Raw genomic sequence first — 114,566 nt, 5'->3', positions numbered from 1 at the left:
TTCGCCGTGGCGTTACGCTCGCGACAAGTGAGCGGAGGCGACATGGGCAACGCGATTGAAGACCAAGCGGTCGAGCGGTACCTGGAGTGCCTGGCCGCACACGACTGGGACGGACTGGCCGACACCATTGCCGACGAAGGTTTGACCCGGGAGGGGCCGTTCTGCGATCGGGTCGACGGGAAGGCGCACTACGTTGCCTACCTGCGAAAGGTGTGCACCAATATCGCGGACCATCGGTTGCAGGTCCAGCGGGTGTCGCATGTGGACCGCAGGCTGTCGTTCGCGGAGCTGACCGAGACGTTCGAGATCGACGGCGTTGCCACGACGTGGCCGGAATGCATCCTGTTCGAGCAGGGAGACGACGGTCTGATCGTTCGCGTCAGCGTGTTCTTCAAGCAGCCTGGGGCCGACACGCGTTGATGGCCGGCCGGTGAACTATTCCCTCATCCGCTGAATTGACCTAACGTGTCATGGATGGAGGCAGACGGAACACCGGAGTCGGTGGCGGTCGAGAAATTGCACTCGGGCGACCCGATCACCGATTGTGGTCAGCGGTACATAGTTCTCGAATCGAAAGCCGTCGGCGACAGCTGCGTCGTTCTCGAACTCGAATCCAGAGTGGACCATCAGTTGCAGGTCATCGAGAAGTCGTTCCCGGCCGGGTACCAGGTTGGCAGGGCCAACCACCGAATTCTCTAGACCAGCGTCCGACAATGCGCGAGTAGCCGGTCGACGGCTACCGCGCATTTGTGTTTTCTGGGCGGCGATTGCGACTACACCCCGGCGCCGCATCACGCGCGCGGCGGCCGTTGATCGTTGGGATCGTTGGGGTCCGGCTCGCCGAACCATCGCGACGGCTCGTGCTGTCCGTAGGCGTCGTGCCAGTCCCACCACTCGTAGGGCGCGGTCTGCGGGTAGCCCTCCGGGGAATCCTCCCAGTTTTCTTGGCGCCCAAGGGCTGTCATGTCGAGGAAGCTCCAGGTGTTGCCCAGCGCCTCGTCGCCGCGGTTGTTGATGAAATAGGTGCGGAACACGCGCTCGCCGTCGTGAATGAAAGCGTTGGTGCCGTGCCATTCGTCGACACCGAAGTCGGCGTCGAAGCTGTCGGTGATGGTGTACCACGGCATCTTCCAGCCCATCCGATCCTTGAGGCGCTCGATGTCGGGTTGCGGTGCGCGCGAGGCGAAGACGAGCGTGGTGTCGCGGGCGTTGAGGTGGGCGAGGTGCCCGATGTGGTCGGCGATCATCGAGCAGCCCCGGCAGCCGTGATCGGGCCAGCCGTCGATGTCGGGCCCGTAGAACGCGCGGTAGACGATCAGCTGACGCCTGCCCTCGAACAGGCCGAGCAGGTCGACCTTGCCGCCCGGTCCCTCGAACTCGTACTGCTTGTCGACGGGTGTCCACGGCATCCGCCGGCGCATCGCCGCGAGCGCGTCCCGGGCCCGGGTCACCTCCTTCTCCTTGACCAGCAGTCGCTGATGGGCCGCGGCCCACTCCTGGGCCGACACGATCGGGGGGGTGTTCATGTTCATGAGGTTGTCCGCCTTTCGGTTGAGTGACTTCAGGCCAGCGAGGACAGGCCCGCGGAGGTGAGTAGGTAGGCATCGCCGTCGCGTAGGCCGCCGACGGCGATCTCCAATACCGACCGGCCGGCTTGGTCCGCGGTGAGCGCGGGACCGGCGGCCTGCACGAACGTGTCGACGTCGACGCCTTGGCGCTCGGCGTAGGCGGCGACGGCCTTGGCGCCCAGATCGGTGGCCGGGGTCAAACGCGGCAGCACGGACACGAAGCTGATCCCCAGCCCGGCCCGCTGCGACTCGGCGGCGGCGTAGCTGGTGATGAACCGGACGGTCGACTTCGCGCCCGCGTAGCCGCCGGACAGCGGCGACCCGTTGAGCGCGGCGCCGCTGGACATCACGATCACCGAGCTGCCCGGAGCAAGGGGACGCCGCAGCGCATGCCGGGTCCAATGAAATGCCTGAGCCACGTCGACGTTCCAGTTTTCACTGAAGGTCTCCCAGGTCTGATCCTGCAACGGGCCCATCCGCGGAGCCGCCCCGGCACACAGCACCAGTGTGCGCGGCCCATATTCGTCGATGAGCCGGCCGGCCGTGGCCGGATCCGCGGCGTCGGCGGCAACGGGGGTGAAGGTGTCGCCCAGCTGGTCGCGGACCTCGTCCAGCAGTGCGCGGTTGCGCGCGACGCCGACGACATCGGCGCCGGCGGCCGACAAGGCGGTGGCGATGGCGCGGCCGAATCCGCGGCTGGCGCCCGTCACGATCGCCGTCGTGCCGGCGAGGTCGGTGATTGTGTTGGTCATGATCGTGCTCGCTTCCGGTGTTTTGGGTTCTCCCTAGTTCAGATACGTTCCGTCGCCGCGATTAATCGGTGCCGTCCGCGAGCAGCGCCGCGTACTGGCGCTCGAGGGCCTTCGCCGCGCCGGTACTCCAGCTCTCGGCCACGGACTTCGACATGGCATCGGGGAAGATGTCGTCTTCGCCGTTCGCGACTCCGTCGAAGATGGCGCGCGCGACCGATTCTGGGGAGCTTTTCGGTATCTCGAGTCCCCGCGTCATTTCGGTGTCGACGGGCCCGGTAAGTACGGCGTGAACGCTGACGCCCCGTCCGGCCAGCAGGGCGCGCAGCGATTGCGTGAGGTTGAGCGCGGCGGCCTTCGAGATCGAGTACGCGGGAATGAGCGGCAAGGGCGCGATTGCGTTCACCGACAGGTTGTTGACGATGGCTCCGCCGGAACGAGTCAGCAACGGCAGGAAGGCCTGGATCATCGCGTAGGTGCCAAAGAGGTTGACGCCGAGATGGCGTTCGAGCGCGGCACGCTCGCTCAAGTCGTCGTAGAGCGCCAGGCCGGCATTGTTGACGAGGACGTCGAGCGATTCGACTTCATCGACCGCTGCCTGGATGTGCGCCGGGTTGGTTACGTCCAGTGTGAGGGGCGTGACGCGGTGATCCCGGTGGGTCAATTGCGCTCGGGTACCGACGTATACGCGCTTGGCGCCTCTGCTCAACGCTTCTTCGACCAAGGCCCGCCCGATGCCGCGATTGCCCCCGGTAATCAGAACTGTGGTGTCGGCGATTCTCACCATGATGACGATCTCCTCGTTGATCTGCCCGACGGCGCGGGCGCATCGCCGGGGCGGCGCGATGTCCGCACTAATTCCGATACGGCGCGGCGCACCGATTCATCGCCGCACGATGAATTCCGGCGTCCGGGTGTCTCCAGTACTGGAGTAGCGTTTCGGCCCAGTCCGGACCGGAGGCCTAGATGGGAGATGCCCGTGCCGGCTCAGGAGGAGTTCATCGAAAGGGCGGCACCGTTTCGTGCCGAGTTGATCGCGCACTGTTACCGCATGCTCGGTTCGGTGCACGACGCCGAAGATCTGGTCCAGGAAACCTATTTGCGCGGCTGGCGGGGTTATCAGGCCTTCGAGGAACGGGCGGCGTTGCGGACCTGGCTGTACCGGATCGCGACGACGGCGTGCCTGCGTGCGCTCGAGAACCGCGCGCGGCGGGTGCTGCCGGCCGGGCTGGGCGACAGCTCGATCGACCCCGACGCCAGCCTGGACGAATACACGGGCGCCCATCAGTGGCTGGAGCCGATTCCCGATGCCCTGATGTCGGGCACTCCGGAGGGGGCGGTCACGGCGCGGCAAAGTGTGCGCCTGGCCGTGATGACGGCGCTGCAGGAGCTTCCCGCGAGGCAGCGAGCCGTGCTGATCTTGCGCGACGTCGTGCAGTTCAGTGCCGCTGAGGTCGCCGAACTCCTGGAAACCACACCGGCCGCGGTCAACAGCTCCCTGCAGCGGGCGCGGGCGCGCCTCGCGGAGATCTCGCCCACCGAAGACGACGCCGTCGAGCCCGACGACGCGCAACTGCGTGAATTGCTCGACCGCTATTGCGCCGCATTCGAAAACGCGGACATGGCCGCGCTCACCGAGTTACTGCAAGCCGACGTCAAACTCGAAATGCCGCCGCTGCCTATATGGTTCACCGGCCGCGACACGGTGATGCGGTTCCTGGCCGTCCGTGCCTTCACCAAGGCCGGCGACATCGTGATGGTCCGGACGGCCGCGAACGCACAGCCCGCAGTGGCCGAGTACCGCCGCAGCGCCGACGGCGTTCTGCGCGCCCATTCCATCCACGTCCTCACCGCAGGTCACGAAGCCGGCACCGCCGGGATCGCCGCGATCACCGTTTTCCTCGACCCGGCTTTGTTCAGCGCGTTTGGATTACCGCAAAGTAGGTAAGCCACCTGTCATCACGAAGCCCTACCGTCCATGCCCTATGTGGACAGGCGCTAAAGACGCCAGGAGGATAGGCACGGTAGCGGTAATCGAAGGGTGGCCACATGAAGATTCCGGGTGTTGCCAGCGTCGTCGCTGGCGTCACCGGCGGAGCGGCCCAAGTAGTGCGAGCCGGCGTGTCCACCGCGGCCGGCGCCGCGGGCACAGTGCAGATGTTGGTCAGCCCGGTGGTGGAGCTTGCCGGGCCCGTGGCGCATTCGGTAGCCAATTCGACGGGCCGAGCGTTCGGGATGAACGGCTCCCCCAACGGTTCCCGTAATGGCGTCGCGGCCCCGGTGCGCTGGCAGAGCGGGCACCGGGTGCACCTGGACCTGGATCCGCTGCTGCCGTTTCCGCGCTGGCATGAGTACGCGGCGGTGGTGGAGGAACCGGTTCGCCGGATTGCGGGCGTGGCCAAGGCCCATGTCGAGGGCTCCCTGGGCCGTTTGGTGATCGAACTCTCCGAGGACGCCGACTACGACGTCGTCCTGGACGAAGTGCGGGAAACGGTGGCTTCGATCGCCGACGACGTCGCGTCGTCGGGACCGGGATCGGCGCCCCTGTCCGCGCCATTCGCCGACCCGGGCAACCCGTTGGCGGTTCTGGTACCGCTGACCGCCGCCGCAATGGACCTCATTGCCGTGAGCGCCGCCGTGACCGGGTGGGTCACCCGCCTGCCCGCCGCACCGAAGACCACCCGGGCCGCGGCCGCCCTCATCAATCATCAGCCGCGCATGGTTTCACTGCTGGAGTCGCGGCTGGGTCGAGTGGGCACCGATGTCGCGCTTGCGGCGACGACGGCCGCGGCTCATGGGCTGACCCAAGCGGTCGGCACGCCGCTGCTCGATTTCACGCAACGCACCCTGCAAATCTCCGAGGCGACGGCTCACCGTCGCGTGTGGCGCGACCGGGAGCCCCAGCTGGCCTCGCCCGAACGGCCGCAGGCCCCGGTGGTGCCGGTCATCTCGTCGGCCGGGGCCACATCGCACGCGCCGCGGCACAGCTGGCCGGCCGCGGCGGCGGGTGAGGCTTCGCACGTCGTGGTCGGCGGATCCATCGACGCGGCGATCGACACCGCGAAGGGATCGATGGCGGGCCCGGTCGAGAGCTATGTCGACTCGGCTGCGAACGGATCGCTCATCGCGGCCGCGAGCGCGTTGGTCGCCGGGGGTGGTACCGAGGACGCGGCCGGGGCGATCGAGGCCGGAGTGCCGAGAGCGGCGCACATGGGCCGGCAGGCGTTCGCGGCGGTGCTGGGTCGCGGCCTGGCCAACGCCGGACAGTTGGTCCTCGATCCGGGTGCGCTGCGGCGCCTGGATCGGGTCAAGGTCGTCGTGATCGACGGCGCCGCGCTGCGCGGCGATCACCGCGCCGTTCTGCGTTCGCGCGGCGATGCTCCCGGCTGGGACGACGACCGGGTATATGAGGTCGCCGATGCCCTGCTGCACGGCGAGGAGGCGCCCGAGCCCGATCCCGACGAGTTGCCCGCCACCGGCGCGCGGTTGAGATGGGTTCCGGTGCAAGGCCCGTCGGACACGCCGGCCCAGGGCCGCGAAAGCGCCGACCTCGTGGTCGACGGCGAATGCGTGGGCAGCGTCGATGTTGGCTGGGAGGTCGATCCCTATGCGATTCCGTTGTTCCAAACCGCGCACCGGACCGGGGCCCGGGTGGTCTTGCGCCATGTCGCCGGCACCGAGGAGCTGACCGCGAGCGTCGGGGCGACGTATCCGCCGGGCACGCCTTTGTTGAACCTGGTGCGTGAGCTGCGCATGGATCGCGGACCCGTATTGCTGATCACGGCGCTGCACCGTGATTTCGCGTCCACGGACACGCTGGCAGCCCTGGCGATCGCCGATGTCGGTGTGGCCCTTGATGATCCACGCGCGGCGACGGCGTGGACCGCGGACATCATCACGGGCACCGACCTGGCCGACGCGGTGCGGATCCTTTCGGCGATCCCGGTGGCCCGTTCGGCCAGCGAATCGGCGGTGCATCTCGCCCAGGGCGGGACGACGCTGGCGGGGCTGCTGCTGGTCACCGGTGAGCAGGACCGAACCACCAACCCGGTCAGCTTCCGCCGCTGGCTCAATCCCGTCAACGCAGCGGCGGCCACCGCGTTGGTGGCGGGAACGTTCTCGGCCACCAGGGTGCTGCGGCTACCCGATCCCACCCCGCAGCCGCTGACCGCCTGGCACGCGCTGGACCCGGAGATCGTGTATTCGCGGCTGGCCGGTGGCGCGCGGCCATTGGCTGTCGAGCCGGGCACGCCGTCGTGGCGACGCCGTCTCGACGACCTGTCCTACACCCCGGCGCTGGCACCGCTGCGCGGACCGGTGACCAGCTTGGTGCGGCTGGCGTCGACCACCCGGGCCGAGCTGGCCGATCCGCTGACCCCGATCCTGGCCGTCGGGGCGGCCGCGTCCGCGATCGTCGGCAGCAATATCGACGCGCTTCTGGTCGCCGGCGTGATGACCGTCAACGCGATAACCGGTGGGGTACAACGGTTACGGGCCGAGGCTGCCGCCGCCGAACTGTTCGCCGAGCAGGACCAGCTGGTGCGCCGGGTGGTCGTCCCGGCCGTCGCGACCACGCGACGCCGGCTGGAGGCGGCCCAGCGCGCCACGCGCACGGCCACGGTGTCCGCCAATTCGCTGCGCCCCGGTGACGTCATCGACCTGGCCGCACCGGAAGTGGTGCCGGCGGACGCGCGGCTGTTGGTGGCCGAGGATCTGGAGGTCGACGAGTCGCTGCTCACCGGCGAGTCGCTGCCGGTGGACAAGCAGGTGGATCCGGTCGCCGTCAACGACCCGGACCGGGCCAGCATGCTATTCGAGGGCAGCACGATCGTCGCCGGGCACGCTAGGGCGATCGTCGTCGCCACCGGCGTCGGCACCGCCGCGCACCGCGCGATCTCGGCGGTCGCCGACGTCGAAACGTCGGCCGGTGTGCAGGCCCGGCTGCGGGAGCTCACCAGCAAGGTTCTTCCGCTGACGCTCACCGGCGGCGCCGCGGTCAGCGCTTTGGCATTGCTACGGCGCGCGTCGCTGCGCCAGGCCGTCGCCGACGGCGTCGCCATCGCGGTGGCCGCGGTCCCCGAGGGTCTGCCGCTGGTGGCCACCCTGTCCCAGCTCGCCGCCGCGCAGCGGCTGACGGCGCGCGGGGCACTGGTTCGGGCCCCCCGCACCATCGAGGCGCTGGGCCGGGTCGACACCATCTGTTTCGACAAGACCGGCACTCTCACCGAAAACCGGCTGCGCGTCGTGTGCGCGGTACCGGCGGCGGCCGACGCGCGGGATCCGTTTCCGGCCACCACCGACCCGCAGTTCGCGGCCGTACTTCGGGCAGCGGCGTGGGCGTCGACGAAACCCCAAGAGGGTCAAGGACATGCACACGCCACCGACGAAGCCATCGTCACCGCGGCGGATTCGCTTGCCGATCAAGGTGATTCGGAGTGGGCGATGCTCGCCGAGGTGCCGTTCGAGTCCAGCCGCGGTTTCGCCGCCGCGATCGGCACGCTGAGCACCAACGGGTCGGCGCCGCTCCTGATGCTCAAGGGCGCCCCCGAGGTGGTGTTGCCGCGGTGCCGGTTCGCCGACCCGGACACCGACCACGAGCACGCGGAGTCGCTGGTGCGCAGCCTTGCCGAGCAGGGCTTGCGCGTGCTGGCGGTGGCGCAACGCGACTGGGAAAACGGCACCACCGACGACGAGGAGACCGACGCCGACGCCGTCGACGCCGCCGCCCAGGACCTGGAGTTGATCGGCTATGTGGGTTTGGCGGACACCGCGCGGGCGTCCTCGCGCCCGCTGATCGAAGAGCTAGTCGCCGCTGACCGCAACGTAGTCCTGATCACCGGCGATCACCCCGTCACGGCACGCGCGATCGCCCGCCAGCTGGGCATGTCCGAGGACGCACGGGTGGTGACGGGTGCCGAGCTCGCCGGCCTGGACGAGGACGCGTGCGCCAAACTGGTCGCCGACGTTCAGGTGTTCGCCCGCGTCAGCCCGGAACAGAAAGTGCAGATTGTCGGCGCGCTGCAGCGTTGCGGCCGAGTGACCGCGATGGTCGGCGACGGCGCCAACGACGCGGCCGCCATCCGGATGGCCGACGTGGGCATCGGGGTGAGCGGTCGCGGGTCCTCGGCCGCCCGCGGCGCCGCGGACATCGTCTTGACCGACGACGATCTGGGTGTGCTGCTCGACGCGCTGGTCGAGGGCCGCAGCATGTGGTCCGGCGTTCGTGACGCGGTCACGATCCTGGTCGGCGGCAACGTGGGCGAAGTGCTGTTCACGATCATCGGAACGGCGCTGGGCACCGGCCGGGCTCCGGTGGGGACCCGTCAGCTGCTGTTGGTCAATCTGCTCACCGACATGTTCCCCGCGCTCGCGGTCGCCGTCACCTCGCAATACGTCGAACCCGTCGAAGCCGATTACGACACCGCAGAGGAGGCCGAAGAGGCGCGGCGCGAACACCAGCGCGCGGTGCTAACCGGGCCTACACCCTCCCTGGACGCTCCGCTGATGCGCCAGATCGTCACCCGGGGCGCAGTCACGGCCGCCGGGGCGACGGCCGCCTGGGCCATCGGCCGCTGGACGCCCGGCAGCGAACGCCGCACGGCGACAATGGGATTGACCGCACTGGTGACGACCCAGCTGGCGCAGACCCTGCTCACGCGCCGACACAGCCCCCTCGTGGTGGCGACCGCGCTGGGCAGCGCGGGGGTGCTGGTCGGCATCGTGCAGACCCCGGTCATCAGCCAGTTCTTCGGATGCACGCCGCTGGGACCCGTGGCCTGGACGGGCGTGCTGGGTGCGACCGGCGGCGCCACCGCGATCTCGGCGCTGGCGCCCAAGTGGCTGGCCAGAACCGTCGGTCTGGATGACGAGGTCGACGATGACGAGGGCCAGGCGTGAGCGACCCGGCCCACTTTCCCCGGCACGACCCGGCTGGCGTCCCCGATGCCGCTGAAGCGCGCGCACCGGGACCTCTGCTGCGTGCGCTGGAATGGCGCACCGGGCTCGAGTACCTGGCCGCCCGCCGCGGACTGCGGCGGCACATCGCCGATTGGCCGCGCGGCGACGGGCATCCCGTGCTGGTGATCCCCGGGTTTCTGGCCGGCCCCCTCTCGACCGATCTGCTACGAAATGTCTTGCGCCGCTTGGGATACCGGGTCTACGACTGGGGCCTCGGGTACAACGTCGGCTACCGCGCCAGCATGAAGGAGACGCTGCCGGAACGGCTGCGCCACATCCGCGAAAGGACGGGCGGGCGCCGGGTCAGCATTATCGGCTGGAGCGCCGGCGGAATCTATGCCCGCGAGCTGGCGCGCGCGTTCCCCGATGAGGTCCGATCGGTGATCACCCTGGGCTCCCCGTTCCGTGGTAACCATCGGGCCAGCACCGCCTGGAGGGTATGGCGGCTGCTCAACCGCGGCACCGACGCCACCGACGCCGTCGCGGAATCGGCCCGGAGCCGCCGCGAGCAACCGCTCACCACGCCCACCACCTGTATCTACAGCAAGACGGACGGGATCGTCGCCTGGCAGTGCTGCACCAGCCTCCCGGCGCCGCGGACGGAAAACGTTGAGGTCCACTGCAGCCATCTGGGATACGGCCACAACCTGGAAACGCTGTCCGTCATCGCCGACCGTCTCGCCCAGCCGGAAGACGGCTGGCAACCGTTCCAGCGTTGACGATCCGGCGGCGTCAGTGGTGGCGGATCCAGACCACGATCACGACGACCGCCGCCAGGACCGCCAGGGCCACCGGCACGACGGTGGCGCGTAACCGCACCGGCTCGGGCGCCCGCGCGGTCCCCGGTGGGTCGGGACTGCGGCGACGCGTGGGGTGCACCTCGACCGGCGGCTTCGTCGACTCGGGCGGCTTCGTCGACTCGGGCGGGCTGGTTGAGCTGGGCGGGTTGGTTGAGCTGGGCGGGTTGGTTGAGCTGGGCGGGTTGGTTGAGCTGGGCTGGCTTGTGCTGCCAGGCGCGTCCGACTCCCGCGCGGGCACTGCCGCAGCCGGAGGCCGTCGCGGATCGCGGCGGCGCCCGCGCCGGCGCACCCAGGCCTCATCCCCCAACTCGTCGGGAATCAACCACATCAGCAGCCCGAGGTTGACCACCGCCAGCACACCATGCAGCACGACGTCCGCGGCGTGGAACCCCACCGCCGTCGGCATGTCGCGCGACGTGGCGACGGCGCTGAAAAACAACAGCACCATGTAGGCCACCGCACTCAGCGCGGTCACCGCTACCGCGGCGCGGCGATGGCTGACCGCCGCAATCGCCGCCACCCCGAACGCCAGCAGGATCGCGCTGTGCGCCGGAGCCGTCGCCAGGCCGAGAACCGGGGCGCCGGTGGGCCCGGCATGCGGATGCAGGGCCGCCGAGACCAGCCCGGCAATGCCGAACGCACTCACCAGCACGCCCTCGGCCAACAGGTACCAGCGCCCGTTGCGGAAACGCTTCGGGTCCGTGCGAACCCGACGCAACCCCGACGTCAACCCGGGAACGTGCCCCGCCGTAACCGGCATCGCACACCTCCACACGTGCACAGAAGTCTTGCGATGTCGGCTACCCACAAATGGCCGGCACTAACGTTGCGCTACTCGCCGCCGGCGCGGCCTCGCTATGCCTCGAGCAGTTTGCTTCGGATGACCTTGCCGGCGGGATTGCGTGGAATGCTGCTCACGACCTGGATGTCCCGGGGCTGCTCGAAGCGAGAGACCTTGCCCTTCAAGTACTCCCGCAACCCCGCCTCGTCGATGTCGCGCCGCGCGACGATGAACGCCGCCAGGCGCCGGCCGAACTGCTCGTCGGGGACGCCGATGACCGCGGTCTCGGCGACGTCGGGATGGTCGGCCAGCGCGTTTTCCAGTGCGCGCGGATAGACATTCTCGCCGCCTGAGACGATCATGTCGTCTTCGCGGCCGACGATGTAGAGCCGGCCCGAGTTGTCGAGGTAGCCCATGTCGCCGGTGCTGGTCATCCGGTCGATGATGTCCTTGGCGCCGCCCCCGGTGTAGCCGTCCGCGCCCAGTTCACCGCCCACGAAGATGCGACCGGTGACGCGCGGCCCGACCGGCCTTCCGTTCCGGTCGAAAATCCGCACCGGGCATCCCGCGACGGGTCGACCCACCGTTTCCGGGGCGTGTCGCAGTTCGATCGGTGTTGCCAGGGCTCCGATGCCGACCTCGGTGGAACCGTAGCCGTTGTAGAGGATGTCGCCGTAGGCATCCATGAATCGACGGGCCAGACCGGGATCGAGCCGGTCGCCGCTGGATATCACTACCCGCAAGGACGACAACGGGTTTCGCGCCCGCACCCGTTGGGGCAGGTCGAGGATGCGCGCCAGCATGATCGGGACCACGCTCAACGCATCCGCACGCTGCAGCGAGGCCCGCGCTACGGTGGCCTCGGCGTCGAAGCGCCGATGGGTCAGCACGGTGCCGCCCAGGCTTACCGTCAGCATCAGCATGCCGAGCCCCAGGCCGTGAAACATCGGCACCGCCACCGCGATTCGCGACCCGACACGCAGCCCGGTGCGCTCGAGAATTGTCATGCCCACACCGATTCCCGAACTCATCCTCGGTACCCGCGGGACGCCGCGAGGCACCCCGGTGGTGCCCGAGGTGAGTAGAACGAGCCGGCCCGATTCGGCGACTTTGGGCCGCGCTTCACCAGGCGCAGGCTCGACGGTCGCCGGGTCGATCACCCTGATGGATTCGCCCGCGCCGCGTACTTGATCGGCAAATTCGTTGTCGCAGAACACCGTTGCGATCTCGTGTGCGCTCAACGCGCCGGCCAGCGCGTTGACGCGAAACTCGGTGTTCACCAGCACGACGTCGGCGCCGACCAGGGCGGCGGCGAAGGCCGACGCGGCGAAGTTGCGTCCATTGCGGCACATGATCCCCACCGCCTGGCCCGGCCCGACACCGTCGAGGGCAAGCCCGCGCGCCAGCGATTCGGTCTTTTCCTGGAGCTCGCGGTAGCTGATGGCGCCGTCGTCGTCGATCATCGCGGTGCGCGCCGGCCAGCGCGCCGTCGCGACGGCCAGCAGGGTGTAGAGGTTCGTGCCGCCTCGATATACCTCGCGGGCCAGGCGGAACACCCCGATCGGCGCGGGCGGGCTCAGCAGTCCGGATGACAGCAGTGCCCGCGCCGTCGTGCCGACCACACTGTCGGTCATGCCCGATCCTTGCCGCCGGTGTTGGCGAAGAACCGGCGGTGCCACAGCCGGGCGGCGCGCTCGGCGGGCCCGGCCAGCAGCACGGAGGCCAGCTCGGCCGGCCAGAGCCAAGGCGGTTCGTTGCTGCGGGGCCGCTCGATGATGGTTTTGGCGATAGCGTCGGCGGCCTCATCGGGAGACAGACCCGGAAGCCGGCCCAGGATCGGCGTGGGCGCGATCATCCGGGTGCGGACCAGCGCGAAGTAGACCGACGTGACGTCCACGCCGTCGGCGTGCAGTTCCGGCGCCACGCTGCGCAGCCAGCGATCGAATGCCCCCTTGGACGCCTGGTAGGCGCCCCATTGCGGCCCGGGTACGACGCGCGCGGCGACGCTGGACACGTTCACGATGTGCCCGACGCCGTTTTCGCGCATGGCCGGTAGCAGGCCGAGCAGCAGCCAGATCGGCCCGAGGTAGTTGATGTCGATCGTGCGCTGGAAGTCGTGCGGCCGGTCGTACTGGTGGTGCAGGGAGCGACGCAGCGACTTACCGGCATTGCTGACCACGATGTCGAGCGCCCCGTAGTCCTCGGTCACCTGTTTGGTCAGCGCGCTGACGGCAGCCTCGTCGGTGAGGTCTGTTGGGTAAGCGACCGCCTTACCGCCGCCGGCGTTGATCGAGGCCGCGAGGTCGTCGAGCCGTTCCGCGGATCGGGCTACCACCAGCACGGTCGCGCCCGCCGCGGCCAGCCTGCGGGCCGTCGCCTCGCCGATTCCGTAGGAGGCGCCGGTCACCATCACGGTGTTGCCGCAAACAGCCGCGCGCAGCTTGTCGGGATCCGATATCCGCGCCGGATTGGCCAGTCGGTCGGTAGCCCTCTTGACGGCCTCTGCTATTACGTTCACCCTCACCGCATTCACCGAAATGGCTGACTAGTCCTGGTGGCGCGCTGTCGTCCCCACGTTACTCGACTCGTAACTACAGCTACCAGACCGCCTTAGTCGCCGATGAAGCCCTTGTTGCGCATCAGGACGTCAGCCAAAAAGCCGTCGTGCGGGATTTCGGGCGCCGAGTGGAAGGTCGGGTAACGGCCGCGGTACACGTTGGCGACCGTGGGTTCGGCGAGTAGGTCGTCGATCAGCTCGTCGTCGCCCGTGATTGCGGTGACGACCAGCGAATGCCGCAGCGGCTCCACGCCGGCACCGCGTGACCACGGCGATACCCAGACACAGGGGAAGGGCAGCTCGACATTGAGCGTGTCAGCTAGCTTTCCCGAGCCGGGCTCGGCCAACACATGCACGGCCGGACGCAGCGCGGCGGCGCCGTCACCGAGGGCAGCCACCACCTGATCGGCGCCGAGCAACGGCGTCGCGCCCGACGCCTTGGCCGCCAGGTAGCCCGCGATGGCCCGCGCCTTGTCGATCGGTTGGGTGGGCAGAACGGCGCGTTCGTCGTCATTGGGCAGCGGCTCGATCGCCGCCAACCGCGTGACGATCTGCCGGGCCAGGGGGCCGGGATCGCCCTCGTAGAGCACCGCGGTGGTGTTGACGCACGCCATCCCGCCCAGAGCGGCGATCGAGTCGACGACCAGGTCGATGTGCTCGCGCCAGTCGCGGTCGGCCGTGATCAGGATCTTGGCCCGACCCGGCCCGTTGACCATGACGGTCGGATCGTTTGCGTGTTTGTCCGCCACGTCTTGGCCCCCGTAAACCATGGCCAGGTCGGCCGCCCGGACGATCTCGTCCGCCCCGCCGTGGTCGGTGGGCAGATACACCGCGTCTGCGGGGCGAAATCCCGCCTGGCGCAGGGCATTCACCAGCCGGTGCGCGGTCAGTGGCTCGCGACGCGACGGACGCACCGCGACCCGGTAGCCCAGCGCGAGCGCCTGCGGCCACAGGCCGTGCACGCCCGGGCCGTTGCCGGCGGCGTGGACCGCGAAAACTTCGCCGCGCCGCGCCCACACCGCGCCCCCGCGGCGGGCCAGCTCGTCGCGCCAGTCGATGGCGGCACCGACGGGCCGACTCGGCCGCACCGCGTCGAATGCCGAGGCGACCGCTGCGGCCACCCCGTGCGCCCCGGCGCGGGTGACCGCGATCGGCAGCCCCGAAATCCGGCTGGCCAGCCCGACATACGCCTCGAAGTCCAATCCGGCGATGACGGCGGTGGAAAAGATTTCGGCCGCAGCGGCCAGAGCCGCTTCGCGCCGGGCAGGCGGCAGCGGCCGGACCCTGCGTTGCGCGCTGATGGTGCGCGAAACATAAAGCGGTGGCACGATACTGAGCTCGATAGCCGGCGCTCCGGCCGTGGTAGTGACGACCTCACGGTTGCGGGTTCGATACTCCCCGCTGGGTCCGAGCGCGTCGATTTGCACTAAATCGGCTGTGACACCGGTTATTTCGCCGGCCATCAGTAGACGCCCTCGATGACGGGCTCGCCCTCGAAGGTCGTGACGGGGCGCACGGCGCTGACCGAATCGCTGATTTCCGCCGCGGGCCCGGGCATCCGAATCGCCATATCGCGTTCGACGTTGTTGGGTATGAACATTCCCTTGCTGATGTGGTTCATCACCACCTGGCCGAGCCCGCCGTACGGCACCCGTTCTCCGGTGTCAGGATCGACCACCCAGAACACCACGTAGGGCGTGCGCGGATCGAAGACGAACGAATCTCCGTCGGTGCGGGTGACGGCCTGCGACAGGACCATGGTGCTGCCGAAGGCCATCGTGATCGTCGTCTCCGGGAAGATCTCGCGCAGCAGATCGAGGGTGTCGGCGTCGACATGGGCGCCGCTGAGCAACAGGTAGCGGACCTTGGCGTTCACCAACTCCACCACCCGATCGTCGCGGGCAAGCGCCTCCAGCAGCGGCGGAGTGGTGTGCAGATTTGCGACGTTCTGTGTCCGCAGGATGTCGACGGCCTGCTCGATGACGTGGTCGATGTAGGCCGCGACCTCGGTGCCCGCATTGCGCGCGGCGAGCTTTTTGACCCAGCGGGGATCGATGTCGACCGGGTGGAACACCGACCCGAGGCGCTCGGAGACCAGCCGGGAGAAGTAACCCACACCGTGGGGTCCGCTCGGCATCAGGCACAGGAAGCCGCGGCCCGCCAGAAAACCCCCCGAAGCGAAGTCCTCGGTTTGCCACTGCACGACTTGGGCGATCCAATCCGGCAGCTGCACAGTCCGTTTCGGGGCGCCGGTGGTGCCGCCGGATTCGAATATCTGCGGCACCGGCACCTGGCGTCCATAGCCGCGCGGGATGAGGTCCTCGACCGGCACGCTGCGCAGCTCGTTGACGAGGTTGGGAAACAGCCGCAGGTCCGCAAAGGTCTTGACGTCGGTCAGGGGGTCGAAGTCCAGCGTCGGGGCTATCCGCAACCAGAACCGCGAACCGGTGTCCTTTCCGAAGTGCCAGCCGATCGCCGCCCGCAGGTAGGCCTCGGGGTCCGGCACGGGCACCGATCGGGGGACGTCCAAGAGCGAAAGGTCAACCGGGGCCATGGCATCGATCCTGTCCCATCACCGGCCGGCCCGCCACGCTCGTCCTACCCGCCGGGCATACGGACCCTGAACGTTGTCCCACGCCGCGGCAAAATCCAAGCGACTAGCGGGTTTTCGGCGCGCGGCCGATGTCCTTCCTCAACCGCCGGTGCGTCCGAGTTCGGACGCGACGGCCTCGTTGAAAGCGGGATAGATGTCGTCGTAAACCCCGCTGCGTTCGGCGAACCGGAACTCCTTGACACGCTCCACGACGATCTCGTCGGCCTGTGGCTGGGATTGCAGCAGCGACATCGTCTCGGTGATGTATTCGTCCAGCGGCATCGCGTTCGGGTCGAATCCGCGCTCGCCCTGCAGCGCGGTCTGCACTTGCGGCGGAATGACTTCGATCACCTGCACGGAGGTATCGCGCAGTTGGAAACGCAGCGACTGGGTGTAGGAGTGCAGCGCCGCCTTGGTGGCGCAGTACGTCGGCGTGAGGGCGCTGGGCACAAACGCAAGACCCGAGGTGATGTTGACTATCGCGGCCTGCGGCCTCCTCAGCAGCGAGGGCATCAGGGCCGAGGTCAGCCGGATGGGGCCCAACAGGTTGATGGCGATGGTCCGCTCGGCGGTGCCCACCTCGCCGTTGATGAGGTCCTCGACCCGCTGAATCCCGGCGTTGTTGATGACGACGTTCAGGTCGGGGTAGCGGTCGGTCAGCTCGATGGCGAATCGCCGGATGCCGGCGGGGTCGCTTTGGTCCAGCGACCAACTCTGCATGCCGGGGTTGGCCTGCGCGACGGTCTCCAGCAGCTCGCGGCGCCGAGCCGCAATGATGACCTGGTTGCCCAGCCGGTGGAACGATTCGGCCAGGCCCCGGCCGATCCCACTGCCCCCGCCGGTGACCAGGACGGTATTGCCCGTCATCTGCATCGCGGTCTCCTCCTTCGGGTTTCGTCACGGTCCGCTCACCCGACCGACGTTGCCGAATGCCCCAATGCGACGCCGTCTAACCATCAAGTTTCCGCCCCGCCGAGGCGCGGGTGCCAGACAGCGTCAAACTGCACGGCAACGCCGAACGCCTGCTGCGGATCGGTTAAGCGGCGGGGCGGTTGTGCAACCGGCGCGGGTCGACACCGGCGCGGCGCCACGCCGCGGCCGCCCAGGGCGTGTAGACGAACCAGAGCGGCAGCCGGTTGACGACCGGATTCAGCGCACGCACGAACGCCGCAAACCGCTGAAATCGCCTCTCCTTCTTGGCATCCCATTCCAGTTCGCACACCTCGCGCATTTGTGGCGGCATGGTTCCGACCAGAACAAGACGGGTGTAGGCGTTGAGCGGCGCGGACAAGGCCTTCCAGACCGGCTTGGGAATCCAGCGTGGCCCCGGTATCCCCTTGCGGATGTAGCCGGTGCCGTACAGCACGGTTTTGTGGGGCACGAACCGCTCGAGCATGTCGTCCCAATAGGCGACGAACTCGTCATAGGTCTGCGGCTGGTTGCGGGCACTCACCCCGTAGAGGCCGTACCAGACCTTGCCCTCGTTGAAGATCCGCTCCTTCTCCGCCCGCGACAGCCGGCGAATGAAGGTGTCGGTGTTGTAGATGACCTGGTCGACGAACGTCGCGTGGGCCCAGTAGAACAACTCGGGGTTGAGCGCGTGGTACCTCGAACCGTCGCTGATGGTGCCTTTGATCGGCTTGTGGAAATCCCGCACCCTACGGCCCCACTCATGGGGCGCGTCGGAGTAGACGGTCTTCATCAGCGGAGGTGCGGTCCGCTTGGCACGGCCCAGCGTGTCGCTGAAAACCACCGAGTGATCGAGCACTCCCTGGGCGAGCTGCTCGATGCAGTTCTCGACGCCGGCCGTGCGCTGGAACCCGAAGAATTGGGTGCGGTGATCGCCGTAGAACTTCCAGATCAAGGAATCGGGCCCCAGCCGCGGCAGCGCGTCGGCGATTTCATCCTCGACGGGCATCGCCACCGCTTCGCGCACCCCGCAGTCGAAATCCTGTCCGGCGGTCATCACACCCTCCTCCCCGTTGTGATACAGAGAAACAAACGAGTATCTTTGTGTCACGATAGCATCGTCGCGCCGAGACTGCCCTGGGGGTCCTGATTGCAGAACCGCAGCCTTGACCTCGGCGAAAGGACCGACCTCGAGCGCACCATCCTGGATACTGCGCGAGCGGTCTTCGAGACCTACGGCGTGCGTCGCGCGAACATCGAAGACGTCGCCGCCCGCGCCGGGGTCAGCCGCAGCACCATATATCGGCGCTTTCCCACCAAGGACGACCTGCTGGAACAGGTGGTACGGCGCGAGGCCGAACTGTTCTTCGCAACGCTTGACCGGGCCACCGCCGGCTGCGATCCGCAACAGGCCGTGATCGAGGCGTTCGCGCTCGGTGTGCGTCTGGTCCAGGACTCGCCGCTGTATTCGCGGATCGTCGACAGCGAACCGGAACTGCTCGGCATGTTCTCCCGATCGCACGCGTTTCCGATCCGCCAGTTCGCCGACGGGATCGCACATACCCTGCGCCGATGCGGGGCCGAGATGCCCGAGCCCGACCTGGCCGACATCGCCGACATCCTGCTGCGCGTCGCGCTGGGCATCATCGTCTTCCCCACCGACCGGCTCGACATCTCCGACGACTCGGCCGTCCGCGCCTACGCCGCCCGCTACCTGGTCCCGATCATCGGCCGCTGACGGCTCTTCGACTTGTCGGTGTGCTGAATTAGCCTGGTATCCGTGCCTGGGTTTTCTGGGACACCACGAACCCGATACGCCAGTTGCGGCGACACGGACATCGCCTACCAGATGTTCGGCGATGGGCCGATCGACCTGGTGCTGCTGCCGGGGCCGTCGATTCCGATCGACTCGGTCGACGCCGAGCCGTCGATGTACCGCTTCCACCGCCGGTTGGCGTCCTTCGCCCGGGTGATCCGGCTCGATCAGCGTGGGATCGGGCTCTCGTCCCGGGTGCCCTCGATCGACATGATCGGGCCGAAATTCTGGGCGAAAGACGTGGTCTCGGTGATGAACGCCGTGGGATGCGAGCGTGCCACGGTCGTGGCGCCGGGCTTCACCGCGATGACCGGCCTCGTGCTGGCCGCCGATTACCCCGACCGGGTCAGCAGCCTGGTGATCATCAACGGCGGGGCCCGCACCTTGTACGCGCCCGACTACCCGATGGGCCAAGAACTCGACACCCTCGATCCCTACACGACGATCCTCACCGACCCCGACGCCGTCGAGCAGGGCTTCGACATGCTGCGCATCATCGCGCCGAGCGTCGCCGACGACGACGCGTTTCGCTCCTGGTGGGACACGGCCGGCAACCGCGCCGCCTCGCCGAGCATGGCCCGCGCGATGATCACCACCATCCGGCACTCCGACGTGCGCGACACGCTCCCGCGCATCACCGCGCCGACGCTGATCCTGCATCGCCGCGACTCCGACTTCACCCCGATCACGCACGGTCAATATCTGGCCGAGCACATCGCCGGATCGCGCTTCGTCGAGCTACCGGGCGAAGACACCCTCTACTGGGTCGGCAACACCGGGCCGATGCTGGACGAGATCGAGGAGTTCATCACCGGCATGCGCGGCGGCTCGGACGCCGAGCGCCTGCTCACCACGATCGTGTTCACCGACATCGTCGGCTCCACCGAGCGCGCCGCGGAGCTGGGCGACAACCGGTGGCGCGACCTGCTGGACAACCACGACACCATCATCCGTCACGAACTTCAGCGGTTCGGCGGGCGCGAGGTCAACACCGCCGGGGACGGATTCGTCGCGACCTTCAGCAGCCCCAGCGCCGCTCTCGCCTGCGCGGACGAAATCGTCGACGCCATCCAAGTGCTCGGCGTCGAGGTCCGGGTGGGCGTGCACGCCGGCGAGGTAGAGGTGCGCGGCGCGCTGAAGAACGACATCGCCGGCATGGCCGTGCACATCGCCGCGCGGGTGGGGGCGCTGGCCGGGGCCAGCGAGGTACTGGTGTCCTCGACGGTGCGCGACATCGTCACCGGATCGCGCTACCGGTTCGCCGACCGTGGCGAAAGCGCGCTCAAGGGCGTGCCGGGCCACTGGCAGTTGTGCGCGTTGGTGCGCGAGCGCGCCGTCGTCAACCGTTAACGAAGGTCACATTTTGAGCGGGTCGAAGCACCCGGCCGCTCGGCGTAGGCTGCGAGTCAGGGGGCTGCGCCAAATTCGAAGTGCCGACGGCTCCCGGCTCGATTTCGGTGTCCGGCTTGGTATTTGAACGAAGGAAGACACATGACCGACGTGCACGTCTCGCTGCCTCCCGCGTTGCGCCGAGCGCTTGATCTACTTGCCGATCCCCCGGCGGATCCCGACGTGAGCAAGGGTTATCTCGATCTACTGAGCACCGACGGTGCCGTTCCCAAAAATACGGGTCCGATCCAGGCGGCGTGGGCATCACCGCTCGGGTCGGCGCTCTACGACAACGCCCAGGCCCTGGCGCGCCGGCTGATCAGCGCGTGGCAGCACCCGGTCGAGTGGCTGAACATCCCGTTGGGCGGCACCGCGCTCGATGTGGGCTCCGGCCCCGGCAACATCACCTCGTCGCTCGCGGCGGCCGCCGGGCCGGACGGGCTGGCCCTGGGCGTCGACATCTCCGAACCGATGCTGACCCGGGCCGTCCGCAATGAAGCGGGCCCACAGGTCGGGTTCATTCGGGCTGACGCGCAACGACTTCCCTTGCGAGACAACACCGTTGATGCCGTGGTTTCGCTGGCCGTGCTGCAACTCATTCCGAACCCGGCGGCCGCCCTCGCCGAGATCGCACGGGTGCTGCGACCTGGCGGCCGGCTGGCCATCATGGTCCCCACCGCGGGTCGCGCCGCGCGTCTGTGGCAGCTGCTGCCCAACGTCGGGGCGCACGCGTTCGACGATGACGAAATCGCAGACATCCTGGAAGACAACGGATTCGCCAGCGTGCGGGTCAACACCTTCGGCACGCTGCAGTGGGTGCGCGGCAAGAACGGATGAGGCTCAGTCGCGCTTCATGGCCGGGTGGCCGCGGGAGAGCAACGGCAGCAACCACTCCGGGGGTGTGACCCGGAAAACGGCCGACGCGACCCGGTTGACGCGACCGGGTACGACGACGGCCTTGCCCGCCGCCAGCCCATCGATGCCGGCCTGCGCCACCTTCTCGGCGGGAATCCACATGATCCGGGGCAGCGCCGCTTCGGCCTCTTCTTTGGAGAAACCGGCCGCCTCACCGAACCCGGTGTCCACCGGTCCCGGGCACAGCGCGGTCGCGCCAACGCCGGTCCCGCGCAGCTCACCGCGCAGGCTGTGGGTATAGGACAACACGAACGCCTTGGCGGCCCCGTATGCCGCTTGACCGGGCAGCGGACCGAGCCCGGCGATCGACGCCACATTCAGCACGGCGCCCCGGCGGCGTTCGACCATGCCGGGCAGGAACCGGCTGCAGAGATCGACCACGGCGGCCACGTCGACCTCGACGAGGTTGACTTCTTGCTCCGGAACGGATTTCGCGACCAGCCCGAGCGTGGAGAAGCCCGCGTTGTTGATCAGGATGTCCGGCGTCAGGCCGAGCGCCGCGACCCGGTCGGGCAGCGCGGCGCGTGCGGAGCGGTCGGACAGGTCGGCGGGCAGCGGGTGCGCGTGCGGGCCCAAGCGTCCGGCTAGCTCTTCGAGACGGCCGGTGCTGCGGGCGACAAGCACAACGTGGTGGCCGCGCCGCGAAAGGATCTCGGCGAAGTGTTCGCCGATGCCCGAGGAGGCGCCGGTCACGATGGCGGCGCGGCCGTCGGCCGGCGATGGAAGAGCCATTATTGCCCGGCCTGGGCGAGCGCGGCGAGCTTGTCCATCGATTCGCGCAGCATTTCGGGCGTCGTCGAGCGGGCTTTCTCCAGCCGGGTCGGGTCGGTCAGCGCGGTCCAGTCGTAGGTGTGGGTGACGTTGGTCAGCGTGGCGTTGATCTGGTCGAGTTCCCAGCGCCACAGATGGCCGGGCGGTTGCTTTCCGGGTTCCGCTGGGCACCAGGCGATCTTGCTGCCTTCGATGAATTCAACGACGTGGTTCTCCCGCACCGCGCCATTGGTCAACGTCGTCTTGAACACGTCTCCGACCCCGTGGACGCGCTGCCCCGGAGCCGAGGAGGCCAGGTTGTTGTTGCCGTCCCAGCTCGGCTGGCTGGATGGCTCGGCGATCAGTTCGAAAATTCGCTCCGCGCTGGCGGAGATTGCGCGGGTGGCTTTGACGATGGTTTCGGGTTCGGTGTCGGCCATGGGGCAATCCAAACACTTTGCGCGCGCACGTGGGGGCCGGCCCGGTTTCGCGCCGAACGTGCGTCTGGCCACACGTTCGGTGTCGAGCGTGCGGCTCGCCGCACGTCCGCGGGAAAGTTGGCTAAAGGTGACTGGCGATCAGCAGCGCTCAGCGCCTCTGCGCATCACCCTCAGCTCGCCGCCCGCCCGGCGTGACCTGCTTCCCAGCACGGCCTGAAGCGCATCGCAGGCGCGCGCTTTGATGGGGGTGACGACGTCGAGGTTGGTAGGGCTCCGGTCGATCCGGCCCTGCATGGTTGCCACAATCTCGATCCTTTGTTTGTTCGGCCGGTGAGCCGACTAATCGAATTTGACCGCGGCTCTTTTACCAATGTGCCGCGCGCCGGTAAACGTCACGAGAAGCATCGTTGTGGTGTCGGGCACAACCGAAGCAGCGCGCGTTGTCTGTCACATGTCGCGCGTGCCGTTGCCGCTTCTGAAGCGTCGGAGAAAGCCCAACAGTCGATACGCCGGCACAGGTTTCGGCCAGTCGTCGGCCCGGAAATAGGCGTCCGAGCCGCCGTCCACGAAAACAACGCTGCCGCAAAGGAAGTCGGCGGCATCCGACAACATGAAGCACATCCAGTCGGCCATATGCCGGGCGTCGCCGAACCCGCCGACCGGAATCGGGAACGACCGGACCGCTTTGGCCTCGGTGGGATTCGACAGCTGCTCGGCCAGCAGCGGCGTCATGATGGCCCCGGGCGCAAGGGCGTTCAGTCGCACGCCCGAGCCCGCCCACTCCGGCAATACCGCATGCCGCCGAACCCAACGGCTGACAGCGATTTTCGAGGCGGCATACATCATGGTAGGCGCGGCCTTGCCGAACAGTTTCACCGAACGCACGGCCTTGTCGGCATCGTGCGCAAGCAACGCCCGCACGGCTCGGCGGGGAACCGCCGGGACCGTCGTCGTGGAGTTGCTGGCCACGACGACGGCCTTGGCGCGTTCCGCGGCGGCCAGCGCCGGTCGCCAGGCGGCGAGCAGCTCGATCACACCGAGGTAGTTGACTTGGGCAATCTGACGCGGACGATCCGGGCTCGGGCCGGGGCCCAGGCCGGCGGCCAGCACCGCACCGTCGAGCCTGCTGGCAGAAGCGTCCAGGACGGCCTGCGCGGCCTCGTGCCGCCCGTGCGGCGTGGACAGGTCCGCGGTGACGTCGGCGTCTTTGATGTCGACGCCGATCACCGTGTGGCCGTCGCCCCGAAGCCGGTGTGCGGTCTCGCGGCCCATCCCGGAGGCGGACCCGGTGATCGCGTATGTACCCATGCAACCGCCCTCGTCAGCTCGTCATGGCGGCGCGTTCGACGTCGAGTAGCTGTTCACCGCGTCGCTCCTCGTCATAGGCTTTGCGCCCACCCCGCAGACCGAACAGCCGTTTCGAGATCAGCAGATAGATCACCGCAAGGATGTTGATGGTAAAGGTCACCACGCGAGTCATCGTGATGCCCTTGGCCAGATCGTGGATCTCCAGCGGCAGAAAGACCGAGGTGGCTATCACCGCGAAGTATTCACCCCAGCGCTTCAGCAACCACAGGCCGACGCCTTCGATGACCTCGATGAGCGCGTAGGCGGTCAGCATCAACGTCAGTAGGGCCAGGGTGGACGGCTTGGCGGCCAACGCCTTTTCCAGTTCGTGCACGATGGTCATCTGATCGACCTTGAATCCCGCGGCGCGGAAAATGGGCAGGTCGCGATCGAGGGTGGCCTGGATTGCGCCGCGCGCCCCACGAAACTTCCACACCGCGTATGCCGCCAACGCAATCACGACCGCGCGGAACAAGCGTTCCACCGCGAGGGTGCGAATGATGATGGCCTGGCGTAAAGCCTTGCCGCGCATGATCATCGGCGCATCTTCGGCGTGGCCACGTGCGTGTGGCTCGCCGACGGTGAATTCACCGCAACGCAGGCAGCGCCACACCTCGCCCAGCCCGGTGGTACCGCTCAGCCGGGCGGCGAGGTCCTCCTCGTCCGGCGCGTACGTGACGTGGCCCGCGAGCGCACAGGTAACCAACTCCCACCGATTGATGCCGCGATCTTTGCGCATGGCCGATCATTCAACGCGCGTGGCGAGCCGCGCAAGGGGGCACGCGGCGTCAGAAGCGGGGACGACTGCGCGGCCCCTGCTTCAGCAGCGCCCGCGGCCGCTCGCCCAGGTCCGACTGCTCGGCGCCGACGACAAAGCCGGCAAGGTCATCCACAACGTAGTTATGTGCCACGACTTTTCGCCTTCCGCGCGTCGGTACCTCCCTACGCTAGACGGCGCGAGTTGCCGCTGCCTCCTGCCGTTGGGATTCGCTGATGGCCGACGTTTCAGCGGTGAGCTTTTTCCCGATCGCTTCGATCTGCCGCGCCGTGAGGGGGCACAACGGATGCACGGCCACCATGAGGGCGGCGCGCCCGCGATGGTCGAAAACCGGTGCGGCGACGGTTACCACGGGCTGTTTGCGGCGGCCGGGGTTGTCGTCGGAGAGAAAGCCGATGGTGGTGAACTCCACGAGCAACTGGTCCAGGATGTGTCGCACCGGCATCGGCATTTCGTTGCTGTCCAACGTGCCCACCACCTGGACGGCCTGTGCTAGCGCCGGCGTTGTCCAGTCGACGTCGAATCCGCGGTCGCGGGTGTGCTCCAGCACGCGTTCCAGTCGCCGCGTGCGATCGTCGTTGCTGCCGGCGCCCCGGCGGATCCATGCGCGCTGTTCCTCGTCGGTGTCCCAGGCCGCGAGCGCCACGCCGAACGGCGGGGCATACGGGATGCGATCACCGGGTATGCCCGACGGCTGGGTGGCGGGGTCCCCCTCGAAGGCCGTGACCACAAGCGAATCGCCGAACCGTTCGACCACGGAGCCGGCGTAGCCGACCTCGCGGGAGAGTCGTAGCGCCGCGGAACGCGCGGCATGGGCGAGGGGCCGGGCGGCGTCCATCCGCGCGCTCACCACCGCCAGCGCGGGTCCCAGCGTGAAGGTCTTTGCGACCGGATCGCGGCTGGCCCACCCACGATCACACAGCGTCTTGAGGATCGCGTGTGCCGTCGCCTGGGTGAGATCGAGCTCGCGCACGACGTCGGAGAATCGCAGCCGCGCGTTGCCGGACCGGGCCAGGAGCTCGACAACGTCGAGCACCCGGGCGGTCGGTGCCGACGACGACCCGCGAATGTCTTGACTCCTTCGCGACGGGATTCCTACAGTTGTAGCGAACATTCGAGATTATATGTCGATTATTCGAGAAATGTGAGAGGTTCGCCTTGCGCGCTGCGGTGCTCAGAGACGGGCGATTGGAGGTCCGCGAGACGCCGGACCCCCGGCCCGGGCCGGGCGAGCTACTGCTGCGGACGCTGAGCACCGCGATCTGCGCGTCGGACGTCCATTTCATGGACCATCCGGAACTCGCCATCGACGACCCGACCGGCCGCTCGCTGTATGACACGGACCGCGATATCGTGCTGGGCCACGAATTCGTCGGCGAGGTGATCGGGCACGGGGCCGGCTGCACCGACCAGTTCGAGGTCGGCTCGCGGGTGACGGCGATGCCGGTCCGACTGGTGGACGGCGGGGCCGGCGGCATGCGGATCATCGGCCAGCATCCCGAGGCGCAAGGCAGTTTCGGTGAGCTGCTGGTGGTTTCGGAGGTGGCAGCCAAGCCGGTCACCGGCGACGTCTCCAGCGATGCCGTCGCGCTGACCGATGCGTTCGCCGTCGGCGAGTTCTACGTCAGGTCCGCGCAGCTGCGTGAGGGCGAGGTCCCCGTCGTCATCGGCGCCGGAGCGATCGGGCTCTCGGCCGTCGCCGCATTGGCCAGTCGCGGTATCGCACCGATCATCGTGGCCGACTACAAAGCCGACCGCCGCGAACTCGCCCGCGACCGCTTCGGTGCGCACGTCGTCGTCGATCCCGCCGAGAAGTCACCATTCGACGCGTTCAGGGACGTTCGCGCCGAACACGGCTTGCCCGGACCGGCGGTCGTGTTCGAATGCGTCGGCGCGGCCGGGCTCATCCAGACGATCGTCGAGTCCGCAGAGATGGCGACCCGCATCTATTGCGCGGGCGGCTGGTACACCGGTGACACGCTGGACATCACCACCGCGACCCGTCAGGGCGTCACCATTCAATTCGGCGGCGGCCCCCACCCGCAGGACTGGTACGGAACGCTGGATGCCATCGCGTCCGGACGGCTGGACCCGCTGCCCAGCATCGGCAAGATCATCGGCCTCGACGACGTGCCGGCCGCGCTCGACCTGGCCCGCAAGTCCGACGGCCCACCGCGCATCGTGGTCCACCCGAACGGAGACGTCGCGTGACCGAACGTGAGGACCGCCAAGACATTTCGGATCTGCTGGTGCGCTACGCCACCGGGATCGACCGTCGTGACTGGCCGCTGTTTCGTACCGTGTTCACCGACGACTGCGAACTCGACTACGGCGAGATCGGCAGATGGAACGGAGTCGACGCCGTCACGGAGTTCATGGACACGACTCACGCGATGGCGGGTCATACCCTTCATCGCCTGACGAACCAGGTAATCGCGGTCGACGGCGACAAGGCCTCGGCCCGCACCTACGTCGATGCGGTAATCATGTTCGGCGACAACCAATCCGGCGTCAACGCGTGGGGTTTCTACGACGACGAGATCGTCCGGACCGCCGAAGGGTGGCGCATCGCGCGGCGCCGCTTCACCTCCGTACGTGTCGCCGCGGTGGGGAGCAACTAGATGACATTCGCAACCAAGTACGGGCCGTGGGCACTCGTCGCCGGTGCCTCCGACGGCGTCGGCGCGGCGTTCGCCGCGGGCCTTGCCGAGCGCGGCGTCAACGTCGTGCTGCTGGCGCGACGCCAGGCGGTGCTCGAGCAGGTCGCGGCCGAGATCAGCTCGCGAACATCCGTCCAAACCCGAACCCTTGCGGTCGATCTTGCGGAACCCGACGCGGCAGCGGCGATCGCGGCCGCCACCTCCGACCTGGAGATCGGCTTCCTCGTGTACTGCGCGGGTGGCGACCCGAATTTCCAACCGTTCCTTGCTAATCCGATCGAGGCCGCCGAGGCGATGGTGCATCGCAACTGCATGATGCCGATGCGGCTCTGCCACCACTTCGCACCCGCCATGGTCGAGCGAGGCAGCGGCGGAATCGTGATCTTCGGGTCCGGCGCCGGATTCGCCGGCGGACCGAACATGGTTGTCTACGGCGCCTCCAAGGCGTTCGACATGGTCTTCGCCGAAGCGCTCTGGGCCGAACTGCACGACAAGGGTGTCGACGTCCTGGGCCTGATCCTGGGCAAGACCAACACGCCGGCATTGCGGCAACTCGAATACAGCCGCGGCCAGATCGACTCACCCGACGCACTCCCGCCCGGCGCGGCCGCCGTGGAGGACGTCATCGCCGAGGCGTTCGACAACCTCACCAACGGGCCCACCTGGATCGTGGGCGAAGACATGCGCGCCGCCCAGCAGATGATGGCCTCGCTGACCCGCAACCAGCTCGTCGATCTCTTCACCCAGGCCGCCGCCGCGGCGATGGGACCCGGATAGCGAGCCATCGGTGGTGCAAAACCGCACCACACACACCACGCGCAGGTTTGCCAAAATTACGGATCAGCGTGTCCGAACTTTTTATTTACCCGACTGGCCAGCAAAGACTGCCGATGGGGCGCGTTGCCTCACTCGTCCGCGACGTTGCTGGCGCGGACACCGTCGGGTAGTTTTGGAAAGCAGTTCGCCCGGCCCGCGAGCCGAAGTAAGACCAGTGATCGGCACCTCCGGACCGAAGGATGACATGCTCGCAACTGGCAGGCCGCCTGCCCGCGCCGCGACGGCGGCACGCTCGCCGCGCCGCACGCTGACCCGCTCGGCTGTCCTCACCACGCTGTTCATCGTGCCGGCGGTAGTGGTGCGAATCGTCGGCCTGCATCCGGACCCCGTCGCCGCCCTGCTGATTTTCGGGGCCGCGGTGGTGGCGGCCAGTTTCGTCCTGGCGTGGGCGGCCGAAGCCGCGCAGATCGATGTTTCCGGCGGGCTTGCGATCGCGATCCTGGCGTTGATCGCGGTGCTGCCCGAGTACGCCGTCGACCTCTACTACGCGTACGTCTCCGGCCACAATCCGGACTACACCCAGTACGCGGCGGCCAACATGACGGGATCCAACCGGCTGCTGATGGGCCTGGGCTGGCCGGTCGTGGTGCTGGTCAGCATTGCGGTGGCACGCAAAGCCGGCGTTGCCAAGGCTGCCGCCTTGCGGCTGGCACCGGCCAATCGCGTCGAACTCGGCTTCCTGCTGATTGCGGGTGTGATCGCTTTCGCGATACCCGCGATCGGCCAAATCCACCTGGCTCTCGGGCTGGTGCTGTTGGCCTGGTTCGGCTTCTACCTCTACAAAGTCAGCCACGGCGAGGTGGAAGAGCCCGACCTGATCGGTACCGCCGCCGCGCTCGGTGGGCTGCCCGACCGCCGTCGGCGGATCACCGTCGTCGGCCTCTTCGCGGCGTCCGGCGCGGTAATTCTGCTGTGCGCCAAACCATTCGCCGACAATCTCGTCGCGGCGGGCACCGAGTTGGGCGTCGACCGCTTCCTGCTGGTTCAGTGGCTCGCCCCCTTGGCCTCCGAAGCGCCCGAGTTCATCATCGCGACCATCTTCGCCGCCCGCGGCAAGGGCACGGCGGCCATCGCCACGCTGATCTCGTCCAAGGTCAACCAATGGACGCTGTTGATTGGATCCTTGCCGGTGTCGCACCTGCTGGGGGGCGGCGGATTCTCCCTGGAGCTCGACTCCCGCCAGATCGAAGAGGTGCTCCTCACCGCCACCCAAACCCTGATGGGCGTCGCCCTCATCCTGGCGCTGCGCTTCCACCGGGCGGCGGCCTGGGCGCTGCTGGGGTTGTTCGCCGTCCAGTTCCCGATCGCCTCGACCCAGGGCCGGTTGTTGCTTTGCGTTGTCTACACGGTGGTGGCCATCGCGGGGCTGATCATCAATCGCCACCACCTGGCTGCCACCATTCGGGCGCCGTTCATCGGGAAGGCCATCCGCCACGGCGGTCACCCTTCGTTGGAGGGTTCCGGAGCCGCGACCTAGGAGGCGCGATCTCTTGGATACCATCGCGCCTGACTAGCAACGACTCGGATGGAGCGGCCGTGGCTCGAGAAGTGTTGACCGTCATCGGCGTGGGCGGCATGGGCCAAGCGATTGCACGGCGCCTGGGTGCCGGCAAGACCGTGCTGCTCGCCGACTACAGCGACGAAACGCTGGTGGCGGTGGCCGAATCGCTGACCGCGGACGGCCATCACGTCGAAAGCCGCAGCGTCGATGTCGCGTCGGCGGAATCCGTGCACGGGCTCGCCGAGTACGCGGCGTCGCTCGGCAGCGTCACGCAAGTGGCTCACACCGCCGGGCTGTCCCCGTCGCAGGCCCCCGCCGAAGCGATCCTGGCCGTCGACCTGCTCGGCGTCGCGCTGGTTCTCGACGAGTTCGGTGAGGTCATCGCACCGGGCGGCGCGGGCGTCGTGATCGCCAGCATGGCCGGCCACATGTTCCCGCCGATGGGCGCCGACCAAGAGCGTGCGCTCGCCCACAACCCGCCCAGCGAGTTGCTGCAGCTGGACTTCATCAGCGGCATCACGGACCCGAACCTTGCTTATCCAATAGCCAAGCAGGCCAACCACATTCGCGTCCGCGCCGCCAGCGCCCACTGGGGACGGCGGGGCGCCCGCATCAACTCGATCAGTCCCGGCGTCATTTCCACACCCATGGGCCAGCAGGAGCTGGCCTCTCCCGTCGGTGACGGCATGCGAGCGATGGTGGCCATGTCAGCGACCGGTCGCCTGGGAACTCCGGAGGACATCGCCGCCGCCACCGCGTTTTTGCTGGGGCCGGACGCCTCGTTCATCACCGGCACCGACCTGCTCGTCGACGGCGGGGTCATCGCCGCAATCAAGGCGGGCAGCGCCAGCTAGGAAGTCACCGATCTCAGTCGGCCGCGCCGGCAAACGCGCGCTGTCCCGCGTCCGCCTGCGGCCGGCGACCCGGGGCCGGCCCGGTGCGGTGCACCCAGTCCCGCGGCCGCAGCCGCCAGGTGCGCCGGGCGTACTCCAGCTCGGTGTACGGCCATTGGGTGACGATGCGTCCCGTGGGCGAACGAAAGTAGCTGTCGCACTGCGTCCAGATGGTGCGCTCGAGGTCCGCGGAAAGCCGGTCGTTGTAGCGCTTTTCGGCCTCCGGGTGCACATCGACGTATCCGCCTCGGCGCGCCACCCTGCTCACCGCGCTGGCCACTAGGCGCGCTGCCGCCTCCAGGATGTAGACGATCGAGTTGCCGCCCTGGTTGGTGTTGGGGCCATAGAGCATGAAGAAGTTCGGGAATCCACCGACGGCCACACCCAAGTAGGCGCTGGGGTCGGATCCCCACCGTTCGTGCAGACTCTGCCCGCCGACCCCGATCACGTCGATGCCCGCGAGGTAACTCGACGTCTCGAATCCGGTGGCCAGCACGATCGCATCGACGTCGACGGCGTCTCCGGCCGCGGTGAGCACCGACGTCTCGGTGATGCGCTCGATGGGGTCGGTGACGAGCTCGACGTTGGGCTGCTGCAACGCGCGGTAATAGTCGTCGCCCAACAGGACCCGCTTGCAGCGGAAGGGATAATCCGGTGTCAGCGCGCGGCGCAAGCGCGCGTCGTCCACGGTGCGCTCCAGGAACGATGTCGCGACGTGTGAGCGGGCCGCCACGATCGGGTCGTCGGCAAACGTGGCGGTGTTGTCGTGCTGGAATTTCCAGATCTGCCACCGGGTGCGACGCATCGCCACCGGGTTGCGCCGAAATCGCGCCAATTCGCTTGCGCTGTAGGGACGGTCGTCCTTGGGCACCATCCACGGCGGCGTGCGCTGAAACACAACGAGGCGGTCGGCGATCTTGGCCAGTTCGGGAACGACCTGCACTCCGCTGGCGCCGGTGCCGATCACCGCGACCTGCTTGCCCGCCAACTCGATGCCGTGATCCCATCGTGCGGTGTGCATCAGCGCACCGTTGAAGTCGGCGACGCCTTCGATGTCGGGAAGCTTGATGCAGCCGAACAGGCCGACCGCGCAAACCACGGCGTCGGCCGACACGGTTGCGGTCTGCCCGGCGCGGTCCACCTGGCAGTCCCACCGCCAGGTGTCGGCATTCCAGCGCACCGTGCGCACCCTGGTGCCGAGCATCAGGTGGCGCCGCAAGTCGAAGTTGTCGGCGACCGACTCCAGGTAGGCCAGAATCTCCGGCTGCCGGGCGTAGGTGCGGCTCCAGGATTTGTTGGGCGCGAACGAAAAAGAATACAAGTGGCTCTGGATATCGCAGGCGGCGCCGGGATAGGTGTTACGGCGCCAGGTCCCACCGATGCCGTCGTCGGCCTCGATGATCACCAAGTCGTCGATGCCGGCACGGCGCAACGCCACCGCCGTGGCGAGGCCGCCGAAACCCGCGCCGATGATCGCGACCTTCGGAGAGCGTCGACGCCGAGTCGCCGCTCTGATCCGCCCGACGACGTAGCGTCTGCGACGCGTCACCACGCGTCCCCCGGACCGCGAATCTCGAGGCCGTCCAAATCCCCTGCGGCGCGCCACTTCTCCAAGATGTCGGCGTACTCCGTGGGTGCGCCGAAGAAGAAGCTGCCCTGCCGGGTCTTGGCGTCCGCTTTTCCCTCGCGGTTGTAGTAGCCGGGCGTGCACGTCCTGGCGCGCTCGGCGCTTGCGACCGACCGGGCGACGACCGTGTCCACCCAGGCGGCCTCGGCGCCGGGTGACGCCTCGACTTCGATGGCATCGTGTTCCAGGGCCCACGCGATGATCCATGCAACGTGGGTCGCCTGCACGTCGAGCAGGTAGGGAAAGTTCACCGTGAGGCCCGCCTGGGCGATGCTTTCGATGAAGCAGTTCGGAAAACCGTTGGCGCACAGCCCCTGAAACGTGCGGACGCCGTCGTCCCACCGTTGGGTCAGCGTGACGCCGTCGCGGCCGATCAGCTCGAACCCGGTGCGGCGGCAGTAGTCGGTGCCCACCTCGAAACCCGTTGCGAAGATGAGACAGTCGAGGTCGTACGAAACCCCGTCGACGACGACGCCGGACTCGGTGATGCGTTCCACTCCGCGGCCCCGGGTGTCCACCAATGCGACGTTGTCGCGGTTGAACGCTTGCAGATATTCGTCGTGAAAGCAGGGCCGTTTGCAGAAGTACCCGTACCAGGGTTTGAGCGACTCAGCGGTGACGCGGTCGACGACGATGTCATCGACGCGCGCCCGGATCTCCTCCATCTTGGCGAAGTCGGCGATCTCGATGTCACGGGTCCGCTGTTCGGGGTCGGCCGCCCCTTGCAGGTCACTGCCGTCATGGCGCATTACCGGAAGTTTGCGGGTGATGCTCGTCCAGGCATCGGCGACGAGGTCTTCAGGTGCCTGCCCGCCGGCCGTCAGGATCTGGAAGTTCTGAATCCGCTCGCGCTGCCAGCCCGGCTGTAATGTGCTGGCCCACTGCGGATCCGTGGGCCGGTTGGCCCGCACGTCCACCGACGAGGGTGTGCGCTGGAAGACGTAGAGCCGCTGCGCGGCCGCGGCCAAGTGCGGCACACACTGGATCGCCGTCGCGCCGGTACCGATGATCCCGACACGCTTACCGGCGAGATTCTCCAGCTTCGCGCCGGTGTAGTCGTAGTCCCACCTGCTGGTGTGAAACGCCTTCCCGTTGAAGGCGCCGATCCCCGGGATGCCGGGCAGCTTGGGTTTCGCCTGATACCCGTTGGCCATCGATACGAACCGGGCCCGCATCTCGTCGCCCCGGTCGGTGCGGATGATCCACCGCGAACTTGCTCCGTCCCAACGGATCTCGTGCACATCCGTCTGTAGGCAGGCATCGCGGTACAGGTCGTAGCGCTCGGCGATGCGCTGGCAGTGCGCGAAGATCTCGGGCCCCTTGGCGTATTTTTCGGTGGGGACGTAGCCGAGCTCCTCCAGCAGCGGCATGTACACGTAGGACTCGACATCGCAGGCGATGCCCGGATAGCGGTTCCAATACCAGGTGCCGCCCACGTCGGCCGCCCTGTCGATCAACCGGATACTTTGCACGCCGAGTTGACGCAGCCGTACGCCGGTCAGCAGCCCTCCGAAACCCGCACCGATGATCGCCACATCCACCTGGTCGCGCAGCGGCTCGCGCGCGAACGTGCCGTCCACCCAGGGGTCGTCGCCGAACCGGGCGAACTCGCCGGCGATCTCCACATACTGGGCAATCCCGTCGGGCCGGAGCCGCCGGGCCCGCTCCGCGGCGTATTTCTGCCGCAGGGCATCGACGTCGAACGCGCACCCCACGGTCTCGGTCAAGGTCTCGGCTCCGCTCTAGGTGAGCCCGACTCTATAATCAATCGCTTGATCATATCAAGCAGATCGCTACGACCGACCAAACAGCGCGCCCCTGACCAGCACCTTGGCCGAACTCAGGGCGGCCTGGTACTCCTCGGCCGAAAGGGTGGCGGCCAGCTCCGTCAGTCCGTAGACGAGCGCATAAATCGCCTCGACGGTGGCTCGCGGGTCGGGGCTGTCGGCGAGCTCGCCGCGGCGGTCTGCCTCGTCGACCATGCCCCGGATAATCTCGCGGAACGTCTCGAAGCCGGTATTTTGCGCTTCCCGCTCACCCGAAGCCATGACGTTTTCCGCCCGGATCGCCCATTCGAACGCGGCGAGGTCCGGGTACTCGCGCATCAGTTGTCCGCACTCGTCGAGCACCGCTTCGATTCGGTCGATGACATTGCCCGGGCGTTGCGCGGCCTGCCGCAGGCGGGGCATGGACGCGTCGGCCCGGGCCGAGATCGTTGCCTTGATCAGTTCCGATTTGTTGGGAAAGTAGTGATACAGGCTGCCGCTGGTCATGTCGGCCGCGCGGGCGATTTCGCGGATCGTCGCTTGCGAATAGCCGACCTCGCCCACGCAGCGCATCGCCGCGGTGATGATTCGTCGGCGAGTCTGCTTGGCGTTTGCGCCCACCGGACGCCCGAGCTGCGACGGCGTGGCGGTCATGCACCTCCGCGGGAGCCGGAAGTCGTTGGTCGGTCGAATATATTCGACCACATATCAGTGAGGACCCGACCCACCATGACCCGAACACAGCTGGGCCGCCCCGTGGGCGCCAGTGGCGAGGAAACGCGCCGGCGGATCATCGTCGCAACCATGAGGTGTGTGGCCGAGGTCGGCTACTCGAAGGCGACGATCCGCGAAATCGCCCGCGCGGCCGACATGACCAGCGGCAGCCTGTATCACTACTTTCCGAACAAATCCGAACTGCTCAATGCGACCGGCGAGGAAATCGAGCAGATCGTGTCGCACCGGCTGCGTGCCGCCGCCGCAGACGGCGATCACGTCGTAGATCGGCTCGATGCGGTGCTCGACGAGTACGGACAGTTGATGCGCGACTATCCCTACCTGACCGCCTTCTTGCGGGCGATGCGAGCCCAGGGCAACGCGCAGGTGCGGCGCGGGGGCCCAAAATACCCGGGTTCCAAGGCCTTACGCGACATCGTCACCGGGATCATCGAGGATGCCCGGGCGCATGGGATGCTCGCCCCCGACATCGGCACGGCGGCCACGGCGGAGACCATCTGCGCGCTGGCGCGTGGTCTGTCGGAGCAAGCCGGCACTTTGTCGCCGACGGACTATGACGACACGGTGGACTCGGCGAAAAAACTAATCAGGGGAACGCTTTTCAAGCGCTGATGCGGGCGCGCTTACCGCGCGAAGCGGGCACGGCCGCAAGCGAATCGCCCAGGGTCCACACGGCAACTCCGATCAGCACAAGATCCTTGAGTAGAAATTGGCCGGGTAGCGCCGACAGGACGGGAAGGCCGGCGGCGTGGTGCGCGACCACGCCCGGGGTGGTGAACAAAAAGCTCAGCGTTCCCAAGAACAGCACCACCGCCAGCGTGCTGCCGGCCGCCGAGGCCCGCGGCGATAGCGGCCGCAGCGCAATGAGAAGCGCGGCAACGATTTCCATCGTCCCCAGGCCCCGTGCGACGGCGGTGGCGCTGAGGACGTCGTAGATCCAGCTCATCAGCGGGCTGTGCTCGATCAGCACCCGGGATTCCATCTTCACGTACTTTCCGAACCCGATCCAGGTCAAGACCACTACCAGCCCGTAACGGCTGATGAGCTGTCCCCAGCTGGTCAGCGATTGCGCCACCGGGCGAGATGTTGCGCCAAGGATCGGGCTGTTGTCGGTCATCGAGGAGCGTCCTTCCGGGCATAAATGCTGAGAGCAATTGTTCCTAGAGGACACGATTGGCGACACGATTGGGTTCAGTGACCCAATCGGTCGAGATGAGTTGCAGCCCGGAGATCCGGCCTGGCCTATCCGGCGTAGCGGTCGCGCAGGTTGGCCAGCGTCTTCTCTATACCCGTCGCATTGGCCTTCCGGAAACCCATCCGTTCGTAGTACTTCAGCTTGTTCTTGAGCGCACCGGCGTCGCGATAGTCGAACGTCTCGGTGACCCGGGTCAGGGTCGGCGAAAGCGCCTCGAATTCCCAGCGCCAGCGGTGTCCGAGCGGGTGCCGCCATTCGACCACTTCGTTGGGCTTGAGTTCGGTGATCGTGCTGGTGATGCGGTAGGGCAGGCCGTACATCCTCATCTTCGTCGAAAACTTCGATCCCTCAACGAGTTGCGGCGGCACTTCGATGTTGTCGCGCACCGTGCCCGAGCCGTCCAGCTCGGGGTGGCGCCGGGGATCGGCGGCGAGCGCGTACAGGTCGGCGGCCGGCGCGGCGACTTCGACTCTGCGGCTCACCTGTCGGGGTCCCCGGTCGACGATCGTGACGGTCATGACGTCCTCCTTCCGGCTGTCCGGCAGCGCCAGGTCGAGGCTACGCTTCGGACCGATGAGCCAGTCACTCTCGGGGAAAGTCGCGCTGATCACCGGCGCCGCACGCGGACAAGGGCGGGCACACGCGGTGCGACTCAGCGCCGAAGGCGCCGACGTCATCGCCCTCGATATCGCCGGACCCTTACCCCCCAGCGTTCCCTACGATTCGGCGACCCCCGATGATCTGGCCGAAACGGCCCGGCTGGTAACCGCCAACGGCCCGCGCGTCATCACCGCGGCCGTCGACATCCGCGACGTCGACGCGCTCACCGCCGCCGTCGACAACGCGGTCGGTGAGCTCGGCCGGCTCGACATTGTTGTCGCCAACGCCGGCATCTGCAGCCCGGCGCCCTGGGATCACATCACCCCCGCCGCCTTCCGCGACACCATCGACACGAACGTGACCGGTACGTGGAACACGGTGATGGCGAGCGCTCGTCACATCATCGACGGAGGCCGCGGCGGCTCGATCGTCCTCATCGGCTCGGCCGCCGGCATCAAAATGGAGCCGTTCATGGTGCATTACGTGGTGAGCAAGCACGCCGTCACCGGGATGGCGCGCGCCTTTGCCGCCGAGCTCGGCCGCCACGGCATCCGCGTCAACAGCGTGCATCCCGGGGCCGTCGCCACACCCATGGGCGGCGGCCGGATGCGCGACGCAATCCGATCCGCCGCCGACACCTATCCGTACCTGCGGGGCCTGAACAGGCCACTGTTGCCCGAAGGCACCGCCCAGCCCGAGGACATCGCCGACGCCGTCGCCTGGTTGGCGTCCGACCAATCCAGATTCGTCACCGGCACCCAGGTGTCGGTCGACATGGGCGTTTCCTACTGCTAAATCCTCGCCGGGCACAATCGTGGTTGACCTCAGTGAGTGTCGCCGACCGACGCACTATTGGGCGCCGCGCGCCGGCCCTAACGGGAATACCGCGCTGCATCCGAGGTTATACCCCTATGGGGTATATGCGGAAGGAGCTTCATGACCACCAGCGAATACCGGCTGACCGGGCGCCACGGCGGGCAGGCGCGCATTATCGAGCTGGAAATCGCGGGAATGACCTGCGCCTCGTGCGCCATGCGCATCGAAAAGAAACTGAACACTCTCGACGGCGTCACCGCGTCGGTCAACTACGCGACGGAGAAGGCCACCATCACCGTGCCCGCCGGGTTCGACCCGCGGTCGCTGATCGCCGAGGTCGAGAAGACGGGCTACCGCGCAGCCCTGCCGCCACCGCACGACGAACCCGCGACGAAGTCGAGGGGTGACGACGCCGAGCTGGCCTCGCTTCGCACCCGCCTGATCGCCGCAACCGTGCTCGCCACCCCGGTGATCGCCATGGCGATGATCCCGGCGTTGGAGTTCCGCTACTGGCAATGGGCATCACTGGCGCTGGCCGCGCCCGTCGTCGTCTGGGCGGGCTGGCCGTTCCACGCGGCCGCGTGGGCCAACCTCAAACACGGCGTCGCCACGATGGACACCCTCGTGTCGATCGGGACCCTGTCAGCGTTCGTTTGGTCGCTGTATGCGCTGTTCCTGGGTGCCGCGGGGGAACCGGGCGTGCGCCACCGCTTCGAATTGACCGTCAGCCGTGGCGACGGCGCCGGCAACATCTATCTCGAAGTCGCCGCGGGCGTGACGTTGTTCGTGCTGGCCGGCCGCTACTTCGAAAAGCGCTCCAAGCGGCGCGCGGGGGCGGCGCTGCGCGCCCTGCTGGAGCTCGGCGCCAAGGACGTCGCGGTGCTGCGCGACGGGTCCGAGAGTCGCATCCCCGTCGACCAACTCGTCGTCGGCGACGTGTTCGTGGTGCGGCCCGGCGAGAAGATCGCCACGGACGGGATCGTCGTCTCGGGCTCCTCAGCCGTGGACGCCTCGATGCTCACCGGCGAGTCCGTCCCCGTCGAGGTCGGACCCGGCGACACCGTCACCGGCGCCACCGTGAACGCCGGCGGCCGCCTTGCCGTGCGCGCCACCCGGGTCGGCGACGACACCCAGCTCGCGCAAATGGCCCGGCTCGTCGAGGCGGCCCAATCGGGCAAGGCCGAGGTCCAGCGGCTCGCCGACCGGATCTCCGGCGTGTTCGTCCCGATCGTCATCGCTATCGCCGTGGCCACCCTCGCGGGTTGGCTTGGCGCCGGATTCCCGCTGAGTGCGGCATTGACGGCCGCCGTCGCGGTGCTCATCATCGCCTGCCCCTGCGCGCTCGGGCTTGCGACACCGACCGCGCTGCTGGTCGGAACCGGTCGCGCCGCGCAATTCGGCGTCCTGATCAAAGGACCCGAAATGCTGGAATCCACCCGCAGGGTCGACACGATCGTGCTCGACAAGACCGGCACCGTGACCGCCGGCAAGATGACGCTCGTCGACGTGATCACCGGACCACACACCGACCGCCGGACGTTGTTGGCCTACGCCGGCGCCCTGGAAGACGCCTCCGAGCACCCCATCGCACGGGCGATCGCCGACGCGGCAAAGGGGGAACTCGGCACGCTCCCGGCAGCCGAAGACTTCGCGGGCGTGGAGGGCAAGGGTGTCCGGGGAGTGGTCGACGGCCACGAGGTCGTTGTCGGGCGGGAGAGCCTGCTGGCCGATCGAGCACAGCACCTCGACGCGACGTTGTCGGCGGCGAAGGCCCACGCCGAGGCCCAGGGCAAGACCGCCGTCGCGGTCGGCTCGGACGGCCACGCCCGCGGCATCCTGGTGGTCGCCGACACCGTCAAACCGACCAGCGCCGAAGCCGTCTGGCAGTTCAAACGCCTCGGGCTGACGCCGGTGCTGCTGACCGGCGACAACCAGACGGTCGCCGAGCGCATCGCCGATGAGGTCGGCATCACCCACGTCATCGCCGACACGATGCCCGCCGACAAGGTCGCCGCCGTCAAGCGTCTGCAATCCGAGGGCAGGGTCGTCGCGATGGTCGGCGACGGAGTGAACGACGCCGCCGCGCTGGCCGCCGCCGATCTGGGGCTGGCGATGGGCACCGGCACGGATGTGGCGATCGAGGCCGCCGACCTCACGCTGGTGCGCGGCGACCTGCGCGTTGCCGCGGACGCGATCCGGCTCTCCCGCCGAACGCTGGCCACGATCAAGACCAACCTGTGGTGGGCCTTCGGCTACAACGTCGCCGCGATCCCGCTGGCCGCGCTCGGACTGCTCAATCCGATGTTCGCCGGCGCCGCGATGGCGTTCTCCAGCGTCTTCGTCGTCGGCAACAGCCTGCGGCTGCGCGGCTTCGCTACCACGATCGACGACGTCGATATGGGATAGTTGGTGTCCTCAACCTCCGGATCTAGCGAAGGTCGCGACTGTTGAGTCACTTCTTCGGACAGCTCTCGTTGCTGCGCGGCTGGTTCCCGGTCGCGGTGCAGGCGATCGCGCTGCTCGTGGCCGTCACCGCCATCGGAGTGCGCAGGCGGCGCTGGCGCAGCTGGGCATTGCCGGTGGCGCTGGGCGTCGCGGGCGCGGCGACGGCGCTGTCGTACTGGTACATCACGTCGCTGGGGGTGGCCGGCGACCCCGCGCCCGTGTCGCTGTGGCTGTGGCTGGCCATGAGCGGACTCGCGCTGGCGGTGCTTCTGCTGGGCTGGCCCGGGGCCCGGTGGTGGCGGCGCGTGCTGGCGCTGCTGGCCGTTCCGCTGTGCGTGTTGTGCGCGGCCCTGGCCGTCAACGGGTGGGTGGGTTACTTCCCCACCGTGCTCGCCGCATGGAATCAACTCACCTCGGGACCGCTGCCCGATCAGATCGACCGGCTCCGGGTGACCGAGATGCAGGTGGCGGGAACCAAGCCCGCCAAAGGCGTTGTCGTGCCGGTGAATATCAGCGCCGACGCGTCGCACTTCCCCCATCGCGAGGAACTGGTGTATCTGCCCCCGGCATGGTTCAACAGCAATCCGCCGCCGCGGCTGCCGACGGTGATGATGGTCAGTTCGGCCTTCAACACGCCCGCCGACTGGCTGCGTCCGGGCGGCGCCTTCACCACCATCGACGACTTCGCCGCGCGCCATCACGGATTCGCCCCGGTGCTGGTGTTCGTCGATCCCACCGGTTCTTTCGACAACGACACCGAGTGCGTCAACGGCACCCGCGGCAACGCCGCCGACCATCTGACAAAGGACGTCGTGCCGTTCATGGTCTCGAACTTCGGCGTCAGCGCCGACCGCGCCAATTGGGGCGTCGCCGGGTGGTCGATGGGCGGGACCTGCGCGGTGGACCTGGCCGTCATGCATCCGGACATTTTCAGCGCGTTCGTGGATATCGCCGGCGACCGCGCTCCCAGCATCGGGAGCAAGGACCTCACGGTCGCCAAGCTGTTCGGCGGCAACGCCGCCGCCTGGGCCGCGTACGACCCCATCACCGTCATGAACAAACACGGGCACTACACCGGGGTTTCGGGGTGGTTCGACATCCCGTCGTCCTCGGACGCGCAAAACATGGCCGAGGCGACCAATCCCGCGCTCGCCACCGCCCGCACCGACCCGTCCGCCAACCCCGAAGGCCAGGACGCCGCCGCCAAAGCGCTGTGCGACGCCGCCTCCGGCCACGGCATCAGCTGCGCGGTGGTCACACAACCGGGCAGGCATGACTGGCCGTTTGCCGCGCAAGCGTTCGCCGCGGCGCTGCCCTGGCTGGCCTCGACGCTGGGCACCCCCGGCGTCGAGCCCGTGCAGCTACCACAACGGGGCGGCGGCGAGCCGCATTAGTCCACGCTGCGGGCCCGCGACCCCTTCCGCCGGCAATTCACAGCTGACTCTCCCGTACCGGATCCGACATATTGGCGCTGGCAGTGGTACGGTTCGCTGCTGTGGTGGCTGCGCAGTTCGGCAAGACGGGCGTCTCGCGCGCCCGCGTGCCCGCCACAATCGACCTGCAGAGAATCGGGTCGGGTTACCAACCTCGAAAGCTGCGCGGCCGGGTTTGTGAGACCGTGCCATGTTTGAGATGAATCGCCGTCGTTTTCTGGGGTCGCTCGCCGCGGCGACCGTAGCCGGCGTGGGCGCGGCCCGTCTGGTGGTCGATCCCCAGCCGCGAACATTTGCTCAGGCGCCCGCAGCGTCCGTGGCGACGTCGGGCCCGACCGCCCCGGCGGCCCTGTTGCCGCCCCCGCCACCGAGCGCTCGCATTCCGCTGCCCGGTGGCGGAGCGCTGATGAAGCTTCCCGGCGAGGGCGACTTGCTGGCGCTGACGCTGGACGACGGGGTCAGCAGCGAAGTGGTCCGCGCCTACACGCAGCTCGCCAAGGACACCGGCGCACGAATGACCTTTTTCGTCAACGGCGTGTACGACTCGTGGACCGAGAACCTGAAGATGCTGCGGCCGCTGGTTGATTCGGGGCAGATACAGCTCGGCAACCACACCTGGTCGCATCCGGATTTGACGACGCTGAACCAAGGCCAGATCGCGGAACAGCTCACACGCAACGACGAGTTCCTGAAGAAGACCTACGGGGTCGGCGCGAAACCGTACTATCGGCCGCCCTATGCGAAGCGCAACGCCGCCGTCGACGCCGTGGCCGCCGAGCTCGGCTACACCGTTCCGACCTTATGGTCGGGTTCGTTGTCGGATTCCACGCTGATCACCGAGGAATACATCCTGAAGATGGCCGACGAGTACTTCACGCCGCAGTCCATCGTCATCGGTCACCTCAACCACTTGCCGGTCACGCACGTCTATCCGCAGTTGATCGACATCATCCGCGATCGAAACCTGCGCACCGTCACGCTCAACGACGTTTTCCTCAGGACTCCGTAGCGGACAGCAACGTCAGCAACGTCTCACGGAATTCCGCCAGCCGGCGCTCACCCAACACCTGTTGCCATCGTTTCTCGAGTTCGATTGCGCTGGAACGCATCACACGCAGCGCTTGCCGACCGCGCGGTGTCAGCTCGATGATGCGGGCCCGCGCGTCGACCGGATCGGGAACTCGACTGACGTAGCCATGTCGCTCCAGCCCGGCTACTGCCTGGGCCACCGCCTGCCGGCTCACCCTGAGTCGCTCCGCGAGATCCGAGGCATGCAGTCCGCCGGCCGCAAGCGGCACGAGTGCGACCGATTGCGCCGGGCGGATCCCGTCGAGTCCCGCTGCAGCGAACGCCGCTCGCAAGCGGGGCGCCCCGGACGCCGTCACCAGGTTCACCAGTGCCGGCACGGTCGGCTCCCACTGGGAACCCGCAGCGCGTCGCATGGTCCTAGAGTCTGCCACCCGCATGAGATTGACAAGTTGCTTGTCAAATTCCGGTTCGGCTGACACGATGGGGCCATGCGATCTCGACGCGTTCGGGTACTGGGCGGGTGTCTCCTTCCGGCGTTGGTCATCGCGCTCGGCGGCTGCCTCGGTGGCGGGCACGCGTCGGGAACGCCGGGCGCACAGTCGATCCCGTTGGGACAGTCCACTCAAACCATCCAGTCGGGCGGGGTGAGCAGAACCTTTCACCTGTACCGGCCGCAGGGGTTGTCCGACGGCGTACCGCTAGTCGTCATGCTGCACGGCGGCTTCGGCAACGGCGCGCAGGCCGAGCGCTCCTATCACTGGGACGGCGAGGCGGACAACGGGCGTTTCCTGGTTGCCTACCCCGACGGCCTCAACCGCGCTTGGAACGCCGGAACGTGTTGTGGCGAACCCGGACGCGACAATGTCGACGATGTCGCATTCATCGGCGCCATGGTCAGAGCGATCGAGCAGCAGATCCCCGTCGATCGCGCACGCGTCTATGTCACGGGCATGTCGAACGGGGCCATGATGGCCCTGCGACTGGGCTGCCAGACCGACACCTTCGCCGCGATCGCGCCCGTCGCCGGCACACTGCTGACGGACTGCTCGCGAGCGCGGCCGTCGTCCGTCCTCCAGATCCACGGCACCGCCGACGACCGGGTCCCCTACAACGGTGGACCCGGGAAAGCGTTCGCGGCCAACGGGAATCCGCGCGTCGACGGCCCGTCCGCGGAATCGGTCAACGCGACCTGGCGTTCCATCGACTCGTGCGGACCGCCGAATTCCAGCACCGCCGGAAGCGTGACGACGCAGACCGCCGGCTGCCCCGACGGGCGCACCGTCGAGCTGATCTCGGTCGCGGGCGCGGGTCACCAGTGGCCGGGCGGCGAGCCGAGCCCGCTGGCGGAAAGGGTGGCGGGCCTCCCGGCGCCGTCGACGGCGCTCGACGCCACCGACACCATCTGGCAATTCTTTGCCCAGAGCCATCGCTGACGACCGATCTCTAAAAAGTTAGAGAAATGCTCTTCCCCGGGGCCGCTGCGTTGTTACCGTTTCGTGATGCGTCGGGTAGGGGGAGTCCTCGCTGTCCTGCTGGTGATCGGTTTTGCATTTGTCAGCCCCGGACTCGCACGGGCCGACGGCGACGAACCGCAGTACGCGGAGTTCTACACCCCACCGGATCCCCTGCCGCCGGGCCAGCCGGGTGACCTGATCCGCACCGAGCCGTCGCGGCTGGTGCTGGAGCCGTCGGGTCAACTGGGCGCGATCATGGCCACTGGCACGCGAATCATGTACCGCAGCAAAGACACCCACGGCAATCCGATTGCGGTCACGGGTACCTACTTCGAGCCGTATAACGACTGGCCGGGCGGCGGCCCGCGGCCGTTGATCAGCTACGCGCCCGGCACGCAGGGCCAGGGCAACCAGTGCGCGCCGTCGCGAATGTTCAACCAGGGCATCCACTATTCGGGTGGCTGGGACATCATGTTCAACTACGAGGAGCTGTTCGTCGCCACGATGGTCGCCCGCGGTTTCGCGATCGTGATGACCGACTACGAGGGCTTGGGCACCCCGTCGATGCACACCTACGTGGGCCGGGTGGCCGAGGGGCAGGCCGTGCTCGACGCCGCGCGGGCAGCGATGCGCCTGCCGGGAACGTCACTGGATCCGCATGGGCCCGTGGCCTTTTGGGGCTATTCGCAGGGCGGCGGTGCGGTCGCGTCGGCGGCCGAACTGGCGCCGTCCTATGCCCCGGAGCTCCATATCGTGGGCACCTACGCCGGCGCCCCGGTGGCCGACCTCAAGGAACTGCTGCCCTACGCCGACGGCAGTGCCCTGGTCGGCGTGGTGGGCTACGCAATCAACGGCGCGATCGCCACCTACCCCGAGAATGCCGACGCGATCCGCTCCAAGCTCACGCCGCGAGGTTTGGCCATGCTCGAATCGGCCTCACGCCAATGCGTCGGACAAACGATCCTCGATTTCATGTTTCGCCACCTGCAGCCCTACTTCAACGACAACGTCTGGAAGGTCATCAACGAGGAGCCGTTCAGCAGCATGTTGGATGAGCAGCACGTCGGACGCTACAAACCCAACGCGCCGGTGTTGATCAACAGCAACCGCTACGACCCGTTGGTGCCGTGGACCGCGGCCAACCAGCTTGGCCGCGACTGGTGCGCTCAGGGTGCCGACGTGGAATTTCGCACCAACGAGGAACCGCCATTCCTCAACAAGCTCGTGGTCAACCACGCCCTGCCGATGCTCGTCGATGGTGAACCGGCGATGCAGTGGATCGCGGCGCGCTTCAACGGAGAACCCACCGCGCCCAACTGCGGCCAGTTCTAGACTGGTCGCATTGCTGCACGTAGAAAGCACAACGCGCCCGAACGGCGCCGTCAGCTCACCGACGCCGCGATAGAGCTACTCGGCACCGACGGGGTTCACGGCGTCAGCCACCCCAAGGTCGACGAACGCGCCGGGGTGCCCGACGGCACCACATCGTTCTACTTCCGGACCCGAAAAGCGTTGCTGCACGCGGTCGCAACTCGGCTCAACGAACTCGACGTCGCCGATCTGTCGTTGCTGACCGAACTCGCGGGCGACCGGCCGACCGAATTCGCCGGCACCGCGGGCCTGGCCCGCATCGTCATGTATGTCGCCACCGAGCCCTGGCTCACCCGCGCCAAGGCGCGCTACGAGATCATGTTGCTGGCCAGCCGTGATCCCGAACTGGCGGCCACCCTCAACGAGTCCGCGGAGGGGCTCTACGCGCTGGCGCGCGACGTTGTCGCCCAATGGCACCCGGCCGACAGCGTCCCGGATCCCGCACTGGTCGAGGATCAGGCCATCGCCACCATGACGTTCATCAACGGGGTGATGATGACGTTCGTTGCGGGCCGCCCCGCGGTCGAAGGTCCCGAACACCTCGACCGGCTCATCCAGGGAGTCATCGCGGGAGTCGCGCACGTTCGCCGCGACTGACCGTCAACGCTCGTCCAGCATGGCGTCGATGAGCCGGTGCAGCACCTGCCCGGTCTCCCGCCGCGCGCGTTTCGGGTCGTCGGCGGTGGCGATGACCATGGCGGCCTCGTCGAGCGCGCCGACCAGGATGTGGGCCAACGGCCGCATCGGTTGCTTGGCCAGCTGCCCGGCCCGGACGGCCTCGGTGAGCAGCTGCTCGGTCATGCCCAGGCTGTACCGCTGGGCGACGTCGCGAAAGGCCGGCCAGCCCAGCACGCTCGGCGCGTCGAGCAGGATCAGCTGGCGCACCTCGGGATCACCGGAGACGTCGAGCCAGGCGTCGACCGCGGCCCGGATCGCGTCCGCGGGCGTCGCCGCCCCCGACTCGGCGACCAGCGTGGCCATCCGGGCCATCACATCCTGCTCCACGGCCTCGACGACCTCGCCGAAAAGCGTTGCCTTGTCCGCGAATTGGTGGTACATCGCGCCCCGGGTGACGCCGGCCGCCGCGGCGATCTCCGGCGTCCCCACCTCCGCGTAACCGCGCCGGCCCCACAGCTTGCGGGCGGCCGAGATCAGCGCGTCGCGGGTCGCCGCGGAGCGCTCCTCCTGAGTGCGTCTCTTGATTTCCATACAGCCTGTTGGTAACTTACGAACAGACAGCCTGTTTGTAAGTATACCGTTCGAGGTAGGAGTTATCCATGTCGACGATCGACATTAGTGCGGGAACCATCCACTACGAAGCATCCGGACCCGAGAATGGCCGGCCCGTCGTGTTCGTGCACGGGTACATGATGGGCGGCGATTTGTGGCGCCGGGTCGGCGAACGATTGGGTGATCGCGGCCTGCGCTGCATCGCCCCCACCTGGCCGCTGGGCGCGCACCCCGAGCCCCTGCGCCCCGGGGCCGATCGGACGATCAACGGCGTCGCCGGCATCGTCGCCGAGGTGCTGGCCGCCCTCGAACTCGAGGACGTGGTGCTGGTCGGCAACGACACGGGCGGCGTCGTCACCCAACTCGTCGCCGTGCACCACCCCGAGCGGCTCGGAGCGCTGGTGCTCACGAGTTGCGATGCGTTCGAACACTTTCCGCCGCCGATCCTCAAGCCGGTGATTCTGGCCGCCAAGTCCAAGGCGACGTTTAAGACCGTGGCCCAGGCCATGCGCGTGCCGGCGGCACGCAAGCGCGCGTTCGACGGCCTTGCGCACCGCAACATCGACGAGCTGACGGAGGCGTGGGTGCGCCCGGGGCTATCCGACCCGGCCATCGCCGAGGACCTGCGTCAGCTCACCCTGTCGTTGCGTACGGAGGTCACCACCGGGGTGGCCGCGCGGCTGCACGAGTTCGACAAGCCCGCGCTGATCGCCTGGTCGGCCGATGACATGTTCTTCGAGCTCGGCGACGGCGAACGACTGGCGGCGACCATTCCCAACGCGCGGCTCGAGGTGATCGAGGGCGCGCGGACGTTCTCGATGGTGGACCAGCCGGATCGGCTGGCCGACCTGCTGTCGTCGATCGCGGTGCGCGCCTAGCGGGCCGGCGCGCGTCGGCTAGCGTCTTCGCTATGCCAGACGCGACAGCACCACTGCACGGCCGGCGGATCCTGGTGACCGGTGGGGCTACCGGCATCGGTGCGGCCGCCGTCGGAGTCCTCACCGAGGCGGGGGCCGAGGTCGTCGCCACGTATCACCAAACTCCGCCGCCGGAAGGCCTCGCGGCCGCGTGGCTGCAGTGCGATGTGCGTGACGCCGGCGCCGTTTCGGCGATGGTGCAACAAGCCGTCGACCGCCTCGGCGGGCTCGACGTCCTGGTGAACGCGGCGGGTCTGTGGCAGGCCGGGGTGCCAGGATACATCGGCGGCGACGAGATCTCGTTCCTGTTGGACACCAACGTGAAGGCGACCATCCTCACCAACCAGGCCGTGTACGCGGTGATGAGGGACCAAGATCCCAAGGGCGGCCGGATCATCAACTTCGGATCCTCCGAAGCCGTTATGGGCAGCCCGATCTCGGCGGTCTACGCCGCAACCAAGGGCGCGGTGCAGGCCTGGACGCGATCGGCCGCCAAAGCCTGGGGCGCCGACAAGGTCACCGTCAACGCTTTGGCGCCGGCCGTGCAGACGCCCGGCTCGGATCGGTTCCGGGATTTCCTCGGCCCGGACGCGAGCGCCCTCATCGATCAGCAGATGCAGATGATGATTCCGGTCGGCGGGGCACTGGGGGATCCGGCGCGCGACGTCGGGCCGATGCTGGTCTTTCTGGCCGGTCCCGGTTCCGGCTTCATCACGGGCCAACTACTGGCGGTGGACGGCGGGCTGATGATGGTGGGCGGCTAAGCGCGATGGCCGATGACACGATGCAAGCGCTGCTGCGCAAGCGCCTGTCGGACTCGGCGGTCGCCGTGAAACACGGTGATTTGCAATGGAGTTGGAGCGAGTACCTCAGCAAGTCCGCGGCCCGGGCCGCGGCGCTGCTCGGCGCCGCCGATCCGCAACGGCCGATGCACATCGGCGCCCTGCTGGGCAACACGCCCGAGATGCTGGCGCAGATGGCGGCGGCCGGTCTCGGGGGGTACGTGCTGTGCGGTCTGAACACGACGCGGCGCGGCGCGGCGCTGGCGGCGGACATCCGGCGCGCGGACTGCCAATTCGTTGTGACCGATTCCGAGCACCGGCCGTTGCTCGACGGTTTGGACCTCGAGGGAACGCGCATCTTCGATAGCTCGACGCCGCAGTGGGAGGAATTCGTCGGCGGCGCCGGCGAGTTGGTGCCCCATCGAAACGTCACCGCGATGGACCCATTCATGATGATCTTCACGTCGGGAACCAGCGGAAATCCCAAGGCCGTGCCGGTATCACACCTGATGGCCGCGGTAGCCGGCGTCGGCCTGACATACCGTTTCGCCCTGACCGAGCGGGACACGTGCTACGTGTCCATGCCGCTGTTTCACTCCAATGCGGTCGTCGCCGGGTGGGCGCCCGGGGTAGCCTCCGGCGCCGCGATCGTCCCGGCGAGGTTCTCGGCGCGCAGCTTCCTTGACGACATCCGCCGGTACGGCGCCACATACATGAATTACGTCGGCAAGCCGTTGGCCTACATCCTGGCCACCGCCGAACGCGGCGATGACGCCGACAACCCGCTGCGGGTGGCGTTCGGCAATGAGGCCAACGACAAAGACATCGAAGAGTTTTCACGCCGCTTCGACGTGCAGGTCGAGGACGGGTTCGGCTCCACCGAGAACGCTGTCATCGTGATCCGCGAACCGGACACACCGAAGGGATCGATCGGCAGGGGCGTCGACGGGGTCGCTGTGTATGACAGCGAGACCGTCACCGAATGTCCCGTCGCGCGCTTCGACGAGCACGGGGCCCTCACCAATGCCGACGAGGCCGTCGGCGAGTTGGTCAACACGACGGGGTCGGGTTTCTTTACCGGCTACTACAACGACCCGGAAGCCAACGCCGAACGCATGCGCCACGGCATGTACTGGTCCGGCGACCTCGCCTACCGGGACGCGGAAGGCTGGATCTACCTCGCCGGCCGCACCGCCGACTGGATGCGGGTGGACGGCGAGAATCTGGCCGCGGCGCCGATCGAGCGACTCCTGTTGCGGCACAGCGCCATCAACCGCGTCGCGGTGTACGCGGTCCCGGATGGGCGCGTCGGCGACCAGGTGATGGCCGCGATCGTCCTCAACGAGGGCCACGTCATCGACCCCGACGAATTCGAGGCTTTTCTCGATGCCCAACCCGACCTGTCCCCCAAGGCCCGGCCGCGATTCGTCCGCATCGCCGCCGACTTGCCCAGCACCGCGACGCACAAGGTGCTCAAGCGCCAGCTGATCGCCCAGGGAACGGCCACGGGCGAGGGCGAAATCCTGTGGGAGCGCGAACCGCGCGGCACGGCCTACCGGGTCGCATCGGATACGCCTAATCCCCGGGTGCCCGGCGGCGGATCTGCCCCTTCGAGCGTCGCACCCGCTTGACCGGGTCTCGGGTTGTTCCGCTGGCGATCTCGTCACGCAGCTGCGCAATGTTGGAGATCTCCGCATACAAGCCGCGGATCGCGTAGTCGAGGACGGCGAAGGAGAACCGCTGCTCCGGATCGTCGGCGAGGCCGAGTTCACGGGAGCGCTGGCGCGACCAGAGCGCCTCGTCCAACCTGGCCCGGGTCGCCTCGAGATGCCGTTCCAGCGAATCGATTACGTGCTCGGGATCCTCGCCACGGGCGAGCCACGTCTTGAGAATGACGGGATGCTTGATGACGACTTGGTCCTGGCCCGGAAAGTGCTGGACCCACCGGCGCAGCGCGTCCAGCCCGGCATCGGTCGTCGCGTACAACGTGATGGCACGCTTGCCGGATTGCGCGGGGGTCTCACTGACCATGCCCCGCGCCAGCAACCGGGTCAGTTCGCGCCGCACGTGGCTGACCGACGGCGACCAATAGAAGTGGCCCACCGACAGCTCGGCGCGCATCTTGATCTCGCCGGCGGTGAGTTGCTCGTCGTTGGCGGCCAGCACGCCCAGGACGAGGTAGGCGGTTACCGGCAGGCCGTTGCTGGTGCGGACCGGGCTCACGGCACCCCGGTGAAGTAAGGAAGGGTCACGTCCGCGCCGACGGCATGGAATTGCACCCGCACACGCATGCCGACGGCCAGCTCATCGGGCGCGACACCGACGACGTTCGTCAGCATTTGGTAACCCTCGTCCAGGGTGACGATCGCCGGCGCATAGGGCGGGGCGAACTCCGCGGTGACGGGCCTGTGCACCACCGTCCAGCTGTAGATCTCGCCGACGCCGCCGCTCTGTTCCCACCGCAATTCGTGCGAAAGGCATTCGCGGCAGTGCTCGGTCGGCGGGAAATTCGACTGGCCGCAGTCCTCGCAGCGTTGATATCGAAGCTCCCCCGCCTGGCAGCCCCGCCAGAACGGGGAACTGACCGGGCTGCTGGCATGCGGCACCGGACCGGTCTGCGGCCGCAGGAAGTTCTCGGAAGTCATCGCGGCTCGGCTCCGAGGATCAGCACCGTGGTGAACAGCGCGCCCGCTCCCCCGTTGCTGCAGAACGCGATACGCGCGTCGGGCACCTGCAGATCGCCCGCCTCCCCGCGCAGTTGTTGAACGGCTCGAATGGCCCGCTGCATCATTTGTGGGTTGGACCCCGCGTGGCTGAAGGACATGGTTCCTCCATCGGTGGTGATCGGATGGCTGCCGTCGATGGCGATGTGGCCGTCGGCGACGAACGGTCCGCCTTCGCCTTCGCCGCAGAATCCGAATGCCTCTAGCTGCCGGATGATTTCGAACGAGAATGGGTCGTAGAGCTCCAGCACATCCACGTCGTCGGGCCGAAGGCCGGCGTGGCTGAACGCGCGCTCGGCCGCGCGCCTGCCGACGACGCCATTGACGTAATGGCCGTGATCGCCGCGCCGGCCGACGAGGTCCCACGCGGGTGGGTGCTGATACGACGGACCGTGGAAGTCCGCGCCGCTGCCCAACACGTAGATCGGCCGGGCCGCGGCGTCCACCTTGTCGAGGTTGGCCACAATCAGCGCGCACCCGCCTTCGGATGTGGTGGCGCAATCGAGAAGGTGAAACGGATCGGCGACCGGCCGCGACGCGGTGATGTCATCGGTGGTGAACGGGCCGCGTTGGTAATAAACGGCTTCGGGGTTTCGCGATCCGTTGTTGCGTATGGTCGCCGCCACCATCGACAGTTGTTCGCGGGTTGTCCCGTAGACATGCATGTGCCGTCGAGCGATGAGCGCGAACTCGGCGGCGGTGAACATCCCCCAGGGCGCGACGAATTCGTTCTCGGGCCTGGTCCATGGTGCGGTGGCTTCGTGGTCGCGGTATTCGCCGGCTTGGGCGGCGACGAGCACCACCACGTCGGCCATGCCGTGCTCGATGGCGGCGGCCGCCTCGGTGATCATGCTGACCCCGAAGCCCAACCCCTGCCAGGCCGGGCCGATGCGTAGGTCGTAGATCAGCGTCGTCGACAGCGGGCCGGCGCTGATTCCGTCGACGTCCTCGAGGCTCAGCCCTGCGTCATCGAGAGCTCCGCGAATGGCCTTGAGCGCCAGGCCGCGTGACGTCTCGCCCTCCAGGCGGCGGCCCTGCCGCGTGTTGTGCACGCCGACAATCGCCGCCGTGCGCTTCGAGGGGCTAGTTTTCATCCGCGACAACTCCCAGGTAGGTGCCCACGACGTCGTACTGCCGGCCGTCGCGCACGATGGTGCCGATCGTCCTCGCCCGTGTGTCGGCGTGCGCCGCGCCCGCCTCGACGACATCGATCCGCACGTCGACCGGACGCGCCGTTTGCGGGTCGGTGATGTCCACGATCATTGCCACGGCGCGCTCACGCGCGTCCCACTCGACGCTGGTGATCCGGTGCCGCGCAGTCAATTCCATCACCACGGAGTCCTGTCGTACCAGGAAGCGCACCGGTGCGCACAGCTCGCCGGGGCGGGGCGGCACGCACAGCGTGACTGCCATGTCACAGGCCCGCCGGCCGCGCGCTGGTGGCCCCGGATGCCCGCAGCTCGGCGAGCTCTCGTTCGCTGCGTCCCAGCAGGCCCGTCAGGACTTCGGCGGTGTGCTGGCCATACAACGGCGGCACGCGGCGGATCCAGCGCCGTGGCTTCCCGACGAATGCGAAGGGCATTCCGGTGCACAGGAACGAGCCGGCCACCGGGTGGTCGACCGTTTCCCAAAACCCCCGGGCCAGCAGTTGTGGATCGCCCAGCAGTTCCCCCGCCGGCGTGACCGGTGCCGCGGCCACCCCGCCGGCGCGCAGCGCGTCGACCGCCTCGGCCACCGTGCGCCGCGCGGTCCAATCCGAGATCAGCTTGTCGATGTCGTCGGCCCCCGCCCGCCACCCGGCTGCATCCGGCCCGAGTTCGTCCCGATTGATGAGCTTCGCGAGGGACAGGCGGGCGCCGTCATCGGTCGCGGCGAGCGCGACCCACTCGTCGTCACCGGCACAGCGATACACGCCTTGGGGAGTCGCTCCAGGGCCGCGATTACCGTTCCGCCGCAGCTCGATTCCGTTGCGCGAGTACTCGACCACCGCCTCGGCGGCCACGTTCAGCGCCGACTCCACCATCGTCGACTCGACGTGCATGCCGGTTCCGTCCCGGTCACGGACGACCAGCGCCACGATCGCGGCGAAGGCCGCGTGCAGGCCCGCGATCGGATCGCACACCCCGCGCGGAATCACGGGTGGCCCGTCGGCATGTCCGGTCATCCATGCCATACCCGTCGCCTGTTCCATGGTTTGCGCGAAGCCCACGCGGTCGCGCCACGGGCCGTCGAGGCCGAACGCCGGCATCCGCACCATGATCGCGCGGGGATTGGCGCCGCGCACCGTATCCCATTGCAGGCCGAAGTTTTCCATCACCCGCGGCGAGAAGTTCTCGATGACGAGATCGCTGGCGGCGATGAGATCCAGGGCAATGCTCCGCCCCGCGTCGGTGCCCAGCTCCACGCTGATGCCGCGCTTGTTGTTGTTGCTGCACAGGAACACCGGGCCCGTTTCCCACCACTGGTCCCAGTCGGGGGGACGGCCGGCGGAGAGCCGCATGCCGTCGGGCCGGCGGACGCCCTCGAGCTTGATGATGTCGGCGCCGAGGGCGCCCAGGAATTGCGTGGCGACGGGCCCCGCCCAGAAGGCGGTGAAGTCGGTTACCCGGATGCCGGACAACGGAAGTGCGTCGGGTTCGGCGGCGCTGGGCCGGCCGGGTCGGGGCGGCCACTGCACGCGGCCGTTGTCGGCGCCCAGTTCCGGAGGGCGCCGCGGCGGCATGGTCACGATGGCGTCGGTGCGGTACGGCACTCGCGGCTGCAGCCCCCCGGGTTCGGACTCGACGAACACGCCGCGTTCGACGAAGTGGTCGACCTTGGGCAGCGTGGCGGGGGTGCCGATGGGCGCTACCGGGATTCGGAACGCCACCGCGAGATCGATGATCTCTTGGGTGGTACGGGTTTCCGTCCACCGCGTGACCATGCCGAGGAATTCGTCGCGGCGCTCGACTCGCCCTACGAACGACGCCAGCTCGGCGTCGTCGACCAGATCGGCGCGATCGATCATCACCAGAAAGTCTTGGAACTGTTGGGCGGTGATGGTGCAGAAGCCGACCATGCCGTCGGCCGTGGGCACGATCGACGGCAGTTCCAGGCTGCGTTGCTGCTGAAGGGAATCCGCCCCCAGCACGCTGGCCGACATGGCGGACAGGCCGCCCATCGCGAGGGCCATCGCCTCGTAGGTCGAGACGTCGATGATCTCACCGTTTCCGCCCCGGGCGGCATGGCGTGCCGCGGCCGCGGCCACCGCCGCGGCGAACGCCCCCGCGAGCCACTCGCCCAGCCGGCCGCCCGCTTGCACGGGTTCGTCGCCCGGCCAGCCGCGGCCGGCGGTCGAGCCGCACAGCGCCTGCAGGATGAACTCGTTGGCGACGACGCGGTCGTCGACGTACGGACCCGTCAGCCCGAACGGCGTCACGGCGACCACGACGGCCGACGGCCCGCTGTGGGCCGTGATGTCGTCGAGCGTCCAGCCGTCGGTCAGGTCGGTGAGCACGACGTCGGCACCGGCCAGCAGGGCGGCGACCTCGGCGTCGTCGCGGCGGACAACCGACCTCTTGCCCGCCGCCAGGTAGCCGAACAGCGCGCCGGGGGCGCCCCCGGCCGACCACCCGCGCATCGAATCACCTTGCGGTGACTCGATCTTCACGACGTCGGCGCCCGCGTCGGCGAACATCTTCGCGCAGTACGACACCGCGATCCCGTTGGACAACTCCAGCACACGCCAGCCCGCGAACGGCGCCTCGGCGGCCACGCTCAGTTGCCCAGGGTGGTGGCGCGCCCGGCGATGCCGGTGACCTCCGCGGTCACCGGCCCGGATCCCTGCGCCTGCAACGCGAACTGCGTCATCCGCGTCCAGGTGTCGAGGTCACGCTGGCTGGCGCGATGGCCGACATGAGTCACCACGTCGACGTCGGTGGCCTGGGCGCGCAGGTAGCCGGCCCGCGCGTGTTCTTTCGGGATGTGCCGGAACGGGTCGAACGAGTATGCGGCCATGGCGTTTTCGTGCGTGATCTTGTTGATGACCGCGTCGTCGAGGTGGCCCATGGTCTCGATGACATCCTCGGGCGCGAACGGCCAGTTGCTGTCGGAGTGCGGAAAGTCGGACTCCCAACACAGCATGTCCTCGTTGAACCAGTCCATGTTCTTGACGCCGACTTTGTCGCTGATGAAGCAGGTGTAGAAATGTCGCTTGAACACGTCGGTCGGACCGCCGTAGCCGGGCGGGAACTTCGCCTGCGTCCAGCCCGAGTGCCGGTTGTAGACGTGCTCGGCGCGCCAGAGGAAGTACGGTATCCAGCCGACGTCGCCCTCGGTGAGGGAGAACTTGAGTTGTGGGAAGTCGGCCCAGAATTCGGCCCAGATCAGCTCGGTGAAGGTGAACATGCTCATCATCGACGACGCCGTCATCTGCACGCTGGGCGGAGCGTCGGTCGACACTTGTGCGGATCGCGACGCGGAACCGACGTGGGTGCACAGCACGGTGCTGTTCTCACAGACGGCCTCGAACAATGGGTACCAGTATTTGGTGTGAATGCTGGGCATTTCCAAGGCCTCTGGATTCTCGGAAAACGTCACCGCGTGACAGCCCTTGTCCGCGAGCCGCTTGACTTCCTTGGCCGCTTCGGCCACGTCGTATAGCGGCAGGATGCCGCAGGGGATGAACCGTCCCGGGTACGCCGCGCACCATTCGTCGATGTGCCAGTCGTTGTAGGCCTTGATCATCAGCAGGTTGATGTCGCGGTCGGGGCCCTGGTTGAGCACCTGGCCCGAGAAGCCGGTGAAGTTCGGGAAGTTCAAGCCGGCCAGTTGCCCGCCGGCGTTCATGTCGCGAATCCGTTCGTCGACGTTGAAGCAGCCCGGACGCATCTCGTCGTAACTGCAGGCGTCGACGTTGTACATCTCGCGGGGTTTGCCCGCGACGGCGTTGAGGCCCATGTTGCGTCCGCGGATATCGCCGTAGTACCACTGCTGGACGCCGTCGGGCTCGAGGACCACGCGCGGGGCGCGATCCTTGTACTTCGCGGGCACGTGCGCGTCGAACATGTCGGCCGGCTCGGCGATGTGGTCGTCCACGCTGATCAGGATCAGATCGTCTTTGTTCATGGCGGACTCCTCGCGCATCGAGATGTGACTAGTAGACAATGGTGTTGGTCACAGTGTCAACGGCGGCAGCCGGTCGTCCTGCGCCCGGTCACGCTCCGACAAGAGCTGTCCCACAATGGCAAACGCCTCGGCATGCGCCCGCGTAGGGCAATATAGCGCCAGCTACCGACTTGGACTATTAGTCCATGTTGTTTGCGTGGCGTGCCACCATGAGGCATGGCCGGCCCGAGAGGTGATGCATTGGTCGACAAGCCCGTGCGGCCCACCACCGCCGATGTGGCGCGACTGGCCGGGGTGTCGACCGCGACGGTCAGTTACGTACTGAACAACGCCGAGGGACGCAGAATCTCCGAGCCGACCCGCGATGCGGTCTACCGCGCCGCCGAACTCCTCGGTTACCGTCCCAACCTCGCGGCGCGCAACCTCGCTCGGGGGAAGAGCGGCGTGGTGCTCTACGTGCTGCCGCACGTGGCGGTCGGGGACATGCCGATGCAGGCCGGCAGCCGGATGACCACCGAGCTGGCACGCGTCGGACTGCTTCAGCTACAGATCTTCGAGGCCGAAGACGATCGCCACGTCGTCGAGGCCATCGAGAACCTCGACCCGGCCGCGGTCACCAGCCTGTTCCCGCTGAGCGAGGCGGCCGCGCACGCGGTGAAGGCGGCGGGCGTCCCGCACATCGACGTCGGGACGCTGCCCGCCCTGGGAGACCCGCACCTCTCGGTCGGCGAGCTACGCGTCGAGCACCTGGTATCACGGGGCCACCGGCGGATCGCTTTCGCGTACACCGGCAACCGCAGATGGCGCCTCCTGGGCGATTACTGGCTCGAGGGCGTGGCCGGCGCGGCCCTGGCGCGCGACCTTCCGTCGGTCGCCGTCGCCGACGTCACCCAGGACAATGCCGTCGAGGTGGCGACTGGCTGGGTGCGCGACGGAGTCACCGCGGTGTGCGCGCAGAGCGACGAGATCGCTTGCCTGGTGCTGCACGGGATCCGCGCCGCCGGCCTGCGCTGCCCGGCCGACCTCGCCGTGATGGGCATCGACGCCACGCCGATGGCGGCGCTGAGCTCTCCGCCGCTGACCACCGTGGAGTTCAACCCGACCGCCGTCGCCGATGCCGCGATCGCCGCCGTCCTGACCGAATTGGGATATGCCGCCCCGGCGCCCCCGCAGCCAACGGACGTCGCCCGCCTGATCGTGCGCGAGTCGACGTGAACTGCGAGTTTCGCAAGAATTTGGTCACGCGCAGGGTTGCCGGAGCCGGGCTGGACATCCGGAGGTTAAGCGCGTAACTTCCGGTAGGTCCCGTGCGTGGATGCGGGCGGGGCTTCAGGTCGCAAAGACGCGAGGGGATGGCCATGAAGGTGCAGTCGGTTCTCGACGAGATCCGCGAACGACCCGGTACCGGTGAGACGATCGCGGTCGTCGATCCGGCCACCGAGGAGCAGGTCACCGAGTTCAAGGACTGCGGGCCGGAAGCCGTCGATGACGCGGTGGCCCGGGCGAAGGCGTCCTTCGAGTCGGGGGTCTGGCACAGCAAGCCGCCCAGCGAGCGGGCCAAAATCCTGTGGCGCGTCGGCGAGCTGATCGATCAGAACGCGGAGCTGCTAGCCGAACTCGAATCGCTCAACGCGGGCATGACCCCGCTGCAAGCGCAGGGAACCGTGACCGTCGGCTCCGAGTTTTTCCGTTACTACGCCGGCTGGTGCACCAAGATCGAGGGCATCGCCGCCGACGTGCACACCGGCGGCCTCACCGGCATCGACTCGCATCAGCACGCCTACACCCTGAAGGAACCGTACGGCGTGGTGGGGCTGATATTCCCGTGGAACGGACCGGTTTTCAATTTCTGCGCCAAGCTGGCCCCGGCCCTCGCGGCGGGCTGCAGCAGCGTCGTCAAGCCGGCCGAGGAGACCCCACTGTCGGCGCTGGTGCTGGACAACATCCTCACCGAGGCCGGGGTGCCCGAGGGGGTGGCGAACCTGCTGCTGGGCTATGGGCACACCGCGGGCGCGGCGATCACCGCGCACCCCGACGTCGAGAAGGTCGCCTTCACCGGATCGACCGAGGTCGGCCGGGCAATCGTGCACGCGGCGGGTGCGAGCAACCTGAAGAAGGTGACGCTGGAGCTCGGCGGGAAGTCGCCGGTGGTGGTCTTCGACGACGCCGACCTGTCCAAGGCCGTCCCGATGGCGGCGTTCGGCACCTTCATCCACTCCGGCCAGGCGTGTGTGTGCGGGTCGCGCATCTTCGTCCAGCGCGGTATCTACGAGCAGTTCCTGGAGCAATTGGCGAACGTCGCGAACGGACTGCCGCAGGGCGGCCCCAAGGACGAGGGCAGCTTGATCGGCCCGCTGATCAGCGAGAAGCAGCTCACCCGCGTCCTGGGCTATCTCGATCAGGGCCGCTCCGACGGCGTTGAGGTCGTTACCGGGGGCGAGCGAGTGGACCGGAAGGGTTACTTCGTGCGCCCCACCGTGCTGACCAACGTCGCCACTACGAGCCGGCTGTTCCAGGAGGAGATCTTCGGGCCGGTCGTCGCGGTCATCCCGTTCGACGACGAGGACGAGGCGGTGGCCCTGGCCAACGACAGCACGTACGGCCTGGCCGCCACCGCTTGGACCCGCGATCTGGGCCGCGCCCACCGAATTGCCAAGCGGCTCAAGGCCGGAACCGTGGGGCTGAACTGCCAGATGCAGTTCGACCACTCCATGCCCTTCGGCGGTTACAAGCAATCCGGTTGGGGCTACGAGTCCGGCAAAGCGGGTCTCGAGACCTACCTGCAGACGAAGGTCGTCTGGGCGCAGATGTAACTTCAGGGTCCCAGCCCGAGCGTGCGGCTGGCCGCACGGTCGTACCCCAGCGTGCGGCTGGCCGCACGCTCGGCGGCGGGCGCAGATGTAGTCGTCTCGGCGCGTCAGGCTGCGGGTTCGTAACGCAGCATCGTCACGTCGTGCTCGGGGTAGTCGAAGAACACCGGCCGCACCCGCATTCCGACCCGAAGATCGGCCGGATCGACATTGACCATCTCGGTGGAAAACCTTGGGCCCTCGTCCCATTCGACGATTGCGAGCAGCTGCGGCACGGCGTCTGCGAAGTGCGGGCTGACGGGCCGATGGGCCACGGTGTAGGAGTACAAGGTGCCCATTCCGGAGATCTCGCGCCATTCCAGGTCGTCGGCCAGCGTGCGGGGCGCACGCACCCGCGGATAGAACACGTAGGACTGCAGCGACGGCGAGTACTGGATGACGATGCGATGGTCGGCGAGCGCATCCCAAAACGGCGCGGTGGTAGGCGTTTTGACGGGCATCGGGCGTTCGAATTTCATCGTCAGTCCCCTTGCAGGATGAGCGTCGTCTGCTCGGACAGGATGCCGCCGTTGCCGGACACGAAGGCGCGGTTGCAGTCGGCGACCTGCGCCGGGCCCGCGCGGCCCATGATCTGGCGGGTGGCGTCGCAGACGTGGTGCATCCCGCCCGCCAATCCCGCTTGGCCGAAGCCGAGTTGGCCGCCGGCGGTGTTGAGCGGAAAGTCGCCGCGGAAGGTCAGGTCGTGGTTGGCGACGAACTCCATGCCCTTGCCCTTTTCGCAGAAGCCCGCATCCTCCAGCGACAGCAACACGGTGATGGTGTAGCAGTCATAGATCGACACCATGTCCATCTGCTCACGCGTCAGCTCGGTCATGGCGAAGGCGGTGTCGGCGGCCGCGGCGATCGGCGTGGTCAGTAGGTCCGCGGCATACGTCGGGGTCTTGAACGGCACGTGCTCACCGAAGCCCTTGACCCACACCGGGCGATGCCGCGCCCGGCGCGCGAGGTCGGCGTTGGCGACGACGATGGCGGCGCCCCCGACGCACGGCATCACGATTTCCAGCATGTGCAACGGGTCGGCGATCACCGGGCTGGCCAGCACGTCGTCGATGGTGAGCGGTTTGTCCTTCCAGATCGCGCCCTCGGTGTGGTTGGCGTTCACGCGGGTGTCGACCACGAGCTTGGCCATCGCACGCTCGTCGTAGCCGTAGATCGCCGCGTAGCGTTGCGCCACCTGGCCGTAGGGGCCGTTCTGGCCGAGATTGCCGTAGGGTATTTCGAATTCCGCTTGCGGAGAGCCGTATTGGTTGCTGGACGAGCCGAAGAACATCGCGTCGATCATGGGCCTGGGCTTCTTCTTCGACGACGGCGTGATGTAGCGGGCGGGCAGCGCGCACAGGACGGCGTCGCAGATGCCGAGTTCGACGGCCGCGGCCGCCCGCCACACCATGGCCGCGGCGCTGGCCCCTCCGAGGTCGACATGCTCGGCGAATCGCGCTCCCACACCCAGGTATTCGGCGATCGTGGAGGGCACGAAGATCTCCGACTCGGCCAGGTGTGATGCGACGATCCCGTTGACGGCCTCGCCGGGCAATCCGGCATCCTCGAGCGCTGCCGCGGCGAGTTCGGCCCATTGCTCGAGGACGAAGGGTGCCGGCGAAGCCTTGTTCAGGCGTTCGGGCGGGAGTTCCACATACCCGACGATCGCCGCGTCTCCACGTAATCCCATGTGCTGTCCTACTTTCGGGGCAGGCCGAGAATCATCTGGGCGATGATGTTGAGCTGGATCTCCCGGGTGCCGCCGCCGATCAATTCGGCGGGCAGGTGCAGATACGGCTGCACGACGGCGGGTTCCGAATCGGCGACCATCGCCGTCTGCCCGGTCAACTGCAGCGTGGCCTGAAAGGTGCGCCGCAGCAGCACGTTCATTGCCACCTTGGCGATGCTGGATGCTGGCCCTAAGGCTTGGCCGTCCAGCAGCCGAATCGTTTCGCGAACGCCGAGGGCCTTGATGGCGTTGGTGTACGCGTCGAGCTCGCCGAGCTCGCGCAGTGCGTCGTCGCGGTCGGGTCCGGGTTGCGCCGCGAGCACCCGCAGGGCGGCCGCCCTGTCGAACTTGACGTAGCCGCTGATGGCCGAACGCTCTTCGGCCATCGTGGCGATCGCGAGATTCCAGCCGTCGGTCGGATCCCCCAGCAGCATGTCGTCGGGCACGAACACCTCGTTGAGGAAGACCTCGTTGAAGTGCGCATCGCCGGTGGCCGTCTTGATCGGCTGGACTTCGATCCCGGGCGATCGCATGTCGAGAATGAAGTAGCCGATGCCGCGGTGCTTGCTCGCGGCCGGATCGGTGCGCGCCAGCAGCGCCCCGAAATCCGCGCGGTGCGCCGCCGACGTCCAGATCTTGTGCCCGCTGACGCTCCAGCCGCCGTCGACCTTGGTCGCCCGCGTCGCCAGCGCGGCCAGGTCGGATCCGGCCCCCGGCTCACTGAACAGCTGGCACCAGGCGATCTCGCCGCGCTGCGTCGGCGGGATCAGCTTCTCCTGCAAGTCTTTCGGTGCGGCGCGCAGCACCGACGGAAGGATCCACTCGGCGATGCCCAACGAAGGCCGGACCAGGTCGCGTCGCTTGTCGAATTCCTCGTCGATGATCAACTGCTGCAAGGGGCTGGCGTCGACTCCCCACGGTGGCGGCCAGTGCGGCGCAATCAGGCCGGCCTCGGCGATCGTGGTGCGCTGCGGACCGGTTTCGAATTCCGGGTAGTCGCCCTGGCGCCCAGGCTGGTCGTTGCGCAGTTGCGAAGCGGCGTCCAGGGTTTCGGCCACCCGGGAACGGAACTCCGATTCCGCGTCGCCGAGGTTGACCGACATGTCACGCTGCCGGGTACACGTCAGCTCGCCCAGACGGCGGGCCCAACGATTCGCCGGCCCGATCGATGCGGCCAGACTCGTGGCGCGTCGCCAATACAGGTGCAGGTCGTGTTCCCAGGTGAAGCCGATGGCGCCGAACATCGTCAACGAATCGAGTACCAGGTCCGGCGCCGGTGAGATCGCCATCACGGCGGCGCCGGCCGCGGCGAGCCGGTGCTGATCGAGCGATTCGTCGACGGCGCGCACAGCGTCCCAGGCCGCCGCGGTGGCCAGTTCGCTGTTGACCAACAACATCGCGGCGTGGTGTTGCAACGCCTGGAAGGTTCCGATCACCTTGCCGAATTGCTCTCGGGTGCGCAGGTGCGCGGTGACCACCTCGACGCACCACCGCCCGATACCCGCCGTCACACTGGCGACGAGGCCCAGGGCGACACACGCCGCGCGGTCGACGTCGATGCCGGTGAGCACGTCGGCCTCTTCCGCGCGATGCTCAGCGAGCCGCAGCGTGCCGACATCGGCGACGAGGTCGGTGCCGTGCACGGATTCGACTGTTGCCGTTGGCTTTCCGGTATCAACGAGAACCCACACGACCCCGCCGTCCTGGCTGCGGGCGCCGATCAGGATCAGCCGTGCCGCACACGCGCCCATCGTCACGCCGGACGCCCCGCTGACCACCCATTGCGGGCCGTCAGCGCGCGCGAGAAAGTCGCCATTGTCGGGCAGGACGAGCGCGGCGGGTGTCCCGGATGCGAGGCCACGCAGCAGCGATTCCGCCTGCGGCGTGGGGTCTGCCAGCATAGCGACGGCCCCCGCCGTCACCGTCGGTAGCAGCGGTCCGGGCAATAGCGCCTTGCCGGCCGACTCCAGGACGCAGGCGGCGTCGATCAGCCGTCCACCCTGGCCGCCGAGGTGTTCCGGAAGGTGAACGGCGTGGAAGCCATTGGCGACCAACGCATCCCACCATCCGGGAAGCTTGCCGGCCGCCAGCGCATCGAACTCGTCGCGCGTCGAAGAGATCGGGGCGTGCCGGCCGGCGAACCGGCCGACCGCGTCGCTGAGTTCCTGCTGCTCCGGGGAAAGTCCGAGCGGCATCGAAGACTGCTATCCTTCCGTCTTACAAGACGAACCGTCTCGTCTTGTGGCAGATTACGGGGCGGGTCGGTATATGTAAAGCGCGCCCGACCCCGAGAGACTGTGAGAGGCGAGGATCACCGCATGCCAAGCGATCTCGCGCCGCGGCGCCGTAGCGAGAAATCCCGCACGGCGATCGTCACCGCCACGCGCGAACTGCTTCTCGAGCGCGGATTCGACGGCCTGACCATCGAGGCGGTCGCCGCGCGGGCCGGTGTGGGAAAGCAGACCATCTATCGGTGGTGGCCCAGCCGCCCTGCGCTGGTCGCCGACGTCATGCTCGAAGACGCCGACAGGATCCTGGCTTCGGTGAACCACACCGACGACCTGGCCGAGGACCTCGTGGGATGGGTGCGAAAACTTGTCACGAGCCTGACCACCGCCCGCGGCTCGGCCATGCTGCGCACCCTGACCGCCGCCGGCATGGAGCATGAGGAGACGGCGGTCAAATTGCGCGCCGGGTTCTCCTCGCCGCTGCACGAAAGCGTCCGCAACCGGCTTCTTGCCGACGGCCTCGACGAGGTGACGGCCGATTCTGCCGCCGACGCCATTGTGGGCGGTGTGGTGTATCCGATTCTCTCTGGCGCACAACCTTATTCGCGGCGGCGGGCAGAAACGACCACCCGGATAGTCGTCGAGGCCCTCGGCCGCCGGCCCTGACAACCCACCCGAATCGGCAGCGCGAGCGCGAGACATGGTCTAGGTATGAAGCTATGACGCTAAATGAGGCGCCGGCGTCGTCCGACGCCGCCCCGAAGACGCTCGCCGCGTGGCAGTTCTTCCAGCAGATGCTCGCCGACGTCACCAAGGTGGTGACCCAGGATGCCGAGTCCCAGCGAGAGCTCCTCGAGGGGCTGCGGGTAATTGCCCGGGTATCGTCGTTGTGCTCGCAACTATCGGTCGAGGCCGACCTCGACCGGCCGTCGTTCTTCGACATGTGCTCTGACAACCGAATGATCGGCGGCCCCAATCCCGACGGCAATTACTACCTGGCGATGATCCGCGGCGACCGGCGCTATCGGATCACCGGCGTCCGGGGCACAAGCGCCTATCTCGGATTCCAGATCCTGGCCGGAACCGGGCTTACCCCGCGCCGGATGTCCAACTACGTCAGCGACACCGACCTGGCCCTGACGTCGGGCGAATTTGCGCTCGTCCTGTCGGCGGACGAACCGTCCGATCTCGGTGGCGCGTTGTGGGTGCAGATTCCCGACGACGCGTCATCGGTCGTCGTGCGGGAGTACCTCGCCGACCGCGCCTCCGAGGAGCTGGCCACCCTGCGGATCGAAGCGCTCGATCCCGGCCCGCTCGCTCCGCTGACCGACGACGAACTCGCCGAGCAATTCACCGCGATGGCATGGACGCTGATGAAGCTCGTCACGCTGCACCGCACCATCAAGCCCGAGCTGCTGGAGCGCCCCAACACGCTGCTGACGGCAGAGGCCGCGGACCTAGGTGCGGCCGATACCACCCCGGACAACCTGTACATGATGGGCACGTTTCGGCTCGATCCCGGCGAGGCGCTGGTGCTCGACATCGCGCCACCCGATACCAGGTACTGGAACGTCACGCTGGAAAACGTGTGGCATGAGTGCCTGGAGCCACGTCGGCGGCACAGCTCGGTGACCAACCGGGGGGTGCGACCGGACGCGGACGGGCGCGTGCGCATCGCGATCTCCGCACAGGACTTCGGTTTTGGCCACTGGCTCGACACCGGTGGGCGGCATCGCGGATTCGTGGTGCTGCGCTGGCTCGACAACCCCAATCCGCCCGACATCGCGGTGACGGTGCGCCGGCAGGGGGAACGGACATGATGCTGAAGGAGAAGTTCGACCCGGACCGGCTCATCGCCGCCGCCTGCGAAGAAGCGGGCAGCGACGACTTCGGCGCGGACGGCTGGCGGCCCGGGCTGGATCGTCTCACCGACGCGCTGATCAACGAGGCGCGGCTTTCGGACCTCGGTGTCGAGATCGCCTGCCTGGATGTGATGCGCGCCCTGAAGAATCGGCTCGGCGTGATCGCGTGGCGCACGAAACACCCTGAGATCGCCCGCGAGCCAATCACCCAGCCGATCTTCATCGTCGGCCAACCCCGCTCGGGAACCACGATCCTGTACGACCTGCTCGCCCAGGATCCCGAGCTTCGTGCCCCGCTGACCTGGGAGGTCGACGAGCCCTGCCCGGTACCGCAGCCCGAGACGTATCACACCGATCCACGCATCGCGCAGGTGCAAGCCAGCATCGAGCTCTCCGAGCAGATCGTTCCGGGCTTCCTCGCATTTCACCCGATGGGCGCCCTGGTCGGGCAGGAGTGCGTCCGCATCACGGCGAGCGAATTCACCAGCATGATCTTTCCGGTGCAGTACCGCCTGCCGAGCTACTCGCACTGGCTTCTCTATGACGCCGACTACGCCGGTGCGTACCGCTTCCATCGAATCTTCCTGCAGCACCTGCAGTCTGGCGTTCCCGGTCAGTGGCTGCTGAAGTCGCCCGCGCATCTGTGGCAGTTGGATGCGCTGCTGACCGAATACCCCGACGCGCTGATCGTGCAGACGCACCGCGATCCGCTCAACGTCATCTCGTCGATCGCCGCGCTGACCCACCACCTGCGACGGATGTGCAGCGACGAGTCCAACATCGCCGAGTGCGCGGCGCAGTCCTACGAAGAGATCGTCGTCGGCCTCGATCGGGGGATGACGCTGCGCGACGGCGGCGCGGTGCCCGCGGGCCGGGTGATCGACGTGCTGTTCACCGATTTCATGAACGACCCGTGGACCACGATCAACGACATCTATCGGAGGCTGGGCCGCGAGCTGAAACCGGAGGCCGCACACAAGATGCGCGAGTTTCTTTCGGCTCATCCCGGGGACGGTGGACGGGGTCGCTACACCTGGTCGGATACCGGTCTGGACGCCGGCGAGGTGCGGGAACGGGTGCGTGCCTACCAGGACCGCTACGGCGTGCCGACCGAAGAGTTGCGGTAGGGAACAGTCTCAGCCGGCGACCGAGGCGTCGTAGATCGATTGGATCGCCGTGTCCAGCGTGGCGTTGAACTGCTCGTCGGACTGGTCCGCGGTGAGCCCCTCGGTCAGCGCGCGGCTGAAGCTGGCGATCACCCCGGTGTTCTGCGCGAGCAGCTTGTTGGCCTCCTCGCGGGAGTAGCCGCCCGAGAGTGCCAGCACCCGCATCACCCGCGGATGTTCGACCAACGGGCGGTAGTGGTTGACCGCGCTGGGCAGGCTGAGCTTGAGCATCACCCGCTGTCCGTCCGGAACGGTTTCGAGTTGCTTGGTGATTTCGTCGCGCAGGATGTCCTCGGCCTGCGCCTTGTCCGCGATCGAGATAGTGACTTCGGGTTCGATGATGGGCACCAGTCCGTGCGACAGCACCTGGTGGGCCACCTCGAATTGCTGGGCGACCACCGCGGCGATGCCCTCGGCGTTGGCGCCGCCGATCACCGAGCGTTCTTTGGTGCCGAAGACGCCCTTGCCCGCGGCCCGGTCCAGTAGCTCGTCCAGCCCCGGCATCGGCTTCATCAGCTGCACTTCATCGGAGGCCTCGGCCAGCCCCTTGTCGATCTTGAGGATGGGCACCACGCCCTTGGTCTCCCACAGGTAGGTGGTCGACGGCTTGCCCTCGATGTCGCGGTCCATGGTCTGCTCGAACAGAATCGCCGCCAGTACCCGGTCACCGGTGAATGCCGGGGAGGTGATGATCCGCGAGCGCATCTCGTGGATGAGGTCGAACATCTCTTTCTCGGAGGAATAGGCGTCCTCACCGATGCCATACAGGCGCAACGCCTTCGGCGTCGACCCACCGCTCTGGTCGAGCGCTGCGACGAATCCCTTGCCCGACGTCATCCTGTCTGCTTGCTTTTCGTTCGGCATGGAATTCTCCACTCCCTTGTGGTCGTCGCACCCCTTTCGTCACGGTGCGCAATCAGCCTCGAATCGTGTCGATCATATTTCGGCCGGCCACAGCCCGGACAGGCGGTGGTCAGGCCTCGGTTGCCTCCCGCTCTGGCGACGCAGTTTTGCCCGGCCACAGCGCCATGCGGTCGAGAAGTCCGTCGCGGAGAACGAGTGTGTGAAACAGCACCGCGCAGACGTGAGCGGTGAAGGTCAGGAAAAGCAGCAGGGCGACGACGTTGTGGGCCTGCCGAAGCACCGCATAGACGTCGATGTTGTGTGGCGCGATGGCGGGCAGCTGAAATGGCCCAACCATGCCGACGGGAAACCGCGCCGCGGAGAGCATGGCCCACCCGATCAGGGGCTGGATGAGTAGCAGGGCATAGAGCAGGTACTCCGACCACGACGCGATGCGGCGCTCGGTGGGGCCCATGGTGGCCAGGAAGGGCGGGAGCCGGTGGGTGAGCCGGTTCGCCAGGCGCACCACGGCGAAGATCAGGATCAGCAGCCCCAGCGGGCGGTGTATGGCAAGGAGCAGCGGGTAGTAGCTCAGCGAAGCGATCATGGTCACCCCGATGAGCAGCTGCGCGATGACCATGGGCGCCATCAGCCAGTGCAAGATTCGGGAGGGGAGGGCGAAACGCCCACGGGCGGCGGGTGTTTCGTTCGTCTCGTCGGTCATGGGAGGACCCGACCAACGTTGACCTCACTGGCCGACTTGGGTTCCTCGGCGCGGCGGGTGAAGGAGCGCGCGTAAACCGCCGATCTCGCGGCAAGCAACGGGTCGTCGGAGGCCGCGATGCCGTCGGGCAACACCAGCGGGTCGAAGTTGATATCCCGGGCGTTGCCCGCCTCCTCGGTCGCCACCGCGGTGATCGTGATGGTGCCGGCGTCGATGGAGCGTCGCGATTGCGGCCAGGGTTTGGTGGCGTCGTTCGTCGGATCCCCGGGCTCGCCGATCGTGAGCACCAGCCGCCAGTTCAATGGCCGCAGCGCCAACGCCCCGATGAGGTCGTCGAACAGGTAGTCCTTTCCGCCCGACCGCGCCGGGGCATTTGCCACGCCGGCTTCCAGCGGAACGGCGGACCAGCGCACGGGAACGGTCGCGCCCGCGCGGTTGGTGAAGTGAAAGGCATTCAGACCGTAGAACGTGCTGTCCGCGAATCCCGCGCTCGGTGGCGACTGCTTGATGATCTTCATGGCCGCGACGGTCTCGGGGTGGCGGTCGAGGAATTGGGCCATCGCCTGCGGGTCGGGCTTGCCGGTGCCGGGCACGAGCCTGGACGCGAGCAACCGCTCGTAAAACCCCTGCGGGGTGCTGTCGGCGAAAACGGGAATGTTGACCATCGCCGTGCGCCACTGCTGGCCGTTGGGAGTCTGGAAAAGCAGCCCCAGTCCGCGGACCGTGTCGGGCTTGTCGGCCTGATCCGGCAGGCCGCCGGACAGCGAAAACCGACCGATCACCGGAACGCTGCCCCGCGCGAAGACCGCCGCGCGGCAGATGGCCGCGCCGGCACCCGTGCTCGCGAAAGATCCTGTGGCGGACAGCCCTTTGGCATGGTTGCGCCGAAACCCGTCGTGGTGGCCGTAGACATGTTCGAAGCGATCGGCGAACCCTGAAGGCGTGAGTTGCGCGCCCGGCCGGAGCCAGCCACCGGCATAGGCAAAGCCGCCGACGTCCACCGCGGCGAAACCGGCGACCGCACCCATCCCGAGCAGCGCGCTCCGCCGGGTCAGCGCGCCGACGCGGGTGGGCTTGGCTTCGGCGGGGTTGTCGTCCCGCTCGCCTTCCTGGTCACCGGTTTCCATGCCCACCGTCCTTTCGGTGCTTTCCCGGTGGAGGCTACGGTGCGGCGCCGGACTTCGTTCAACGTGCGGGTGCTCGGTGCGGCAAAGTTCAGCTAGATGTCATCTGGCCCGCGCGAGAACGAGGCCACCTTGCCGTAGCCGGCGGTCAACACCATCGTGCCGTGCGGCAACGCGGCGAATAAGGTAGGAGATGGTTTCGTCCGCGGCGGAGTGGCCCATTAGTCACCTTCTAGGTCAGGTAATCGCCTGCGCTGCAATGGGATTCGACGATAGAAAGGCCAGCAACAACGCATCCCGTAACATCGGCGCCATGGAACCGAGCCGCTGGTGGGGCGACGACCGCGCGATCCTCGATGACGAGGAGGCCCGCCGGCGCATCCTGGACGCCGCCGGCCGCTGCATCGTGCGCCGCGGCAGCACTCAGTTCCGGGTGGGCGAGGTGGCGGACGAAGCCGGGGTGTCGCGGTCGACGGTGTACCGGTACTTCCCGGGCCGCGACGACGTCCTGCTGGGCCTGCTGCTGATGCGCATCGACAACGCGCTCGGTGAACTCGTGCGCTCGCTGCCCGCTCCCGACGACCCGGTTCGGTCGGTGCCCGAGATGGTGCTGGCCCGCGTCGAGTCGGTGGATGGCAATCCGCTGAACGAAGCGCTGTTCGCGGCCGAGAGCACCGCCGTGGCCACCGCCCTGGAGAAGGGGTCGGAACCGATCGTGGAGTTACTGCTGCGGCACTACGAGCCGTTGCTGACTCGATGGAAGCGGGCGGGCCGTCTCTACGACGATCTCGAGGCCCGGTCGATCGTCCAGTGGCTGCACACGGCCACATTGTTTTTGCTGGCGCCCGCGTGGCGGCGCCGTCCCTCGGCCGACAAACGTGAATTCGTCGAGCAGTTCGTGGTGCGCGCCCTGGTTCCACCAATCAGACAATAATCGGGTATTGTCTGATGCCCAGACGTCCGGTTATTTTTGTCTGACGGCGCTGGTCGAGCGCTCCGCGACACTGATCGGCGCCCGAATCAGGACGGTACGACATGAAAGACGCTGTGGGACAGGCCTTCTCCGCCGTGGGCCTGGCCGCCCATCTGGGCCGCGGCCTGGGCCGGGTGACCGCGGACGCGGTAGTCGCAGGCCGGTTGGGGTTACCCCGCACGGTCGACGACGTCGACGCCTCGGTCCTGTCCAAGATCATGGCCAAGACCGTCAGGTCGGTGCCTGTCCTGGGCAGCGACGCGGGGACGTCGTCGCGGGCGCGGTTGGTGCTGACCGGCAAAGACGTACCCGAGTCGGTGTTCGTCAAGCTCGCGGCACAGACCGCCGCCACCCGTTTGATGGGTGAACTCGGCAGGCTCGGGCACACCGAGGTGCGTTTCTACAACCACCTCGCACCGGAACTGACCGGCGTGCCCGAGTGCTACGGCGCCGCATTCGACCCCTGGACGGGCCGCTATCTGTTGGTCCTGGAAGACCTCCCGGCCGAGTCGTGTGAATTCCCCGACACGTTGCACCCGCTCTCCCCCGACCAGGCCAGCCTCATCGTCGAATTGCTGGCCGAGTTGCACGCCACCTTCTGGCATCGCCTGCCCCGCAACGGGCGCGGCCCGCTGGGATGGCTCTACACGCCGTCGGGCGACGTGACGTCCCTGCTGACCGGTTCTCTGATGCACGCGTCGATCAAACGCCTCGCCGATCGCACCGACATCCCCGTCGAGAATGGCCGCTTCATCGCCGACAACTACCGTGCCGTCGCCGCGGCCATCGACACTCCCCCGCATACGGTCATGCACGGCGACGCGCATCCGGGCAACATGTACTTCTACGGCGGCAAGGCGGGACTGCTGGACTGGCAGGCCGTGCGGCGCGGACACCCCTCGCGCGAACTGGCCTACACCCTGATCACCAGCCTGACGCCGGAAGACCGCCGCGCGACCCAGCGCGAGCTGCTCGACGACTACCGTCGTGCGCTCGCGGCCGCCGGGGGACCCGGCCTGGACCGCGACGACCTGTGGCTGCGGTACCGCCAGGGCGCGCTGTACGCATATGTCGCCCCCCTGATCACTGCCGGAATGGGCGGAATGCAGGTCGAGGGCATCGCGATGGAAGGACTCCGACGCGGGGTCGCGGCGCTCGACGACCTGGACACCGTCGCGGCGCTGAAGCGTTCCCTGTAGCCGCGGCGAAATTCGGCCGAACCTATTGCCATAGCCGCCGGAGGAGTTACGCTACTTCGAGTAGCGAAATACCCGCACATCTCACTCGCAACGCATGGCGACGAGAAGGAGAGTTTCGTGTTCGACCTCAAGATCACCGGTGGCACCGTCGTCGATGGCACCGGCGCGGATCGCTTTCGCGCCGACATCGGCATCAAGGATGGCGTGATCGTCGACGTCGTCCGCCGCGGACACAGCGACGCCGAAATGGGCGGTGAGGCCGCCGAAACCATCGACGCGACAGGTCATGTCGTGGCCCCTGGCTTCGTCGACATCCACACCCACTACGACGGCCAGGTGAGCTGGGACAGCCTGCTGGAGCCGTCCAGCGGCCACGGCGTCACCACGATTGTGACCGGCAACTGCGGCGTCGGCTTCGCGCCGGTGCGGCCCGGCACCGAGCAGTGGCTGATCGAGTTGATGGAGGGCGTGGAGGACATCCCCGGCACCGCGCTGACCGAGGGCATCACCTGGGGCTGGGAGACCTATCCCGAATATCTCGACGCGATCGGCAAGCAGAAGTTCGCGATCGACGTCGGGAGTCAGGTAGCCCACGGCGCCATCCGCGCCTACGCGATGGGTGAGCGGGGCGCCCGCAACGAGCCGGCCACCCCCGACGACATCGAGGCGATGGGCCGGCTGGTCACAGAGGCGATCGAAGCCGGTGCGCTGGGATTCTCCACGTCGCGCACGATGGGCCACCGTGCGATGGACGGCGAACCCGTGCCCGGAACATTCGCGGCCGAGGAAGAATTGTTCGGCCTGGGCCGCGCCATGGCCGCCGGCGGTCAGGCGGTGTTCGAGCTGGCCCCGCAGGGATCCGCGGGCGAGGACATCGTTGCCCCGAAGAAGGAACTGGACTGGATGCGGCGGTTGGGCGCCGAGATCGACCGGCCGGTGTCGTTCGCCCTGATCCAGGTGGACGCCGATCCGAAACTGTGGCGCGAAATGCTGGACCTCTCCGCGGACGCGCACGCCGCGGGCAGCCGGTTGCACCCACAGGTCGCGGCGCGCCCGTTCGGCATGATGATCGGTTTCCAGGGCCATCACGGTTTCAGCCACCGGCCCACCTATCGCCGGCTGCAGGCCGAGTGCGGCCGCGAGGAACTCGCCCAGCGCCTGGCCGATCCCGCGGTGAAGGCCGCGATCCTGTCGGAGGACGACCTGCCCGCCGACCCCACCCTGCTGTTCGACGGCATGTTCGCCCTGGTGCAGCACTCCCTGCACCGCCTCTACGCGCTCGGCGACCCGCCCGACTACGAGCCCACCCCCGACCGCACCGTCGCGGCGATCGCCACAGCTCGCGGCGAGGACCCGCTGTCGACCCTGTACGACCTGATGCTCGAGCGGAACGCGACCGCCATGCTGATGCTGCCGCTGTTCAACTACGCCGAGGGCAACTGCGAGGCGATCCGGGAGATGTTGTTGCATCCCGCCGGGGTGCTGGGGCTCTCCGACGGCGGCGCGCACTGCGGGATGATCTGCGACGCCTCCTACCCGACGTTCCTGCTGACGCACTGGGCGCGCGACCGCAGCCGGGGCGAGAAGTTGCCGTTGGAATACGTGATCCGCAAGCAATCCCGCGATACCGCACACCTTTTCGGACTCACCGATCGTGGCACGATCGAGCCCGGCAAGAAGGCCGACATCAACGTGATCGACCTGGACGCGCTGAGGTTGCACCCCGCGGCGATGGCCTTCGACCTGCCCGCCGGCGGGCACCGCATCCTGCAGGGCGCGACCGGATACGCGGCCACGATCGTCAGCGGAACGGTGACCCGGCGCCACGACGTCGACACCGGCGCCCGTCCCGGTCGCCTGGTTCGGGGAGCGCGCTAGGGCCCGGCGCGTGAAAGTGGTCGCCGGCAACCCGGCCCGCACCCGCGACGAGGATGCGATCGGCATCCCGCCGGAAGGCCCGACCCTGGTGCCGGCCGAGCGTTACTACTCTCCGGCCTTCGCCGCGCTCGAGATCGAACGGATGTGGCCGAAAGTCTGGCAGGTCGCCTGCATGCTCGACCACGTCGCGGAGCCGGGCGACTATTTCGACTACCGCTGCGGGCCGTACGGAGTACTGATCGTCCGCGGTGACGACGGTGTGCTCCGCGCCTTCCAGAACGTCTGTCGCCATCGCGGCAACTCGATCTGCGCCGGCTCGGGTTCCGGACTGCGCGAGCTGAAGTGCGGCTATCACGGCTGGACGTGGGACCTCGCCGGCGCGCTCAAGCGGGTGCCCAACCGCAAGGGATTCGGCGCGCTGCGCATGTCGGACTTCCCGTTGATACCGGCCAGGGTCGATACCTGGGAGGGCCTCGTCTTCGTCAACCTCGACGTCAACGCGATACCGCTGATCGACTACCTGGAGTCGGTGCCCGACGACATCGCCTGGTGCAACCTGGGCGACTTCCGCTGCTACGCCACCCTCACCGTCGAGGTCGACGCCAACTGGAAGACGATTGCCGACGGCTACAGCGAGACGTATCACATTCAGACGCTGCATCCCGAACTGCTGCGCTGCGTCGACGACATCCATGCGCCACAGCAGATCTGGGGTCATACCGGCAAGTCCGATCAGCCCTACGGTGTGCAAAGTCCGCGCTTCGACGGCGCATTGAGCGATGAAGAGGTTTGGGACGCCTACGTTTACACGCAGGGCGCGCTCATGGGCGCGGCCGAAGGCACGCCCTTCCCCGCCGATGAACTCCAGCCCGGACAGACGGTGCAGGACCTGATCGCGGCACGCACGCGGGCGTTCGCGGCATCCCGCGGTGTCGATCTCGACTGGGCCGACACCGACCGGATCACTCGGCTGCACCAGTACAACGTGTTCCCCAACATGACGCTGCTGGCCAACGCCGACCACCTGACCATCATGTGCTCGCGACCCGGGCCGGACCCGGACCACGGCGAGTTCGTCATGTTCTTGATGACGCGGATGGCGCCGGGCGCGGCGCGCAACAAGCCGACGGACGTCCGCATGAGCGCCGGCGATGCCGAGCCCGGCCTGGTTCTAACGCAGGACATCCGCGTGCTGCCGGGCTTGCAGCGCGGCTTGCACCAACCCGGCTTCACCCACTTGGTCCTCTCGGGCGAGGAGCGGCGGGTGATCAACATGCATCGCAATCTCGAGCGCTACCTCGACCTGCCCGAGGCCGAGCGGATCGCCGCGACGGCGTCCGCGGATCGCGGTGAAGTAATTGGCGCGGAGCCTTCGAAATAGCCCCCGAGCGAATTAGAATCCGGCTGTGGCGATCCCGTCGAACCCGTGCGGTGGCGAGTGGGGGCGGCTATCACATCGGCTAGAGATGCAGTACCAGATTGTCGGCCGCAGGGGGGCCCGGCGGCTGTGCAAGCGCTTCGCGCAGGTGGGCGTCAGAACGCGGCCGGACCGGCTGCAGCAGATGCTGGCGGGCATGCCCGGCTCGGACGACGAAGTGACCGACGTCAGGTTCGCTTTGATCGCGTCACAGCTGAATCGTCAAACGCGGGCCGCGAAGCTGAAGCGCCTGCAGCGGCACGGCACCCGGTCGCTGTTGTTCGCGGGCCTGGTTCTGGTCGTGTTGAACTTCCTTTTCTGCGTTGCCTACGTCTTGTTGAACCTGGCCCAACAGGCCACGCCGCTGTAAAACTGTCCGCCGTCGATCGCACGGTCAGCGCGGCCACAGCGCCTTCCTCCGGAGCTAGTTTGGCTCGAGTCTGAAAACCGCGCATCGACCCGCGAGGGCCTCGAACTCGTCGGCGGATCCCCGGCTGACCAGTCCTGCGCGCTTAAAGAAGCCGACCCCCCTCGGTACCTTTTCCGGAAACGCGCGCAATACCGGCCGGGCCTGCTCCGCGCTGAGTTCGACGAAGCTGACGCGCTGCGCCCTGCGGCCCCGGGTGACGGTCCCTGCGCCGGCGGCGCGAGCGTTGAGCACCCAATCCGCGTTCGCATACCCACCGACGACGTAGAGGCCGTCGTGCAGCGTGAAGGGAGTCGCGGGCGTGCTGCGCGGTTCACCCGATTTGCGGCCCGGCACGGTCAGCACCCGCACCGGCCCAGGCGCGATTCCGGCTCTGTGCATGGCCATCATGACCTTGTTGACCGGCTTGAGCCAGGCGGGCGGTTTCGGATCAGACATCGCTCCATTCGTATCAACCAGGCTGATATATGTCAAGGTAGCTGACACTTATCCTGCTGCACCAAGCTCAGGTGGATGCGGTCGCGGCTACTCTTCGTTGACGTGACCGGCATGCGATGAGCGCGCCGGCCCGTTGCGACCTCGCCGTCGATCTGGACCGTTCCGCCCGTGGCGTGGTGCTGTCGCTGCCAGTCTGAAATCGCCTGATGCGCAGCGTGATCGAGGTAGTTGACTAAGAGATGGACGGTGACCGTGGTGCGCTCGGGGACGGACGCCAGCACACCGGTTAGCCGCGGCAGGGTCAGGAACGTGCATGCTCCCTCGATGACCACGCGCCACTCTTCACCCACCGGCTCGGCCTCCACCCGCGCCCGTATCACCCGCCAACCGGTCAGGACGATGGCCACGATGAGCCCGATCAGCACGCCGTGCAGCAGGTTGAGAAAGACGACGCACACCGCGGTCACGAGGTAGACGGCGATGTCCCCGTTGCGAAGGGCGTTCTCGACGTGCGCGGGCTTGAGCAGCTCGATCCCGATGACGATGAGCAAGCCGGCCAGCGCCGCCGTGGGAATCTGCTCGACCACCTCCGCGAACGGCAAGGCGAACAGGAGGACCCAGACTCCGTGCAGGATCGTCGAGGCGCGGGTCTTCGCGCCCGCGTTGACGTTGGCCGCGCTACGGACGATTACCCCGGCTATAGCTAGGCCGCCGATTGCGCCCGACACCAGGTTGGCCGCGCCCTGACCGATCAGCTCGCGGTCGAAGTCGGTGCGCGGCCCATTGTGCATCCGGTCGATCGAAACGGCGGTGAGCAGGCTCTGCACGCTGGTGATGAGCGTGACGGTGATGACGCCGATTGCGACGGCTCCCCAGTTTCCGTGAGGCAGCGTCGGGAGTTGCAATGCCTCAAGGACCGAACCCTCGAGTTCGATGCGGGGCACGTCGAACGGCAAAACCACCGAAACGATGGTCACCGTCACGATGGCGACCAACGGTCCGGGGATGCGGGCCAGTCGGGGTGGAGCCCAACGCCATGCGACCAGAATTGCGATCACGAGTACGCCGAGAATGACGCCCGGCCGGTGCGCACCGAGAATCTGCGATGGTAGGCCACTGACGTTGGCCCACGCCGAGCTTTTGGATTCGCCGCCGAGTAACACGTGCGTTTGTTGCAGCGCGATCGTGATTCCGATACCGGCCAGCATCGCGTGCACGACGACCGGCGAGATAGCGAGCGCGGCACGCGCAACGCGGCTGAGCCCCAACAACACCTGCAAGACGCCGGCCGCCGCGGTAATCAAACACGTGACACCCCAGCCGAACTCAGCGATCAGGTCGGCCACGATGACCGTCAGCCCCGCGGCTGGACCGCTGACCTGAAGCGCGGACCCCCCTATCGCGCCGGCAACGATTCCCCCCACTATCGCGGCGATCAAGCCGGCAAGCACCGGCGCGTTAGAAGCGATCGCGATACCCAACGACAGCGGGAGCGCTACTAGGAAAACCACCAGCGACGACGGCACGTCGTAGCGAACAATCTGTCTCAACCGGCGTCCTACGGGTTCGTCTTCGACGACCGGTTGGGCGACCTCGTCGGTGTGCTGCATCGGTCCTTCCTGACGCGGACTGCACTGTAAATGCTTGGCGCACTGGTGATTACAACAGGCGCGAAGAGTTCATGGCCTGCACTGAAACGGCTGACTCCCCGGTTCGAAGGTAGGTGGCGCGCCGCGCGGGCGGCAACTCGGCAAGCCGTGCGCATAGCGAATGCAAATCTTTTGGTTCGTCTATTTGCGGCGAATCGCCGCACTCAAATGCGCTGTTACATAGTCGTAACTATTGCGCCCGAAGCATATTCGCTCTAGGCCGGACCCCGCCCGTCACCCGCCAACGTCACGAGAAGTCGTGTCCCACCCAACGGGCTCGCGTGCAAAGACGCTTTGCCGCCATGCAATTCGGCCTGCTGGGCGACGAGCGCCAGCCCCAATCCGGACCCAGAGCGCGACGCCGTCGACCCGCGGGAGAAGCGTTCGAACACCGCGGCGCGCTCTTCTTCGGGAATGCCGGTGCCGTTGTCGTCGATGGCGATTTCCACGCCGTCGCCGGAACTGGTTAGGTTGAGCTGGATTTCGGTGGCGCTACCGTGCTTGACGGCGTTGGCGATGGCGTTGTCGATCACTAGTCGCAGGCCCGTGGGCAACCCGACCATCAGCACTGTGGGCGAGGGCACCAGCGATACCTGCAGGCCTGGGTAGATGCGCAGCGCGTCGTGTGCGGCCCGGTCCAGTAGTTCGGTGATGTCGAACGGAACGAAGTCATCGACGGTGGTCAGATCGCCCTGGGCCAGTCGTTCGAGTGCCGTCAGGGTGGCCTCGATCCGGCTCTGGGTGCGTATGACGTCGCTGATCACCTCTTTGCGCTGTTCGGCGCCCAACTCCAAGGTGGACAGCACCTCCAGGTTGGTGCGCATGGCGGTCAGTGGAGTGCGCAGTTCGTGGGAGGCGACGGCGGCGAAATCGCGGGCCGATTCGAGCGCCGCCTTCGTGCGCTGCTGCTCGTTGCCGATGCGGGCCAGCATGCCCTCGACCGCTTCGGCGATCTCCACCGCCTCCCGAACGCCGCGGACCTGAACCTCGTCGGGGCTGGATTGGGCATTGATGGCGCGGGCCTGCTGGGCGAGCAACAGAAAAGGATTGACCATGATCAACGAGATCACCCAGCCGACAAGGATCGTCCCGCCGATGACGCCCGAACAGATCAACAACACCCTCAGGTGCAGTTCGTCGATGCGATGTTGAGCTTCGGCCAACGGCGCCGCAAGCGCGATCGATGCCGGGCCCGCGGTGAAGGTGCGGACCCGGTATTGCACGCCGTTGATGGTCGTGTTGGCGTATCCGTTCGGGAGTTGGGGCAGGACGATATTGCCCGGCACCGACACGGTCGTATCCCCGATGCGCGCGGTGCGCACCAGGTTTCCATCCGGCATGGGCCGATCGGGGTTGGTGAGCTGTGCGCTGTTAAGCAGCGAATTGATATCACCGAGGCTGGTCACCGAATCCAGCCGGCGGTCGAGCTGGCTGTACTGGTCGTTGGTGACGCCGATCCACACCCACAGGCCGAGGAGGACGACGAGGGTCATCACCGATAGCGCGGCCACGATGACGATCGTGCGCAGCGACAGCACGCGCATCGGGAGCCGCATATGACGAAAAACGCGAATATCAGGCTCCCTCTATTGCCCGCGAAGTGCCCGGTCGATGTCGTGGACGATAGTAGCGACGGCGGTACGGCGCGAAAGGATGGCGTGGCAAGGCGCTCGCGATCCACGGTGGTTTCTCGGTGAGCTAGCCGTCGCCGGGCCGGCTGACGAGGTCATTTGCCTCGGCACTAGGTGAGTGAGTACTCTCTCACCATGCCTCCATCGGGACGCGACCGTCTGCTGGGCGAGGCGCTGAAGCTGTTTGCCGCCAAGGGGTACGCGGCGACCTCGGTGGCCGACATTCAGCGCGCGTCCGGCCTCGCCCCGGGTTCGGGTGCGCTCTACAAGCACTTCGGCTCGAAGCGTGAGCTGCTGGAGGCCGCCGTCGCGTACCGGATCGACAGCATCGTGGCCGCGCGAGAGCAGTACGACGCCGGGCAGTCGGGCAGCGTCGAGGAGGCGGTGCGCACGGCGGGCGAGCTGATCTGGAGCAACCTGCGCGAAAGCGAGGATCTGCTCAAGGTCATGTTGCGCGAGCCCGCCGAGGTCGGCGATCTCGAGAAAAAGACGTGGCAGGTCATCACCGACAACGCCTACCAGCGCTTCGCCGACGAATTGGCGGCGTCAAATCGCTCCGGCCGCACCTGTATCCCGGACCCCGAGGCGGCCGCGGCCGTGGCAATCGGGTCGCTTTCCTACGCCGCAACGCTGCAGGCCCTGACCGGCCGTTCTCCCGGAAACATCGACGACGACCGTTACTTCGAGGCCTGGGTCAACCAGACGGTCAGCGTCCTAGCGCAATACACGAACCGCAAAAACCGTTGACCACAACATATTTCAGGAGCAAGCCGTGACCTTTTCACTACAACTGAGCGACGACGTCATCGAGGTCCGAGACTGGGTGCACAAGTTCGCCAGCGAAGTCATCCGGCCCGCCGCGGCCGAATGGGACGAACGCGAAGAGACCCCATGGCCCGTGATCCAGGAGGCCGCCAAGGTGGGCCTCTACTCCCCCGATTTCTTCGCGCAGCAGGCCGCCGAGCCGACCGGGCTGGGATTTCTGACCACGTTCGAGGAGATGTTCTGGGGCGACGCGGGTATCGCGCTGTCCATCCTCGGCACCGGGTTGGCCGCGGCGGCCTTGGCGGGCAACGGAACTCCCGAACAGCTGGGCCGCTGGCTGCCCGAAATGTTCGGCACGCCTGAGGATCCCAAGCTCGGCGCGTTCTGCTCGTCGGAACCCGACGCGGGGTCCGACGTCGGCGCCATCCGGAGTCGTGCGCACTACGACGAGGCGGCCGGCGAGTGGGTCCTCAACGGCACCAAGACCTGGGCGACCAACGGCGGCATCGCCAACGTGCACATCGTGGTGGCGTCGGTCTATCCCGAGCTCGGCGCGCGCGGCCAGGCCACCTTCGTCATCGGGCCGGACACCCCGGGTCTGGCCCAGGGGCAGAAGTTCAAAAAGCATGGGATCCGCGCTTCGCATACCGCCGAGGTGGTGCTCGACAACGTGCGTCTGCCCGAGGACGCGATCCTCGGCGGCCGGGAGAAGTTCGAGGCCCGCGTCGCGCGGGTCAAGTCCGGCGCCTCCGCGGGTGGCCAGGCGGCGATGAAGACCTTCGAGCGAACTCGGCCCACCGTCGGCGCGATGGCCATCGGCGTGGCCCGGGCCGCCTACGAGTACGCCCTCGAATACGCCTGCCAGCGCGAGCAATTCGGGCGCAAGATCGGCGAATTCCAGGCGGTGGCTTTCAAGCTGGCGGACATGAAGAGCCGCATCGACGCGTCTCGCCTGCTGGTGTGGCGGGCCGGCTGGATGGCGCGCAACAACCAGAACTTCGACTCGGCCGAGGGGTCGATGGCCAAGCTGGTGGCAAGCGAGACCGCGGTCTACGTCACCGACGAGGCGATCCAGATCCTCGGCGGTAATGGATACACCCGCGACTACCCGGTGGAGCGGATGCACCGCGACGCGAAGATCTTCACCATTTTCGAGGGGACCAGTGAGATTCAGCGACTGGTGATCTCGCGGGCGTTGACGGGGCTGCCGATCCGTTAACCCGCGCTGCGAGACATGATGGCCGGATGACCTACGAGATCCGCGTCCTCGACAGTGAGGACGACCTCGTCGCCGCGGCCAACCTGTTTCGCACGGCGATGGTCGGCTTCCCTCCGCTGCCGAATTTGCAGCCCGGCCAGATCAGCAAGCTGCTCGAGCCCGGGCGCACCGTCGGGGCGTTCGCCGCACGACAACTCGTCGGCACCGCGGACGCCGTGACGAGCGGGCTGACCCTTCCCGGCGGGGCGGTCGTCGGCCACGCCGCCGTCTCCCACATCGGTGTGCTGCCGTCGTTCACGCGCAAAGGCATCGCCACCGCGCTCATGGATCACCAGCTGCGCGACATCGCGGCGCGGGGTGAGGTGGTCGCAACGTTGCGCGCATCGGAGGCGACGATCTACGAGCGCTACGGCTACGGCGTGGCGAGTTCATCGCAAACCGTCGAGGTTCAGACGGCGCGGGCAGCGCTGCGACCGGGCGTCGGCCCCGGCGCCCCGGTGCGCCTCCTCGACACTGCGCAAACATTTGACGTCCTGCCGCGGATCTACGCCGAGAATCGTCCGTCGCGGGCGGGAACCATCGATCGCCCGGACGTGTGGTGGGAGAGTTTGCGGCTGCGGACCGAATCGTCCTCGGGCCCCGCGTATGTCGCGGTATCGGGCGATCCGGGAGCCGAGTCCGGCTTCATCCGCTACCGTCCGGTCGACACCGAAAGGTGGTTCGTCAGCGATCAGCGCACCGTCGTGGTCGAAGATTTCTTCGCGCCCACCCCCGACGCGTACCTGGGGCTGCTGCGTTTCCTGCTCGGCCTCGATCTCGTCGACCGCGTGATGTTCTGGATGCTGCCGGTCGACGATCCGCTGCCCTGGCTACTGGTCGACCGGCGGGCCATGAAGATTTCGGCGGTGCATGACGAGACGTGGTTGCGCGTAATCCATGCCGAGAAGGCGCTGGCAGCCCGCCGGTACGTGGGCGACGACGCCGTCACCATCGCCGTCAATGACCAGCTGCTGCAGCATAATTCGGCCAACTTCGCCATCGCGGGCCACGGCGCGGAGCCAACGAATCGGCCCGCCCAAGTGCACGTCGGTGTCGAGGGGCTCGCCGCCGTTCTGCTCGGCGGCGCCACCTGGCGCGGTCTGGCCGTCGCCGGGCTGGCACGGGCCGACGATCCCGCGGCACTCGCGGCCGCTGATCGGCTGTTCGCGGTGGCCGAAACGCCGTACGCCGGATTTTTCTTCTAGGCCGCGCTCCGGCTGAAGCTCGCGCGCAGCGATTCGAAGCCCTGCAACGTGTTGTTCAAGAGCCGCACAGGCTGGTCAACCTGGATCCGTGTGACTTTGGGAATCATCGCTCGCAGCAGCGCGTGCATCTCCATCTTGGATAGATACATGCCCACGCAGGCGTGGGCGCCGAAGCCCCATCCGAGGTTGGCTCCCTTGCGGTGCAAGGAGAAGACCTCGGGTTGTTCGAATTGTGTCTCGTCCATGTTGGCTGACGCGTAGAGCAGTGCGACTCGTTGACCACGACGCAATGGAGTGCCGTCGATCTCGGTGTCTTTCTTCAGCATTCGCGTGAAGCCGCGCACCGGTGAGCCGAGGCGAACGGCTTCGACCGCGGCGGCGGGCACCAGCTCGGGGTTGTGCCGAAGCTCCTCCCATACCTCGAGTTGGGTGCCCAGGCTCCACAGCAGTTGCGCGGACGCCAGGATCGTTGTGTCCAGGCTCGGACCGATGAAGTCGATCACCATGGCCTTGGCTTCCGACAGCGTCAACGTGCCGGCCTGTCCTGCCGCGAGGACCGACTCCGCCCATCCGCCTTGCTTGACACTCTCGGAGCGGATCGATCGCGCATAGCGCCAAAAACTCAGTCCCACCGGCGCTGCCCTGACGGTGCGGGTGTTAGTCGGGCCCAATACGTCGAACCCGCCGCGGCCGTATTTCAGCATGCGGCGGTGGTCGAGGTCGACGCCGACGAGATCCGCGACCACCCGGATCGGCAGATAGGCGGCGAAATCGGATACCCCGTCGAACTCCGGGCTATCGCATAGCCGGTCGACGATCGCCGTCGCCTCGGCTTGCAGAACCGGCTCGATTTCGGAAAGTGCCTTGGCCGAGAGGGATTGCAGCAATACGCGCCGCCGCTTGGAGTGAGCTTCGCCGTCGCTGGCGAGCGTGGTGCCCGCGGTCAGCACGTTGGTCACCGGATTGGCGGCCACGCCGTTGCCGCTGCAGTAAGTCTCGTCATCGCTAAGCGCCTGGCGCACATCGCGATAGCGGCCCATGACCCAGAGTCGGTGCTTCGGCAGCCATACCACGGCCCCCGCATCGCGGATCTGGCGGTAGGTTTCGGCCGGCCTCAGCAGCGTCTCTTTGCCGTAGAGATCGACGGGCAAGGTCGGCGCCCCCGCCGCAGCACCGCGACGCAACATGGTCAACATTGAACACGTGATCGTCGTGATCGGCGCGGGAATATGCGGACTTGCGGCCGCCTACGAGCTCGCGCGGCGCGGGGAAGACGCGATCGTGTTCGAGCGCGGGGAACCGTTCGCCGGGCAGTCCGCTGGGCTGGCGCGGATCTTCCGCATCGCGCACCGGCGTCCGCTGCTGTGCGAGCTCGCGATGAAGGCCCGGGTGGGTTGGCAGCGCTGGGAGGCCGAGTTGGGCGCGGGGCGGCTGCTCGGCTCGGAAGGCTTCATCTCCGTCGCCGCCCCCGATGACACCGCGGCGGCCATGACCGAGGCCGGGGCGGCATTCGCCTGGCTGGACCGCCGCGGGATCGAGGCGCGAATCCCGTTTGTGGCGGCGCCGTGGGAGACCGGAGTGTTCGACCCGCTCGGCGGGAGCCTGCGCATCCGCCGCGCGCTGGGCGCCGTCGCACGGCGGGTCCCCATTCACCACGGCGAGGTGGCGTCGGTCGGTGACGACGGCACGACGGCACTCACCGACGGCACCGTGGTGCGGGCCGAGCGGGTGCTCATTTGCGCCGGGGTAGAGACGCCGGCGCTGTTCGGACCGCTCGGGGTCGAGTTCGGCCCGCACGTTCGCTTCACTTACGAGGGTGCCGACGCCGTTGGCGCCGCGTGCCTTTCCGCTGCCGAGGGTTACGGGTTGCCGCTCGGCAGCACCGGCCAGTGGGCCTTCGGCCAGGAGGTGCCGGATCCGGCGACCGTGCGGACGCTGTTTCCGTCGCTGCACCCGGTGGGCCGGGTGGATTGCTTCACCGTTCGCGCCCCGTGGCTCGACTCCCTCGGCGACGGGTGGACCGCCGCACGCCGTGGCCGGGTCGTGGCGTTCGTCGGCAGCAACCTCATGAAGTTCGGGCCGCTGCTCGGTGAGTTGCTCGCGGAGGCCCTGCTGGGCGACGAGCTACCCGGCGACCTGACGATCAATTAGGCCAAGCTCAGCGCTGCGCGACCGCCCGTTGCGCTTTGGAATGCGGAAGGGGGCTCACTCCAACGTGTTTCGCACCCCGGCTTGCGGCTCGGCCATCGTGACCTACGCACGATGACTAGGCTGATCAGCGTCGCGCATTGGTCGATCCGTTCTGCGCGCGAAAAATATCGCGGTGGCTAACGCCCAATTCGTCGGTCATGCTTGCACCGCCGGGCGGGCGCCGGGCCCGGGCCTGGGCCGTAAGTCTCGCGCGGTGACCGGTACGCCGTCATGGCTGCAGCGCATAACCAGCTCGACCGGGTACCCGCAATCGCGGTGGATGATCTCGACGGGCGGGCCGTCGGGGTCCGCCTCCCAGCGATCGCCCCACTGCATCAACGCGATGATGGCGGCCTGCAGATCAAGGCCCTTGTCGGTGAGGCGATATTCGTGGCGTTCGCGTTGCCCGGGTTCTCGATAGGGCACGCGCTCCATCACTCCCGATTCGACCAGTGTGTTGAGGCGTTCGCTGAGCAGATTGCGGGCGCACCCGACGTGGGCCTGAAACTGTTCGAAACGCCGCGCTCCGTAGAAGGCTTCCCGTAACACCAGCAGTGTCCACTTCTCTCCGACAATGTCGAGCGCCCGTTTCACTGAGCAGTTTTCGGCGCTATACCCATCTCGGACCGCGGACACGACCCCAGCATAGCAGGGTTTGACTTTGCAACTCAGGGTCCATTATGCTGCGTTGTGAAAGTAAATCCAGAGCTTTGCTCGCGAACTGGAGGCCTGCGATATGCCCATGCTGGATGCGTACATCCCCGACGGTGCGTTGCCTGCTCACGTGGAGGACGAGCTCTTGGCCACGCTGACCGACGTTCTGCTTGAGCACGAAGGCGCGGACCCCGCCAATCCGGCAGCTCGGGACTTGGCCAAGGTGTGGTTGCATCGCCCCGCGGCCGTACTGCACGCCGGTCAACGGCCCGCGATGCCGCACTACCGAGTGATCGCGTCGGTGCCAGAAGGCCAGTTCGACGACGATCGCCGGGCGAGCATGGTCGCCGCGGTCACCGCGGCAATCCTGGATGCCGAGGACGGGCGTTACGACCGCGACCCGTTGCGTATCTGGGTGTTCGCCAACGAGATTCCCGACGGCACGTGGGGTGGTGGTGGACGCATCGCAAGGTTGGCGGACATCGCCGGCATCGTGATGGGTGATCGCGACAAGGGCCGTGTCTATGCCAACCAGCGACTGGCCGGGCGCCGGTCGGTGCCGGCCTGAAATATTGGGCGAGCTGCGCTATCGCACCATCCGACGCTCGAGAACGCCCAAGGCGGGCCGCGCTGCCGCCGTCAGCCGTGCGGCGCCTCGGAGATCTTGGTGTCCGGCTTGCCCACCGTCTGGCAGTACGTCAACGCCGACAGCCGAGTCGCCGAGATCTCAATATTGCTCGGGTCAGTCCCGTTCTTGTCCTTGAGCATCTTGGTGACTTCGTCGTTCTGTTTCTTCTCGTCCTGAGTGGTGAAGTCTTTGCACTTCGTGTCGCCGCCGGTGTTGATGATCTGTGAGGCTGAACACGCCCCGGACAGCAGGGCAGCGAGCGCGATCGTGGCGGCCGCAATTTGCTTTGTCATTTGCCCTCCTGGATTGCTTGTAGTGGTGTCTGTACACCAATTCGGCTGGTTTCAAACGCGGCGGCGAGGTTTGCGCTAGCCGGTGGGCGCGTTTGCGGGCGCGCGCGGGATGCGTCGATCCAACGGGATCGGGTGGGCGCCGCGGCCCGTGCAACCTTCGGCTCAGTGGGAATAACAGTCGGGGCGCCGTCGTCTTCTACCGTTTGTCGGCCCGGCAGCGAGCGCATGACCGTGGGGAGGAAAAATCAGTGATCTCGTCGGATGTGCGCACCGGCCGGCCTCCGCCTATCGCAGTCAGTGACCAGCGCCGCGGGTCCGACGAAACCCGGGCGGTGTTCACCGGCGTGCTGGTTCTCTTGCTGTCCACGGGCTGGGTGGCCAACCACTTCGTCGCGCTGATGCCGTTGATCGGCGAGCGCCAACACCTCGACGCGGCCAGGCTCGACGCGATCTTCGGAATCTACGCGCTGGGATTGCTGCCCGGACTGCTCGTCGGCGGCCGGGTATCCGACGCGCTCGGGCGTCAGTCGGTGGCGCTGGCGGGCTCGTCATCCGCCATTGCGGGCACTTTGGCGATGCTGGTTTCGCAGCACCCTGACGTATTGCTGGTGGGACGGTTGATCGTCGGGATCGGTGTGGGTCTGTTGATGAGTTCCTGCACCGCGTGGGCGTCCGATCTGAAGGGTCCCGCGGGTGCGGCCACAGCGGGCGCTGTGTTGCTCTTGGGTTTCGCCATCGGCCCGTTCGCCGCGGGTGTGATCGCGCGGGCCGGACAGCCCGGCGTGCGGGTGTCGTTCGGGCTCGCCGCCGCGATTGTCGTGCTGGCGATGGCCATCACCGTGGTGGCGGTGCGGCGCACGGGCGCGACGCCGCCAGCAACGGCACGGGGCTGGGAGCCGTCGCAGGTAGCACGGCAGGGGACCGCGTGGGCGCTGAGTTGGGCCATGCCCCTGGCGCCGTGGGTGTTCGCCTCGGCGACGTTGGGGTTCATCGCGATCCCTACCCGGGTACACACCGGGCTCGCCGCTCCGATGGCCGTGGGCGCCGCGACGCTGGTCGTGAATGGCGTCAGTGGGCTAATCCAGGTGTTGGCGCGTGTGTTTCGCTGGGGCCCACACGCCGGCACCACCGGTGCCGCGCTGGCCGCGCTCGGTTACGCGGTCACGGCGGCCGCCCCGCCGACAATATCGCTGGCCTTGGGCCTGCCGCTGTTCGTGGTCCTCGGGTGCGCGTCCGGACTCTGTTTGCGCGAGGGCTTGATCGACCTGGAAGCCGCGGCGCCGCAACGCATCCGGGGTGCGCTCGTCGGAGTGTTCTATGTGCTGACGTATGTCGGCTTTGGCCTGCCCTTGATCTTGGCGACGGTAGGGTCGGGCGTCTCCGCGACGATTCTCGGCGTGATGGCCGTCCTGGCGCTGGCAACGGCGGTGAGTCGGGCGGTGCGGCTGCGCCGAGATGCTCACCGCCCGAGTTGATTCAGGCGAGTTCGATGGCTTCCTGTTGGATCCGTTCGAACTGAGCGCCCATCGCCTCGGACAGCGCGGTCGCACCGGACAGCGGCCGCACCATCACCATGAAGTCGTCGATCAGACCGTCCTCGTTGAAGTGCAGGAAATCGCAACCGGTGATCTTCTTGCCCGCCACCGTCGTCTCAAACACGAACGCGTGGTCGTGACCGTTGGCGTCGTTGATTTCGCGGATGTAGTGAAAGTCCTCGAAGATCCGCAACACTCCGCGCAGGATCGCCGCGGTTATCGGCTTGCCGACATACGGCTTGAAGGCCACCGGGCTGGTGAACACCACGGTATCGGCCAGCATCGCGTGGATGGCCGCCTCGTCGCGCTCCTCGACTGCCTTGCGGAACGGATGCATCAGGACACCTCGCATGGTCAATTGTTGGGTCCGCTCGATTGACGCTAGAACGGATTGACTGCTTCTGCCAGCATGGTAGGAGTGGCTGACATCACCGAATTGATCCTCGCCGACCACAATTGGTTCCGCGAACAATTCGCCAGGCTGGACGACCTGCAGGCGCAGACGCCGGAAGACCATCGCGCAATCGAGCGGGTGTGGCGACCGCTTGCCGACAAGCTCGACGTGCATGCCTACATCGAGGAGAAGATCTTCTACCCGCAATTGCTCAAGCGCGGCGCCGACGATCCCGAAGGCGAGACGCTCGACGCCATCGGCGACCACAACGACATTCGCGACGGCGTGCGCGACGCGAAGGCGGCCTCGATCGGGAGTGAACCCTGGTGGGCGGCCGTCGGCCGCACCCGGATAGCCAACGACGACCACATGGCCGAAGAGGAACGCGAAGGCTTGTCGGACTTTCGTCGGCACGCCCCCATCGGCCTTCGTGAAGCGCTCGGGCGGCAGTACAGCGAGTTCATGGTGCGCCATCCCACCACCAAGGGACTACCGATCACCGATCGCGATCCCGAAAGCTACGTCGAGGACGTCGAGGACAGCGCGCCGCCCAAACGCACCGACTATTCGCTTCGGATCGGCAGCCTGAAAGGCCGATGAGCCGGTCAGATCGGAAGGAGATCTCCCATGGCACGCGAAAGCCACGGCACCCCACCGACGCCGCCCAAGGACGCCCGGAAGGCGACCGAGGAGCAGCGTGACCTGCAGGAGAAGCTGGACCATCAGGACGAGGATCCGGACGCCCCGGGTGCGCATCAGTCGCGCCACGACCTACCGGACGAAAGCACCCGTTAGATCGGTGCAGCAGGCGCGCCGAACCAGGTGGTGAGCGCGTCGGCGAGCTCGGGCCCGGCCCGGTCACCCACCCAGGCGACATGTCCGTCGGGCCGGATCAACATCGCGGGCGCGGCGGGAACCGCACCGAGCGCCGGAAGCTCCCAATCCCCAACGTATTTGGCGTCGGCCAATTGGACTCGATCGGCCCATGGCGCGATGTCGACATCACCGGGCGCGCCGAGGTTGAGTAGCACCGGACGGGCGTCGTGGAGCAGGGCGAAAACCCGCGTCGGGCCGTTGGCGGTCACGAGGTCGAGATCGGGCATGCGGCGCCCGAGCAGCGGGTGGCCCTCGCCGAGGTCGTAGTGGATGTCGAGGCCGGACATCATCGCGGCGAATCGGCGGCGGGCCTGGTCGAGGCTGAGGAGTTCGGAAACGACGTCGCGCAGGGCCTTGGTCCGGTCATCGAGGAGGCGAAGGAGCGCGATTTGCGCCATGGTGTTGCGCAGCACGCGCGCCGCGACCGGGTGCCGTTCGGCATGGTAGGTGTCGAGGAGGCTATCGGGCGCCGTCTGCTTGATCACCTGCGCCAGCTTCCATCCCAGGTTCACCGCATCCTGCACGCCGGTGTTCAGTCCCTGTCCCCCTACCGGGTGATGTACATGCGCGGCGTCGCCGGCCAACAGGACGCGCCGGTCGCGGTAGGCCGCGGCCTGACGTGTCGCATCGGTGAACCTGGAAATCCAAGTGGGACTGTGGATCCCGTAGTCCGTTCCGTACACGGCGATAAGTGCCTCGCTCAGATCGCGTAAGTTGGGTTCGCCGCTTGGTCCGAGGTGCCGCTCGGTCACCATGACCCGAGCCGGGCTTCCGTCCGCCAGCGCATGAACGCCGAGGGCGTCGTGGCGGATGCCCCATTCCGGCGGTTGGTCTGCCTCGAAGGCCATTTCGACCTCGGCGATCAGATAGCTCGTTGTCGGATCCCAACCCGGAAAGTCGATGCCTGCCGCTTTGCGCGTCAGGCTGCGCCCTCCGTCGCAGCCGACGAGATACTCCGCCCGCAGCAACTGGCCGTTAGCCATCTCGACGTCAACGCCGGTGTCGTCTTGCGCGATACGCGTCACCTCACGTCCGCGATAAATCGGCACGCCCAGTTCCTCGACCCAGGCCGCCAGTATCCGCTCGATGTCGTTCTGCCACAGCGCGAGCCCATAGGGGTGCCGGGTGGGAAAATCGCTGATGTCCAAACGAATTTGGGCGAACCCGGCGACCTGGGCTACCTGCCCCTCGGAAAGGAATCGGTCGGCGATTCCGCGCTGATCGAGAACCTCGATCGTGCGTGAATGCAGACCACCTGAACGCGAGCCGATCACGTCTTGGCTGGCGCGCCGCTCGACCACGGCGACGTCAACGCCGCCCAAGGCCAATTCGCCCGCCAGCATGAGCCCTGTCGGGCCTGCCCCGACGACCACCACCGAAACATGCACGTCGCAACCCCCGACCGAGTGAGTTATGGCTTCGGCCAACGATTTTGCGATATGACCCCGGTCTTGCCGCAAGCCCCCCGGTGCGCTATATGTTGAAAGTGAGGGGTTAAATTCGCGCGGAGCGCTCCTAGAAAACCGCGAGCCAGATGGCGATGTACTGGCAGATCGCCGCCACCGCGGTGCACGCGTGGAAGAGTTCGTGATAGCCGAAGGTCGTCGGCCAGAGCCTCGGCCAGCGTAGCCCGTAAAACAGCGCACCGATGCTGTACAACGCGCCACCCACGGCTAGCAGCACCGCCGCGGGCAATCCGGCGTTGTGCACGATCGTTCCCGCGTACCAGACCGCGACCCAGCCCAGCAGCAGGTAGAGCATCAAGCTCAACCAGCGCGGGGCGGTCGGCCAGAACAATGTCAGCGCTATTCCGGCTGACGCGCCGCCCCACACGATCGCCAGCACGACATCGCCGGTCCCGCGCGGCATGTCCAGCCGCGCGAACGGTGTATAGCTGCCGGCGATGAGAACGAAGATCATCGAGTGGTCGAGCCGCCGCATCCAGTTCCGGACGACCGCCGATTCCCAGTTGACGCGGTGATAGACGGCGCTGACCGCAAACAACGCGACTATCGCGAGCGTGTATGTCAGGGTCGAGTGCCCGGCCCGCTTGGATACCGCCGCCCACGACACGGCCACCAGCGGCATACCCGCAATGACAAACGCGATAGCGCAGTACTGGTGGATCCAACCGCGTAGCCGTGGCTTGGTCAGCACACCGGAGGGTCCGGGATCGCCGGTGCCCAACTCGACCGGCCCAAGTGACTCGGGTCGGGAGATCGAATCCGTCTGGTAGCTCATCAGTCCCCCTCCCACAGGATTACGCCGTCAGTTGCTTTTCCCCCGGCAACGTGGGCTTCTCCCTATATCGTCTCGCCGGGCTTTTCGTTACGGCTATGTGCCACCTACGAATTGGCTGACCGCAGGCACGTCGATCACCGTCGGTTGCGACGGCTGCGGAGTGATTTCGAGGAGGCCGTCGTCGGACTGACCGAAGCCGCTGATCAACAGGGCCTCACAGTTGTCAGCGCCGTCCTCGTAGCGCGGGTAGAGATAGTTGCCGGAGACGCGGTGATCGATATGAGAGGGCGCCAGATACACGCCGCGTTCTCCATCCAGCCCATTTTGGAATCCTCGACAATGATCGGCATGTCACCGGGAAGCTCGGCGAGCACCCGCCGGAATTGCTCGACATTCATCGATCGCTGCCCTCCCTCGCTGCGTGACCTGCCCTTGACGGCCTTGGCGCTGATCTCCTCAACATGGAGCGCCAGGCTAGGAGCGGGACGCTGAGAGCCCGCTGAGAAGGTCCCTGAGCTCGGCGGGCCCGCGCTGCAGAATCAGACTGTGTGGATGTCTGCGCTCCGCCCGTTTCGGCGCATGGGGTTCCTGCGATCGGTGCACCCCCGCAACTTGGGCATCCCCGCTCGCTCAGCCGCGGTATCGGCGATCGTCGTCTTGGTGGGACTTGCTTTTGCGGGCGCGGGTTTGGACGCCATCCTGTACCGGTCGTTGTTGGCGGGTGTCGACGACGCCAGCGCCGGCAGAGTCCGCGACATTGCGCAGGTGCTGCAGACCAATTCGCTCAACGAGCTCGACAGCGACCTTTTGACCACCGATCAGCGCGTGGTAGCAATCCAAGTGATCGCTCCCGACGGCAAGGTGATAAGGCGATCCGGGTCTGCACCGCAAACACCACTCCTGCCCATTAGCGGGTTCGACTCCAATTTGCGCCGCGGCATGCCCGACGATGCGGTGCCCCACGACGACATGCGCATCAGCGGTCAACGGGTCGACACTCCATCCGGTCAATACACGGTGCTCGTCGGAGGCGGCAGCGAGGCAGTCGAGGCGACCGCACGGGTGGTCGCGCTGCTGTTGGCTTGCGGCGCCCCGATCATCATCGCGGTGGCAGCCGCCGCGACCTACTGGCTCGTCCGCCGCTCACTGCAGTCAGTGGACGCGATCCGAAGTAGGGTGGCCGAAATCTCGACGTCCGATTTGGCCGAACGGGTGCCCGTGCCCAGCAGTCGCGACGAGATCGCGGCTCTGGCCCTCACGATGAACGAGATGCTGTCGCGCATCGAAGCCGGCCACCGCGCGCAAAAACGGTTCCTGGGCGACGCCTCGCATGAACTGCGCAGCCCGCTGGCAACCATCATCTCCGGATTGGAGGTCGCCGAAGCTCACCCCGAGCTCCTCAATGCCGAGTTGGCGGTCAACACCCTGCTTCCCGAGGCGCAACGGATGCGAACGCTGATCGACGATCTGCTGTTGCTGGCCCGCGCCGACGAGCACAGCCTGGTGCTGCGCAGGGAGGAGACGGCCCTCGATGACCTCGCCGAGGCCGAAGCGGCTCGTCTGCGCCGGGAAACGCACTGCACGATCGACACCGATATCCGCCCCGCGCGGCTGACCGGTGACCCCTCGGCACTATCCCGGATGATCCGAAACCTCGTGGATAACGCTGTCCGCCATGCGAACTCGCGAATCGCCATCGAAGTCGGCAGCCTCAACGGCAGCGCAACCCTGGTCGTCAGCGACGACGGTCCCGGCATCGCCCCGGCCGAACGGACCCGGGTGTTCGAACGCTTCGTGCGCCTGGATTCGGACCGTTCACGCAGCGGCGGCGGAACCGGGCTGGGCCTGGCGATCGTCGCCGAGGTTGTCGCCGCGCACCGCGGCACGGTCACCGTCGACGACCGACCTGGCGGCGGGACCAAGATGATCGTGACCCTGCCTCAGCACAACAACCGGTAACCGACGCCTCGGACCGTCTCGATGGTGTTCGTGCCGAAGGGGGCGTCGATCTTGCGGCGCACATACCCCACGTAGACCTCGACAACGTTGTCGGGACCTTGGTAGTGCGCGTCCCACACGTTGCGCAATATCTCGGCCTTCGTCACGACCGTGTCCTTGTTGCGCATGAGGAACTCCAACACCCCATACTCGCGGGGGGTCAGCGTGATCGGGGTCGAATCACGTTGCACGGTGTGCCGCGCGGGATCCAGGGACAGAGATCCGGCGGTCAACACGGCGGGCCGCTCGGGTGCGCCGCGACGCACCAATGCGCGCAGGCGCGCGACGAGAACCCTGAATGAAAATGGTTTTGTCAGATAGTCGTCCGCTCCGAGATCGAGCGCATCGGTCTCGTCGTATTCGCCATCCTTCGCGGTCAGCATCAGCACCGGTGTCCAGACATCCTGTGCCCGCATTCGACGCAGCACCTCGTATCCGCTGTAGCCGGGGAGCATGATGTCGAGGACAACGACATCGAAGCTGTTGTCGACGGCCTCCCGCAGGCCCTCGACGCCGTTACCGACCGCCACGACGACGAAGCCCTCGGCCTTGAGTCCCATGGCCAGAGTCGCCGACAGTCGTGGCTCGTCCTCGACGAGCAGGACTCTCATGTCGTCACGCTACTTCGCGCGCGGCTTCCGCCTGGCCCGGGTGACGTCCCGCGCGTTGGGGCAGGACGATGAGCAACGCGACGATGATGACCGCGATGACCGCCGACGCCAGCGGACGGCTCAAGGCCAAGCCGCCGTCGGCGACCGGCTTGTCGAGGAAGTCGCCGACGGTCGCGCCCAGGGGCCGCGTCAGGATGAACGCCACCCAGAACAGGGTCACCCGCGACACGCTGGTCCAGTAGTACAAGGCGACGACCACGAGCAGAGCCGTGGTGAATACCAATGCCCCGCGCTCGTAACCGAATCCGCGGGTATCGGCGAGCCAATCGCCGAGGGCGGTGCCCAGCGTCTGCGAAAACGTGATCGTCGCCCAGTAGAACGCCTCCACCTTCGGCGTCGAAACGGTGCTCACGGACACCGTTCCCTGCGTCCACCGCCACAACCCCAGGGTGGCCAGAAGGCAGGCGAGAAGCAGAAGTGATCCGCCCGTGTAGCCGATTCCCAACTGCCGGTCGGCGAAGTCGGCCAGCGTCGTGCCGAAGGTTGTCGAGGCGACGATCGTCGCCCAGTACAGGCTCGCGTGGAAGCGTTGGGCGAAGATCTGCGCCGCAACCAGGACAACCAGGGCGATGCCGAAGAGGACGACGCCCGCGACGTAGCCCCAGTTCAGCGTCATCGTCACGGTGTCGCCGCCGGTCTCGCCCAGCGTCGTCGCCAAGATCTTGATGACCCAGAACCCCAGAGTGACCGCCGGGACCTTGGTCAGCGCCTCTTTCGTCATGTCGCTCATCTAGCAGTGACCTTCCGGCCTCGGTTTTCCTGCATGCCTACGATAACCGCGCTGAGAAAACGCTGAGATCATTCCCCGCGGGGAAGCAACACGGAGAGATCCAGACCGTCAACCGCTTGTCCGATACACACGGCACGCAGGACGTTGTTCGTGAACGCTTCGGCGTCCCCCCATGGGAGGTACGGCTTGGTGATGAGGAGAGACGCAACACCGTGGGCCGCCGCCCAGAGCTGCAGCGCGGGTGCGACGGAATCACCTGGCGGGAACAACTTTTGGTCGATGAGTTCCTGCACGGTGTCTTGCAGGTGGACGAAGGCCGAGCTGATGAGCGTCTCGTCGAAGTCGCTTCCCCGCCGTGGCGGAGCGCCGGTAGCCACCCGATACATCAGCGGTGTCGCGACCGCGAATTGCACGTAGGCGATGCCCAGGGCATGCAATCGTTCCAGTGGGGTCGGTAGGTCGCGCGCGGCGTCTTGCATGACCTCGCCGAGCCGGCGATAGTACTTCGCGCACACGGCGTCGAGCAGCTCGTCTTTGTCGGCGAAATGCCGATAGAGCGAAGGGGCGGAGATGTTCAGCGCCCGGGTTACTTCTCGCGTCGAGGGTGCCTTGGTGTCTCCCGACGCGATGATGAGTTCCGTTGCCGTGTCGATGATTTGCTCACGCAGCTGACCGCCCGATCCCCGGGGCAGGCGTTGCCGACGCGTTTCAGGATGCATAGGCGTTTTCTTCGAGCGGCTCATCGGTGATCCCCCAGCGGGCATGCCAGCGCACCAAAGCCGGGGGTGCCCACCAGTTGAGCCGGCCCAAGATCCTCATGAAGGCGGGCACCAGCAGCATTCGTATGATGGTGGCGTCCATCAGGATTGCGATGGTCAGGCCGGTCCCGAACATTCTCATGAACGAGACTTGTGCGGCGATGAGCGCGGCGAATGAGATCGACATGATCACGGCGGCGGCGGTGATCACGCGGCCGGTGCGGGCCACACCCAGCGCGACCGATTCGTCGTTGTCGGCCCGGGTGCGGCCCGAGTTCATCCAATACTCCCGAATGCGGGACATCAGAAATACCTCGTAGTCCATCGACAGTCCGAAGGCGATGCAGAACATCAGAACGGGCATGTTCGAGGTGATCGTCCCGGTGGGCGCGGTGCCCAACGCACCGAGGTGGCCTTGCTGGAATATCCACACCAGGGCCCCGAACGTCGCCGTCAGGGATATAACGTTGAGAGCCAACGCTTTTAGCGGCAGCACCACCGAGCCGGTCAGCATGAACAGCAGTGCGAAGGTCACGACGGCGATGACGCCCAGCACCCACGGCAGCCGAGAGAGTATGCCGTTAACGGCATCGCGGTCCAGTTGCGCGCCACCGCCGATCATCGGATGTGCGCCCCCGGGCGCCGGTATAGCGTGCAGGGCATCGAGCTGGCGTTCGGCGGCCGCCGTATACGGCTCGACCTTGGTCTGCACGGTGAAAAGCGCCGTGTCGTTTTTGATTCCGGTTTGCATCGCCGCCGGGCCGGCCTTGTTTCCGTTGACGTAGGCACCGGTTGGCGCCGATACGCTGGCAACCCCTTGCACGCGCGAGAGCTCGGCGGCGTAGCCGTCCAGCTGTTGGCCCGCGGGCCCCGTCACATGCTCGACGATGACGGAGAGGTTCGTGGCGTCGTCGTTGTTGAAATTGGTCCGCATTTCGTCCCCCACTTGGCGGGCCGACGCCGACGTTGGCAGTGTCCGATCGTCGGGAAAGCCGAGCTTTACGCTGAGAAACGGCAGTCCCAGAAAGAGCAGCGCGGCGACTATTGCCACGGCTATCGGAATGGCATGTGCCATAACACGTTTGGCGATCCGGTACCAAAACGTCTCGGTGATGTCCCGGATAACGGGCTCTGGACGGCGCGTGATCCGTCGCAGGAGCCGACGGATGTCGAGGGCATCGATGCGATCGCCGAGCAGCGTGATGACCGCGGGAACGATCACCAGCGCCGCCACCGCGCCCACGCTCACTACCGCCACTCCGGCATACGCGAACGACCTGAGGAAGTACATCGGGAAAAGCACCAGCGAAACCAGCGCCAGCGCCACGGTCAGGGCGGCGAACAACACGGTCCGCCCCGACGTGCGCATGGTCAACACCAGCGCCTCGTCTCGACTCATCCCGGAGGCGACCTCTTCTCGATACCGGTTGATGATCAGCAGTGAATAGTCGATAGCCAGCCCGAGCCCCATCGCGATGGTCAGGTTGAGGGAGAAGATCGACACGTCGGTGAAATAGGTCAGCGCGCGCAGCACGGACATCGCCCCAAAGATCGAGAACAAGCCCACCACCAGCGGTAGGAGCGCCGCGTTGAGACCACCGAAAATCGACACCAGCGCAACGAAAGTCACCGGTATCGCGATCAATTCCATGGTCATCAGGTCGCGCTCGGTCTGCTTAGTGATCTGGCCGTAGACGGTGGCCATGCCGCCGGCGCGCACCGAGACCCCGTCGCGATCGTGTCCGAGGCTTTTGATCAGCGTGCCGGCGTGCTTTTGCGCGTCGTTCTCTCCGCCGATCAGGCCCGCCACAATCATCCCGGACTTGCCGTCCTTGCTGAACAACTGAGCCGCGACCGGGGGCGGCGCACTCCATGCGGACGTCAAATTCAGCACCACACCGGAACGGCGCAGCTCGGCTTCCAATTCGCCGGCGACCTTGGCCACGGCAGGAGCCTTTGCGCCCTGGCCACTGCTCAGCATCAAGACCAGCGACTGATCACTGATACCGAACTTGTCGACGAGAATCTGGGCCACCCGCGCCGATTCGGACGTCGGGTCCTGCTGCCCACCCGCGGCAAGGTGCCTGGCAACCGGGAGACCGAACACCGCGGCGGCGATTGCCACCAACAATGCCGCCCCCAAGACCAGTCGCGGTGCGCCGACAACAAACCTCGTTAACCGTTCCAGCATCAGGATCCTTCGCAATAAGGTAGCGATGCTACCGTAGCGACGCTACTTCTCTGTGGTCAAGGCGAATGGGCGCGGCTCGCGCTGCCGTCGGGCCCGGTTCGCGTAGTCCACTACGCGTGCGTCGCGGCCAGCGAACGACGGAATGTGGGAACGGCCGCACCGGTCGGTGCAGGCGATCCCAACGCCGTTAGGAGCATGAAATGACCATTGACAATGACGCCGTCAACGCCGAGCCGACCGTGGACCGGCGCCCAGAGCCGGCGTGCAAGCACATACCACCGGTGGATCTTCTGAGCGACGTGCGCGACCATCCCGAGCCGACCCCGTTCGATGTGGCGAAAAAGTGGTGGGTTTGGTCGGGTGTCACGCATATCGGTGACTGTGTGCTGCAGGACGAGATGCTGACGATCCAAGCCGACGGGACCGCGAACTTCTTCGCACACGTGAAGTCCAGTGACGACGACGACCGATGGGTGTTCTACGGTGGCATCTCCTTGCTTGACGTGCACGGCGTCGTGTTGTGGACCAGCCCCAAGCTGATCGGCCCGCCGATGATTTGGGAGGACGAATGGGCGACCTGGGACGAGAATTTCGCGTTCCCAGCCGTGTGGTTCGACTCCGCCGCCGGCGCACGGATTAACCAGGCGCACTGCTGATCCCGTTAGGTGTTCCGTTGCCTGCCCGGCCGCCGCACCGACGCCAGCGTTAAAGCGGTGGCCGCGGCGGTCGGCGCGGGCGCGGATCCACCCGCCCGATGCCCGACGAACTGTTAGTGTCCACCTCAGCTTCAGCTATCAGCGGCGAACGACGACCTGGAGCAACCGTGTGGACGGTTAGCAACGACACCGCCGGACCGGCTCGCAGATGGCCGGTGCGCGATGCCTATTCGGCTCCGCGCGGTGATTCCGCGGCGGGCCAGTCAAACCCATTTGAGCGGAGGCAATCATGACGCTCGCCGAGCGACTGGTGCGAGTCGCAGAGTTGACAGACCGATGGGTCGGATGGTCCAGACTTCCCAAACCGTTGGGGCTCGCCGTCCTCGTCGGATTGCGTGAGCAACTGCGCGCGGACAATCTTTACGACACCGGTCGCGGATCCGACGACCGCCCGCCCGCGGATGACGGTGTCACTCCCGTGCGCGACGCCCGCACCTTGGACGGAACGAACAACGACCTGCAGAACCCGCTGATGGGATCGTTGGGCAGCCGATTCGGCCGAAACGTCGCGACCGAATTGACCTATCCAGAAGAACCCGACCGCATCCTGGAACCCAATCCCCGATTGATCAGCCAGCGGCTGCTCCGGCGCGACAGCTTCAAGCCGGCGACCACGCTCAACCTGCTGGCCGCCGCCTGGATCCAATTCGAGGTCCACGACTGGTTCAGCCACGGCACCATCGACGACAACCCCTGGCAGATCCCCGTCGAGCCCCCCGATCCTTGGCCCGACCCCGTCATGACCATCAAACGGACTCCACCCGACCCCAGCCCGGATCCGTCGGGACCGCCCACCTTCGTCACCCGGGACACCCACTGGTGGGACGGATCCCAGATCTACGGCAACACCGCGGGATTCGCCAACGGGCTGCGCACTGGCGAGCTGGGGCAGGTCAAGATCGACGGCGTCGGCCTGCACCCGGAGGATCTCGAGACCCACCTTGACCCGCACGGGGCGATAAGGGCCAACTTTTGGCTTGGGTTGGCGCTGCTGCACTCCCTGTTCTTGCGTGAGCACAACGCAATCTGCCGCGAACTGCACCTGCGCAATCCCACGATGACGGACCAGCAGCTCTACGACAAAGCCTGCCTGGTCAACTCGGCGCTGATGGCCAAGATTCACACCCTGGAGTGGACCCCGGCGATCATCGCCCACCCCACCACCGAGTCCGCCATGCGGGCCAACTGGTTCGGGGTGCTCGGGCAGCGCTTTGATGGGCGCTACGGCCGCCTCACCCCGAGTGAGGTTCTGCAAGGCATCCCCGGATCACCTACCAACCACGACGGTGTGCCGTATTCGCTGACCGAGGAATTCGTCGCCGTGTACCGCATGCATCCCCTGATCCCCGACGACTACGTCGTGCGCTCACTGCGCGACGACAAGGAGCTGGCTCACTACGAACTGCCCGAACTGGCGCTGCCCCACGTCCGAGACCGCTTGGCGCAGTGGGAAACCGACGACCTGTTCTACTCGATGGGGGTCGCGAACCCCGGCCAGATTACGCTGCACAACTTTCCGATCCACCTACAGGACTTCCACCGGGTCGACGACATTCCTATCGACCTGGCCGCGGCGGACATCCTGCGGATCCGGGAACGTGGTGTGCCGCGCTACAACGCTTTTCGGCGGATGCTTCGACTCAAGCCCGCCGCCACCTTCGAGGAACTCACCGACAATCCGGCGTGGGCCGAGGAACTGCGCCAGATCTACGGCGACGTCGAACGCGTCGATCTCATGATCGGCCTCTACGCCGAGCCTAAGCCACCGGGTTTTGGCTTCAGCGACACCGCTTTTCGTATCTTCATCCTGATGGCCTCCCGCCGGCTGCGAAGCGACCGCTTCTTCACCACCGACTTCACCCCGGCGATGTACACGGAAGCCGGCATGGACTGGGTGCACACCAACTCGATGCGCACCGTGCTGCTGCGGCATTTCCCCGCCCTGGAGCCCACCCTGCGCTCGGTCAAGAATCCGTTCGCCCCGTGGCCAAGAACACCCGCGCGTGCGTGGACCCGCATGTCCCCGCCGCCAACGGATGTGCGCCGCTATCCCCCGCCACCGGGCCCGCAGCCCACATACGTCCCCTACAGCGACGCCCTCGAACAGCCCGGCCCCGAAGAGGACCGCGAGATCGACGGAATCGTCAAGGCGTTGCACGGCAACAACGAATGGGCCTACAAGAAGTTTCATCACGGCCTGCGCGATGCCCACGCCAAGACGTTGGCCGTGCTGCGGGGCGAGCTGATCGTCTATCCCGATCTGCGGCCCGAGCTGGCTCAGGGGCTGTTCGCGCACCCACGCACCTATCCAGTGATCACCCGGCTGTCGACCACCTCCGGGGTGATCCGAAGCGACCAGATACGCGGCGTACACGGCCTGGCGATCAAGGTGCTCCTGGACGAGCCCGGCGACCGCATCCTGGCCGCCGATGACGCCAAGACTCAGGACTTCCTGCTGGTCACCCATCGGGAATTCCCCTTTGCCGACGTGCGGGCTTACCTGCGGCGCGGCATGCCCCTGGCGTGGCTGTTGGCACGCCTGTCCGATCCGGGGCTAAGCGCCGTCGGCGCGGCGCTCACGCGGGCCAAATCCATCCTGTCCCGGGTTGGCGTGGCGCTGCCCAACGCCGTGGAGATCTTCATCGAGCCCAACACCCACATCCTGGGCCAGAACTTCTATTCGTCGGCGCCCATCCGGTGGGGCGACAATGTCGCCAAATTCGAGATCGTGCCGCTATCGGAGTCGGTCAAGACACTGGCCGGTCAGCTGCTGCCAGCTGACAGCGGCTACGACGCCTACCGCAGCCAGGTATTCGACTTCTTCGCCAGCAATAGCGCCGAATTCGAGTTGCGCGCCCAACTGTGTACCGACCTGGCCCGGATGCCCATCGAGGACGCGACGGTGCCGTGGCCGGAAGAGGTCAGTCCCCATGTCGGGGTCGCCAAGCTCCGCTACGAGCAACAGAATCCGGACTCCCCAGACCGCCGCCGGTTCGGCGACGACGTGCTGTCCTACAACTCGTGGCGCGGGCTGGCCGCACACCGCCCGCTAGGCCCGATCAACCGCCTCAAACTGAAGGTCTACGAAGCCTCCAGCAACTTCCGCCACGACAAGAACAATGTCCGCCCCTTCGAGCCGACCGTCGCTGACCTGCCCCAGTGAGCGCGCCGACGCACTAACCGGCTCGATGCGATCCCGGCCTGCGCGGGTGGTGGCGCACGTGCGCACCCAAAATTTAGGTTCGGCGGCGATTTCATTCGGCACCGACCCTGGGACGGCCCTAGACTTCCCATACATGAGCAGCCGGTGGCAGTTGCTCGAACGGCCGGTGGAGCAACAAACGATCCGCGCTGCGCTCACCGGTGACGAGCAGCGCGGCGTGGTACTTATCGGGCCCGCCGGGGTCGGTAAGACGACGCTGGCCCGTACCGTCACCGACACGCTGCCCTCGGCCGTGCACTGGGCCGCATGCACCGAGTCCTCACAGGCGATCCCGCTCGGGGCGTTCATGCAGTGGGTGGGTGCCTCGAGCGCGCGTGACCCCATCGCGCTGCTGGCCGCGGCGCGCGAAAATATGCTCGCCGGCGCGGAGCCTGTGGTCGGCGTCGACGACGCGCATCTGCTTGACCAGCTCTCGGCCACGCTGTTGCACCACATCGCCGTCGAGCGCAGCGGGCGCATCGTCGCCACGGTTCGCAGTGGTGAAGCGGTGCCGGATGCCGTTACCTCGCTGTGGAAGGACGGCTACCTGCAGCGGTTCGATTTGGAGCCGCTGTCGAAGGAGCAGAGCATCGCGCTAGTCGAAACGGTGCTCGGCGGCGTCCTGGAGGGTCTGTCGGCCGATGTCATGTGGTCGGCGTCCGGCGGTAATCCGTTGTTTCTGCGGCACATGGTCGAGGGTGCAGTTGAAGCCCGCACGCTGACCGAGGTCGACGGGGTCTGGCAGTTGCGCGGACCCACGGCCGTCTCCTCCGGGCTAGCCGAGCTACTGGAGAGCCGGCTTGACCACGCCGGCGCCGACGCGCTCGGCGCGCTGAAGTTCCTGGCCTTCTGCGAGCCGCTGGATCTCGATGCGCTCGTCGAGCTGGCCGGTGAAGAGGCCGTCGACGCCGCCGAACTGCAAGGGCTGATTCGCATCGTGCGCGACGGTCACGTGCTCAACGCCCGCATCACCCATCCGCTGTACGGGGACGTGATGCGCCGCCGGACCGGCACCGCCTCCGCGCGAAAACTGCGCGGCAATATCGTGTCGGTGCTCGCCGCCCGGGACATCACCTCTCCGGCGGATCGCATCCGCCTGGCGCAACTGTCCGTCGACAGCGACCAGGTAGCAGACAACGCTTTGCTAGTCGCCGCCGCTAAGGACGCCGTCTTCTTAGCCAACCTTCCTCTTGGGGAACGGTTGGCGCGCAGCGCATTTGAGCATGGCGATGGGCTGCGTGCGGGTGAGTTGCTCTCGCGGGCGGTGCTGTGGCAGGGAAGACCGGGTGAAGCCGATTCGATCCTGGCGCAGTTCAATCCTGACGAACTCGACGAGCTGCAGCTCGTGCTTTGGGGCATCCCGCGGCTGTCCACGCTCTTCTGGTCGATGGGCGAAATAGGCCAAGCCCACGACATCCTTTCGCTGATGCGTCAGCGGGTCACCCATCACGCGCTGCGCCTCGTCGTCGAGGCCACCGGGGCGGCGATGGCGGTGCATCAGAACAAACTTGAGGAAGGCATCGCGGCCGCCGAGGCCGTCCTGGCCGACCCCGCAGCACCGGAACAGGCTGCCGACTTCGCGGCTTTCGCTGCCGGGCTGGCCATGCCCGTCGCCGGCCGCGGCGCCGATTTCGAGCCGATCGCGGCGCGGTGTCGCGTCGAGCACAAACCCACCGACGGGATGATCCGGTGGATGATCCGCTACGGCGACATCCTGGCGCTGACCCACACGGGCAGCCTGGATTTGGCCGACCGTCGGGTGGCCGACTACAGCCGGTTCTCCTCACAGGGGCAGTTCGTCGGCTGGGCTATCGCGAAGATCATGGCCGGACTGGTCGCCACGTACCGAGGCAAGTTCCCCCAGGCCATCACGGCATTCGAGCAGGCGTTGGCCGCGCTCAATGCCGAGAACTCGCTGCCGTGGCGGCTGCCCGGCCGGCTGTTGTTGGCCCGGGCGTATGCCGGATTGGGCCGCACCGCCGAAGCAGAGCGGGTTCTTGCCGACGCCAAGGAGCACGCCGGTCCGCACCTGGACTTGCACGAGCCGATGGCGATGATCGCAAGGGCGTGGCTGGCCGCCGGCCGCGGCGGCGAGCGCACCGGCGTCGATCTGGCGCGCGCCGCCGCAGACACCGCCCACCGCGCCGGCCAATACGCCGTCGAGGCCGAAGCGCTGCACCACGCCGCTCGCTTCGGCGACCGGACGGTCGCGGGCCGGCTGGGCGCGTTGGCCAAACGGGTCGACGGTGCGGTGGCCGGACTCTACGCTCGCCACGCTGCGGCCGTGGCCGGCTCCGATCCGCACGCCCTCGACGCGGTGAGCAGCGACTTCGAGAAGGCGGGGTTGCTGCTCTCGGCCGCGGACGCCGCCGCCCAGGCCGTCGTGCTCTACGAGCGCAGCGGCCACAACCGGCACACCACCGAAGCCGCGGCACGGGCGCTTCGACTAGCCGGGTTGTGCGGCGGAGCGACCACACCGGCGATCCGGGCCGCGGCCCAACCGCTGCCGATCAGCTCGCGGGAACGCGAAATCGCGGCCCTGATCGCCGAGGGTCTGTCCAACCGCGAGATCGCCGACAAGCTCACGGTCTCCGTACGCACCGTCGAAGGCCACATTTACCGCGCCTGCATCAAACTCGACATCTCCGACCGCGAGGAACTGGCGGCCGTCGTCGCGCGCAACACGACCTGAACCGGGCCGCTCGCGGCAAACCCGCAGGCCACAGGGTTGACTACCTCAGCCTGACGGTCCTCGGCCACGCCTTCTCGAGTAGTCCCGCCGCTCACCTGACCGCATTTCCGGTAGATCTGGCCAACCGCACCGCCGCCGGCACGGGGCCCGCCAGCTCATCGCAGCCGAGAAGATCGTGAATTGGGTACGCGCGCAACATGTTTTGCTGTCGCCATCATCGCCGGACAGCAAAAATGGTCGCAGCGCCAGCCTCAGCGATCACTGACGAAGACTCGACTGGCACCGCAACGTCCTGCGCCGCAATACAGGTAGTCCGTTACGCGTGCCGTCGACACCGGTGGATTCATAAATTCTTCAGCACAGCCGGACCGACCGGAACCGAACCCCGCCCCCCAGGGAGTCGAAATGTTATCTACCGCGAAGACAGTGGCGCCAGACGAGGACGCCGCTGCAACGTTTGAACTGAACCACAGCGCGGACGCCGCGGAAGCGCAGAGCACTATCGCCGCTTCCCCGCCGCCCGTCCTCATCAGCGAACGCGAAGTCATGTTCGCAACCGCCGCTGCCGGCGCCACATCGCAAACCGCCAACACCCGGCGGCACTGGATCGCCCAGCTGTGGCAACGGCTGTCGGCGGCGCTGGACTCGCTGGACTCGTACGTCGAGCGTGAGCCGCGTCGCTACTATGCCCGGCGCCCGCTCTACATCGAGAACGCCGCCATGGCCCGCGAAATGGAACGGCTATGAATGAGCTGCTCATAGTCGTGGAAGGTGTGATGCTGATTGTTATCAGCGTCGGAATTCATCACCTCTCCGCATGGTTAGAGCGCTGGGATTACGAACGCCACCGCGAGGATTGAGGCGGCACGCTCACTGAGCGGGCCGCCGATATCCCGCCCGGCAGCACGTTTCCACAGACAGATGGGCAGCTACTCGCATTCGGACGGCACCTAATCGCAGCCGGCGCTGATATAGCAATCATGTTGGGATCGCGGCCACCACGCAGTACGCATGGCGATCGCCATTGATCCTCTTCATGGCAATTTGAATTACAAAGATATTTACGCACTACACATGCGATCCAGCAAAACATGTCAAGCTATCCGTTAGCCAGCGACTAGCGGTCGAGCCTGGGAGGCGAAATGCCTAAACGTTTATCAGCGTGGGCACCAATTATCGCGCTGGGAATGATCGTCGCGGGCGGGCTCGGCTGCCTTGGTGTGCACGGTCCGTGTATACGGCAACTGACCCGCTACGCATTTGGAGATCCCGCCATCGGCGAACATAAAACGCAATTATCGGCGGCAATAGTCAGTGACGTTTGGTTCTTCGTCGCCTATGGCCTCGTGCTGGGGGGTTGCGCGTGGTTCTATCGTGTCCGCGCGAGTTCCCAGGCAGGTCGCGGAATTGGCGCCTTCGTCATCGCCGCGGTAATCATCGCGGTGGTGGCCAACGTGGTCGAAGACGTGCTGCTGTGGATCACGCTGACACACGACGGCAACGGCTTGCGCACCGCGGCCCAAGCCGCGGCGACCGTCAAGTTTTGCATGATGGCCGTGGGAGCAGTCGGGGTCCTTGCTTCCATTGGGATCGTCCTGCGTGACGCGATGGCCTGGTACCGGCGGCTAAGCATCTGGCATAGCTGCAAGGGCGTGTCAATTCCGCAAATGCTGCGCTCGGTCAAAGGATTTCGGTGGATGAAGACCGACGCCGACGCGGAACCCCTGCCGGCGCCGTGGTGGGACGACGTGCTGGCACCTGATGACTTGCCGAAGCCGACGGAAACCCAAGAGGCCGTCAAAAAGGCCGTTGCAGATTCCGGCCAGACGGCTGAAGCCGTCATCGAAAACCAGCAGCGCTGGCTGCACGCCTATAGCGTGCCGGGCGTCACCGACGCGCTGAAGGGCCGCACGGAACCGCTTCGCGCGCTTTGCCTTTCGGGCGGAGGTGTTCGGTCTGCCTGCGTGGCATTGGGCGCCATGCAGGTGTTCTCCAAACCATCCAGCGCAAGCGATGCCGTGGCGAAACCGAGCGGGAACGGGAGCAGCGCTGCAACGCTGTTGGACGGCCTGGACTACGTCATCTCGGTGTCGGGAGGCGGATATGCCGCCGGCGCGCGGCTGCTGGCGGTACAGGACAAACAGGTCGACCCCGGGCAAACGCCCGAAGAGAAAGCCGCTCACGAGAACAAACCCAGACCACTGCCGAACGTTGTGCCGATCTCGAAGCGATTTGAAGAAGGATCAGCAGAGTTTGACCACATTCGCAGCCGATCGAGTTACATCGCTGACTCACCACTCGGCCTGCTTCGCGCACTCGCAGAGGTGCTCAAGAATCTGGTGGCCTCGCTTGCGACTATCTTCACTGTTCCCGTCATCGCGGGCGCGGCGCTGGGCTGGCTACTCGCCCGAATCCCGATCGCCGCATTCCCTCCGGTGCCGGCCGAGCGTGCAGCGACCGACCCCAACAACGGCAAGTACTTCCCATCACTCGTTGCCCACCCCGCCGCCTATTGGGCGATCGGATTCTTCGCCGCGTTCGCCGTACTGTTCACCATGTACACGCTCGTCGAAGAGTGGAAATCGAGTAGTCGGAGGAGCGAAGGCCGGCAGCTGCGGGCGCTGCGCTGGGCACGCGCGAGCGCCGGATTTGCGCTGGTGATCTTCACCCTCACAATCGCGTTGCCCGGATTGATGCGGCTCTGCTCGGGGGCGGGCGGCCACGCGCCATCCAGCCCGGGCGGTGCGTTCGCCGCGCTGTCGGGGGTCGTCGGACTCAACTACGTCGCCGCGCTGATCGCTATGATCTGGCGCGACAAGAACAAGCTGGTCAAGAGCGCCGGGATACAAACTGCCCCGGGATTGCTGAAACGCATCTTGCCGCCTCAGGTCATCTCGCTGCTGTTAACGGTCGCCACGTTGGCTGTGCTGTTGGTGGTGTGGCTGGCGCTGTTGGGCAGCTTCGCCGCCGGCGCATTCCACTACTGCGCACAAAACGGATTGCTCGAGCACCTCGCCCACATGGCGCCCTCGCTCTGGTGGTTAGCCGGCGTAACCCTCACGTGGTTATTCGTCGGGTTCGCTGATGTCACGTCTTTGAGCCTGCACCCCTTCTATCGACGCCGGCTCGCACACACCTTCGCGGTCCGCCGCGCCCCCGACACAGGCGTACCGAACGAAGCCGTGCGGTATCGCGACGACGAACCCACCTGGCTGCACTGGTACGGCCGGACGACTAATGGCCCACAATTCGTGTTTGCGTGCTCGGCCACCATCACCGGCCCCGACAGGCCCGCGCCCGGACTCAACGCCGTGTCGTACGTGATGAGCGCGGACTACGTCGGCGGACCGGCGCTCGGTTGGTTCCACACCGAGAAATTGTTCGAGGCAGCGCCACCGCGGATCCGCCGGGACCTGACCGTGGAGGCCGCGATCGCGGTGAGCGGCGCGGCGTTCGCCTCGGCGATGGGACGCCAGAACAAGGGAATAGAGAAGTTGCTCGCGGTCTCGGGTGCGCGCCTGGGCACCTGGTTACCCAACCCGAGCTTCGTCGCCCAACTCAGGGACGCCGAGCACCGTAACGATTCAGACCCCGACCCTCTATGTCGGACATGGCCGAAATCGCTGCCGACCATCCGGGGTGGGGGGTACCTGTATCGAGAGATCCTCGGTATCAACAACATCGACGCGCGCCTAGTCCAGATCACGGACGGCGGCCACTATGACAACTCGGGTCTCGTGGAGGCACTGCGGCGCCGATGCGGACTGATCTTCGTCGTCGACGGAGGCGGCGATCCGCCACCACTGCCCATAGGCCTCACCGACGCAATTCGGCTAGCGAAATATGAACTAGGCGTCGAGATCACACTGAACCAGACCGGTCCGTACTCCGTCGAGAGCATCACGCCAGGCTCCGGGAAAAAGTTCGCCAAGGACGACGCGCTGGCCAGTCTCAACGGCCGTATCACTCGCGGGGCGGTCGTCAATGGTGACATCACCTATCCGGCGGCGGCGGGCCTCGAGAAAAGCACTGGCATCCTTATTTTCGCGAAAGCGGTACTGTGCGAAGCCTGCCCGTACTGGCTTCTGACGTACGCGGCGTCCAGCGACATCTTTCCCCACGATCCGACGTCCGACCAATGGTTCAGCGAAGGACAGTTCGCCGCCTACACCGAGCTGGGCCGCGTCATCGCCGACCAAGCCGTCAAATGCGTCACATCTCTACAGCCCGCAGTCAGCGGCACCAGGCGGCGCCCCGTGTCAGTCCCGTGATTCCGTCGACAGCAACTGCGGAAGGCCGAAGTGCCGCAACGCCTCGACGTTTTGGAACGACACGACGTGATCAATACCGTGCGGTGCAAAAGTGAGCACATGTAGGGCGTGCAGGCGATGCTGTCCATTCGTCGCCGGGTACAGCGCCACTGCGGGTTGTCCATTGGCCGATGTCCGCACGACCGGGGTATTGCCGAACGCACGCATGCGTGCGCCGAGAAAGGCGCCGATCGTGGCGTTGCCCCTAAACCACGTGAGGAATGGCGGCATCTCGAAGAGGGCGTCCTCGGTCAACACCGCGATCAGTTCGTCCACGTCGGCGTTTTGAAACGCGGCCACATACCGATCGAGCAGTTCACGCTGCCGCTCTTCTAATGGCTGTGCCCGCGAGTCGACATCCGCGGGCAGATGCGTGCGGGCCCGTTGCAGCGCGCTGTTTACCGCGGCGACACTCAAATCGAGTAGTGCCGCGACTTCGGTTGCGGGCCAACCCAATACCTCCCGCAGAATCAGCACCGCGCGCTGCCGCGACGGAAGATGCTGCAGCGCAGCCACGAAGGCCAGCCGCATGGATTCCCGTGCGGCGACCACCGTGGCCGGGTCGCTCGTCGTGGCGGCCAACAGCGAATCGGGGGCGGGCTGTAGCCATGTCACCTCCGGGCTAGCGGCCATAACGCGCGCGGTGGGGTCGTTCTCCGGCGCATGCAGGTCCGACGGCAGGGGGCGGCGTTTTCCACGCTCGAGAGCCTTGATGAACGCCCGGGTGGCGATGCGGTACAACCATGTGCGCAGCGACGACCGCCCCTCGAAATGCTCGTAGGCGCGCCACGCGTCCAAGTAGACGTCCTGTACGACGTCTTCGGCGTCGTCGACGGAGCCGAGCATGCGGTAGCCGTAGGCGATCAGCTCGGCCCGAAACGGCTCAGCCAGCCGCGTGAAGTCGTCGCCGTTGTCAGTGGTGATGCGCATGTTGATCCGGTGCCCCATACGTGTCGTGCCACGGCCATTCGTTGATGTAGCGCTGCCGGCCCAACGGGGTCAGATCGAGGAACCGGTAGGTGCTCAGCATGACATCGGCGCCGACACCGTAGGCCGAATAGGTGTGAAACACCTTGCCGCCGTCCTGGACGAAGACGCTGACGCCTTGTCCGTCGGCGCCATTGGTGGCCACGTATCCCAGCCCTTCGCGGATCAGCGTTTCCTTGTCCTTGTAGTTGTATTCGACCGGTGCGATCGATTCGTCGGTGCTGACGTGGAAGTCGTAGTTGAAGTCGGAACCGTGAGACGAGTACCAAGGCAGCCGCCATCCCATGCGGGCCTTGAACTCGTTGAGCCTCGGGTACGGCACGCGCGACACCAGCGCCAGCGTGGTGTCGGCGCCCTCGTTGAGATGGATCGGATCCGGCATGTTGTCCACGGCGAATGAGCAACTCGGACAGCCGTCGTCGATGTCGTGCAGCCACATGAAGTGGTAGACGATCAACTGGCCGCGGCCCTCGAACAGGTCGATAAGCGCGACCTCGCCGTCGGGTCCCTCGAAGACATAGTCCTGATCGATGGCCACCGCGGGAAGTGCGCGGCGCTGCTCGGCCAGCATCGCGAGCTGCCGGCTGGCGGCCTTTTCCCCGGCCAGCAGGTCGAGGCGTTCCGCCAGCCACTCCTCGCGCGTCGCCGTACGGGGGATTTTCATTTTTCGCTCCTTTCCTCAGCGGTACTGAGGCAGCCACCCGCCAAAACTCATCGGTGGGGCTCAGGGTCGGCGACCGTGATAGGAGCCGATTACCGCCGCGTACACCACGACGGGCGGAGTGGCCAGGCGCTTGGCGAGTTCCCGGTGGAATTCGCGGTAGGCGCCGCAGTCCTCGAACGGGTCGGCGGTGCCGTCGAAGGCGACGACATGCATGAAGCCGACCCCGTCGTCGAACATCAGCACCTGGTAGTCGACCCCGCCAGGATCGCGGGCGGCCAGTTCGCCAAGCACGGCCTCGATCAGCTCGCGGTTGCGTTGCGCGGCATCGTCGGTCGTGAAGTACTGCACAACGGCGGCTCTCCTCATTCGCATCACCTCCACCGGTACAGAGGCCCGAAGACTGCCGGATTCATCGGCTGCGATGAGTTTCAGCGGCTTACGGCCTCGATACAGGCAACCCCCACTAGAAATCAGGAGCAGAAATGAAACTCGACAACGACGCGCGACAACTCGTCAGCGCAAACCCAGCGACGCTGGTCACGAACAATCGCGACGGCAGCCCCCAAGTGAGCGTGGTCTGGATCGTGGTGCAGAGCACCGCCGACGGCGATGACGAGTTGGTCGTCGCCCATCTGGAGGAGCATCAGAAGGTCCGCAACATTCGGCGTGATCCCCGCGTGGCGGTGACCATCGTGTCCGACGACCGCAGCGGCCTGCAGACGCCCTACTTGTCGATCAAGGGCACGGCACGCATCGAGGAGGGCGGCGCGCCCGAACTGCTGGGCGAGATTGCCACGGCGCTCCTCGGGCCGGGCACCGGCTTTCCGCCGCCGGGCTCGCCACCCGGATATCTGACTCGCATCACGATCGACAAGGTCGGCGGCGTCGGGCCCTGGGCGGCCTGACCGCGGACGGCGTCGCTTCCGCAGAACTTCAGGAGTGAATCCAAGCGGTGCGTTAGGGTCTGGTTTGTAGCCGACTGCGGGCGAGGTAAGCAACGACTGCGAGATCCATCAGGGACGCGATGCCGCTAAGTGAAGGTGCACAGTTCGCCGGCTATACCCTGGTGCGGCTGCTGGGCAGCGGTGGGATGGGCGAGGTGTATTTGGCCCGCCATCCTCGATTCCCGCGGCACGAAGCGCTCAAGGTGTTGCGGGCGGATGTGTCGGCCGATCCCGATTTCCAGCTGCGCTTCAATCGGGAGGCCGAGTTGGCCTCCCGGCTGTGGCACCCTCACATCGTCGGCGTGCATGACCGCGGCGAATTTGAAGGCCAACTGTGGATCACGATGGACTACGTCGACGGCACCGACCTCGGCGAACTGGTCAGCACGCACCATCGCTCAGGAATGCCCGCCGAGGCGGCGCTGTCGGTGGTCAATGCCGTCAGCGACGCCTTGGACTACGCCCACCACCGCGGCTTGCTACACCGCGACGTCAAGCCCGCCAACATCATGGTCAGTCGGCCCGATGACGGCGGCACACCGCGAATCTTATTGAGCGACTTCGGTATCGCCCGCCCGATCGATGACACCACCGGTCTGACGGTGACCAACATGGCGGTGGGAACCGTTAACTACAGCGCGCCCGAACAGCTCATGGGCGCGGCCCTCGACGGCCGCGCCGACCAATACGCGCTGGCGGCTACCGCCTACTACTTGTTGACCGGCACCAAGATGTTCTCCAACCTTCCCGCAGTAGCCGTGATCAGCGCTCACCTGACGGCGCCGCCGCCTCTTCCCGGGGCCGTGCGCCCCGACCTCGCCAGCACCGATGCGGTCTTCGCCCGCGCCTTGGCTAAAGATCCTCGTCAGCGCTTCGAGCGGTGCGCCGACTTCGCGGCGGCCCTGGCCGACCGGCTGCGGATCGCCCATGTCCCGGGCGGCGAACATACCGCAGCCCCCGCAACGGGTCCCGGGTATGCCCAGTCCTGGACAATGGTCAGGCCAGCGCCCGCCCCGGCGCCGCATTACGACTCTCCACCGCAGCCGCCTCGGCGCTCGCGACGGTGGGTCGCTGTCGCGGCGGCGGCCGCGATCTGCGTCGCTGGTGTGGGCACATATTTAATCGTTTCGCACGGCGCTGATCGCCATCCCTCACCGAGTTCGGCCACCGCTGAAGGCGCCGCTCGGCTGGCCGCACAGAACTATCTCCAGGCGCTCTCGCGCGGGGACGCCTCCGCCGCTTTATCGTTGAGCGCCAATCCGCCGGCCACCACGGAGTGGGTCAGCGCCGATGCACTGCGCGCCCAATTGGCTTCGGCACCGATCACTGACATCACGGTCACCTCGGCTCCCCAGGCGTCGGGCGATGACCCCAGTAGTGTCCAGCACGTGATCTTGTCGGCGCGCTTCGGTGCGACGCTGTCACAGGCCCGAATCGCGGTGCGACGCAACGGCAACGACTGGAAGCTCGACACCGCCACCGTGCCCGTCGACATCGGTACGCCGGGAACCAAAAACTCCTCCTTCAAGGCCGTCGCACTGTTCGGAATCGCCACAAACGGAACGACGCCGGTCTCGGTGTTTCCTGGCCCCCTCCTCGTCTCATCGTCGAACCGATTCATCGACATCAGTGCGCAGGCAGCACCGGTGCTACTGAACGCACTGTCTCCCAACGCCACCCACCCCAGCGTTCAACCCGTAGCGACGCTCAACGACACCGGACTGCAGGCCGCCAAAGCGGCGGTCGACAACTGGGAAAAATATTGCTATCACGGCGTCGCCCCGCCGCCAGAGTGCGCAAAGGGCTATTCCTCCAACAACACGGGCACCGTCACCAGTGCAGGGGACTTCTCCCAAGCCACGTTCACATTTGACCCCACCACGATGCTGGTCGCTGTGTCAGGCACCATCAAATACACGGGGACCACGTCGACGGGCAACCCCTTCGATGTGACGTACATCGCCGCTGGCACAGTCGATTTGACCAAAGATCCCCCGACGTACACGGTCCACAACTGAGCCGGCCACGCGTGAAGAAACAAGGAGGGTGAAGTCCAATGCCGTTGAGCGAAGGTGAATCGTTTGCCGGCTACACGGTGGTTCGGCTGCTGGGGACCGGAGAGATGGGTGAGGTGTATTTGGTGCGCCACCCCCGGTTACCGAGATCGGAAGCCCTCAAGGTTCTGCGTGCGGACTTGTCGGGCGACCACAATTTCCAGCAACGGTTCATCCGCGAAGCGGATCGGGCCTCTGAGCTTTGGCATCCCCATATCGTCGGGGTACACGACCGCGGCGAATTCGACGGTCAGCTCTGGATCGCGATGGACTATGTCGATGGCCCCAACCTGCGCGAAGTGCTGTCCCGGCACCCGTCGGGACTCACTCCCGCCGAGGTGATCGCGGTCGTGAGCGGCGTCGGCGACGCGTTAGACTACGCCCATCACCGCGGTCTGCTACATCGAGACGTCAAGCCGGGCAACATCATGATCAGTCATCCCGACGACGGCGGCACTCCACGAATCTTGTTGAGCGACTTCGGCATCGCGCGCCCCGCCGAGGACGACGATGTGACCACTAGCGTGATGACCGACACCATAAAGTCGATGGGAACGTTCAATTACGCCGCACCCGAACTGCTGCGCGGAGCCGCGCTCGATGGCCGCGCCGACCAGTACGCGCTGGCCGCCACGGCCTACCACACCCTGACAGGCATCCAGCCTTTTGCCGACGCCAACCCCATTTCCGTGATCCGCGCGCATCTGACCGCGCCCCCTCCCCGACCCGGAGCTATACGCGCTGACCTGGCCAGCACCGACGCTGTCTTCGCGCAGGCATTGGCCAAAGACCCAGCCCAGCGCTTCGCCCGTTGCAGCGACTTCGCCGCCGCCCTGGCCCGCCAACTGCAGACACCGCGCACGTCGACCGGTACCACCCCGAACAGGTCGGCGCCGTGGAACACCTCGAGAACCGTCGCCACCGCGTATACGGCCCCGACCACCGCGACGGCCGGCCAGGCCGCACGCGGCAACGCGACTCCGACCGCTAGCACTGCCACCAGCAGCAATTGCCAAACCGACCGCCACCCGTCACCGGGCAGGGCGAAGTTCGCGCCCGCCGCCAATGTCGACACCGCCCGCGCCGCCAGGAAGATCCCGACCACGACGCAATACCAGCGTGGCGCATGAACCACGCGGCCCCAACCTGCACTCATCCGACGCTCCCGCATTCGCAACCGTTACTGCCACCATGGCAGTAATCAGAGGGTGACTATACTGCCACTGTGGCAGTAACGAAAGGTGTCGCCAGTTCAGTCCGTCCGGTAGCCCCGCGGCGGCGGCGCGCCCCCGCCGACGCGCGTCGCGAAATCATCGACGCCGCAAAGGAATTGCTCGCCCACCAGCCAGCGCACACGGTGTCGGTCGCGGCCGTGATGGCTCGGACGACGCTGTCGCGCAAATCGTTCTACGTCTACTTCCGCGACCGAAGCGAACTCCTCGAGGCCCTGGTGCGGCCACTGCGTACCGACGCCGACGCCGCGCTAGAGCGATGGCGCACCGCCGAGGATCCCGTCGCGGCCGGGCGGACAGCGTTGGCCAGCGCGGCACGCACCTACCGGCGCCACAGCGCGATCCTGCGGGCGGTCTTCTGGTCGTCGATCGACGACCCGGACATCGAGGCCGCACGTGCCGGACTGATCGATCCTGTCGTCGAGGTCGCCGAGACCGTCATCGACCGCTTAGGCCCCGATCTTGCTGACCCGCACCAGACGGCCCTCGCCCTCGTCACCATGAACATCCATCGGATGCTCACCCTCACACCGGAAACTAGCGACACGGAACTCGACGCGCTCGTCGACACCCTGGCCACCATCTGGGAACGGACCATCAACACGGGATCCGATACGAAGAAGGCGCCCTAGCTCAACGATCACACACGCGAGAAGTGTTGGGCTGCAACGTATAACAGCGCGGCTAGCCGACTATCGTGGTGGTCTTCCTGAGTAGACGGGTGGTTGCGTGGTCAGGTCGACAAAGCTGTCCACCTGCATGTCTTCGCGGAACTTGATTGGTTGGGATTGGTGGGTTCCGGTCGCGCTGTAATTCATGTGACCGGTGACGTGAACCTTCATGATGTTGGCGTCAAGGTCGTAGTTCATGTTGTCGGTGTTTTCCAGGCTGATGAGGTTCAGGCTGTTCGGGTCAAGGCTCGGGCCATTGTTGTAGACAGGCTTACAGCCGCCGGGGGGGCAGCATTCGGACGGTGGTGCGACCCCGGTGAAGCAGTAGTGAAGTTTTCTGTCGATGGCCTCTAGCGAGGCCTGACGGCCGGCGTCGTTGAGAGCGACCACGGGTGCGATGGTGGGCGGATTGACGGCGGCGAGGCCTTCGAGCAGCACGGCTGCGGTGGGGGCGGTGATGTCGATGTAGCGGTTAGAGGAGGAGACCCTCGGTGTTCCAGGGAACACCGAGATGGGGCTGGCGCCATTGGTAAGAGCCCCGCCGACGGTGAGGGCCTTCATCGCAGCCGCGGCATTCGGCGGTGCGGCGATTGTGATCGCGATGGTGGTGGTGTCCAGCTTCCACTGGCCGTCTTTCTTGTGGACCGTCATCACCGTTTGTGAGGGAGTGGGTCCGAAATGGGCTGAGAGGACGACCCGCTGGGTATCGGGCGGGGTGTCCAAACTTTGCGCCGGGTCGTTGGTGACGGTGATGTCGGTGATCGGCGTCGCCGAAAGTTGGTCGGTGAGAGCCTTGTCGGTAACAAGTTGTGGGGTCGCGGGCGGTTGGGCTCCCAGCGACAGCGCGGTGCGGGCATCGCCTGTGGCTAGCGCCTCCAAGTAATGCTGGCCGGCCAGGCGGGCCGCTTCGCGGTCTTGGGCCGCGCGCTGGGCGGCGTCGGGGCCGCCGAGTTTGGATACCGTGAAGATACCGGCGGCGACTAACACGGCGAGCACGATCACCGCCGAAACAGCGGATATCACAAGGCGTTTGCGGCCGCGCCCTCTGGTGGGTGGCCAATTCCTTTGCGGCGTCGATGATTTCGCGACGCGCGTCGGCGG

At 67.0% G+C, this 114,566-nt stretch carries 105 protein-coding genes and 1 pseudogene; 53 read left to right on the top strand and 53 right to left on the bottom strand.

Annotation, left to right across the window (positions count from 1 at the left end):
- Window positions 1-42: 42 nt before the first annotated feature.
- Window positions 43-420 carry a nuclear transport factor 2 family protein gene (locus A5747_RS00520; protein WP_076121619.1) on the top strand — a complete coding sequence of 126 codons (378 nt, stop codon included), beginning with the start codon at window positions 43-45 and terminating at the stop codon, window positions 418-420.
- A gap of 54 nt (window positions 421-474) precedes the next feature.
- A complete protein-coding gene (locus tag A5747_RS00515; protein WP_076061380.1) occupies window positions 475-699 on the top strand; it encodes a hypothetical protein in 225 nt (74 codons plus the stop codon).
- Window positions 700-791: 92 nt separating this feature from the next.
- Here A5747_RS00515 and A5747_RS00510 read toward each other — a convergent pair whose 3' ends face one another.
- The 3 genes from A5747_RS00510 to A5747_RS00500 all read right to left on the bottom strand — a co-directional run bounded on the left by A5747_RS00510 (window position 792) and on the right by A5747_RS00500 (window position 3,104).
- Window positions 792-1,526, bottom strand: a complete 735-nt coding sequence (locus A5747_RS00510; RefSeq protein ID WP_076121617.1) for a DUF899 domain-containing protein — start codon at window positions 1,524-1,526, stop codon at window positions 792-794.
- A gap of 35 nt (window positions 1,527-1,561) precedes the next feature.
- Complete coding sequence (locus A5747_RS00505) at window positions 1,562-2,320, bottom strand: SDR family oxidoreductase (protein ID WP_076121387.1); 759 nt, start codon at window positions 2,318-2,320, stop codon at window positions 1,562-1,564.
- A 61-nt stretch (window positions 2,321-2,381) separates the two neighbouring features.
- The gene (locus tag A5747_RS00500) at window positions 2,382-3,104 is read right to left on the bottom strand and encodes an SDR family NAD(P)-dependent oxidoreductase (protein WP_083699976.1); all 723 of its coding nucleotides are present in this window, start codon (window positions 3,102-3,104) and stop codon (window positions 2,382-2,384) included.
- Between the two features lie 192 nt (window positions 3,105-3,296).
- On the opposite strand from A5747_RS00500, the gene A5747_RS00495 reads away from it, so the two are divergent.
- The 3 genes from A5747_RS00495 to A5747_RS00485 all read left to right on the top strand — a co-directional run bounded on the left by A5747_RS00495 (window position 3,297) and on the right by A5747_RS00485 (window position 9,993).
- A complete protein-coding gene (locus A5747_RS00495; protein ID WP_076121613.1) occupies window positions 3,297-4,265 on the top strand; it encodes a sigma-70 family RNA polymerase sigma factor in 969 nt (322 codons plus the stop codon).
- 101 nt (window positions 4,266-4,366) lie between these two features.
- On the top strand, window positions 4,367-9,214 hold the full coding sequence (locus A5747_RS00490; protein ID WP_076121385.1) for a cation-translocating P-type ATPase: 4,848 nt from the start codon (window positions 4,367-4,369) through the stop codon (window positions 9,212-9,214).
- A complete protein-coding gene (locus A5747_RS00485) occupies window positions 9,211-9,993 on the top strand; it encodes a triacylglycerol lipase (RefSeq protein WP_076121383.1) in 783 nt (260 codons plus the stop codon). Before A5747_RS00490 ends, A5747_RS00485 begins: the two co-directional genes overlap by 4 nt.
- A 13-nt stretch (window positions 9,994-10,006) precedes the next feature.
- Here A5747_RS00485 and A5747_RS00480 read toward each other — a convergent pair whose 3' ends face one another.
- From A5747_RS00480 to A5747_RS00450, 7 genes are all read right to left on the bottom strand, one after another.
- Window positions 10,007-10,834 carry a DUF4383 domain-containing protein gene (locus A5747_RS00480; RefSeq protein WP_076121381.1) on the bottom strand — a complete coding sequence of 276 codons (828 nt, stop codon included), beginning with the start codon at window positions 10,832-10,834 and terminating at the stop codon, window positions 10,007-10,009.
- Between the two features lie 95 nt (window positions 10,835-10,929).
- Window positions 10,930-12,489 carry an AMP-binding protein gene (locus tag A5747_RS00475; protein WP_076121379.1) on the bottom strand — a complete coding sequence of 520 codons (1,560 nt, stop codon included), beginning with the start codon at window positions 12,487-12,489 and terminating at the stop codon, window positions 10,930-10,932.
- Window positions 12,486-13,373, bottom strand: a complete 888-nt coding sequence (locus tag A5747_RS00470) for an SDR family NAD(P)-dependent oxidoreductase (protein WP_198938098.1) — start codon at window positions 13,371-13,373, stop codon at window positions 12,486-12,488. Before A5747_RS00470 ends, A5747_RS00475 begins: the two co-directional genes overlap by 4 nt.
- Window positions 13,374-13,465: 92 nt before the next feature.
- Entirely contained in the window at window positions 13,466-14,875 is a 1,410-nt protein-coding gene (locus tag A5747_RS00465; protein ID WP_076121375.1) for an aldehyde dehydrogenase family protein, read from the bottom strand.
- Window positions 14,875-15,966 (bottom strand): AMP-binding protein, encoded by a 1,092-nt coding sequence (locus A5747_RS00460; protein ID WP_076121373.1) that lies wholly within the window; start codon window positions 15,964-15,966, stop codon window positions 14,875-14,877. The genes A5747_RS00465 and A5747_RS00460 overlap by 1 nt, the downstream gene beginning before the upstream one ends.
- Window positions 15,967-16,104: 138 nt before the next feature.
- A complete protein-coding gene (locus A5747_RS00455) occupies window positions 16,105-16,878 on the bottom strand; it encodes an SDR family oxidoreductase (RefSeq protein ID WP_076121371.1) in 774 nt (257 codons plus the stop codon).
- A 163-nt stretch (window positions 16,879-17,041) separates the two neighbouring features.
- Entirely contained in the window at window positions 17,042-17,971 is a 930-nt protein-coding gene (locus A5747_RS00450; RefSeq protein ID WP_076121369.1) for an oxygenase MpaB family protein, read from the bottom strand.
- A gap of 93 nt (window positions 17,972-18,064) precedes the next feature.
- Between A5747_RS00450 and A5747_RS00445 the strand changes: the two genes are divergently transcribed.
- From A5747_RS00445 to A5747_RS00435, 3 genes are all read left to right on the top strand, one after another.
- Window positions 18,065-18,652 (top strand): TetR/AcrR family transcriptional regulator, encoded by a 588-nt coding sequence (locus A5747_RS00445; protein ID WP_076121367.1) that lies wholly within the window; start codon window positions 18,065-18,067, stop codon window positions 18,650-18,652.
- Window positions 18,653-18,763: 111 nt separating this feature from the next.
- Window positions 18,764-20,080, top strand: a complete 1,317-nt coding sequence (locus A5747_RS00440) for an adenylate/guanylate cyclase domain-containing protein (RefSeq protein WP_139333032.1) — start codon at window positions 18,764-18,766, stop codon at window positions 20,078-20,080.
- Window positions 20,081-20,221: 141 nt separating this feature from the next.
- Entirely contained in the window at window positions 20,222-20,956 is a 735-nt protein-coding gene (locus A5747_RS00435) for a methyltransferase domain-containing protein (RefSeq protein WP_076121364.1), read from the top strand.
- A 3-nt stretch (window positions 20,957-20,959) separates the two neighbouring features.
- Here A5747_RS00435 and A5747_RS00430 read toward each other — a convergent pair whose 3' ends face one another.
- The 6 genes from A5747_RS00430 to A5747_RS00410 all read right to left on the bottom strand — a co-directional run bounded on the left by A5747_RS00430 (window position 20,960) and on the right by A5747_RS00410 (window position 25,385).
- A complete protein-coding gene (locus A5747_RS00430) occupies window positions 20,960-21,766 on the bottom strand; it encodes an SDR family oxidoreductase (protein WP_076121362.1) in 807 nt (268 codons plus the stop codon).
- The gene (locus tag A5747_RS00425) at window positions 21,766-22,224 is read right to left on the bottom strand and encodes an SRPBCC family protein (protein WP_076121360.1); all 459 of its coding nucleotides are present in this window, start codon (window positions 22,222-22,224) and stop codon (window positions 21,766-21,768) included. The genes A5747_RS00430 and A5747_RS00425 overlap by 1 nt, the downstream gene beginning before the upstream one ends.
- 447 nt (window positions 22,225-22,671) lie before the next feature.
- Entirely contained in the window at window positions 22,672-23,532 is an 861-nt protein-coding gene (locus A5747_RS00420; protein ID WP_076121358.1) for an SDR family oxidoreductase, read from the bottom strand.
- A 13-nt stretch (window positions 23,533-23,545) separates the two neighbouring features.
- Window positions 23,546-24,310 (bottom strand): DUF2127 domain-containing protein, encoded by a 765-nt coding sequence (locus A5747_RS00415; RefSeq protein WP_076121356.1) that lies wholly within the window; start codon window positions 24,308-24,310, stop codon window positions 23,546-23,548.
- A 49-nt stretch (window positions 24,311-24,359) separates the two neighbouring features.
- Window positions 24,360-24,482 (bottom strand): hypothetical protein, encoded by a 123-nt coding sequence (locus tag A5747_RS25625; RefSeq protein WP_255376683.1) that lies wholly within the window; start codon window positions 24,480-24,482, stop codon window positions 24,360-24,362.
- A 36-nt stretch (window positions 24,483-24,518) separates the two neighbouring features.
- On the bottom strand, window positions 24,519-25,385 hold the full coding sequence (locus tag A5747_RS00410) for a helix-turn-helix domain-containing protein (RefSeq protein ID WP_076121354.1): 867 nt from the start codon (window positions 25,383-25,385) through the stop codon (window positions 24,519-24,521).
- 122 nt (window positions 25,386-25,507) lie between these two features.
- On the opposite strand from A5747_RS00410, the gene A5747_RS00405 reads away from it, so the two are divergent.
- The 5 genes from A5747_RS00405 to A5747_RS00385 all read left to right on the top strand — a co-directional run bounded on the left by A5747_RS00405 (window position 25,508) and on the right by A5747_RS00385 (window position 30,201).
- The gene (locus A5747_RS00405) at window positions 25,508-26,560 is read left to right on the top strand and encodes a zinc-binding dehydrogenase (RefSeq protein ID WP_076121352.1); all 1,053 of its coding nucleotides are present in this window, start codon (window positions 25,508-25,510) and stop codon (window positions 26,558-26,560) included.
- Window positions 26,557-26,970, top strand: a complete 414-nt coding sequence (locus tag A5747_RS00400) for a nuclear transport factor 2 family protein (RefSeq protein WP_076121350.1) — start codon at window positions 26,557-26,559, stop codon at window positions 26,968-26,970. The genes A5747_RS00405 and A5747_RS00400 overlap by 4 nt, the downstream gene beginning before the upstream one ends.
- Window positions 26,971-27,786, top strand: coding sequence for an SDR family NAD(P)-dependent oxidoreductase (locus tag A5747_RS00395; protein ID WP_076121348.1), 816 nt, complete (start codon window positions 26,971-26,973; stop codon window positions 27,784-27,786).
- A 244-nt stretch (window positions 27,787-28,030) separates the two neighbouring features.
- Window positions 28,031-29,323 (top strand): sodium:proton exchanger, encoded by a 1,293-nt coding sequence (locus A5747_RS00390; protein WP_076121611.1) that lies wholly within the window; start codon window positions 28,031-28,033, stop codon window positions 29,321-29,323.
- Between the two features lie 59 nt (window positions 29,324-29,382).
- Window positions 29,383-30,201, top strand: a complete 819-nt coding sequence (locus A5747_RS00385) for an SDR family oxidoreductase (RefSeq protein WP_076121346.1) — start codon at window positions 29,383-29,385, stop codon at window positions 30,199-30,201.
- Between the two features lie 13 nt (window positions 30,202-30,214).
- Here the strand turns inward: A5747_RS00385 and A5747_RS00380 are convergent, their stop codons facing one another.
- The 3 genes from A5747_RS00380 to A5747_RS00370 all read right to left on the bottom strand — a co-directional run bounded on the left by A5747_RS00380 (window position 30,215) and on the right by A5747_RS00370 (window position 34,287).
- Window positions 30,215-31,789 (bottom strand): flavin-containing monooxygenase, encoded by a 1,575-nt coding sequence (locus A5747_RS00380; RefSeq protein WP_369804958.1) that lies wholly within the window; start codon window positions 31,787-31,789, stop codon window positions 30,215-30,217.
- The gene (locus tag A5747_RS00375; protein WP_076121342.1) at window positions 31,786-33,594 is read right to left on the bottom strand and encodes an NAD(P)/FAD-dependent oxidoreductase; all 1,809 of its coding nucleotides are present in this window, start codon (window positions 33,592-33,594) and stop codon (window positions 31,786-31,788) included. The genes A5747_RS00380 and A5747_RS00375 overlap by 4 nt, the downstream gene beginning before the upstream one ends.
- A gap of 66 nt (window positions 33,595-33,660) precedes the next feature.
- A complete protein-coding gene (locus A5747_RS00370; protein WP_076121340.1) occupies window positions 33,661-34,287 on the bottom strand; it encodes a TetR/AcrR family transcriptional regulator in 627 nt (208 codons plus the stop codon).
- 75 nt (window positions 34,288-34,362) lie between these two features.
- On the opposite strand from A5747_RS00370, the gene A5747_RS00365 reads away from it, so the two are divergent.
- Window positions 34,363-34,980 (top strand): TetR/AcrR family transcriptional regulator, encoded by a 618-nt coding sequence (locus A5747_RS00365; RefSeq protein WP_076121338.1) that lies wholly within the window; start codon window positions 34,363-34,365, stop codon window positions 34,978-34,980.
- Here A5747_RS00365 and A5747_RS00360 read toward each other — a convergent pair.
- Both A5747_RS00360 and A5747_RS00355 read right to left on the bottom strand, forming a co-directional pair.
- On the bottom strand, window positions 34,970-35,485 hold the full coding sequence (locus A5747_RS00360; protein ID WP_076121336.1) for a DUF417 family protein: 516 nt from the start codon (window positions 35,483-35,485) through the stop codon (window positions 34,970-34,972). The two genes, A5747_RS00365 and A5747_RS00360, sit on opposite strands and share 11 nt — an antisense overlap.
- A 125-nt stretch (window positions 35,486-35,610) precedes the next feature.
- Complete coding sequence (locus A5747_RS00355) at window positions 35,611-36,081, bottom strand: SRPBCC family protein (RefSeq protein WP_076121609.1); 471 nt, start codon at window positions 36,079-36,081, stop codon at window positions 35,611-35,613.
- 55 nt (window positions 36,082-36,136) lie between these two features.
- On the opposite strand from A5747_RS00355, the gene A5747_RS00350 reads away from it, so the two are divergent.
- The 4 genes from A5747_RS00350 to A5747_RS00335 all read left to right on the top strand — a co-directional run bounded on the left by A5747_RS00350 (window position 36,137) and on the right by A5747_RS00335 (window position 41,866).
- Window positions 36,137-36,958, top strand: coding sequence for a mycofactocin-coupled SDR family oxidoreductase (locus tag A5747_RS00350; protein ID WP_076121334.1), 822 nt, complete (start codon window positions 36,137-36,139; stop codon window positions 36,956-36,958).
- 141 nt (window positions 36,959-37,099) lie between these two features.
- Entirely contained in the window at window positions 37,100-39,385 is a 2,286-nt protein-coding gene (locus tag A5747_RS00345) for a cation-translocating P-type ATPase (RefSeq protein ID WP_076121332.1), read from the top strand.
- A gap of 41 nt (window positions 39,386-39,426) precedes the next feature.
- Complete coding sequence (locus tag A5747_RS00340) at window positions 39,427-40,818, top strand: alpha/beta hydrolase family protein (protein ID WP_076121330.1); 1,392 nt, start codon at window positions 39,427-39,429, stop codon at window positions 40,816-40,818.
- 238 nt (window positions 40,819-41,056) lie between these two features.
- Window positions 41,057-41,866, top strand: a complete 810-nt coding sequence (locus A5747_RS00335) for a polysaccharide deacetylase family protein (RefSeq protein ID WP_076121329.1) — start codon at window positions 41,057-41,059, stop codon at window positions 41,864-41,866.
- Here A5747_RS00335 and A5747_RS00330 read toward each other — a convergent pair.
- Entirely contained in the window at window positions 41,853-42,299 is a 447-nt protein-coding gene (locus tag A5747_RS00330; protein ID WP_076121327.1) for a MarR family winged helix-turn-helix transcriptional regulator, read from the bottom strand. The two genes, A5747_RS00335 and A5747_RS00330, sit on opposite strands and share 14 nt — an antisense overlap.
- A gap of 75 nt (window positions 42,300-42,374) precedes the next feature.
- On the opposite strand from A5747_RS00330, the gene A5747_RS00325 reads away from it, so the two are divergent.
- From A5747_RS00325 to A5747_RS00315, 3 genes are all read left to right on the top strand, one after another.
- The gene (locus tag A5747_RS00325; RefSeq protein WP_076121325.1) at window positions 42,375-43,319 is read left to right on the top strand and encodes a PHB depolymerase family esterase; all 945 of its coding nucleotides are present in this window, start codon (window positions 42,375-42,377) and stop codon (window positions 43,317-43,319) included.
- A gap of 66 nt (window positions 43,320-43,385) precedes the next feature.
- Complete coding sequence (locus tag A5747_RS00320; RefSeq protein ID WP_139333275.1) at window positions 43,386-44,672, top strand: lipase family protein; 1,287 nt, start codon at window positions 43,386-43,388, stop codon at window positions 44,670-44,672.
- A gap of 9 nt (window positions 44,673-44,681) precedes the next feature.
- Window positions 44,682-45,308 (top strand): TetR/AcrR family transcriptional regulator, encoded by a 627-nt coding sequence (locus A5747_RS00315; RefSeq protein WP_255376684.1) that lies wholly within the window; start codon window positions 44,682-44,684, stop codon window positions 45,306-45,308.
- A gap of 3 nt (window positions 45,309-45,311) precedes the next feature.
- Here A5747_RS00315 and A5747_RS00310 read toward each other — a convergent pair whose 3' ends face one another.
- Window positions 45,312-45,920: a TetR/AcrR family transcriptional regulator gene (locus tag A5747_RS00310; RefSeq protein WP_076121319.1), complete on the bottom strand. Its 609-nt coding sequence runs from the start codon at window positions 45,918-45,920 to the stop codon at window positions 45,312-45,314.
- Between the two features lie 68 nt (window positions 45,921-45,988).
- Between A5747_RS00310 and A5747_RS00305 the strand changes: the two genes are divergently transcribed.
- The 3 genes from A5747_RS00305 to fadD1 are packed head-to-tail and all read left to right on the top strand — an operon-like array spanning window position 45,989 to window position 49,271.
- Entirely contained in the window at window positions 45,989-46,819 is an 831-nt protein-coding gene (locus A5747_RS00305) for an alpha/beta fold hydrolase (protein ID WP_076121317.1), read from the top strand.
- 32 nt (window positions 46,820-46,851) lie between these two features.
- Entirely contained in the window at window positions 46,852-47,622 is a 771-nt protein-coding gene (locus tag A5747_RS00300) for an SDR family NAD(P)-dependent oxidoreductase (protein WP_076121315.1), read from the top strand.
- A gap of 5 nt (window positions 47,623-47,627) precedes the next feature.
- Window positions 47,628-49,271 (top strand): fatty-acid--CoA ligase FadD1, encoded by a 1,644-nt coding sequence (gene fadD1 / locus A5747_RS00295; RefSeq protein ID WP_076121313.1) that lies wholly within the window; start codon window positions 47,628-47,630, stop codon window positions 49,269-49,271.
- Here fadD1 and A5747_RS00290 read toward each other — a convergent pair.
- From A5747_RS00290 to A5747_RS00265, 6 genes are read right to left on the bottom strand one after another with little or no spacing between them, the layout of a single operon-like run.
- Window positions 49,216-49,863 (bottom strand): PadR family transcriptional regulator, encoded by a 648-nt coding sequence (locus A5747_RS00290; RefSeq protein ID WP_076121311.1) that lies wholly within the window; start codon window positions 49,861-49,863, stop codon window positions 49,216-49,218. The genes fadD1 and A5747_RS00290 overlap by 56 nt on opposite strands.
- Window positions 49,860-50,285 carry a Zn-ribbon domain-containing OB-fold protein gene (locus A5747_RS00285; RefSeq protein ID WP_076121309.1) on the bottom strand — a complete coding sequence of 142 codons (426 nt, stop codon included), beginning with the start codon at window positions 50,283-50,285 and terminating at the stop codon, window positions 49,860-49,862. The genes A5747_RS00290 and A5747_RS00285 overlap by 4 nt, the downstream gene beginning before the upstream one ends.
- Window positions 50,282-51,457 (bottom strand): thiolase family protein, encoded by a 1,176-nt coding sequence (locus tag A5747_RS00280; protein ID WP_076121306.1) that lies wholly within the window; start codon window positions 51,455-51,457, stop codon window positions 50,282-50,284. Before A5747_RS00280 ends, A5747_RS00285 begins: the two co-directional genes overlap by 4 nt.
- Window positions 51,447-51,776, bottom strand: coding sequence for a hypothetical protein (locus tag A5747_RS00275; protein ID WP_076121304.1), 330 nt, complete (start codon window positions 51,774-51,776; stop codon window positions 51,447-51,449). The genes A5747_RS00280 and A5747_RS00275 overlap by 11 nt, the downstream gene beginning before the upstream one ends.
- A gap of 1 nt (window position 51,777) precedes the next feature.
- Window positions 51,778-54,117 (bottom strand): CoA transferase, encoded by a 2,340-nt coding sequence (locus A5747_RS00270; protein WP_076121302.1) that lies wholly within the window; start codon window positions 54,115-54,117, stop codon window positions 51,778-51,780.
- A gap of 2 nt (window positions 54,118-54,119) precedes the next feature.
- Window positions 54,120-55,469: an amidohydrolase family protein gene (locus tag A5747_RS00265; protein WP_076121607.1), complete on the bottom strand. Its 1,350-nt coding sequence runs from the start codon at window positions 55,467-55,469 to the stop codon at window positions 54,120-54,122.
- Between the two features lie 216 nt (window positions 55,470-55,685).
- Between A5747_RS00265 and A5747_RS00260 the strand changes: the two genes are divergently transcribed.
- Window positions 55,686-56,684, top strand: a complete 999-nt coding sequence (locus A5747_RS00260) for a LacI family DNA-binding transcriptional regulator (RefSeq protein WP_076121300.1) — start codon at window positions 55,686-55,688, stop codon at window positions 56,682-56,684.
- Window positions 56,685-56,827: 143 nt separating this feature from the next.
- On the top strand, window positions 56,828-58,282 hold the full coding sequence (locus A5747_RS00255; protein ID WP_076121605.1) for an aldehyde dehydrogenase: 1,455 nt from the start codon (window positions 56,828-56,830) through the stop codon (window positions 58,280-58,282).
- A 104-nt stretch (window positions 58,283-58,386) separates the two neighbouring features.
- On the opposite strand, the gene A5747_RS00250 is transcribed toward A5747_RS00255, so the two are convergent.
- Genes A5747_RS00250 through A5747_RS00240 form a run of 3 tightly spaced genes read right to left on the bottom strand, consistent with a single transcriptional unit; the run spans window position 58,387 to window position 62,242 of the window.
- Entirely contained in the window at window positions 58,387-58,797 is a 411-nt protein-coding gene (locus tag A5747_RS00250) for a Zn-ribbon domain-containing OB-fold protein (protein WP_076121298.1), read from the bottom strand.
- A gap of 2 nt (window positions 58,798-58,799) precedes the next feature.
- Entirely contained in the window at window positions 58,800-60,008 is a 1,209-nt protein-coding gene (locus A5747_RS00245; protein ID WP_076121296.1) for a thiolase family protein, read from the bottom strand.
- A gap of 8 nt (window positions 60,009-60,016) precedes the next feature.
- Complete coding sequence (locus A5747_RS00240) at window positions 60,017-62,242, bottom strand: acyl-CoA dehydrogenase (RefSeq protein ID WP_076121294.1); 2,226 nt, start codon at window positions 62,240-62,242, stop codon at window positions 60,017-60,019.
- A gap of 123 nt (window positions 62,243-62,365) precedes the next feature.
- Between A5747_RS00240 and A5747_RS00235 the strand changes: the two genes are divergently transcribed.
- The 3 genes from A5747_RS00235 to A5747_RS00225 are packed head-to-tail and all read left to right on the top strand — an operon-like array spanning window position 62,366 to window position 65,264.
- The gene (locus tag A5747_RS00235; protein ID WP_076121292.1) at window positions 62,366-62,941 is read left to right on the top strand and encodes a TetR/AcrR family transcriptional regulator; all 576 of its coding nucleotides are present in this window, start codon (window positions 62,366-62,368) and stop codon (window positions 62,939-62,941) included.
- 53 nt (window positions 62,942-62,994) lie between these two features.
- Complete coding sequence (locus tag A5747_RS00230; protein ID WP_076121290.1) at window positions 62,995-64,095, top strand: DUF1214 domain-containing protein; 1,101 nt, start codon at window positions 62,995-62,997, stop codon at window positions 64,093-64,095.
- Complete coding sequence (locus tag A5747_RS00225; protein ID WP_369804961.1) at window positions 64,095-65,264, top strand: sulfotransferase; 1,170 nt, start codon at window positions 64,095-64,097, stop codon at window positions 65,262-65,264. The genes A5747_RS00230 and A5747_RS00225 overlap by 1 nt, the downstream gene beginning before the upstream one ends.
- Before the next feature lie 9 nt (window positions 65,265-65,273).
- On the opposite strand, the gene A5747_RS00220 is transcribed toward A5747_RS00225, so the two are convergent.
- The 3 genes from A5747_RS00220 to A5747_RS00210 form a co-directional block, all read right to left on the bottom strand.
- Window positions 65,274-66,167, bottom strand: a complete 894-nt coding sequence (locus A5747_RS00220) for a fructose bisphosphate aldolase (protein WP_076121286.1) — start codon at window positions 66,165-66,167, stop codon at window positions 65,274-65,276.
- 109 nt (window positions 66,168-66,276) lie between these two features.
- A complete protein-coding gene (locus A5747_RS00215) occupies window positions 66,277-66,870 on the bottom strand; it encodes a cytochrome b (protein ID WP_076121284.1) in 594 nt (197 codons plus the stop codon).
- Entirely contained in the window at window positions 66,867-67,997 is a 1,131-nt protein-coding gene (locus A5747_RS00210) for a catalase family peroxidase (protein WP_304528771.1), read from the bottom strand. Before A5747_RS00210 ends, A5747_RS00215 begins: the two co-directional genes overlap by 4 nt.
- A gap of 310 nt (window positions 67,998-68,307) precedes the next feature.
- Between A5747_RS00210 and A5747_RS00205 the strand changes: the two genes are divergently transcribed.
- The 5 genes from A5747_RS00205 to A5747_RS00185 all read left to right on the top strand — a co-directional run bounded on the left by A5747_RS00205 (window position 68,308) and on the right by A5747_RS00185 (window position 73,831).
- Window positions 68,308-68,928 (top strand): TetR/AcrR family transcriptional regulator, encoded by a 621-nt coding sequence (locus A5747_RS00205; RefSeq protein WP_076121601.1) that lies wholly within the window; start codon window positions 68,308-68,310, stop codon window positions 68,926-68,928.
- Between the two features lie 101 nt (window positions 68,929-69,029).
- Window positions 69,030-70,166: a phosphotransferase gene (locus A5747_RS00200; RefSeq protein ID WP_076121281.1), complete on the top strand. Its 1,137-nt coding sequence runs from the start codon at window positions 69,030-69,032 to the stop codon at window positions 70,164-70,166.
- A 117-nt stretch (window positions 70,167-70,283) separates the two neighbouring features.
- Entirely contained in the window at window positions 70,284-72,044 is a 1,761-nt protein-coding gene (locus A5747_RS00195; protein ID WP_076121279.1) for an amidohydrolase family protein, read from the top strand.
- Between the two features lie 10 nt (window positions 72,045-72,054).
- Window positions 72,055-73,425, top strand: coding sequence for an SRPBCC family protein (locus A5747_RS00190; protein ID WP_076121277.1), 1,371 nt, complete (start codon window positions 72,055-72,057; stop codon window positions 73,423-73,425).
- Between the two features lie 25 nt (window positions 73,426-73,450).
- Window positions 73,451-73,831: a hypothetical protein gene (locus A5747_RS00185; protein ID WP_233147905.1), complete on the top strand. Its 381-nt coding sequence runs from the start codon at window positions 73,451-73,453 to the stop codon at window positions 73,829-73,831.
- 54 nt (window positions 73,832-73,885) lie between these two features.
- Here A5747_RS00185 and A5747_RS00180 read toward each other — a convergent pair whose 3' ends face one another.
- From A5747_RS00180 to A5747_RS00170, 3 genes are all read right to left on the bottom strand, one after another.
- A complete protein-coding gene (locus A5747_RS00180; RefSeq protein ID WP_076121274.1) occupies window positions 73,886-74,326 on the bottom strand; it encodes a nitroreductase family deazaflavin-dependent oxidoreductase in 441 nt (146 codons plus the stop codon).
- 32 nt (window positions 74,327-74,358) lie between these two features.
- Window positions 74,359-75,936, bottom strand: a complete 1,578-nt coding sequence (locus A5747_RS00175) for a SulP family inorganic anion transporter (RefSeq protein ID WP_076121272.1) — start codon at window positions 75,934-75,936, stop codon at window positions 74,359-74,361.
- A gap of 254 nt (window positions 75,937-76,190) precedes the next feature.
- Window positions 76,191-77,519, bottom strand: a complete 1,329-nt coding sequence (locus A5747_RS00170; RefSeq protein ID WP_076121597.1) for a sensor histidine kinase KdpD — start codon at window positions 77,517-77,519, stop codon at window positions 76,191-76,193.
- Window positions 77,520-77,741: 222 nt separating this feature from the next.
- Between A5747_RS00170 and A5747_RS00165 the strand changes: the two genes are divergently transcribed.
- Genes A5747_RS00165 through A5747_RS00155 form a run of 3 tightly spaced genes read left to right on the top strand, consistent with a single transcriptional unit; the run spans window position 77,742 to window position 80,834 of the window.
- On the top strand, window positions 77,742-78,353 hold the full coding sequence (locus A5747_RS00165; RefSeq protein WP_076121270.1) for a TetR/AcrR family transcriptional regulator: 612 nt from the start codon (window positions 77,742-77,744) through the stop codon (window positions 78,351-78,353).
- A gap of 25 nt (window positions 78,354-78,378) precedes the next feature.
- Window positions 78,379-79,590, top strand: coding sequence for an acyl-CoA dehydrogenase family protein (locus tag A5747_RS00160; RefSeq protein WP_076121268.1), 1,212 nt, complete (start codon window positions 78,379-78,381; stop codon window positions 79,588-79,590).
- Window positions 79,591-79,616: 26 nt separating this feature from the next.
- A complete protein-coding gene (locus A5747_RS00155) occupies window positions 79,617-80,834 on the top strand; it encodes a GNAT family N-acetyltransferase (RefSeq protein WP_076121266.1) in 1,218 nt (405 codons plus the stop codon).
- On the opposite strand, the gene A5747_RS00150 is transcribed toward A5747_RS00155, so the two are convergent.
- A complete protein-coding gene (locus A5747_RS00150; RefSeq protein WP_076121264.1) occupies window positions 80,831-82,021 on the bottom strand; it encodes a cytochrome P450 in 1,191 nt (396 codons plus the stop codon). The genes A5747_RS00155 and A5747_RS00150 overlap by 4 nt on opposite strands.
- Window positions 82,022-82,037: 16 nt before the next feature.
- On the opposite strand from A5747_RS00150, the gene A5747_RS00145 reads away from it, so the two are divergent.
- Complete coding sequence (locus tag A5747_RS00145; protein WP_076121595.1) at window positions 82,038-82,985, top strand: FAD-binding oxidoreductase; 948 nt, start codon at window positions 82,038-82,040, stop codon at window positions 82,983-82,985.
- A 195-nt stretch (window positions 82,986-83,180) separates the two neighbouring features.
- Here the strand turns inward: A5747_RS00145 and A5747_RS00140 are convergent, their stop codons facing one another.
- Entirely contained in the window at window positions 83,181-83,660 is a 480-nt protein-coding gene (locus A5747_RS00140) for a helix-turn-helix domain-containing protein (RefSeq protein WP_076121263.1), read from the bottom strand.
- 106 nt (window positions 83,661-83,766) lie between these two features.
- Here A5747_RS00140 and A5747_RS00135 point away from each other — a divergent pair, with 106 nt between their 5' ends.
- Window positions 83,767-84,246 carry a hypothetical protein gene (locus A5747_RS00135; RefSeq protein ID WP_233147903.1) on the top strand — a complete coding sequence of 160 codons (480 nt, stop codon included), beginning with the start codon at window positions 83,767-83,769 and terminating at the stop codon, window positions 84,244-84,246.
- Window positions 84,247-84,317: 71 nt separating this feature from the next.
- Here the strand turns inward: A5747_RS00135 and A5747_RS00130 are convergent, their stop codons facing one another.
- Window positions 84,318-84,599 carry a hypothetical protein gene (locus A5747_RS00130; RefSeq protein ID WP_076121250.1) on the bottom strand — a complete coding sequence of 94 codons (282 nt, stop codon included), beginning with the start codon at window positions 84,597-84,599 and terminating at the stop codon, window positions 84,318-84,320.
- Window positions 84,600-84,847: 248 nt separating this feature from the next.
- On the opposite strand from A5747_RS00130, the gene A5747_RS00125 reads away from it, so the two are divergent.
- Window positions 84,848-86,074 (top strand): MFS transporter, encoded by a 1,227-nt coding sequence (locus tag A5747_RS00125; RefSeq protein WP_076121249.1) that lies wholly within the window; start codon window positions 84,848-84,850, stop codon window positions 86,072-86,074.
- A 1-nt stretch (window position 86,075) separates the two neighbouring features.
- Here A5747_RS00125 and A5747_RS00120 read toward each other — a convergent pair whose 3' ends face one another.
- Window positions 86,076-86,471 (bottom strand): nuclear transport factor 2 family protein, encoded by a 396-nt coding sequence (locus A5747_RS00120; protein WP_076058827.1) that lies wholly within the window; start codon window positions 86,469-86,471, stop codon window positions 86,076-86,078.
- 81 nt (window positions 86,472-86,552) lie between these two features.
- Between A5747_RS00120 and A5747_RS00115 the strand changes: the two genes are divergently transcribed.
- Together A5747_RS00115 and A5747_RS25170 are read left to right on the top strand one after the other, a co-directional pair.
- The gene (locus A5747_RS00115) at window positions 86,553-87,128 is read left to right on the top strand and encodes a hemerythrin domain-containing protein (RefSeq protein WP_076121247.1); all 576 of its coding nucleotides are present in this window, start codon (window positions 86,553-86,555) and stop codon (window positions 87,126-87,128) included.
- 27 nt (window positions 87,129-87,155) lie between these two features.
- Window positions 87,156-87,323, top strand: a complete 168-nt coding sequence (locus A5747_RS25170) for a hypothetical protein (protein WP_175611253.1) — start codon at window positions 87,156-87,158, stop codon at window positions 87,321-87,323.
- Here the strand turns inward: A5747_RS25170 and A5747_RS00110 are convergent.
- From A5747_RS00110 to A5747_RS00100, 3 genes are all read right to left on the bottom strand, one after another.
- Window positions 87,320-88,792: an FAD-dependent monooxygenase gene (locus tag A5747_RS00110; RefSeq protein WP_255376681.1), complete on the bottom strand. Its 1,473-nt coding sequence runs from the start codon at window positions 88,790-88,792 to the stop codon at window positions 87,320-87,322. The two genes, A5747_RS25170 and A5747_RS00110, sit on opposite strands and share 4 nt — an antisense overlap.
- Window positions 88,793-88,919: 127 nt before the next feature.
- The gene (locus A5747_RS00105) at window positions 88,920-89,645 is read right to left on the bottom strand and encodes a hemolysin III family protein (RefSeq protein WP_076121244.1); all 726 of its coding nucleotides are present in this window, start codon (window positions 89,643-89,645) and stop codon (window positions 88,920-88,922) included.
- Window positions 89,646-89,738: 93 nt separating this feature from the next.
- On the bottom strand, window positions 89,739-89,945 hold the full coding sequence (locus tag A5747_RS00100) for a hypothetical protein (RefSeq protein ID WP_076121241.1): 207 nt from the start codon (window positions 89,943-89,945) through the stop codon (window positions 89,739-89,741).
- A gap of 279 nt (window positions 89,946-90,224) precedes the next feature.
- Here A5747_RS00100 and A5747_RS00095 point away from each other — a divergent pair, with 279 nt between their 5' ends.
- On the top strand, window positions 90,225-91,604 hold the full coding sequence (locus A5747_RS00095) for an ATP-binding protein (protein WP_076121239.1): 1,380 nt from the start codon (window positions 90,225-90,227) through the stop codon (window positions 91,602-91,604).
- Here the strand turns inward: A5747_RS00095 and A5747_RS00090 are convergent.
- From A5747_RS00090 to A5747_RS00075, 4 genes are all read right to left on the bottom strand, one after another.
- Window positions 91,586-92,254 carry a response regulator transcription factor gene (locus A5747_RS00090; protein WP_076121238.1) on the bottom strand — a complete coding sequence of 223 codons (669 nt, stop codon included), beginning with the start codon at window positions 92,252-92,254 and terminating at the stop codon, window positions 91,586-91,588. The genes A5747_RS00095 and A5747_RS00090 overlap by 19 nt on opposite strands.
- 4 nt (window positions 92,255-92,258) lie before the next feature.
- Complete coding sequence (locus A5747_RS00085; RefSeq protein WP_076121236.1) at window positions 92,259-93,044, bottom strand: hypothetical protein; 786 nt, start codon at window positions 93,042-93,044, stop codon at window positions 92,259-92,261.
- Between the two features lie 68 nt (window positions 93,045-93,112).
- Window positions 93,113-93,763: a TetR/AcrR family transcriptional regulator gene (locus A5747_RS00080; protein ID WP_076121233.1), complete on the bottom strand. Its 651-nt coding sequence runs from the start codon at window positions 93,761-93,763 to the stop codon at window positions 93,113-93,115.
- Window positions 93,753-95,993, bottom strand: a complete 2,241-nt coding sequence (locus tag A5747_RS00075; RefSeq protein WP_076121231.1) for an MMPL family transporter — start codon at window positions 95,991-95,993, stop codon at window positions 93,753-93,755. Before A5747_RS00075 ends, A5747_RS00080 begins: the two co-directional genes overlap by 11 nt.
- Window positions 95,994-96,193: 200 nt before the next feature.
- On the opposite strand from A5747_RS00075, the gene A5747_RS00070 reads away from it, so the two are divergent.
- The 6 genes and pseudogenes from A5747_RS00070 (at window position 96,194) to A5747_RS00050 (ending at window position 106,874) form a co-directional block, all read left to right on the top strand.
- Entirely contained in the window at window positions 96,194-96,649 is a 456-nt protein-coding gene (locus A5747_RS00070; RefSeq protein WP_076121229.1) for a DUF6294 family protein, read from the top strand.
- Window positions 96,650-96,938: 289 nt separating this feature from the next.
- A pseudogene (locus A5747_RS25165) lies at window positions 96,939-98,696 on the top strand (peroxidase family protein); the annotation flags it as partial.
- A 30-nt stretch (window positions 98,697-98,726) separates the two neighbouring features.
- Complete coding sequence (locus A5747_RS25160; RefSeq protein WP_198938100.1) at window positions 98,727-99,872, top strand: catalase family protein; 1,146 nt, start codon at window positions 98,727-98,729, stop codon at window positions 99,870-99,872.
- A gap of 133 nt (window positions 99,873-100,005) precedes the next feature.
- The gene (locus tag A5747_RS00060; RefSeq protein ID WP_076121225.1) at window positions 100,006-102,603 is read left to right on the top strand and encodes a LuxR family transcriptional regulator; all 2,598 of its coding nucleotides are present in this window, start codon (window positions 100,006-100,008) and stop codon (window positions 102,601-102,603) included.
- 405 nt (window positions 102,604-103,008) lie between these two features.
- Window positions 103,009-103,350, top strand: coding sequence for a hypothetical protein (locus A5747_RS00055; protein WP_142245405.1), 342 nt, complete (start codon window positions 103,009-103,011; stop codon window positions 103,348-103,350).
- 395 nt (window positions 103,351-103,745) lie between these two features.
- Complete coding sequence (locus A5747_RS00050; protein WP_142245404.1) at window positions 103,746-106,874, top strand: hypothetical protein; 3,129 nt, start codon at window positions 103,746-103,748, stop codon at window positions 106,872-106,874.
- Here the strand turns inward: A5747_RS00050 and A5747_RS00045 are convergent.
- The 3 genes from A5747_RS00045 to A5747_RS00035 are packed head-to-tail and all read right to left on the bottom strand — an operon-like array spanning window position 106,863 to window position 108,930.
- Window positions 106,863-107,843, bottom strand: coding sequence for a sigma-70 family RNA polymerase sigma factor (locus A5747_RS00045; protein WP_076121590.1), 981 nt, complete (start codon window positions 107,841-107,843; stop codon window positions 106,863-106,865). The two genes, A5747_RS00050 and A5747_RS00045, sit on opposite strands and share 12 nt — an antisense overlap.
- Window positions 107,827-108,564 carry a DUF899 domain-containing protein gene (locus A5747_RS00040; RefSeq protein WP_076121218.1) on the bottom strand — a complete coding sequence of 246 codons (738 nt, stop codon included), beginning with the start codon at window positions 108,562-108,564 and terminating at the stop codon, window positions 107,827-107,829. Before A5747_RS00040 ends, A5747_RS00045 begins: the two co-directional genes overlap by 17 nt.
- A gap of 60 nt (window positions 108,565-108,624) precedes the next feature.
- On the bottom strand, window positions 108,625-108,930 hold the full coding sequence (locus tag A5747_RS00035) for a hypothetical protein (protein WP_076121588.1): 306 nt from the start codon (window positions 108,928-108,930) through the stop codon (window positions 108,625-108,627).
- Between the two features lie 116 nt (window positions 108,931-109,046).
- Between A5747_RS00035 and A5747_RS00030 the strand changes: the two genes are divergently transcribed.
- The 4 genes from A5747_RS00030 (at window position 109,047) to A5747_RS00015 (ending at window position 113,426) form a co-directional block, all read left to right on the top strand.
- Window positions 109,047-109,469 carry a TIGR03618 family F420-dependent PPOX class oxidoreductase gene (locus A5747_RS00030; protein WP_076058811.1) on the top strand — a complete coding sequence of 141 codons (423 nt, stop codon included), beginning with the start codon at window positions 109,047-109,049 and terminating at the stop codon, window positions 109,467-109,469.
- A 119-nt stretch (window positions 109,470-109,588) separates the two neighbouring features.
- Window positions 109,589-111,526 carry a serine/threonine-protein kinase gene (locus A5747_RS25715; RefSeq protein WP_076121216.1) on the top strand — a complete coding sequence of 646 codons (1,938 nt, stop codon included), beginning with the start codon at window positions 109,589-109,591 and terminating at the stop codon, window positions 111,524-111,526.
- Between the two features lie 38 nt (window positions 111,527-111,564).
- Window positions 111,565-112,692, top strand: a complete 1,128-nt coding sequence (locus A5747_RS00020; RefSeq protein WP_076121213.1) for a serine/threonine-protein kinase — start codon at window positions 111,565-111,567, stop codon at window positions 112,690-112,692.
- 95 nt (window positions 112,693-112,787) lie between these two features.
- On the top strand, window positions 112,788-113,426 hold the full coding sequence (locus A5747_RS00015) for a TetR/AcrR family transcriptional regulator (RefSeq protein ID WP_076121211.1): 639 nt from the start codon (window positions 112,788-112,790) through the stop codon (window positions 113,424-113,426).
- 60 nt (window positions 113,427-113,486) lie between these two features.
- Here the strand turns inward: A5747_RS00015 and A5747_RS00010 are convergent, their stop codons facing one another.
- Complete coding sequence (locus A5747_RS00010) at window positions 113,487-114,467, bottom strand: hypothetical protein (protein ID WP_076121208.1); 981 nt, start codon at window positions 114,465-114,467, stop codon at window positions 113,487-113,489.
- Between the last annotated feature and the right edge of the window lie 99 nt (window positions 114,468-114,566).

Source organism: Mycobacterium sp. IS-836 (assembly GCF_001954275.1).
Lineage (GTDB): Bacteria > Actinomycetota > Actinomycetes > Mycobacteriales > Mycobacteriaceae > Mycobacterium.
This window is presented reverse-complemented; position numbering and strand designations above follow the sequence as displayed.

Excerpts from the sequence above, each read along its gene's own strand:
- A5747_RS00520 (WP_076121619.1), top strand. The coding sequence starts at position 43 with ATGGGCAACGCGATTGAAGACCAAGCGGTCGAGCGGTACCTGGAGTGC.
- A5747_RS00515 (WP_076061380.1), top strand. The coding sequence starts at position 475 with ATGGAGGCAGACGGAACACCGGAGTCGGTGGCGGTCGAGAAATTGCAC.
- A5747_RS00510 (WP_076121617.1), bottom strand. The coding sequence starts at position 1,526 with ATGAACACCCCCCCGATCGTGTCGGCCCAGGAGTGGGCCGCGGCCCAT.
- A5747_RS00505 (WP_076121387.1), bottom strand. The coding sequence starts at position 2,320 with ATGACCAACACAATCACCGACCTCGCCGGCACGACGGCGATCGTGACG.
- A5747_RS00500 (WP_083699976.1), bottom strand. The coding sequence starts at position 3,104 with ATGGTGAGAATCGCCGACACCACAGTTCTGATTACCGGGGGCAATCGC.
- A5747_RS00490 (WP_076121385.1), top strand. The coding sequence starts at position 4,367 with ATGAAGATTCCGGGTGTTGCCAGCGTCGTCGCTGGCGTCACCGGCGGA.
- A5747_RS00480 (WP_076121381.1), bottom strand. The coding sequence starts at position 10,834 with ATGCCGGTTACGGCGGGGCACGTTCCCGGGTTGACGTCGGGGTTGCGT.
- A5747_RS00475 (WP_076121379.1), bottom strand. The coding sequence starts at position 12,489 with ATGACCGACAGTGTGGTCGGCACGACGGCGCGGGCACTGCTGTCATCC.
- A5747_RS00465 (WP_076121375.1), bottom strand. The coding sequence starts at position 14,875 with ATGGCCGGCGAAATAACCGGTGTCACAGCCGATTTAGTGCAAATCGAC.
- A5747_RS00460 (WP_076121373.1), bottom strand. The coding sequence starts at position 15,966 with ATGGCCCCGGTTGACCTTTCGCTCTTGGACGTCCCCCGATCGGTGCCC.
- A5747_RS00455 (WP_076121371.1), bottom strand. The coding sequence starts at position 16,878 with ATGCAGATGACGGGCAATACCGTCCTGGTCACCGGCGGGGGCAGTGGG.
- A5747_RS00450 (WP_076121369.1), bottom strand. The coding sequence starts at position 17,971 with ATGACCGCCGGACAGGATTTCGACTGCGGGGTGCGCGAAGCGGTGGCG.
- A5747_RS00440 (WP_139333032.1), top strand. The coding sequence starts at position 18,764 with ATGTTCGGCGATGGGCCGATCGACCTGGTGCTGCTGCCGGGGCCGTCG.
- A5747_RS00435 (WP_076121364.1), top strand. The coding sequence starts at position 20,222 with ATGACCGACGTGCACGTCTCGCTGCCTCCCGCGTTGCGCCGAGCGCTT.
- A5747_RS00430 (WP_076121362.1), bottom strand. The coding sequence starts at position 21,766 with ATGGCTCTTCCATCGCCGGCCGACGGCCGCGCCGCCATCGTGACCGGC.
- A5747_RS00425 (WP_076121360.1), bottom strand. The coding sequence starts at position 22,224 with ATGGCCGACACCGAACCCGAAACCATCGTCAAAGCCACCCGCGCAATC.
- A5747_RS00420 (WP_076121358.1), bottom strand. The coding sequence starts at position 23,532 with ATGGGTACATACGCGATCACCGGGTCCGCCTCCGGGATGGGCCGCGAG.
- A5747_RS00415 (WP_076121356.1), bottom strand. The coding sequence starts at position 24,310 with ATGCGCAAAGATCGCGGCATCAATCGGTGGGAGTTGGTTACCTGTGCG.
- A5747_RS00395 (WP_076121348.1), top strand. The coding sequence starts at position 26,971 with ATGACATTCGCAACCAAGTACGGGCCGTGGGCACTCGTCGCCGGTGCC.
- A5747_RS00390 (WP_076121611.1), top strand. The coding sequence starts at position 28,031 with ATGCTCGCAACTGGCAGGCCGCCTGCCCGCGCCGCGACGGCGGCACGC.
- A5747_RS00370 (WP_076121340.1), bottom strand. The coding sequence starts at position 34,287 with ATGACCGCCACGCCGTCGCAGCTCGGGCGTCCGGTGGGCGCAAACGCC.
- A5747_RS00365 (WP_076121338.1), top strand. The coding sequence starts at position 34,363 with ATGACCCGAACACAGCTGGGCCGCCCCGTGGGCGCCAGTGGCGAGGAA.
- A5747_RS00360 (WP_076121336.1), bottom strand. The coding sequence starts at position 35,485 with ATGACCGACAACAGCCCGATCCTTGGCGCAACATCTCGCCCGGTGGCG.
- A5747_RS00355 (WP_076121609.1), bottom strand. The coding sequence starts at position 36,081 with ATGACCGTCACGATCGTCGACCGGGGACCCCGACAGGTGAGCCGCAGA.
- A5747_RS00350 (WP_076121334.1), top strand. The coding sequence starts at position 36,137 with ATGAGCCAGTCACTCTCGGGGAAAGTCGCGCTGATCACCGGCGCCGCA.
- A5747_RS00345 (WP_076121332.1), top strand. The coding sequence starts at position 37,100 with ATGACCACCAGCGAATACCGGCTGACCGGGCGCCACGGCGGGCAGGCG.
- A5747_RS00335 (WP_076121329.1), top strand. The coding sequence starts at position 41,057 with ATGAATCGCCGTCGTTTTCTGGGGTCGCTCGCCGCGGCGACCGTAGCC.
- A5747_RS00330 (WP_076121327.1), bottom strand. The coding sequence starts at position 42,299 with ATGCGACGCGCTGCGGGTTCCCAGTGGGAGCCGACCGTGCCGGCACTG.
- A5747_RS00325 (WP_076121325.1), top strand. The coding sequence starts at position 42,375 with ATGCGATCTCGACGCGTTCGGGTACTGGGCGGGTGTCTCCTTCCGGCG.
- A5747_RS00320 (WP_139333275.1), top strand. The coding sequence starts at position 43,386 with ATGCGTCGGGTAGGGGGAGTCCTCGCTGTCCTGCTGGTGATCGGTTTT.
- A5747_RS00310 (WP_076121319.1), bottom strand. The coding sequence starts at position 45,920 with ATGGAAATCAAGAGACGCACTCAGGAGGAGCGCTCCGCGGCGACCCGC.
- A5747_RS00305 (WP_076121317.1), top strand. The coding sequence starts at position 45,989 with ATGTCGACGATCGACATTAGTGCGGGAACCATCCACTACGAAGCATCC.
- A5747_RS00300 (WP_076121315.1), top strand. The coding sequence starts at position 46,852 with ATGCCAGACGCGACAGCACCACTGCACGGCCGGCGGATCCTGGTGACC.
- fadD1 (WP_076121313.1), top strand. The coding sequence starts at position 47,628 with ATGGCCGATGACACGATGCAAGCGCTGCTGCGCAAGCGCCTGTCGGAC.
- A5747_RS00285 (WP_076121309.1), bottom strand. The coding sequence starts at position 50,285 with ATGACTTCCGAGAACTTCCTGCGGCCGCAGACCGGTCCGGTGCCGCAT.
- A5747_RS00280 (WP_076121306.1), bottom strand. The coding sequence starts at position 51,457 with ATGAAAACTAGCCCCTCGAAGCGCACGGCGGCGATTGTCGGCGTGCAC.
- A5747_RS00275 (WP_076121304.1), bottom strand. The coding sequence starts at position 51,776 with ATGGCAGTCACGCTGTGCGTGCCGCCCCGCCCCGGCGAGCTGTGCGCA.
- A5747_RS00265 (WP_076121607.1), bottom strand. The coding sequence starts at position 55,469 with ATGAACAAAGACGATCTGATCCTGATCAGCGTGGACGACCACATCGCC.
- A5747_RS00260 (WP_076121300.1), top strand. The coding sequence starts at position 55,686 with ATGGCCGGCCCGAGAGGTGATGCATTGGTCGACAAGCCCGTGCGGCCC.
- A5747_RS00255 (WP_076121605.1), top strand. The coding sequence starts at position 56,828 with ATGAAGGTGCAGTCGGTTCTCGACGAGATCCGCGAACGACCCGGTACC.
- A5747_RS00250 (WP_076121298.1), bottom strand. The coding sequence starts at position 58,797 with ATGAAATTCGAACGCCCGATGCCCGTCAAAACGCCTACCACCGCGCCG.
- A5747_RS00245 (WP_076121296.1), bottom strand. The coding sequence starts at position 60,008 with ATGGGATTACGTGGAGACGCGGCGATCGTCGGGTATGTGGAACTCCCG.
- A5747_RS00240 (WP_076121294.1), bottom strand. The coding sequence starts at position 62,242 with ATGCCGCTCGGACTTTCCCCGGAGCAGCAGGAACTCAGCGACGCGGTC.
- A5747_RS00235 (WP_076121292.1), top strand. The coding sequence starts at position 62,366 with ATGCCAAGCGATCTCGCGCCGCGGCGCCGTAGCGAGAAATCCCGCACG.
- A5747_RS00230 (WP_076121290.1), top strand. The coding sequence starts at position 62,995 with ATGACGCTAAATGAGGCGCCGGCGTCGTCCGACGCCGCCCCGAAGACG.
- A5747_RS00225 (WP_369804961.1), top strand. The coding sequence starts at position 64,095 with ATGCTGAAGGAGAAGTTCGACCCGGACCGGCTCATCGCCGCCGCCTGC.
- A5747_RS00220 (WP_076121286.1), bottom strand. The coding sequence starts at position 66,167 with ATGCCGAACGAAAAGCAAGCAGACAGGATGACGTCGGGCAAGGGATTC.
- A5747_RS00215 (WP_076121284.1), bottom strand. The coding sequence starts at position 66,870 with ATGACCGACGAGACGAACGAAACACCCGCCGCCCGTGGGCGTTTCGCC.
- A5747_RS00210 (WP_304528771.1), bottom strand. The coding sequence starts at position 67,997 with ATGGAAACCGGTGACCAGGAAGGCGAGCGGGACGACAACCCCGCCGAA.
- A5747_RS00205 (WP_076121601.1), top strand. The coding sequence starts at position 68,308 with ATGGAACCGAGCCGCTGGTGGGGCGACGACCGCGCGATCCTCGATGAC.
- A5747_RS00200 (WP_076121281.1), top strand. The coding sequence starts at position 69,030 with ATGAAAGACGCTGTGGGACAGGCCTTCTCCGCCGTGGGCCTGGCCGCC.
- A5747_RS00180 (WP_076121274.1), bottom strand. The coding sequence starts at position 74,326 with ATGTCTGATCCGAAACCGCCCGCCTGGCTCAAGCCGGTCAACAAGGTC.
- A5747_RS00175 (WP_076121272.1), bottom strand. The coding sequence starts at position 75,936 with ATGCAGCACACCGACGAGGTCGCCCAACCGGTCGTCGAAGACGAACCC.
- A5747_RS00170 (WP_076121597.1), bottom strand. The coding sequence starts at position 77,519 with ATGCGCGTGCTGTCGCTGCGCACGATCGTCATCGTGGCCGCGCTATCG.
- A5747_RS00165 (WP_076121270.1), top strand. The coding sequence starts at position 77,742 with ATGCCTCCATCGGGACGCGACCGTCTGCTGGGCGAGGCGCTGAAGCTG.
- A5747_RS00155 (WP_076121266.1), top strand. The coding sequence starts at position 79,617 with ATGACCTACGAGATCCGCGTCCTCGACAGTGAGGACGACCTCGTCGCC.
- A5747_RS00150 (WP_076121264.1), bottom strand. The coding sequence starts at position 82,021 with ATGTTGCGTCGCGGTGCTGCGGCGGGGGCGCCGACCTTGCCCGTCGAT.
- A5747_RS00135 (WP_233147903.1), top strand. The coding sequence starts at position 83,767 with ATGCTGGATGCGTACATCCCCGACGGTGCGTTGCCTGCTCACGTGGAG.
- A5747_RS00130 (WP_076121250.1), bottom strand. The coding sequence starts at position 84,599 with ATGACAAAGCAAATTGCGGCCGCCACGATCGCGCTCGCTGCCCTGCTG.
- A5747_RS00120 (WP_076058827.1), bottom strand. The coding sequence starts at position 86,471 with ATGCATCCGTTCCGCAAGGCAGTCGAGGAGCGCGACGAGGCGGCCATC.
- A5747_RS25170 (WP_175611253.1), top strand. The coding sequence starts at position 87,156 with ATGGCACGCGAAAGCCACGGCACCCCACCGACGCCGCCCAAGGACGCC.
- A5747_RS00105 (WP_076121244.1), bottom strand. The coding sequence starts at position 89,645 with ATGAGCTACCAGACGGATTCGATCTCCCGACCCGAGTCACTTGGGCCG.
- A5747_RS00095 (WP_076121239.1), top strand. The coding sequence starts at position 90,225 with ATGGGGTTCCTGCGATCGGTGCACCCCCGCAACTTGGGCATCCCCGCT.
- A5747_RS00090 (WP_076121238.1), bottom strand. The coding sequence starts at position 92,254 with ATGAGAGTCCTGCTCGTCGAGGACGAGCCACGACTGTCGGCGACTCTG.
- A5747_RS00085 (WP_076121236.1), bottom strand. The coding sequence starts at position 93,044 with ATGAGCGACATGACGAAAGAGGCGCTGACCAAGGTCCCGGCGGTCACT.
- A5747_RS00080 (WP_076121233.1), bottom strand. The coding sequence starts at position 93,763 with ATGCATCCTGAAACGCGTCGGCAACGCCTGCCCCGGGGATCGGGCGGT.
- A5747_RS00075 (WP_076121231.1), bottom strand. The coding sequence starts at position 95,993 with ATGCTGGAACGGTTAACGAGGTTTGTTGTCGGCGCACCGCGACTGGTC.
- A5747_RS00070 (WP_076121229.1), top strand. The coding sequence starts at position 96,194 with ATGACCATTGACAATGACGCCGTCAACGCCGAGCCGACCGTGGACCGG.
- A5747_RS25160 (WP_198938100.1), top strand. The coding sequence starts at position 98,727 with ATGTCCCCGCCGCCAACGGATGTGCGCCGCTATCCCCCGCCACCGGGC.
- A5747_RS00060 (WP_076121225.1), top strand. The coding sequence starts at position 100,006 with ATGAGCAGCCGGTGGCAGTTGCTCGAACGGCCGGTGGAGCAACAAACG.
- A5747_RS00055 (WP_142245405.1), top strand. The coding sequence starts at position 103,009 with ATGTTATCTACCGCGAAGACAGTGGCGCCAGACGAGGACGCCGCTGCA.
- A5747_RS00050 (WP_142245404.1), top strand. The coding sequence starts at position 103,746 with ATGCCTAAACGTTTATCAGCGTGGGCACCAATTATCGCGCTGGGAATG.
- A5747_RS00045 (WP_076121590.1), bottom strand. The coding sequence starts at position 107,843 with ATGCGCATCACCACTGACAACGGCGACGACTTCACGCGGCTGGCTGAG.
- A5747_RS00040 (WP_076121218.1), bottom strand. The coding sequence starts at position 108,564 with ATGAAAATCCCCCGTACGGCGACGCGCGAGGAGTGGCTGGCGGAACGC.
- A5747_RS00035 (WP_076121588.1), bottom strand. The coding sequence starts at position 108,930 with ATGAGGAGAGCCGCCGTTGTGCAGTACTTCACGACCGACGATGCCGCG.
- A5747_RS00030 (WP_076058811.1), top strand. The coding sequence starts at position 109,047 with ATGAAACTCGACAACGACGCGCGACAACTCGTCAGCGCAAACCCAGCG.
- A5747_RS25715 (WP_076121216.1), top strand. The coding sequence starts at position 109,589 with ATGCCGCTAAGTGAAGGTGCACAGTTCGCCGGCTATACCCTGGTGCGG.
- A5747_RS00020 (WP_076121213.1), top strand. The coding sequence starts at position 111,565 with ATGCCGTTGAGCGAAGGTGAATCGTTTGCCGGCTACACGGTGGTTCGG.